The organism is Kitasatospora sp. NPDC094028 (assembly GCF_049543595.1).
Classification (GTDB): Bacteria; Actinomycetota; Actinomycetes; order Streptomycetales; family Streptomycetaceae; genus Kitasatospora.
Genome location: NZ_JBMVFA010000022.1, coordinates 1 through 111,672, shown reverse-complemented (window position 1 = coordinate 111,672; position 111,672 = coordinate 1). Strand labels below are relative to the sequence as shown.

Annotated in this window: 103 protein-coding genes, 1 rRNA gene, 5 pseudogenes and 2 riboswitches (1 of these 111 only partly in view); of the genes and pseudogenes, 56 read left to right on the top strand and 53 right to left on the bottom strand. The window is 74.6% G+C overall.

Translation table 11 applies throughout. The annotated features are described in order from the left end of the window. Positions 1-197: the final stretch of a hypothetical protein gene (locus ACPC54_RS27980; RefSeq protein ID WP_498968668.1), read on the top strand. 466 nt of this gene lie to the left of the window's left edge; 197 of the gene's 663 nt are visible here — the last part of the coding sequence; the start codon falls outside the window, past its left edge; its stop codon occupies positions 195-197. Between the two features lie 18 nt (positions 198-215). On the opposite strand, the gene ACPC54_RS27975 is transcribed toward ACPC54_RS27980, so the two are convergent. Both ACPC54_RS27975 and ACPC54_RS27970 read right to left on the bottom strand, forming a co-directional pair. Then, positions 216-1,649 carry an amidase gene (locus ACPC54_RS27975; protein ID WP_498968667.1) on the bottom strand — a complete coding sequence of 478 codons (1,434 nt, stop codon included), beginning with the start codon at positions 1,647-1,649 and terminating at the stop codon, positions 216-218. A gap of 139 nt (positions 1,650-1,788) precedes the next feature. Further along, positions 1,789-3,786 carry a WD40 repeat domain-containing serine/threonine protein kinase gene (locus ACPC54_RS27970; protein WP_498968666.1) on the bottom strand — a complete coding sequence of 666 codons (1,998 nt, stop codon included), beginning with the start codon at positions 3,784-3,786 and terminating at the stop codon, positions 1,789-1,791. Positions 3,787-3,986: 200 nt separating this feature from the next. Here ACPC54_RS27970 and ACPC54_RS27965 point away from each other — a divergent pair, with 200 nt between their 5' ends. After that, positions 3,987-4,595 (top strand): PASTA domain-containing protein, encoded by a 609-nt coding sequence (locus ACPC54_RS27965; protein WP_498968664.1) that lies wholly within the window; start codon positions 3,987-3,989, stop codon positions 4,593-4,595. Between the two features lie 20 nt (positions 4,596-4,615). Here the strand turns inward: ACPC54_RS27965 and ACPC54_RS27960 are convergent, their stop codons facing one another. Beyond that, positions 4,616-4,990: a methyltransferase gene (locus tag ACPC54_RS27960; protein ID WP_498968663.1), complete on the bottom strand. Its 375-nt coding sequence runs from the start codon at positions 4,988-4,990 to the stop codon at positions 4,616-4,618. Between ACPC54_RS27960 and ACPC54_RS27955 the strand changes: the two genes are divergently transcribed. Together ACPC54_RS27955 and ACPC54_RS27950 are read left to right on the top strand one after the other, a co-directional pair. Then, complete coding sequence (locus tag ACPC54_RS27955) at positions 4,883-6,052, top strand: NUDIX hydrolase (protein WP_498968662.1); 1,170 nt, start codon at positions 4,883-4,885, stop codon at positions 6,050-6,052. The genes ACPC54_RS27960 and ACPC54_RS27955 overlap by 108 nt on opposite strands. Positions 6,053-6,089: 37 nt before the next feature. Further along, positions 6,090-6,488, top strand: coding sequence for a DUF6188 family protein (locus ACPC54_RS27950; protein WP_498968661.1), 399 nt, complete (start codon positions 6,090-6,092; stop codon positions 6,486-6,488). Between the two features lie 55 nt (positions 6,489-6,543). Here ACPC54_RS27950 and ACPC54_RS27945 read toward each other — a convergent pair whose 3' ends face one another. From ACPC54_RS27945 to ACPC54_RS27920, 6 genes are all read right to left on the bottom strand, one after another. Next, entirely contained in the window at positions 6,544-6,918 is a 375-nt protein-coding gene (locus tag ACPC54_RS27945; RefSeq protein WP_498968659.1) for a hypothetical protein, read from the bottom strand. 73 nt (positions 6,919-6,991) lie between these two features. Further along, positions 6,992-7,384, bottom strand: coding sequence for a roadblock/LC7 domain-containing protein (locus ACPC54_RS27940; RefSeq protein ID WP_498968658.1), 393 nt, complete (start codon positions 7,382-7,384; stop codon positions 6,992-6,994). An 82-nt stretch (positions 7,385-7,466) separates the two neighbouring features. Further along, positions 7,467-8,630, bottom strand: a complete 1,164-nt coding sequence (locus ACPC54_RS27935; protein ID WP_498968657.1) for a hypothetical protein — start codon at positions 8,628-8,630, stop codon at positions 7,467-7,469. Positions 8,631-8,727: 97 nt separating this feature from the next. Beyond that, positions 8,728-9,111 carry a hypothetical protein gene (locus ACPC54_RS27930; protein WP_498968656.1) on the bottom strand — a complete coding sequence of 128 codons (384 nt, stop codon included), beginning with the start codon at positions 9,109-9,111 and terminating at the stop codon, positions 8,728-8,730. Positions 9,112-9,614: 503 nt separating this feature from the next. Continuing rightward, positions 9,615-10,598: an MsnO8 family LLM class oxidoreductase gene (locus tag ACPC54_RS27925; RefSeq protein WP_498968654.1), complete on the bottom strand. Its 984-nt coding sequence runs from the start codon at positions 10,596-10,598 to the stop codon at positions 9,615-9,617. Positions 10,599-10,802: 204 nt separating this feature from the next. After that, complete coding sequence (locus ACPC54_RS27920; protein WP_498968653.1) at positions 10,803-11,981, bottom strand: peptidoglycan-binding protein; 1,179 nt, start codon at positions 11,979-11,981, stop codon at positions 10,803-10,805. Between the two features lie 394 nt (positions 11,982-12,375). On the opposite strand from ACPC54_RS27920, the pseudogene ACPC54_RS27915 reads away from it, so the two are divergent. The 16 genes and pseudogenes from ACPC54_RS27915 to ACPC54_RS27840 all read left to right on the top strand — a co-directional run. Continuing rightward, positions 12,376-12,459 (top strand): annotated as a pseudogene (locus tag ACPC54_RS27915) (DUF6271 family protein); the annotation flags it as partial. A gap of 74 nt (positions 12,460-12,533) precedes the next feature. Beyond that, positions 12,534-12,677 (top strand): annotated as a pseudogene (locus ACPC54_RS27910) (DUF6271 family protein); the annotation flags it as partial. Positions 12,678-12,828: 151 nt separating this feature from the next. Next, a complete protein-coding gene (locus tag ACPC54_RS27905) occupies positions 12,829-14,139 on the top strand; it encodes a hypothetical protein (protein WP_498968704.1) in 1,311 nt (436 codons plus the stop codon). Between the two features lie 122 nt (positions 14,140-14,261). After that, the gene (locus ACPC54_RS27900; RefSeq protein WP_498968703.1) at positions 14,262-14,501 is read left to right on the top strand and encodes a hypothetical protein; all 240 of its coding nucleotides are present in this window, start codon (positions 14,262-14,264) and stop codon (positions 14,499-14,501) included. A gap of 228 nt (positions 14,502-14,729) precedes the next feature. Further along, the gene (locus ACPC54_RS27895; RefSeq protein ID WP_498968651.1) at positions 14,730-15,395 is read left to right on the top strand and encodes a response regulator transcription factor; all 666 of its coding nucleotides are present in this window, start codon (positions 14,730-14,732) and stop codon (positions 15,393-15,395) included. Beyond that, positions 15,392-16,702, top strand: a complete 1,311-nt coding sequence (locus ACPC54_RS27890) for a sensor histidine kinase (RefSeq protein WP_498968650.1) — start codon at positions 15,392-15,394, stop codon at positions 16,700-16,702. The genes ACPC54_RS27895 and ACPC54_RS27890 overlap by 4 nt, the downstream gene beginning before the upstream one ends. Before the next feature lie 273 nt (positions 16,703-16,975). Further along, positions 16,976-18,061 (top strand): hypothetical protein, encoded by a 1,086-nt coding sequence (locus ACPC54_RS27885; protein ID WP_498968648.1) that lies wholly within the window; start codon positions 16,976-16,978, stop codon positions 18,059-18,061. Positions 18,062-18,353: 292 nt separating this feature from the next. Continuing rightward, positions 18,354-19,967 (top strand): annotated as a pseudogene (locus ACPC54_RS27880) (AMP-binding protein); the annotation flags it as partial. Next, on the top strand, positions 19,947-20,399 hold the full coding sequence (locus tag ACPC54_RS27875) for an acyl-CoA thioesterase (protein ID WP_498968701.1): 453 nt from the start codon (positions 19,947-19,949) through the stop codon (positions 20,397-20,399). The pseudogene ACPC54_RS27880 and the gene ACPC54_RS27875, both read left to right, overlap by 21 nt. Further along, a complete protein-coding gene (locus ACPC54_RS27870) occupies positions 20,396-22,747 on the top strand; it encodes an oxidoreductase (protein ID WP_498968647.1) in 2,352 nt (783 codons plus the stop codon). The genes ACPC54_RS27875 and ACPC54_RS27870 overlap by 4 nt, the downstream gene beginning before the upstream one ends. Positions 22,748-22,764: 17 nt before the next feature. Next, complete coding sequence (locus tag ACPC54_RS27865) at positions 22,765-23,736, top strand: carbon-nitrogen hydrolase family protein (protein ID WP_498968645.1); 972 nt, start codon at positions 22,765-22,767, stop codon at positions 23,734-23,736. Between the two features lie 19 nt (positions 23,737-23,755). Continuing rightward, positions 23,756-24,892 (top strand): cupin domain-containing protein, encoded by a 1,137-nt coding sequence (locus ACPC54_RS27860; RefSeq protein ID WP_498968644.1) that lies wholly within the window; start codon positions 23,756-23,758, stop codon positions 24,890-24,892. Positions 24,893-24,908: 16 nt separating this feature from the next. Then, positions 24,909-25,802, top strand: coding sequence for a fumarylacetoacetate hydrolase family protein (locus ACPC54_RS27855; protein WP_498968643.1), 894 nt, complete (start codon positions 24,909-24,911; stop codon positions 25,800-25,802). A gap of 15 nt (positions 25,803-25,817) precedes the next feature. Continuing rightward, a complete protein-coding gene (locus ACPC54_RS27850; protein WP_498968641.1) occupies positions 25,818-26,570 on the top strand; it encodes a maleate cis-trans isomerase family protein in 753 nt (250 codons plus the stop codon). A 53-nt stretch (positions 26,571-26,623) separates the two neighbouring features. After that, the gene (locus tag ACPC54_RS27845; protein WP_498968639.1) at positions 26,624-27,469 is read left to right on the top strand and encodes a PaaX family transcriptional regulator; all 846 of its coding nucleotides are present in this window, start codon (positions 26,624-26,626) and stop codon (positions 27,467-27,469) included. Then, on the top strand, positions 27,466-29,151 hold the full coding sequence (locus ACPC54_RS27840) for an amidohydrolase (protein ID WP_498968638.1): 1,686 nt from the start codon (positions 27,466-27,468) through the stop codon (positions 29,149-29,151). The genes ACPC54_RS27845 and ACPC54_RS27840 overlap by 4 nt, the downstream gene beginning before the upstream one ends. A gap of 7 nt (positions 29,152-29,158) precedes the next feature. Here the strand turns inward: ACPC54_RS27840 and ACPC54_RS27835 are convergent, their stop codons facing one another. The 3 genes from ACPC54_RS27835 to ACPC54_RS27825 form a co-directional block, all read right to left on the bottom strand. Beyond that, positions 29,159-29,680, bottom strand: coding sequence for a universal stress protein (locus ACPC54_RS27835; protein ID WP_498968637.1), 522 nt, complete (start codon positions 29,678-29,680; stop codon positions 29,159-29,161). A gap of 100 nt (positions 29,681-29,780) precedes the next feature. Further along, positions 29,781-30,386: a hypothetical protein gene (locus ACPC54_RS27830; RefSeq protein WP_498968700.1), complete on the bottom strand. Its 606-nt coding sequence runs from the start codon at positions 30,384-30,386 to the stop codon at positions 29,781-29,783. Between the two features lie 15 nt (positions 30,387-30,401). Continuing rightward, the gene (locus ACPC54_RS27825; RefSeq protein ID WP_498968635.1) at positions 30,402-30,821 is read right to left on the bottom strand and encodes a hypothetical protein; all 420 of its coding nucleotides are present in this window, start codon (positions 30,819-30,821) and stop codon (positions 30,402-30,404) included. 103 nt (positions 30,822-30,924) lie between these two features. On the opposite strand from ACPC54_RS27825, the gene ACPC54_RS27820 reads away from it, so the two are divergent. From ACPC54_RS27820 to ACPC54_RS27810, 3 genes are all read left to right on the top strand, one after another. Next, complete coding sequence (locus tag ACPC54_RS27820; RefSeq protein ID WP_498968633.1) at positions 30,925-31,566, top strand: alpha-ketoglutarate-dependent dioxygenase AlkB; 642 nt, start codon at positions 30,925-30,927, stop codon at positions 31,564-31,566. A 64-nt stretch (positions 31,567-31,630) separates the two neighbouring features. Further along, positions 31,631-32,383 (top strand): VOC family protein, encoded by a 753-nt coding sequence (locus ACPC54_RS27815; RefSeq protein ID WP_498968632.1) that lies wholly within the window; start codon positions 31,631-31,633, stop codon positions 32,381-32,383. Next, a complete protein-coding gene (locus tag ACPC54_RS27810) occupies positions 32,383-32,721 on the top strand; it encodes a hypothetical protein (RefSeq protein WP_498968631.1) in 339 nt (112 codons plus the stop codon). Before ACPC54_RS27815 ends, ACPC54_RS27810 begins: the two co-directional genes overlap by 1 nt. A gap of 68 nt (positions 32,722-32,789) precedes the next feature. On the opposite strand, the pseudogene ACPC54_RS27805 reads toward ACPC54_RS27810, so the two are convergent. Next, positions 32,790-33,011: pseudogene (locus ACPC54_RS27805) on the bottom strand (ABC transporter permease subunit); the annotation flags it as partial. 270 nt (positions 33,012-33,281) lie between these two features. Between ACPC54_RS27805 and ACPC54_RS27800 the strand changes: the two are divergent. Continuing rightward, positions 33,282-33,992 (top strand): alpha/beta hydrolase, encoded by a 711-nt coding sequence (locus ACPC54_RS27800; RefSeq protein WP_498968630.1) that lies wholly within the window; start codon positions 33,282-33,284, stop codon positions 33,990-33,992. A gap of 57 nt (positions 33,993-34,049) precedes the next feature. Here the strand turns inward: ACPC54_RS27800 and ACPC54_RS27795 are convergent, their stop codons facing one another. Further along, positions 34,050-34,589 carry a universal stress protein gene (locus ACPC54_RS27795; RefSeq protein ID WP_498968628.1) on the bottom strand — a complete coding sequence of 180 codons (540 nt, stop codon included), beginning with the start codon at positions 34,587-34,589 and terminating at the stop codon, positions 34,050-34,052. 262 nt (positions 34,590-34,851) lie between these two features. Then, the gene (locus ACPC54_RS27790; protein ID WP_498968627.1) at positions 34,852-35,244 is read right to left on the bottom strand and encodes a ribonuclease; all 393 of its coding nucleotides are present in this window, start codon (positions 35,242-35,244) and stop codon (positions 34,852-34,854) included. A gap of 323 nt (positions 35,245-35,567) precedes the next feature. On the opposite strand from ACPC54_RS27790, the gene ACPC54_RS27785 reads away from it, so the two are divergent. Next, positions 35,568-37,169 carry a carboxyl transferase domain-containing protein gene (locus tag ACPC54_RS27785; protein ID WP_498968625.1) on the top strand — a complete coding sequence of 534 codons (1,602 nt, stop codon included), beginning with the start codon at positions 35,568-35,570 and terminating at the stop codon, positions 37,167-37,169. Between the two features lie 528 nt (positions 37,170-37,697). Then, positions 37,698-38,069, top strand: coding sequence for an aggregation-promoting factor C-terminal-like domain-containing protein (locus tag ACPC54_RS27780; protein WP_498968623.1), 372 nt, complete (start codon positions 37,698-37,700; stop codon positions 38,067-38,069). A gap of 183 nt (positions 38,070-38,252) precedes the next feature. On the opposite strand, the gene ACPC54_RS27775 is transcribed toward ACPC54_RS27780, so the two are convergent. Continuing rightward, positions 38,253-38,714: an HD domain-containing protein gene (locus ACPC54_RS27775; RefSeq protein WP_498968622.1), complete on the bottom strand. Its 462-nt coding sequence runs from the start codon at positions 38,712-38,714 to the stop codon at positions 38,253-38,255. A 192-nt stretch (positions 38,715-38,906) separates the two neighbouring features. Between ACPC54_RS27775 and ACPC54_RS27770 the strand changes: the two genes are divergently transcribed. Beyond that, complete coding sequence (locus ACPC54_RS27770; RefSeq protein ID WP_498968621.1) at positions 38,907-39,833, top strand: AEC family transporter; 927 nt, start codon at positions 38,907-38,909, stop codon at positions 39,831-39,833. On the opposite strand, the gene ACPC54_RS27765 is transcribed toward ACPC54_RS27770, so the two are convergent. Continuing rightward, complete coding sequence (locus ACPC54_RS27765) at positions 39,808-40,296, bottom strand: MarR family transcriptional regulator (protein WP_498968699.1); 489 nt, start codon at positions 40,294-40,296, stop codon at positions 39,808-39,810. The genes ACPC54_RS27770 and ACPC54_RS27765 overlap by 26 nt on opposite strands. 138 nt (positions 40,297-40,434) lie before the next feature. Between ACPC54_RS27765 and ACPC54_RS27760 the strand changes: the two genes are divergently transcribed. Then, positions 40,435-41,337, top strand: coding sequence for an alpha/beta fold hydrolase (locus tag ACPC54_RS27760; protein ID WP_498968619.1), 903 nt, complete (start codon positions 40,435-40,437; stop codon positions 41,335-41,337). A gap of 107 nt (positions 41,338-41,444) precedes the next feature. Next, positions 41,445-41,819 (top strand): hypothetical protein, encoded by a 375-nt coding sequence (locus ACPC54_RS27755; RefSeq protein ID WP_498968617.1) that lies wholly within the window; start codon positions 41,445-41,447, stop codon positions 41,817-41,819. Between the two features lie 12 nt (positions 41,820-41,831). Here the strand turns inward: ACPC54_RS27755 and thpR are convergent, their stop codons facing one another. From thpR to ACPC54_RS27740, 3 genes are all read right to left on the bottom strand, one after another. Next, positions 41,832-42,449: an RNA 2',3'-cyclic phosphodiesterase gene (thpR, locus tag ACPC54_RS27750; protein ID WP_498968615.1), complete on the bottom strand. Its 618-nt coding sequence runs from the start codon at positions 42,447-42,449 to the stop codon at positions 41,832-41,834. Between the two features lie 104 nt (positions 42,450-42,553). Then, positions 42,554-43,330, bottom strand: coding sequence for a MerR family transcriptional regulator (locus tag ACPC54_RS27745; RefSeq protein WP_498968614.1), 777 nt, complete (start codon positions 43,328-43,330; stop codon positions 42,554-42,556). Further along, positions 43,327-44,424 (bottom strand): serine hydrolase domain-containing protein, encoded by a 1,098-nt coding sequence (locus ACPC54_RS27740; RefSeq protein ID WP_498968613.1) that lies wholly within the window; start codon positions 44,422-44,424, stop codon positions 43,327-43,329. The genes ACPC54_RS27745 and ACPC54_RS27740 overlap by 4 nt, the downstream gene beginning before the upstream one ends. A 167-nt stretch (positions 44,425-44,591) precedes the next feature. Between ACPC54_RS27740 and ACPC54_RS27735 the strand changes: the two genes are divergently transcribed. The 3 genes from ACPC54_RS27735 to ACPC54_RS27725 all read left to right on the top strand — a co-directional run bounded on the left by ACPC54_RS27735 (position 44,592) and on the right by ACPC54_RS27725 (position 46,551). Next, positions 44,592-45,137, top strand: a complete 546-nt coding sequence (locus ACPC54_RS27735) for a DUF6817 domain-containing protein (RefSeq protein ID WP_498968612.1) — start codon at positions 44,592-44,594, stop codon at positions 45,135-45,137. A gap of 68 nt (positions 45,138-45,205) precedes the next feature. Beyond that, the gene (locus tag ACPC54_RS27730) at positions 45,206-45,976 is read left to right on the top strand and encodes a hypothetical protein (RefSeq protein WP_498968611.1); all 771 of its coding nucleotides are present in this window, start codon (positions 45,206-45,208) and stop codon (positions 45,974-45,976) included. A 92-nt stretch (positions 45,977-46,068) separates the two neighbouring features. Further along, the gene (locus ACPC54_RS27725; RefSeq protein ID WP_498968610.1) at positions 46,069-46,551 is read left to right on the top strand and encodes a hypothetical protein; all 483 of its coding nucleotides are present in this window, start codon (positions 46,069-46,071) and stop codon (positions 46,549-46,551) included. 167 nt (positions 46,552-46,718) lie between these two features. Here ACPC54_RS27725 and ACPC54_RS27720 read toward each other — a convergent pair whose 3' ends face one another. Continuing rightward, a complete protein-coding gene (locus ACPC54_RS27720; RefSeq protein ID WP_498968609.1) occupies positions 46,719-46,982 on the bottom strand; it encodes a dsRBD fold-containing protein in 264 nt (87 codons plus the stop codon). 256 nt (positions 46,983-47,238) lie between these two features. Here ACPC54_RS27720 and ACPC54_RS27715 point away from each other — a divergent pair. Both ACPC54_RS27715 and ACPC54_RS27710 read left to right on the top strand, forming a co-directional pair. Then, positions 47,239-48,078 (top strand): annotated as a pseudogene (locus ACPC54_RS27715) (DMT family transporter); the annotation flags it as partial. A 203-nt stretch (positions 48,079-48,281) separates the two neighbouring features. Further along, positions 48,282-48,965 carry a DUF6629 family protein gene (locus ACPC54_RS27710; protein WP_498968607.1) on the top strand — a complete coding sequence of 228 codons (684 nt, stop codon included), beginning with the start codon at positions 48,282-48,284 and terminating at the stop codon, positions 48,963-48,965. Positions 48,966-48,970: 5 nt separating this feature from the next. Here the strand turns inward: ACPC54_RS27710 and ACPC54_RS27705 are convergent, their stop codons facing one another. The 3 genes from ACPC54_RS27705 to ACPC54_RS27695 all read right to left on the bottom strand — a co-directional run bounded on the left by ACPC54_RS27705 (position 48,971) and on the right by ACPC54_RS27695 (position 52,018). Continuing rightward, positions 48,971-50,416: an MFS transporter gene (locus ACPC54_RS27705; RefSeq protein ID WP_498968606.1), complete on the bottom strand. Its 1,446-nt coding sequence runs from the start codon at positions 50,414-50,416 to the stop codon at positions 48,971-48,973. Then, positions 50,413-51,054, bottom strand: a complete 642-nt coding sequence (locus ACPC54_RS27700) for an ArsR/SmtB family transcription factor (RefSeq protein ID WP_498968604.1) — start codon at positions 51,052-51,054, stop codon at positions 50,413-50,415. Before ACPC54_RS27700 ends, ACPC54_RS27705 begins: the two co-directional genes overlap by 4 nt. A 199-nt stretch (positions 51,055-51,253) precedes the next feature. Beyond that, positions 51,254-52,018: a sensor histidine kinase gene (locus tag ACPC54_RS27695; protein ID WP_498968602.1), complete on the bottom strand. Its 765-nt coding sequence runs from the start codon at positions 52,016-52,018 to the stop codon at positions 51,254-51,256. A gap of 399 nt (positions 52,019-52,417) precedes the next feature. Here ACPC54_RS27695 and polX point away from each other — a divergent pair, with 399 nt between their 5' ends. Then, positions 52,418-54,145 carry a DNA polymerase/3'-5' exonuclease PolX gene (polX, locus tag ACPC54_RS27690; RefSeq protein ID WP_498968601.1) on the top strand — a complete coding sequence of 576 codons (1,728 nt, stop codon included), beginning with the start codon at positions 52,418-52,420 and terminating at the stop codon, positions 54,143-54,145. Between the two features lie 114 nt (positions 54,146-54,259). On the opposite strand, the gene ACPC54_RS27685 is transcribed toward polX, so the two are convergent. Continuing rightward, the gene (locus ACPC54_RS27685) at positions 54,260-55,231 is read right to left on the bottom strand and encodes a carbohydrate kinase family protein (protein ID WP_498968599.1); all 972 of its coding nucleotides are present in this window, start codon (positions 55,229-55,231) and stop codon (positions 54,260-54,262) included. Between the two features lie 2 nt (positions 55,232-55,233). Further along, positions 55,234-56,193 carry a pseudouridine-5'-phosphate glycosidase gene (locus ACPC54_RS27680; RefSeq protein ID WP_498968597.1) on the bottom strand — a complete coding sequence of 320 codons (960 nt, stop codon included), beginning with the start codon at positions 56,191-56,193 and terminating at the stop codon, positions 55,234-55,236. A 137-nt stretch (positions 56,194-56,330) separates the two neighbouring features. On the opposite strand from ACPC54_RS27680, the gene ACPC54_RS27675 reads away from it, so the two are divergent. The 5 genes from ACPC54_RS27675 (at position 56,331) to ACPC54_RS27655 (ending at position 62,167) form a co-directional block, all read left to right on the top strand. Next, positions 56,331-57,245 (top strand): LysR family transcriptional regulator, encoded by a 915-nt coding sequence (locus ACPC54_RS27675; protein ID WP_498968595.1) that lies wholly within the window; start codon positions 56,331-56,333, stop codon positions 57,243-57,245. Between the two features lie 221 nt (positions 57,246-57,466). After that, a complete protein-coding gene (locus ACPC54_RS27670) occupies positions 57,467-59,131 on the top strand; it encodes a peptide-N4-asparagine amidase (RefSeq protein WP_498968594.1) in 1,665 nt (554 codons plus the stop codon). Positions 59,132-59,563: 432 nt separating this feature from the next. Continuing rightward, on the top strand, positions 59,564-61,228 hold the full coding sequence (locus tag ACPC54_RS27665) for a purple acid phosphatase family protein (RefSeq protein WP_498968592.1): 1,665 nt from the start codon (positions 59,564-59,566) through the stop codon (positions 61,226-61,228). Positions 61,229-61,292: 64 nt separating this feature from the next. After that, positions 61,293-61,436 carry a hypothetical protein gene (locus tag ACPC54_RS27660; protein WP_498968591.1) on the top strand — a complete coding sequence of 48 codons (144 nt, stop codon included), beginning with the start codon at positions 61,293-61,295 and terminating at the stop codon, positions 61,434-61,436. After that, positions 61,433-62,167 carry a (2Fe-2S)-binding protein gene (locus ACPC54_RS27655; protein WP_498968589.1) on the top strand — a complete coding sequence of 245 codons (735 nt, stop codon included), beginning with the start codon at positions 61,433-61,435 and terminating at the stop codon, positions 62,165-62,167. Before ACPC54_RS27660 ends, ACPC54_RS27655 begins: the two co-directional genes overlap by 4 nt. A gap of 115 nt (positions 62,168-62,282) precedes the next feature. Here the strand turns inward: ACPC54_RS27655 and ACPC54_RS27650 are convergent, their stop codons facing one another. The 5 genes from ACPC54_RS27650 to ACPC54_RS27630 form a co-directional block, all read right to left on the bottom strand. Continuing rightward, on the bottom strand, positions 62,283-63,332 hold the full coding sequence (locus tag ACPC54_RS27650) for a hypothetical protein (protein WP_498968587.1): 1,050 nt from the start codon (positions 63,330-63,332) through the stop codon (positions 62,283-62,285). Positions 63,333-63,497: 165 nt separating this feature from the next. Beyond that, positions 63,498-65,084, bottom strand: coding sequence for an alpha-amylase family glycosyl hydrolase (locus tag ACPC54_RS27645; RefSeq protein WP_498968586.1), 1,587 nt, complete (start codon positions 65,082-65,084; stop codon positions 63,498-63,500). Positions 65,085-65,220: 136 nt separating this feature from the next. Then, positions 65,221-65,889 (bottom strand): bifunctional 4-hydroxy-2-oxoglutarate aldolase/2-dehydro-3-deoxy-phosphogluconate aldolase, encoded by a 669-nt coding sequence (locus ACPC54_RS27640; protein WP_498968584.1) that lies wholly within the window; start codon positions 65,887-65,889, stop codon positions 65,221-65,223. Continuing rightward, positions 65,886-67,517, bottom strand: a complete 1,632-nt coding sequence (locus ACPC54_RS27635; RefSeq protein WP_498968583.1) for an N-acyl-D-amino-acid deacylase family protein — start codon at positions 67,515-67,517, stop codon at positions 65,886-65,888. The genes ACPC54_RS27640 and ACPC54_RS27635 overlap by 4 nt, the downstream gene beginning before the upstream one ends. After that, entirely contained in the window at positions 67,517-68,818 is a 1,302-nt protein-coding gene (locus ACPC54_RS27630; protein ID WP_498968581.1) for a type III PLP-dependent enzyme domain-containing protein, read from the bottom strand. The genes ACPC54_RS27635 and ACPC54_RS27630 overlap by 1 nt, the downstream gene beginning before the upstream one ends. A 294-nt stretch (positions 68,819-69,112) precedes the next feature. On the opposite strand from ACPC54_RS27630, the gene ACPC54_RS27625 reads away from it, so the two are divergent. The 4 genes from ACPC54_RS27625 to ACPC54_RS27610 all read left to right on the top strand — a co-directional run bounded on the left by ACPC54_RS27625 (position 69,113) and on the right by ACPC54_RS27610 (position 72,332). Further along, complete coding sequence (locus ACPC54_RS27625; protein WP_498968579.1) at positions 69,113-70,255, top strand: sugar kinase; 1,143 nt, start codon at positions 69,113-69,115, stop codon at positions 70,253-70,255. 31 nt (positions 70,256-70,286) lie between these two features. Beyond that, positions 70,287-71,036: an IclR family transcriptional regulator gene (locus ACPC54_RS27620; RefSeq protein WP_498968578.1), complete on the top strand. Its 750-nt coding sequence runs from the start codon at positions 70,287-70,289 to the stop codon at positions 71,034-71,036. A gap of 34 nt (positions 71,037-71,070) precedes the next feature. Then, positions 71,071-71,478: a RidA family protein gene (locus tag ACPC54_RS27615; protein ID WP_498968577.1), complete on the top strand. Its 408-nt coding sequence runs from the start codon at positions 71,071-71,073 to the stop codon at positions 71,476-71,478. 134 nt (positions 71,479-71,612) lie between these two features. Beyond that, positions 71,613-72,332, top strand: coding sequence for a DUF2470 domain-containing protein (locus ACPC54_RS27610; protein ID WP_498968576.1), 720 nt, complete (start codon positions 71,613-71,615; stop codon positions 72,330-72,332). A 514-nt stretch (positions 72,333-72,846) separates the two neighbouring features. On the opposite strand, the gene ACPC54_RS27605 is transcribed toward ACPC54_RS27610, so the two are convergent. After that, the gene (locus ACPC54_RS27605; RefSeq protein WP_498968575.1) at positions 72,847-73,833 is read right to left on the bottom strand and encodes a peptidoglycan DD-metalloendopeptidase family protein; all 987 of its coding nucleotides are present in this window, start codon (positions 73,831-73,833) and stop codon (positions 72,847-72,849) included. 2 nt (positions 73,834-73,835) lie between these two features. Then, positions 73,836-74,017: riboswitch (cyclic di-AMP (ydaO/yuaA leader) on the bottom strand. 311 nt (positions 74,018-74,328) lie between these two features. On the opposite strand from ACPC54_RS27605, the gene ACPC54_RS27600 reads away from it, so the two are divergent. Then, complete coding sequence (locus tag ACPC54_RS27600; protein ID WP_498968573.1) at positions 74,329-75,876, top strand: MFS transporter; 1,548 nt, start codon at positions 74,329-74,331, stop codon at positions 75,874-75,876. A gap of 7 nt (positions 75,877-75,883) precedes the next feature. On the opposite strand, the gene purB is transcribed toward ACPC54_RS27600, so the two are convergent. The 4 genes from purB to ACPC54_RS27580 all read right to left on the bottom strand — a co-directional run bounded on the left by purB (position 75,884) and on the right by ACPC54_RS27580 (position 79,108). Continuing rightward, entirely contained in the window at positions 75,884-77,323 is a 1,440-nt protein-coding gene (gene purB, locus ACPC54_RS27595; RefSeq protein WP_498968572.1) for an adenylosuccinate lyase, read from the bottom strand. A 63-nt stretch (positions 77,324-77,386) separates the two neighbouring features. Next, on the bottom strand, positions 77,387-77,842 hold the full coding sequence (locus ACPC54_RS27590; RefSeq protein WP_498968571.1) for a MarR family winged helix-turn-helix transcriptional regulator: 456 nt from the start codon (positions 77,840-77,842) through the stop codon (positions 77,387-77,389). Positions 77,843-77,924: 82 nt separating this feature from the next. Then, a complete protein-coding gene (locus ACPC54_RS27585) occupies positions 77,925-78,356 on the bottom strand; it encodes a DUF3037 domain-containing protein (RefSeq protein ID WP_498968569.1) in 432 nt (143 codons plus the stop codon). Further along, the gene (locus ACPC54_RS27580) at positions 78,353-79,108 is read right to left on the bottom strand and encodes a HipA family kinase (RefSeq protein ID WP_498968567.1); all 756 of its coding nucleotides are present in this window, start codon (positions 79,106-79,108) and stop codon (positions 78,353-78,355) included. Before ACPC54_RS27580 ends, ACPC54_RS27585 begins: the two co-directional genes overlap by 4 nt. Before the next feature lie 141 nt (positions 79,109-79,249). On the opposite strand from ACPC54_RS27580, the gene ACPC54_RS27575 reads away from it, so the two are divergent. Next, entirely contained in the window at positions 79,250-80,608 is a 1,359-nt protein-coding gene (locus ACPC54_RS27575; protein ID WP_498968565.1) for an NAD(P)/FAD-dependent oxidoreductase, read from the top strand. 61 nt (positions 80,609-80,669) lie between these two features. Here the strand turns inward: ACPC54_RS27575 and ACPC54_RS27570 are convergent, their stop codons facing one another. After that, complete coding sequence (locus ACPC54_RS27570; protein WP_498968564.1) at positions 80,670-81,863, bottom strand: GDSL-type esterase/lipase family protein; 1,194 nt, start codon at positions 81,861-81,863, stop codon at positions 80,670-80,672. Between the two features lie 159 nt (positions 81,864-82,022). Then, complete coding sequence (locus ACPC54_RS27565; protein WP_498968562.1) at positions 82,023-83,360, bottom strand: aminotransferase class I/II-fold pyridoxal phosphate-dependent enzyme; 1,338 nt, start codon at positions 83,358-83,360, stop codon at positions 82,023-82,025. Positions 83,361-83,395: 35 nt separating this feature from the next. On the opposite strand from ACPC54_RS27565, the gene ACPC54_RS27560 reads away from it, so the two are divergent. The 6 genes from ACPC54_RS27560 to ACPC54_RS27535 all read left to right on the top strand — a co-directional run bounded on the left by ACPC54_RS27560 (position 83,396) and on the right by ACPC54_RS27535 (position 89,075). After that, positions 83,396-84,064, top strand: coding sequence for a pyridoxamine 5'-phosphate oxidase family protein (locus tag ACPC54_RS27560; RefSeq protein WP_498968561.1), 669 nt, complete (start codon positions 83,396-83,398; stop codon positions 84,062-84,064). A 14-nt stretch (positions 84,065-84,078) separates the two neighbouring features. Continuing rightward, positions 84,079-84,783: an FMN-binding negative transcriptional regulator gene (locus ACPC54_RS27555; RefSeq protein WP_498968559.1), complete on the top strand. Its 705-nt coding sequence runs from the start codon at positions 84,079-84,081 to the stop codon at positions 84,781-84,783. Between the two features lie 223 nt (positions 84,784-85,006). Then, a complete protein-coding gene (locus ACPC54_RS27550; protein ID WP_498968698.1) occupies positions 85,007-86,341 on the top strand; it encodes a sugar porter family MFS transporter in 1,335 nt (444 codons plus the stop codon). A gap of 56 nt (positions 86,342-86,397) precedes the next feature. Further along, positions 86,398-87,099: a dienelactone hydrolase family protein gene (locus tag ACPC54_RS27545; protein ID WP_498968558.1), complete on the top strand. Its 702-nt coding sequence runs from the start codon at positions 86,398-86,400 to the stop codon at positions 87,097-87,099. 62 nt (positions 87,100-87,161) lie between these two features. After that, complete coding sequence (locus ACPC54_RS27540) at positions 87,162-88,448, top strand: MFS transporter (protein ID WP_498968557.1); 1,287 nt, start codon at positions 87,162-87,164, stop codon at positions 88,446-88,448. Between the two features lie 99 nt (positions 88,449-88,547). Then, positions 88,548-89,075, top strand: a complete 528-nt coding sequence (locus ACPC54_RS27535) for an HAD domain-containing protein (RefSeq protein ID WP_498968555.1) — start codon at positions 88,548-88,550, stop codon at positions 89,073-89,075. Here the strand turns inward: ACPC54_RS27535 and ACPC54_RS27530 are convergent. Together ACPC54_RS27530 and ACPC54_RS27525 are read right to left on the bottom strand one after the other, a co-directional pair. Next, a complete protein-coding gene (locus tag ACPC54_RS27530; RefSeq protein ID WP_498968554.1) occupies positions 89,053-89,841 on the bottom strand; it encodes a CPBP family intramembrane glutamic endopeptidase in 789 nt (262 codons plus the stop codon). The genes ACPC54_RS27535 and ACPC54_RS27530 overlap by 23 nt on opposite strands. A gap of 77 nt (positions 89,842-89,918) precedes the next feature. Then, a complete protein-coding gene (locus tag ACPC54_RS27525; protein ID WP_498968552.1) occupies positions 89,919-91,421 on the bottom strand; it encodes a glutamate-cysteine ligase family protein in 1,503 nt (500 codons plus the stop codon). Positions 91,422-91,785: 364 nt separating this feature from the next. Between ACPC54_RS27525 and ACPC54_RS27520 the strand changes: the two genes are divergently transcribed. Both ACPC54_RS27520 and ACPC54_RS27515 read left to right on the top strand, forming a co-directional pair. After that, complete coding sequence (locus ACPC54_RS27520; protein WP_498968550.1) at positions 91,786-92,358, top strand: hypothetical protein; 573 nt, start codon at positions 91,786-91,788, stop codon at positions 92,356-92,358. Between the two features lie 407 nt (positions 92,359-92,765). Further along, positions 92,766-92,957 (top strand): DUF5999 family protein, encoded by a 192-nt coding sequence (locus ACPC54_RS27515; protein ID WP_498968549.1) that lies wholly within the window; start codon positions 92,766-92,768, stop codon positions 92,955-92,957. Between the two features lie 163 nt (positions 92,958-93,120). Here the strand turns inward: ACPC54_RS27515 and gcvP are convergent, their stop codons facing one another. Continuing rightward, complete coding sequence (gcvP, locus tag ACPC54_RS27510; RefSeq protein ID WP_498968548.1) at positions 93,121-96,021, bottom strand: aminomethyl-transferring glycine dehydrogenase; 2,901 nt, start codon at positions 96,019-96,021, stop codon at positions 93,121-93,123. Positions 96,022-96,260: 239 nt separating this feature from the next. Beyond that, a riboswitch (glycine riboswitch) is annotated at positions 96,261-96,364 on the bottom strand. A 145-nt stretch (positions 96,365-96,509) separates the two neighbouring features. Between gcvP and ACPC54_RS27505 the strand changes: the two genes are divergently transcribed. Further along, a complete protein-coding gene (locus ACPC54_RS27505) occupies positions 96,510-97,730 on the top strand; it encodes a PRC and DUF2382 domain-containing protein (RefSeq protein WP_498968546.1) in 1,221 nt (406 codons plus the stop codon). A 175-nt stretch (positions 97,731-97,905) separates the two neighbouring features. Then, positions 97,906-99,393: an MFS transporter gene (locus ACPC54_RS27500; RefSeq protein WP_498968545.1), complete on the top strand. Its 1,488-nt coding sequence runs from the start codon at positions 97,906-97,908 to the stop codon at positions 99,391-99,393. 146 nt (positions 99,394-99,539) lie between these two features. Here ACPC54_RS27500 and ACPC54_RS27495 read toward each other — a convergent pair whose 3' ends face one another. The 12 genes from ACPC54_RS27495 to rrf all read right to left on the bottom strand — a co-directional run. Further along, on the bottom strand, positions 99,540-100,940 hold the full coding sequence (locus ACPC54_RS27495; protein WP_498968543.1) for a DNA polymerase IV: 1,401 nt from the start codon (positions 100,938-100,940) through the stop codon (positions 99,540-99,542). A gap of 51 nt (positions 100,941-100,991) precedes the next feature. Beyond that, positions 100,992-101,696: a SanA/YdcF family protein gene (locus ACPC54_RS27490; protein ID WP_498968697.1), complete on the bottom strand. Its 705-nt coding sequence runs from the start codon at positions 101,694-101,696 to the stop codon at positions 100,992-100,994. Positions 101,697-101,982: 286 nt separating this feature from the next. Beyond that, positions 101,983-102,627, bottom strand: a complete 645-nt coding sequence (locus ACPC54_RS27485) for a MerR family transcriptional regulator (RefSeq protein WP_498968542.1) — start codon at positions 102,625-102,627, stop codon at positions 101,983-101,985. A 224-nt stretch (positions 102,628-102,851) separates the two neighbouring features. Further along, complete coding sequence (locus ACPC54_RS27480) at positions 102,852-103,328, bottom strand: bifunctional nuclease family protein (RefSeq protein WP_402972498.1); 477 nt, start codon at positions 103,326-103,328, stop codon at positions 102,852-102,854. Between the two features lie 84 nt (positions 103,329-103,412). Continuing rightward, complete coding sequence (gene ftsR / locus ACPC54_RS27475; protein ID WP_498968695.1) at positions 103,413-104,108, bottom strand: transcriptional regulator FtsR; 696 nt, start codon at positions 104,106-104,108, stop codon at positions 103,413-103,415. Between the two features lie 182 nt (positions 104,109-104,290). After that, a complete protein-coding gene (locus ACPC54_RS27470) occupies positions 104,291-105,172 on the bottom strand; it encodes a double zinc ribbon and FHA domain-containing protein (protein ID WP_498968541.1) in 882 nt (293 codons plus the stop codon). A gap of 244 nt (positions 105,173-105,416) precedes the next feature. Continuing rightward, the gene (locus ACPC54_RS27465) at positions 105,417-106,592 is read right to left on the bottom strand and encodes a DUF881 domain-containing protein (RefSeq protein WP_498968539.1); all 1,176 of its coding nucleotides are present in this window, start codon (positions 106,590-106,592) and stop codon (positions 105,417-105,419) included. Beyond that, positions 106,576-106,908, bottom strand: coding sequence for a small basic family protein (locus ACPC54_RS27460; RefSeq protein ID WP_045697923.1), 333 nt, complete (start codon positions 106,906-106,908; stop codon positions 106,576-106,578). The genes ACPC54_RS27465 and ACPC54_RS27460 overlap by 17 nt, the downstream gene beginning before the upstream one ends. Further along, a complete protein-coding gene (locus ACPC54_RS27455) occupies positions 106,905-107,957 on the bottom strand; it encodes a DUF881 domain-containing protein (protein ID WP_498968538.1) in 1,053 nt (350 codons plus the stop codon). The genes ACPC54_RS27460 and ACPC54_RS27455 overlap by 4 nt, the downstream gene beginning before the upstream one ends. Before the next feature lie 290 nt (positions 107,958-108,247). Then, positions 108,248-110,743, bottom strand: a complete 2,496-nt coding sequence (locus ACPC54_RS27450; RefSeq protein WP_498968536.1) for a sugar phosphate nucleotidyltransferase — start codon at positions 110,741-110,743, stop codon at positions 108,248-108,250. 124 nt (positions 110,744-110,867) lie between these two features. Next, on the bottom strand, positions 110,868-111,488 hold the full coding sequence (gene clsA, locus ACPC54_RS27445; RefSeq protein ID WP_498968535.1) for a cardiolipin synthase ClsA: 621 nt from the start codon (positions 111,486-111,488) through the stop codon (positions 110,868-110,870). 103 nt (positions 111,489-111,591) lie between these two features. After that, positions 111,592-111,672, bottom strand: a 5S ribosomal RNA gene (gene rrf, locus ACPC54_RS27440); the annotation flags it as partial.

Here is a 111,672-nt window from a genome sequence, read left to right as displayed (position 1 = left end):
AGCCCGAGGCGGTCGCCAAGGTGCTCGCCGGGGCGACCGCCGCGGCGAATGTCGAGGGCGGCAAGGCCGGCGGAGCCATCATCCAGCGCAACCTGCCGTTCTCGAAGACCGTCCAGATCATCGTCAACGTCGACGGCACCCGCGCCAACAAGCAGATCCGCGCGACGCTGGACGGAAAGATCACCGACATCGTCTGACGCCACGTCGGAGACGAGTCACCGCGCCCGCACCGACGGACGGCGGCCGACCCACGGGTGGGCGAGTTCGAGGGTGCGGGCCGCCTGGAGCAGCAGGTCCTCGCGCCACGGGGCGGCCACCAGCTGGACGCCCACGGGCAGGCCGGTCGCCTCGTCGTGGTGCAGGGGGACGGAGATCGCGGGCTGGCCGGTCACGTTGAAGACCGAGGTGAACACGCCCATCGGGTAGCTGTTCAGCAGCGGCCGCAGCGGATTCTCCTCGGTGCCCGTCCCAAAGCCGCCGACCGGAGGCGGGAGGCAGGCCATCGTGGGCGTCACGAGCAGGTCGAACCCGGCCACGAAGCCCTCCACGATCCGGCGGGAGAGCCGCTGGGTCCGCTGCACCGCCTGCGCGTAGGTCCAGGAGTCGACCGACCGGGCGGCCTCGCGCAGGACGCGGTTGTGCGGCTCGATCCGGTCCGGGTGGGCGAGCGGGACATGGGCGGCGGCGGTGTTCCAGATCGCGGTGAAGGCCGCGACCAGCTCCTCGGTCGGGGGCAGCGGCAGGCGGCTGTCGACCACGTGGTGGCCGGCTCCTTCGAGGGCCCGCAGGGCGAGGTCGACGGCCGCCGTGCAGGCCGGGTCGACGGGGATCCCCTCGACCGGGGAGTCGGTGAGCACGCCGATCCGCAGGCCGGCGGGCGGCTCGGCCGCGGCCAGGGCCGCGAAGGAGGTGGCCGGGGTCGGCTGCGACCACCAGGTGGCCGGGTCGTGCCGGGCGAGCACGTCGAGGGCGGCCGCGGTGTCGGCCACCGAGCGGGTCACCACCCCGCTGGTGGCCAGCCCCTCCACCAGGACGCTCGCGCCGCTGATCCGGCCCCTGGTCGACTTGAGGCCGACGAGTCCGTTGCAGGAAGCCGGAATTCGGATCGACCCTCCCCCGTCCTCGGCATGCGCGATCGGCGCCATCCCGGCCGCGACCGCCACGCCCGCCCCGCTCGACGAACCGCCCGGCGTACGGTCCGGCGCCCACGGGTTGCGCGAGATGCCCAGCGTCTCGCTCTCGGTGAAGGGCACCGCACCGAACTCCGAGGTGGTCGTCTTGCCGAGCAGCACGAACCCCGCGTCGACGAACCGCCGCACCACCGGGTCCGACGCCGTCGCCGGGGCCCGCCCGGCTCCGGCGGATCCGTACGTGGTGGGCCAACCTGCCACGTCCAGCAGGTCCTTGACGGGCAGCGGCACGCCCAGGAACGGCGGCAGCTCGTCGGCGGAGGCGGCGCGCGCCACGGCATCGGCGGCCGCCGCGGCGGCCTTGCGGACGGCCTCGTCGTCCCGGTGGCAGAAGGCGTTCAGCTCAGGGTCCAGCTCGTCCATCCGCGCGAGGTAGCCGTCGGCCACCTCGACCGGACTCACCTCCTTCCGCCGGATGGCAGCGGCTAGTTCGACGGCCTCGATGTACGGGTCGGTCATCGCGAACGGTCCTCTCCGGTCGGGTGCACGAACGAGCGTGCTCGCCACCGCGCCTGCCCGTCTTGGACGAATGTCGCCGGGTGAGGCTTCGGTCAGGCTGTTGTTCCCGCTCCGGGCCCCGGCCTCGCTCGGGTGACCGCTACCCGTGCGGGGTCGGCAGGGGCAGCGCGTAGAGGCGCACCGTGTTGTCGTCGCCGTCGCCGACCGCGAGGGTGCGGCCGTCCGGGCTGAACGCCGCCTTCGGGGGGACGGACATGAAGATGCCGTCCCGCTTCGACAGGGCCAGGGTGTCGGTGACGGCGCGGGTCGCGGCGGACCACAGCTGGAGCTTGGCCTGGAAGTCGACGGTGGCGATGGTGGCGCCGTCCGGGCTCGGTACGACGCGGGCGACGCTGCCGCCGCCGAGGACCGTGGTGGTGGGAGCGCTCGGGTCAGTCGTCCGGAGTCCGTCCTTGCCGCTGTTGCCGGAGAGCACCGACTTCCCGTCCGGGGTGAACACCACCGAGTTCACCCCGCCGTCGAGGTTCGCCAGGAGGACGGGCTTGGCACCGGGGTTCGGGGTCCACAGCCGCAGGCCCTTGTCCTCGCCGCCGAGGGCGACGGACGTGCCGTCCGGGCTGAACGCCACCGACGTCACCGACGCCGCCTTGACGGTGACGGCGGCCTTGAGCGCGTGGGTGAAGGTGTCGGTCAGCATGAGCTGGTCGTCGATGTAGGTGGCGACCGTCCGGCCGTCCGCGCTCAGGGCCTCGAAGCTCCCCACCACCGAGGGGAAGGTGGCGGTGTTGGCACCGGTCGAGGCGTCCCAGAGCTGGATGTCGCCCTGTTTGAAGCCCTCTCCGGTGAGGAGGACGTGGTCCGCGCCGAACGCCAGGCTGCGCACCTCGTCGAGCCGGGTGGTGAGGGTGGCGGTGACGGCCCGGGTGGCGGTGTCCCAGATCCGGACGGTGCCGTCCGCGCAGCCCCCGGCCAGGAACCGTCCGTCGCGGCTGTACGCGAGCGACATCACGCGGCCGGTCGCGCCGGTGAGCGTGGTCCACGACGGCACGGACGCGGCCTTGTCGCCCTCGCCGGAGCCCCGGGCGAGCAGGAAGCCCGCTCCCGACAGGACGGCGACGCCGGCCAGGCCGCCGAGCAGGACGCCGCGCCGGCCCGGCCGCCGTCCGGACGCGTCGGCCACCGGGGCGGGAGACGGGGCGGGAGACGGGGCGGTGGCGGGAGCGGGGCCGGGCACGGCGGACGGGACGGTGGCCGTCCGCGTCGGCAGCGCAGCGAAGTCCGGGCGCAGCGGGGGCGTACCCGTCGGTGCGGCGGGTGCGCCGGAGCGTATCGCCCGCAGGCGCAGCGCCACGGTCTGCGCTTCGGGGCGCAACGCCGCGTCCTTGGCGAGGAGTTCGGCGAGCACCGGGCCCAGCGGACCGGCCTGCGGTGCGGCCGGCACGGGCTGGGTGAGCACGGCGGTGATGACCGCGGTCAGGGTCGCCCCGTCGAACGGTGGGCGCCCCTCGACGGCGGCGTACAGGGTGACGCCGAGCGCCCACAGGTCGGCCCGGGCGTCGATGCGCCGGCCCTCCAGCTGTTCCGGGGCCATGTACTGCGGGGTGCCGATGAGGGTGTTGGTACCCGTCAGGTGCTGGGTGGTGTCGAGGAGTCGGGCGATGCCGAAGTCGGTGATGACCAGCCGGTCCCCCGCCACCAGCACGTTGTCGGGCTTGAGGTCGCGGTGCACCACGCCGGCGGCGTGCGCGTGGGCGAGGGCGGCCGCGATCTCGGCGCCGATCTCCGCGACCCGCTCCCAGCCGAGCCGTCCTTCGGCCTTGATCAGCCGGGCGAGCGAGGGGCCCTCGACGAACTCCATGACGATCCACGGGACACCGCCGTGCTGCACCACGTCGTGCACCGTGACGATGCCCGGGTGCCGGAGCCGGGCCGCGGCGCGCGCCTCCCGTTCGGTGCGGGCGATCAGTTCGGCCCGCAGCTCGGGGCTCCCGGCCGCGCCCAGCAGCACCTCCTTGACCGCGACGACGCGGTCCAGCACTTCGTCGTGGCCCCGCCACACCCGCCCCATGCCGCCCTGGCCGACCGCTTCGACCAGCCGGTACCGGCCGCCCACGAGCTCTCCGACTACGCCTGTCATGCCCGCTACCTTAGGGCCCGTCCGGCCGTTGCTTTCCGGGTCCGGCTCCCGGTGGCCGCCGCCCGTCCCCCGTGCTCGAATGGAGGGAAGGCAGCAGTGAGCAGCGCCGTGGCCGGCCGTCGTCCGTCCGGTCCCACCTCGACGCCGACCGTGCGGCCGGGCCTCCTGCCGCTTCGTCACGACCGCCCCCGGAGACCAACGTGCTCCTGGACACGCCTTCCCCGTCATCTCCCTCGTCGCCCTCGACCGGGCCCGCGAGTCCGTCCGTCCTCAGCTGGGGGGCGACCCTCACCGCGCTGATCGTGATCGGCGTGGTGATCCTCGTGATCGGCCTGATCCTCTGGTTCAACTCCGGTGCGAGGTCCGCGAAGTCCGCGAAGGAGTCGACGGGTCCGGCCGGCGTGCCGGGCGGTGACAGCGTGGCCCGCAGCTGGATCGCGCTCGCCCTGATCGCCGGGCTGCTGATCTCCGTCGTGCTCGCCTTCGCCGTCAACGACACCACCGTCCGCAGCAGCCTGATCGGTGCCCTGGGCGCGGCGGTCGGCGCGGCCACCGCCTTCTTCTTCTCCTCCAAGTCCACCGACCAGGCCCACGCCCTGCTCACCACCTCGGTGGGTGTCGAGAGCGTCCCCGGCCTGATCGGCCGCGACGCCGACGACGCCATGCGCGTCCTGAGCACCACCACCCTGAAGCTGGTCAAGGATCCGCTCTCCCCCGACCCGGACACCAACCTGCGCATCCGCAGTCAGGATCCGCCGCCCGGCACCACGACCCCCAAGGGCTCCACGGTGATGGTGACGTACGGCTGAGCCCGGCCCCGGCCCGGGCCTCAGGCCGCGACGGTTTCGACCACCGAGAGGACGGTGCCGGTCGGGGTGATCCGGGAGAGCCGGAGCCCGGCGGCATCGAGCAGGGTGGCGAAGTCGGCCGCGCTGCGCTCCCGGCCGGTCAGCGAGCCCGTCATCATCAGGTCGAGCGCCTTGGACTGGTGCGGGGCGTTGTCGTCTGGGACGACGGCGTCCAGGACCGGCACGCGGCCGCCGGGGTTGAGGGCGCGGCGGGGGTGACCCCGGGCGGCGTGGGGGAGGATCAGGGGGTGAACGGGGTGGTCGGCGTGGAAGGGGTCGGGGTGGCGGCGACGGATGTGGACGCGGGTGGGCGGGGGCTGTTGGCGGCGGCGGGAGTGCTGTTCCCGGACGCCCACGGGCGGGTGCTGGTGGTGCAGCTGCCGTACGACCGGAAGCATCCGGTGGCGATCCCGGGCGGCGGCTGGGAGCCGCAGGACCGGTCGCCGCGGGAGACGGCCGCGCGGGAGATCGCCGAGGAGTTGGGCTTCACCCCGACGCTGCGGCAACTCGCGTGCGTGGACTGGGCGGTGAAGGAGGGCCGGCCGCCGATCGTGGCGTACCTGTACTGGGCCGATCCGCTGACGGACGACCAGGTGGCGGCGTTCCGGCCGGACGCGGCGGAGGTCGGCGGCTGGGCCTGGCTGGGCACCGAGGACGCGGGCCGGGCGCTGCCGCCGCTGCTGTCCCGGCGGGTGCTGGCCTGCCTGCGGGCGCCGCGCGCGGCCGGGCCGCTGGAGCTGGAGGGGAGCCGGCCGACCGGGCACACCGCCGGCCTGCCGGAGCTGGGCGGGCCGGCGCCCGAGTACGTCGGGCTGGCCGCCGCGCCCGGCCTGGGGACGGCGGCCGACCGGCCCGCGCCGGAGCCGCCGCTGGACCGGGCGACGTACTACGCCACCCGGCCGCGGATCCGGGCGAAGGCGCGGGCGGTGTTCACCGACGACGCCGGGCGGGTGCTGCTGGTGCGGCTGCGCCCGTGGGAGGGGCCGCGCGGGGCGGTGCCGCACTGGACGCTGCCGGGCGGCGGCGTCGAGGCGGACCGGGAGACGCCCCGGGCGGCGGCCCGGCGGGAGATCCGCGAGGAACTGGGCCTGGAGGTCGAGCCGGGGCGGCTGCTGGCCCTGGACTGGCAGCCGGGGACGGCGGCCGATCCGCAGGCCGACCCGGCGACCGGCCGGGACACCGCCGTCCTGGTCTACCTGTACGACGGCGGGCGGGTGACGCCGGAGCTGCTGGACGCGATCACCCTGCAGGAGGAGGAGCTGGTGGAGTGGCGGCTGTGCGACCCGGCGCAGGCGCGGGCCCTGCTGACCGGGCCCTCCTGGGACCGCACGGACGCCGCGCTGGCGGCGCGGCGGCGGGCGGGCGGCCCGGCCGAGCTGGTGCGGGGGCGGCCGGCCGACGGGCGGGCCGGCGGCTGACGGGCGGCCCGGCGGGGGTGGGGGACAGACTGGGGGCATGCGGAACGGGATCGCGCGGCTGCTCGCCGGGCGGCGGGTGGAGTCGGTCGGCGGCGGCACCCGCCTGGAGCTCGGGCTCACCGGGCGGGTGACCGTCCGGGTGGTGCAGGACTTCCGGTTCGCGACGCCCTCCTTCGCCGCGCCGGCGACGGTCGAGCACGTCTTCCCCACGCTGACGTTCCGGCCGACCCCCGCGCTCGCGGCGCTGGTCGGCCGGACGGTCGAGTCCGCCCGGATCACCCTCGCGGGCGGGCTGGAGCTGGGCTTCGCCGGCGGCGGGGTGCTGTCCGTGCCGCCGGACGCGCGGCTCGCGCCGTGGAGCGTGCTGAGCGCCGGGGGCGGCGCGGTGTGCGCGGGACTGCCGGGCGGCGAGGTCGCCTGGGCGGGCACGGGCTGAGGCCCGGCGGGGCCGAGGCCGCCGCCGGGCCGTCCGGTCGGTACCGGGCGAGGGGTCAGACCTCCAGGTCCGCCTCGATCCGGGTCAGCTGGTGGCGGGCCATCGCCAGGTTGGCGCGCGAGCGGTCCAGCGCCAGGTAGAGGAACAGGCCCTTGCCGCCGCGGCCGGCGAGCGGGCGGATCAGGTGGTACTGGCCGGTGAGGGTGATCAGCATGTCCTCGATCCCGTCCTGCAGGCCGAGCATGTCCATGGTGCGCATCTTGGCGCGCACCACGTCGGTGTTGCCCGCCGAGGCCACGTTGAGGTCGAGCCCGCCGGGGCCGTCCAGGGTGGCGAGCGCCATGCCGCTGTTGTAGTCCACCAGGGCCGCGCCGATGGCGCCCTCGATGCTGGTCATGGCCTGCTTGAGCGCGCCGGCTGCGTCGGTCATGTCGGTGACTCCCGTTCGTTGGTGAGGTGTTCGGTGAATGGGTGGGTGGAAGTGCTTCGGTCGGGGGTGGTGGTCAGCTCGGGGCGGCGGTGCCCGGCTGCAGGGCCTCGCCGAGCAGCCCGGCGATCCGCTGCGCGCTGCGGCGGGCCTCCAGGTGCAGCCGGCCGACGTTGACGTCCGGATGCGCCAGCAGGGTCAGTACGCAGCTGCCGCCGGCCGCGTAGGTGGCGACGTAGCCGTGCTCGCCGCGCACCAGCGACTCGCGGAACTCGCCCTGGCCGGTGGTGTCGGCGAGCCGCTGGGCCAGCGAGAGCGAGGCCGCCGTCATCGCGGCCAGCCCGGAGGGCTCGGTGCCGTGCGTGTCGTGGGCGACGAGCAGGCCGTCGACGCTGGCGACCAGGCCGCCCGCGAGGTGCGGGATGCGGCGCTTGACCACGTGCAGTTCGGCGAGCAGCTCGGTCTCCAAGGCGATCAGTTGTCTCCTTCCGACACGCTGCTTCAGCGCCCGCCTCATGGCCGGGGCGGCGGGGTCGCGGGCGGGGAGTGGGTCAAAGTCGGGCCTCCAGAAGGTCTCGGACCCGGGTCAGCAGCGCGATGTCCGGGTCGGGGACGGCCAGCGGCGGGTGGGCCGCGACCGTGGCGGGCGGGTGGTCGGTGCGCGTGGGGCTGGCGGCGGGGCCCGGCGGGCTCGCCGGTGCGGGCGTGGCGGGGGCGGCGGCCGGGGCGGCGGGACCGGCGGCCGGGCGGGTGCCGGTCCGGAGCGCGGGGCCGCGCAGGGTCGCGCCGGGGATCCTGCGGTGCAGGCCGCCGGGAGCAGGCGCCTCCCGGGGCGGCTCAGGGCCGGGCCGCGCGGGGTCGGCTCCCGCCGGGACGCCCGGCGCCGCGTGCCGTGGCACGTCGAGCAGTCCGGCGGCGGCCAGGCGGCGGACGTCGGCCGTCACCCCGAAGCCGGAGCGGCCGAGCAGCCGGGCCAGGTCCGCCGGGGTTCTTCGGCCGTCCGCGTGGTCCAGCAGTTCGCGGCGCCGGCGGCCGGACGCGCGGTGCGCGGGCAGCCGGCTGTGCGCGGCCGGGCGGACGGGCTCGGTGTCGAGCTGCGGCCAGGGCCAGATCCCGTCCAGCAGGCGGCGCCGGCGCTCGACCTCGCGGCGCAGCCGGTCCGGTTCGACCGCCGCGACGGGGCCGAGCCAGTGCCGGGCGTCGGCCTCGTACCGCCAGGTGCCGCCGGCGGGGTCGGCCAGGACGAAGAAGGCGGCGTCGAACAGCGTGCCCAGGTGGCCGAGTTCGAGCTCGCCCCGGGTGAGCAGCCGGTCCTCCACCAGCGCCTCGCCGACCCGGCCGTGCGGGCCGTGCTCCCGGAGCAGCTCGGCCCAGCCCTCGGGGGTGGTCCGGCCGCAGCCGGTGAGCAGGTCGACCAGGCCGGGGGCGCGGCCGGAGTCGGCGGCGACGACCTGGCCGTCGACGAGGTACAGACTGCCGAGCGGGCCGTGCAGGGCGCCGGTGGCGTGGCGGACGGCGAGCACGTCGAGCGCCTCGCCCGGGGTGCGCGGGGTGGGCGGGACGTCCTCCACTGCCGCGTCCGCGGGGCCGGCGCCGACCGGGTCGGTGGTCACGGGGCCGGCGCCGACCGGGTCGGTGGTCACGGGGCTGGCGCTCACGGGGTCGGCGTCGGTGGTGCGGGCGTCCTCGACGGGCGGGGCCGGAGCGGCGGTCATGCGGACCTCCGTCCGGGGGCCGGCGGCCGAAAACGGACGGTCGCCGCGGTCGCGACCGGGGTTCCGGCCTCGACCTCGGCCCCGGCGGGCACGGCGCTCACCCGAGCACCAGGTCCTCGGCGAGCGCCCGGAGGCGGAAGCGGGCGACGGCGAGGTTGCCCTCGTCGCGGTCGAGCCAGAGGTGCAGCACGAGCCGGCTGTCGAAGACGGTGTCGATGAAGCGGATCAGGTGGTAGCTTCGGCCCGCGGTGACGATGATGTCCTCCAGCGGGGCTCGCCGCTCCTCCGACGCGGTGAAGGTCTGGCTCTCAACGGCCGCTCGTACCAGGTCGGTTGCCTCGGCGGCGGCGGTCTCGTACTCGCCGGTCGGGCTGTCGCCGAGGCTGCCGAGGGCGAGTCCGCTCCCCCAGTCGACCAGGCTCGCGGCGCGCGCACCGGCGATCGTCATGGCCCCGGAGAGGCATTCGTCGATACCCGGCACACCGGCTCCTTCGCGGGGTCTGGGCGGCCGGGGCGCAGCGCGGCTCCGGCCGGATCGCCACCAGCAGTGGCGGGTTCGACACGGAAGGCTACTGCCGGTTTCCGTATGACGAACATTCCAGTGGCATATTCACACCATCGCCGTCGAGTTCCGGCCAAGGTATGACGATCCGTCAGGCCTGCCGCCGGGGCAAAACCGCTGGCCCGCCCGTCGTCACGGAGTGGAACGGCTCGACGCCGACCGGTCACCTGGTGGGGGACCTTGGCTGATACCCGGCCCTGATGGCGGGTTTCGCGGCCGAAAATGCGATAAGAGGACGCGCTCGGCGCGGGCGGGAACGACGAAGGGGCCCGTTCCGCTGGACGGAACGAGCCCCTTCGGGTGGAGCGCCAGGCCCGGGTCGCACGGACTCTTCCTACTGAAAGTAGGACGTGCTCTGGTAGCACCGCTGACGCCTGTTCGAGAGAACGTTTCCTCTCGACGTCATGAACATTAGCAGGTCATCACACGAGGTCAGAAATCCCGACCGCCTCCGCCAACAGCCGGTAGGAGTCGAGCAGCGCCGCCCGGTCGTAGCTGCTCGTGGTCACCAGGAACTCGTCCGCGCCGCTTCGCGCCACCAGGGCGGCGAGCGCGGCGGCCACCTGCTCGGGGGTGCCCGCGATGTGACCCTTCAACGACCGCTCGAACGCGGCCCGCTCCCTCGCGCTCATCGTCCGGGCCCGGATCTCGGCCACCGGCTCCAGCGGCGGGAACTCGCCGTGGGTGCGGGAGTAGGCGCCCGACCACGCCTCCGGCACGAGCAGGTCCCGGGCCCGCTCGGCCGTCCCGGCGACCGCCACCGTGCCGGAGACCACCACGTACGGCCCGGCGGCCTGCGCGGAGGGCCGGAACCGGGCGCGGTAGCGGTCGATCGCCGCGAGCATCCGCTCCTCGCCGTGCGCGGCCGCGATCACCAGCGGCAGCCCCGCCGCGGCGGCGAGGTCCGCGCCCTCGCCGGTGGCCAGCACGAAGGCCGGCACCCGCAGGCCCTCCGCCGGGCGGGCGTGCACGCCCGGATGCGCCTGCTGGGTGCCGTCGAACCAGCCGAGCAGCTCGGCCAGTTGGGCGGCGTAGTCGTCCGCGGCGTCCTTCTCCCGGCCGAGCGCCCGCCGCACGCCGTCGGTGAAGCCGACCGAGTGGCCCAGCCCCATGTCGATCCGGCCCGGGAACAGCGCGGCCAGCACGCCGAACTGCTCGGCCACCACCATCGGCCGGTGGTTGGGCAGCATCACGCCGCCGGTGCCGACCCGGATCCGGGTGGTGGCCGAGGCGACCGCCGCGGCCAGCACGGTGGGCGCCGAACCGGCCACGCCGGGCACGCCGTGGTGCTCGGAGACCCAGAAGCGGTGGTAGCCGAGCCGCTCCGCCTCGCGGGCCAGGGCGACCGTCGCGCGCAGCGCCTCGGCCGGCTCCTCGCCGCGTCTCGTCCGGGACCGGTCGAGCACGGAGAGCCTGATCGCCGGGGACGGCGCAGGGACCGAGGGCGGCGAAGGAGCCGAGGGCGGCGCAGGGGACGGGGCCGGGCCGGGGGTCGGGGTCGCGCTGGTCACGCCCGTCCACAACGCCCGCCCCCGGCGACGGCATTCCCCGCGCCGCGCCCCCTCCCGCCGCCGGCCCTGCCCCGACGCGAGCCCTCCCCTCCCCCGGCTTCAGGACGTCACGTCGAACCCCTGCGCCGCCCCCAGCCGCTGGAGCGAGTCCCAACCCGGGATGCCGTCCGCCGCGTCGCCGCTGTACCCGCAGCGCCGCTGCCAGGCCGCGTAGGCGGCCACCGTCAGGCTGCCGAACGAGCCGTCCACCCAGCGCTGTTCGAGCAGCCCCTCGTCGGCGAGCGCCTGCTCGACGATCGCCACCTCGGCGCCGTAGGTGCGGTGCCCCTGCTCGGCGGGTGGGTCCTGGCGGGCGGCGGCGGCCACGTGTGCCACCGAGACGGTGCGCTGCCCGGGCAGGTAGCCGAGCAGCCGGAGCAGCGAAGCCTCCCCCGGGACGCCGTCCGCGGCCTGGCCGGTGTAGCCGAGGCTGCGCTGGTAGTCCGCGTAGTTCTCGGTGTCGGCGTCCGTCCAGTCCGGCCCCGGGCCGGACTGGTAGTGGGTGCCGAACCCTTCCTGCACCAGGGCGCGGCCGACCACCGTCACCTGGTAGCCGTGGGCGCCGTAGCCGTACGGCAGTCCGTTGATGCTCGTCTCGTAGCGGGCCGGGCCCGGGTCCTGCGGGGGCGGGGTGCCCGGCGAGCCGGGGCCGACCGCGAAGCCCGGCCAGGATCCCGGGTCGACGTGGTCGTTGTACGGCACGTGGGCGTGCGCGAACCAGCCGCCGCAGGTCTCCCAGACCCGTTCGTCGCGGTGCGGGGTGAAGTCGACGGGCCGGCCCATCGGCCAGGTGTCCGGCACGCCCCAGGAGGCGATCCAGGCGTGGATGCGGTCCCAGCCCGCGCACGGGGTGTCCACCAGCCGCGGGTAGACGGCGCCCTGGTAGCGGCAGTACGGGAAGAACACCGCCTCGATCTGGATCACCACCTGGCCGGCCCGGTTGGTGCGGGTCGGGCTCTGGGCCGGGCTGAGCAGGCTCTTCGAACGGGAGTCGGCCGGGAACAGCTGGGCGGTCCGGCCGCTGAACGGGTCCCAGATGAGGTGGGGGGCGTCGCCGGCGCCGCTGCCGGTGAAGTAGCCGACCAGGTCCTCGTAGGTGCACCAGTCCTGCGGTGCGTCGGCGCTCGCGTTGCGGTCCCAGGTGATGTGGGCGATGGCCTTCGGCGGGTACTGCTGGTCGGTCGGCGCGTGGTCGCCGAGGTCGCGGATCTCGGCACCGGGCAGCCACAGCTCGGGCATGCGCTCTCCTCCTCCGAACGGCGTAAGAACGTCATCAGCGGTATCGGCAGGTCCGCCGTCCGGATTGACCCGGAACACCGGGTTCCGGGCAATGTTCGGCAGTGAACCCCCGGAGATCGTACGGCCGTTCGGATCGGCGGGGGCGGCTCGCCCGCCCGTGCGAGTCGACGGCGGCCCTGCGCGGGTCGGCGAGGGCGGCCCGCCGGAGGTCGGCGGCTGGCCCTGACGGGGGTCGGCGGCGCGGATTCCACCTCGCCGGGGCCGTCCTGTCAATCGTTGACATCGGAAATGGTCTAGTCCACGGTGGACCGGCGGTCGGCCGCGCACCCCCGGAAGCACTCCCATGTCACTTCGCCCACAACGGTTCTGACGACCCGACGGAGAAACGTTCCGTATGCAGAGAGTCTGTCTCGTCCTGCCCACCAACCGGCCCTGCGCCGCCGCCATCGCGGACGTCGCCGAGGAGGCCGGGTACGCGCAGCGGGCTTTCCTCCGCCGGGTGATCGCCCGGTCCGGCGCCGCCGGACCGGACCTCCTGCGCTCGGCGGCACCCTGCTCGACGAGCGGCACCGGCTGCGGGTCGGGCCGGTGCTCGACTCGGTACGCCGCAGCGCCGACGGGGACCGCGCCGCGAACGTCCACCGGCTCGACGTCCTCGACCGCCGCTACCGGCAACTCCGCGGCAAGTACGCGCAGTTCGCCGACCAGCCGTCCGCCGCGGCGACGGCCAGCGCTTCCAGCAGGAGTCCGTCGGCCGCGTCGACGAGCAGGTCAAGGCGTCCTTCCGACCCCGAGCGCCCGGGAAAACCACGGGCGGCGGGCTGGCCGGGGCGGGCAGGATGGCGGGATGCCCTCGCTGCTGCCCGCCCTCGCCGAGAACCCCGCCCTGCCGCCCGAGCTGCTCCAGCGCCTGGTCGACGCCGCGCCCGCGGACGAGGACCTGGCCTGGGCGCTGGCGCACCGCGCCGACCTGACCCCCGCGCAGGCCCGGGCGCTGGCCGCCCTGCACGAGGACTCCCCCTACCTGCTGGCCGGGCTCGGCGTCCCGGTCGACGACCCGCTCGACCGGCCCGACCTCGCGATCGCCCTGCTCGACCAGGGCCGGGGCCGACCGGAGTGGGCGTTGCCGCTCGCCCGCCACCCGGACCGGGACACCCGCATCGGGCTGGCCGGCTGCCCCGGACTGCCGGACGGGGCGGCCGAACTCCTCGCCGCCGACAAGGACCCGGAGGTGGCCGCCGAACTCGCCCACTTCACCGGGCGGCCGGACCTGCTGCGCGCCCTGGCCGGGCACCCGGCCTTCGAGGTGCGCCGGGGCGTCGCGGCCAACGAGGCCACCCCGCCCGACCTGCTGGCCGCCCTCACCGCCGACCGGGAACCCGAGGTCCGCTCCCTCGCGGCCGGCAACCCCGCCACCCCCGGCCCGGCCGCCGCCCGCCTCCTCGCCGAACCCGACGCGCCGCCGCGGCAGCAGCTCGCCGCCCACCCGCGGCTGCCCAGCGAGACCTATCAGCGGCTCGCCGAGGACGAATCGGCCTGGGTGCGCGCCGAGTTGGCCGAGAACCCGGCCGTCGACGAGACGGTGCTGCGCAGCCTCGCCACCGACCGGGCCGCGGACGTCCTGCGGCGCCTCACCCGCAACCCGCGCATCCCGCTCGACCTGCTCGCCGAACTCGCCGTCACCGTCCGGACCGGCGCCACCCTGCTCGACCGCGTCGCCGCCGCCACCCCCGACGAACTCGCCGCCCTCGCCGCCTCCCCCGAGCCCCGGGTCCGGATGCTCGCCGCCGAGCACCGCGACCTGCCCGCCGCCGTCCGCGACCGGCTCGCCGAGGACCCGGACGCCGCCGTGGCGAAGTCCATCGCCCCGCACCCCGGCCTCTCACCCGCTCAACTCACCGACCTGTACGACCGGTTCGGCACCCGGGTCGCCCACGCGATCGCCCGCAACCCCGACGCCCCCACCGCCCTGCTCGACCGGATCGCCACCGCCGAGCCGCCCGCCGCCAAGGCCCTGCGCGCCATCGCCCAGCACCCCCGCGCGGGCCGCACCGCCCTCACCGCCTGCCTCGCCGCCCCGCACCCGACCCGCGCACACGCCGCCGCCAACCCCGCCCTGCCGCCCGACCTCATGGCCTCGCTGCTCCGGCCGGCCTGAGGCCCCCGCGGCCTCGCCCGGCCGGACGGCACCGCCCGGCCCGCCCACGGCCGCACCACCCGCCGGGTGCCTGCCGGCTCGGGCTCACGAAATCCTCAGGGCCGCTCCGGGAGTCTCGGGGCATGGCGAAACGGTCGCTCGGGAGCGAGCAGAACGGTGCGAGGGTCGCGGCAGCGGTGCGGAGTGCTCCGCCGCCGGTCCTGCCGGTGGTCCTCGTCGTGGTGGCGGTGCTGGCGATGCTCCTGGCCGGAGCGGCCGCGACCGCGGTGGTGGCCACCGCCGGGACGAGACCGCTCAAGGCCGTCTGCCAGCACATCGGGGACCTGGGGCACCGGAGGCTGCTGACGCAACACTGCCGGTGAGCGGCCGCGGCCGGCCGGCCGGGCCTCATCGAATCCTCAGGTTGCGCCCGGCATCCTCGGCGAGGTCGACGACGGCGCCCCCCGGAATCCCCCGCGGTGGGGGCGCCGCGTCGACGTTCCGGGCGTCCCTGGCGCCGGTCTCCGCCCCGGGGAAGGACCCGTGCCGTGCCCCTGCTCCGAGGACACCGCCGGACGGTTCCCGCCCAGGTCACGGCTATCCTGACCGCCATGCGAGTACTGGTGGTCGAGGACGACGAGGACCTGCGGTTCGCCGTGGCCGCCGCCCTGCGCGGCAGCGGCCTGGCCGTCGACGAGGCCGGGGACCTGCCGGCCGCCGACGAAGCGCTGTACGTCACCGCCTACGACTGCGTCGTGTTCGACCGGATGCTGCCCTCCGGCGACTCCGCGGACTACGTGCACCGCATGCGGACGGACGGCCGGACGGTGCCGGTGCTCTTCCTCACCGCCCGCGACACCGTCGCCGACCGGGTCGAGGGCTTCGCGACCGGCGGTGACGACTACCTGGTCAAGCCCTTCGCCGTCCCCGAACTCGTCGCCCGGGTACGGAACCTGTGCCGCCGCACCGCCGTCACCCGGCCGCCCGTGGTCCGCTGCGGCGGCCTGGAACTCGACACCGCCCGCCGCACGGTGCGCCGCGACGGCGTGCTGCTGTCCCTCACCACCAAGGAGTTCGCCGTCCTGGAGACCCTCGCCACCCGGCCCGGCGAGGCGGTGCGCCGCACCGACCTCATCGAGCGCTGCTGGGACGAGCTGACCGAGCCCAACTCCAACGTCGTCGAGGTCCTGGTCTCCCAGCTGCGCCGCAAGCTCGGCGACCCGCCGCTGATCCACACCGTGCGCGGGGTCGGCTACCGGCTGGAGTCGGAGGCGTGAGACGTCCGCGCCCGGTGGCGTGGCTCCGCCGGCCCCGCCGGACGGCACCGCCCACCCCGGCGGCCCGGATCCGCCGGCTGCGGCGACGGATCGCCCTGCTCTTCGCCCTCGTCAGCGGCCTCGGACTGGTCGGCATGACGGTCATCGCGGTGCGCGCGGACGACACCTCCTGGCGCTCGCAGGTCGACGCCGACCTCAAGCTCCGGACCAGCGAGTTCGTCGCCGACCTGCACTACGACGAGCAGGGGGCGCTCGAATACCCGGACCCGAGGGAAGGCGGCTACGACTGCCCCCCGGTGACGCTGTTCTCCGGCAACGGGGAACAGGTGACCCCCCTGGCCGCCCCGCACCGGCCGTGCCTCGTCGTCCCCACGGCGGCCATGCAGGCGGTCGCCGACGAGGCGCTCCGGGAGGGCGACCTCAGCCGGGCCACCGTCACCGCACCGAACGGCCACCGGCTGCGGCTGTCCGCCCAGCCCTTCTCCACCTCGGCCACCGAGAACTCCGACGGCGTGGTCGTCACCGCCGTCGACGTCACCTCGAACCTCGCCGACCACGAGCGCCTGGAACTGCTCCTCGCCGCCGCCTGCGCCGTCCTGGTCGCGGTCTCGGCCCTGGCCGGCCGCTGGCTCGCCGGGCGCGCGGTGCGGCCCGCGCTGGCCGCGCTCGACCAGCAGGAGGCCTTCTTCGCGGACGCCGCCCACGACCTGCGCACCCCGGTCGCCTCACTGCGGCTGCTCGCTGAGACCGGCCTGCGCGGCGAGGCCGAGACCACGGAGATCATGCGGCGCACGCTGCGCCAGTCGACCCGGATGAGCGAGCTGGTCGACGACCTGCTCACCCGCGCCCGGCTGATGGCCGGAGCCGTCCCGCTGGACCGGGAGCCGCTGCGGCTCGACCAGCTCGTCGAGGCCGTCGTCGCCGACACCCCGGCCGAGGGACACCGGGTGACCGTCCGGGCCGAGCCGGTGGTCGTCCTCGCCGACGCCGGACTGCTGCGCCGCGCCGTCGCCAACCTGCTCGGCAACGCCCTCGCCCACGGTCACGTCCCCGGCGAGCCGGCCGACGTCGAGGTCGTCGTCGGCGCGGACGGCACCGTCGCCGTCGACGACGCGGGGCCCGGCATCCCGCCCGAGCAGGCGAAGTCCCTGTTCGAACGCTTCCGCAGCGGCGCCGGATCGAGCGGCCTCGGCCTGTCCATCGCCGCCTGGGTGGCCCACGCCCACGGCGGCTCGCTCGCCGTCGACCGCAGCGCCCGGGGCGGCGCCCGCTTCCTCCTGCGCGTCCCCGTCCAGCCCCAGCCCTGAGGGCCCGTCCGCTGCCCCTTGTCGAGCGGTCGGACGGCAACGTCCAGGCCCACCTGTCCGGTGACTGACCCGACCTGACCGCGGCTGCCTCCGGCGCCCCGGGCCGGCCCCGCCCGCGACCACCCCGCCCCGCCCCGCCCCAGTGGCCACAGCCGCACCGCCGCCGTCCGGAGCCGGTTGCAGTTGGGTTTCCGTTCCGTCCGGCCCGCGCACGAACGGTGGCGGCGTCCGGGATCGTGGGTGGTGACGGCTCGTGCGGCGGGGGGAGTTGCCATGGGGGACGGGCGGGAGCCGGAGCTGGTGCCCGGGGTGGTCGCGGCGCTGGTGCGGCTGGCGCAGGGGGTGACCGGGGGGCCTGGCCGGGCGGTGGCGGAGGTGGTGCGGGCGCGGCTGCGGGCGACGCCGGAGGGCGCACGGGCGGTGGACGCCGTCGCGGCGAGCCCCGGGGACGAGCGGGCGCGGGCCGGGCTGACCGCCGCCGTCACCGAACTGCTGGCCACCGACGAGGCGTTCGCGCAGTACCTGCGGTCCACCGAGCTGGGCCGCCCGGCCGATCCACCGACCGTGCACCTGCGGCTGGACCCGGCGGCGGCCGGCTCCCGGGCGCTCGCGGCCCGGCGTGGCAACGTGGCGATCGTGACGGCGCTGGCCCTGGTGCTGGTCGCCTCGCTGGTGGCGGTCGGCGTGCGCCTGGGCTCGCGCCCGCTGCTGAAACCGGACGGCCCGCACATCGCGAACGGCGGGCGGACGTTGCGCGAGCCGGCCGAGGCCCGCGGCGTCCTCCCGGACGTCGGCGCGCTGCCGCCGGGCGGCTGGCAGGTGGAGAGCGGGCCGCACGCGGGCACCAGCAGCGGGGACGACGTGCCGTGCCTGCTCCCCTCCCCCGATGGCTCCCCCGATGGCTCCCCCGGCGGCGGCTCCCCCGGCGGCGGCTCCTCCGGCGGCGGCTCCTCCGACGGTTCAGCCGGCGCCTGCTCCGGCCAACTGGCCTACGCCACAGTGACGTTCCGGGCCGTCCCGGCCCACACCGTGCAGTTCACCGTGGTGACCTTCGACTCCGCCGAGACCGCCGGCCGGGCCTTCGCCACCTCGCTCGACCGCGTCGGCGGCGCCGACGCGGCGGCGGCCGTACCGCTGCCGCCGGTCGGCGACCAGAGCGCCGCCCGGACGCACGGCCCGGCGGGGGCGGAGGCGCTGGTCCGGGTGGGCGGCACGCTGCTGTACGTGCGCGACTCCGGCCCGGGCGCCTCCGCCGCCGCCCCGGCGCTGACGGTCTTCGCCCGGCTGCTCGCGGAGCGCGCCCGGCAGGCCCTGGACGGCCGCGCCCCGGACGCCGCCGCGCCGGGCGCCACGGCCTGACGGCCGGGAGCCCGGGCCGGTGACCCGGACGGCCCGCGGACGACCCACTGACGGCCCACGGACGGGCCACGGACGCCCGCCGGGGCGGGCGGGAGGCTGCGAGCATGCCGGTGACCCCCGGCACCACGGGCAGCAGCCACGACCACGGGCCGCCCGCGCCCCGTGGACGCCGAGTGGCGCCGGTTTCCTCCGAATGCGTGTATCGCTCTCTTGACTGCCGTCACCAGCGCGCCATACTGGCCTCACTCCCCTCTCGCACGCTGAGGCCGCTCGCCCGATGAGGTGTCCGCCCATGGAGCTCACCCCTTCCGCGCACCTGGACACGTTCTGCCGAGACCACCTCCCACCCCCCGACCAGTGGCCAGAACTCCTCTTCGAAACACCGGAGTTGGCCTACCCGAAGCAACTCAACTGCGCCCGCGCACTGCTCGACGACACCATCGACCGCCTCGGCCCCGACCGCCGCTGCCTGCTCACCCCCACCGACCGGTGGAGCTACGGCGAGCTGCGCGAGCACACCGACCGGATAGCCCGCCTGCTCACCGAGGACGAAGGGCTCGTCCCCGGCAACCGGGTCCTGCTGCGCGGCCCCAACACCCCCTTCCTCGCCGCCTGTTGGCTCGCCGTCCTGAAGGCCGGCGCAGTGGCCGTCACCACCGTGCCGCTGCTGCGCGCCCCCGAGCTCACCGAGCTGCACGCCATCGCCCGGCCCGTCCTCGCCCTGTGCGACCACCGCTTCCTGGACGAGCTGCACCGGGCCGCGACGCCCGGGCTGCGCGTCCTGCCCTACGGCGGCCCGGGCCCGGACGGCCTCGCCGCCCGCAGCGCCGCCAAGCCCGCCGGCTTCGCCGCCGTACCGACCGCCGCCGACGACGTCGCGCTGATCGCCTTCACCTCCGGCACCACCGGCCGCCCCAAGGCCACCCTGCACTTCCACCGCGACGTGCTCGCGATCGCCGACACCTTCTCCCGCCACCTGCTCCGCCCCACCCCCGACGACCTGTTCGCCGGCACCCCACCGCTCGGCTTCACCTTCGGCCTCGGCGGCCTGCTGGTCTTCCCGCTGCGGGCCGGCGCCGCCGGCCTGCTGCTGGAGCAGGCCTCCCCCGAGCAGCTGGCCGAGCAGGTCGAGCGCCACGGGGTGAGCGTGCTGTTCACCGCCCCCACCGCCTACCGGGCGATCCTGGCCGCCGGGCAGGCCGGACGCCTGGCCGGGGTGCGGCGCTGCGTCTCGGCCGGCGAGCCGCTGCCCGCCGCGGTCTGGGAGGCCTTCCACGCCGCCACCGGGCAGCGGCTGATCGACGGCATCGGCGCCACCGAGATGCTGCACGTCTTCATCTCCGCCGCCGACGACGACATCCGCCCCGGCGCGACCGGCCGCCCGGTGCCCGGTTACCGGGCGGCCGTCCTGGACGAGCAGGGGCGCGAGGTGCCGGACGGCACCCCCGGCCTGCTCGCCGTCAAGGGCCCGACCGGCTGCCGCTACCTCGCCGACGACCGGCAGCTCGGCTACGTCCGCGACGGCTGGAACCTCACCGGCGACACCTACGTGCGCGACGGCGACGGGTACTTCTGGTTCCGGGCCCGCAACGACGACATGATCGTCTCGGCCGGCTACAACATCGCCGGGCCCGAGGTCGAGCAGGCGCTCGCCGCACACCCGGACGTCGCGGACTGCGCGGTGGTCGCGGCGCCGGACGAGCTGCGCGGCGCGGTGGTCAAGGCGTACGTGGTGCTGCGGGCGGGCGCGCCGGACGGGGCGGAGGCCGTCCACGCGCTGCAGGAGCACGTGAAGCGGAGCATCGCGCCCTACAAGTACCCGCGGGCCGTCGAGTTCGTCACCGCGCTGCCTCGCACGGCGACCGGCAAGCTGAGCCGCGCGGAGCTGCGCCGGCGGGCGGCCGGCTCCGGCGAGGCGGCCGCCGCGCCCGCGAGCATCGCCATCGAGCGCCGGGTCGAGTGGTCGGACACCGACGCCGCCGGGCACTACCACTTCTCCGCCGTCCAGCGCTGGGCCGAGGCCGCCGAGGCCGCGCTGCTGCGCCGGCTCGGCCTGGCGGACCTGTTCGGGCGCATCCCCCGGGTGCACTTCGAGGCCGACTACCGCGAGCGGCTCTGGTTCGGCGACGTCGTCCGCACCAACCTGCGGGTGGTCCGGGTCGGCGGCTCCTCGCTGCACTACGCCTTCACGGTGCACGGCCCGAACGGACCGGCCGCCGAGGGCCGGATGGCGGTGGTGCACGCCGCGCCGCACGCGAAGGGCGCCGAGCCGTGGCCGGAGCCGGTGCGCCGCGCGCTGACCGGGGCCGGGCCGCAGCGGCCGGAGGTGCTGTCGTGACCGGGGCGTCGAAGGTCGCGGTGATCGGCGCAGGCCCGGGCGGGCTCTACTTCGCGGCCCTGGCCCAGCAGTTGGCGCCGGAACGCCGGATCACCGTGTTCGAGCGCAACGCCCCGGAGACGGAGTCCGGCTTCGGCGTGGTGTTCTCCGACGAGACCCTGGACGGCATCGCCCAGGCCGATCCGCGGGTGTTCGCCGCGATCAGCGCCGAGTTCGCCCGCTGGAGCGACATCGACGTCCGCTACGCCGGGCAGGTGCGCACCAGCGGCGGGCACGGCTTCGCCGCCCTGGGCCGCAACCGGCTGCGCGCCGTCCTGCGCGCCCGCTGCGAGGAACTGGCGGTCGACCTGCGCTACCGCACCGCCGCCCCGCCGCTCGCCGAACTCGCCGCCGAATACGACCTGGTGGTCGCCGCGGACGGCATCCACTCGCCGACCAGGGCCGGGTACGCCGACGCCTTCCGCCCCGACCTCGACGAGCGGAGCGGCCGCTACATCTGGCTCGGCACCGACCACGTCTTCGAGGCCTTCACCTTCATCGTCGAGGAGTTCGACTTCGGCGTGCTGCAGGTGCACGCCTACCCGTACAGCGCCACCCGCTCGACCTTCATCGTCGAGATGGCCGAGGACGCCTGGCGTCGCGCGGGCTTCGAGGCCCTCGCCGCCCGGGAGTTGGGGCGCGGTGACAGTGACCTGGCGAGCGTGCGCCGCTGCGCCGAGCTGCTCGCCCCGCACCTGGACGGCGGCCGGCTGATCCCCAACGCGTCCCGCTGGATCCGCTTCACCACCGTCCGCAACGCCCGCTGGCGCCACCGCAACGTCGTCCTGCTCGGCGACGCCGCGCACTCCGCGCACTTCTCGATCGGCTCGGGCACCAAGCTCGCCCTGGAGGACGCCCTCGCACTCGCCGCCGCCCTGAGCGAACAGCCCGTCCTGGACGAGGCGTTGGCCGCCTACGAGGCCGAGCGACGGCCGGTGGTGGAGTCCACCCAGCGGGCGGCGCAGGCGAGCCTGGAGTGGTTCGAGACGATCGGGCGGCGCACCGGGCAGGGCCCGGACCAGTTCGCGTTCAACCTGCTGACCCGCAGCCGCCGGGTCACCTACGAGGGCCTGCGGGCCCGCGACCGGGGCTTCGTGGACGCCGTGGACACCGCCTTCGGCGGCTCGCCCGGGGTGCCGCCCATGTTCCGGCCGCTGAAGCTGGCCGCGCTGGAGCTGCGCAACCGGATCGTCGTCCCGCCGCTCGCCACCTTCACCTCCCCGGACGCGCTGCCCAGCGCCTTCGACCGGGCCCAGCTCACCGTCCTGGCGCTCGGCGGCCCCGGCCTGGTCCTCGCCGGGATGACCGCCGTCAGCCCCGAGGGCCGCACCACCGACCGCTGCCCGGGGCTGTGGAGCGACCACCAGGAAGCCGCCTGGCACGAACTCCTGCGCGCGGTACGGGCGGTGAGCGACACCCCGGTCGGCATCCAGCTGACCCACGCCGGCCGCCGGGGCGCCACCGCCACCCCCGGCCCGGACGGCATCGGCCACCCGCTGCCCGAGGCCGAGGGCTGGCCGCTGCTGGCCGCCTCCGCGCTGCCGTGGGACCGGTCGAGCCAGCTCCCCCAGGACGCGAACCACATCCAACTCGCCGCGGTCACCGCCGACTTCGCCGCGGCTGCCGAGCGCGCCGCCCGGGCCGGCTTCGACGTGCTGGAGCTGCAGTTCGGCCACGGCCACCTGCTCTCCTCCTTCCTCTCCCCGCTCACCAACCGCCGCACCGACCGCTACGGCGGCCCGCTCGCCCACCGGCTGCGGCTGCCCCTGGAGGTGCTGACCGCCGTCCGCGCCGCCTGGCCCGCCGGGCGGCCCCTGCTGGTGCGGATCTCGGCCTGCGACTGGGCTCCCGGCGGCACCACCGAGGCCGAGGCGGTGGCGATCTGCCGGGCGCTCGGCGAGGCCGGGGCGGACGCCGTGGACGTCTCCACCGGCGAGGTGGTGGCGCACCAGCGGCCGCCGTACGGGCGCGGCTACCAGACGCCGTTCGCCGAGCTGGTCCGCGCCGCCACCGGCCTGCCGACCGTCGCGGTCGGCGCGATCTCCGGCCACGACGACGCCAACTCGGTGCTGCTGGCCGGCCGGGCCGACCTGGTCGCGGTCGGCCGCGCCCACCTGTACGACCCGCTGTGGACCCTGCACGCCGCCGGCGACCAGGGCTACACCGGCCCGGGCGCCCACTGGCCCGGGCCCTGGCGCGCGGGCGGCCGCAAGCCGCCCGGCCCGGGCGCCGACCGGGTCGCCCCGCGCCTGCACCTGCTGCGCGAGCCCGCCCCACCCGTCCACCGCCGCTGGCGGCCCTCCTCCTAGAGGCTCTGGAGACACCCGTGTTGGACCTCCCCCGCTTCACCGCCGCCGCCGTCCAGACCGCCCCCGTCTACCTCGACCCGGCCGCCACCGTCGACAAGGCCGTCGCGCTGATCCACGAGGCCGCCCGCAACGGCGCGTCCCTGGTGGTCTTCCCCGAGGTCTTCGTGGCCGGCTACCCGTACTGGAACTGGACGATGACCCCGGTGCAGGGCTCGCCCTGGTACGAGCGCCTGTACCGCGCCGCCGTGGACGTCCCCGGCCCGTACGTCGACACCCTGTGCGCCGCGGCCCGGCAGACCGGCACCGTCGTGGTGATCGGCGTCAACGAGCGCGGCCCGCACAGCCTCGGGACGCTCCACAACACCCTGCTGATCATCGGCGACGACGGCGAACTGCTCGCCGCGCACCGCAAGCTGGTGCCGACCTGGGCCGAGAAGCTGACCTGGGCCCAGGGCGACGGCAGCACCCTGCGCGTCCACCGCACGGCGGTCGGCCCGCTCGGCGCCCTCGCCTGCGGCGAGAACACCAACCCGCTGGCCCGCTTCACCCTGCTGGCCCAGGGCGAACTCGTCCACGCCGCCAGCTACATCGCCCTGCCCGTCGCCCCCGAGGACTACGACATGGCCGAGGCGATCTCGCTGCGCGCCGCCGCGCACTGCTTCGAGGGCAAGGTGTTCACCGTCGTCTCCTGCTCCACCATCTCCCCGGAGATGGCCGACCTGATCGCGGACGGGGACCAGCAGGTGCGCAAGCAGCTGACCCGCCCGCGCAACGCCCTGTCCGGCGTGTTCGGCCCGGACGGCCGACCGGTGACCGAACCGCTGGTGGACGAGGAGGGCGTGGTCTACGCCGAGATCGACCTCGGCCGCTGCATCCGGCCCAAGCAGATGCACGACATCGTCGGCCACTACAACCGCTTCGACGTCTTCCGGCTGCACGTGGACGACCGTGCGCTGCGGCCGCTGACCCTGCGCGAGGAGGAAGCATGACCAGCCCCGAGGAGGAAGCATGACCGCCGGCAGCGAATCCACCGAGGCCTACGACGACGACCGGATCGGCCGGGCCAGGGTCACCGAGAGCGCCGAACTGCTCGCCTACTACCAGGAGTTGGCCGAGCACCAGGCCGGCGCGCTGTGGACGGTGGCGAACGAGATCGAGCCCTGGTACCCGCAGCCGAAATCCGTCCCCGTGCTGTGGCGCTACGCCGACCTGCGCCCGCTGGTCCGCAAGGCCCTGCCCCTGGTCAAGGCCGACGACGCGGGCCGCCGGGTGGTCATGCTGATCAACCCCGGCCGCCGCGAACTCAGCGCCGCTGTGGGCCTGTTGTACACCGGCCTGCAGATCATGGGCCCCGGCGAGGCGATGACCGCGCACCGCCACCAGGCCGCCGCCCTGCGCTTCGTCCACGAGGGCACGGGCGCCTGGACGATCGTGGACGGCCAGAAGCTGAAGGTCGGCCCGCGTGACTTCGCCATCACCCCCAACAACACCTGGCACGAGCACGGCAACGAGGGCGCCGACGAGCCGGTGATCTGGCAGGACGGCCTGGACATCCCGCTGGTCAACACCCTCGACGCCAACTTCTACGAAGTCCACCCCGAGCTCTACCAGCGCCCCGGCCCGGTGGCGAACTCCTCCCTGCTCAGCTACGGCGGCAACCTGCTCCCGTACGGCGTCGAGAAGTGGACCCGCCCGTACTCGCCGCTGCTCGGCTGGCCCTGGGAGCCCAGCTACGACGCGCTGCGCCGGCTCGCCCGCGCCACCGGGGGATCGCCCTACGACGGCGTGGTCATGGAGTACACCAACCCGGTCACCGGCGGCTCGGTGATGCCCACCATGGCCGCCCACCTGCAGCTGCTCCGGCCCGGCCAGGCCACCCGCGCCCACCGGCACACCGGCTCGGTGGTCTACACCGCCGCCAAGGGGCACGGCGTCTCGGTGGTCGCCGGGCAGCGCTTCGAGTGGCGCCAGGGCGACGTCTTCGTCGTCCCGTCCTGGGCCTGGCACGAGCACGCGAACCTCGACCAGGGCGAGGACGCCTGCCTGTTCTCCTTCAACGACTTCCCGGTGATGCACTCCCTCGGCCTCTACCGCGAGGAGGCCCACCCGGCCCACGACGGGCACCAGCCCACCACCCCTTCCTGACAGGAGTACCGCAGCGATGCACCTGCTGACCTACCGCGCGGACGGCGACGACACCCCGCACCTGGGCGCCCGGATCGGCGCCGAGCGGATCGCCGACCTGACCGCCCTCGCCCGCGCCGCCGGCGCCGAACTCCCCGGCGACCTGCTCGGGTTGATCCGGGCCGGCGAACCCGCCCTGGCCGTCGCCCGCCGCCTGCTCGCCGACGCGCCGGCCACCCGCCCGCTCGCCGAGGTCACCCTGTGCGCCCCGCTGCGCCCCGGAAAGATCGTCGGCGTCGGCCTCAACTACGTGGAGCACGTGGCCGAATCGCACCGCAGCCTGGACACCGAGCGCGAACTCCCGGACCGCCCCGTCCTGTTCGGCAAGCCCGCCACCGCCGTCACCGGCCCCGGCCAGCCGATCCTGCACAACGCCGACCTGACCAAGCAGCTCGACTGGGAGTGCGAACTCGCCGTGGTCATCGGCGAACCCGCCCACCGGGTGGCCGAACAGGACGCCTGGCGGCACGTGTTCGGCTACAGCATCGTCAACGACGTCAGCGCCCGCGACCAGCGCCGCTCCGGGCAGTGGTTCTTCTCCAAGGGCCAGGACAGCTACGCACCGTTCGGCCCGGTCGTGGCCACCGCCGACGAGATCCCCGACCCGCAGGACCTCGACCTCTCGCTGCGGGTCAACGGCGAACTGCGGCAGGACTCCAACACCCGGTACATGCTGTTCGGCATCGCCCGGCTGATCGCCGACATCTCCTCCGGCATGACCCTGGAACCGGGCGACGTGATCGCCACCGGCTCCCCCTCCGGCGTCGGCGCCGGCATGGTCCCGCCGCAGTTCCTGCAGCCCGGCGACCTGGTCGAGGCCACTATCGAACGGATCGGCACCCTCGCCAACCCCGTGGTCGACGCCCGCTGAGAGGAGCCGGACCCGATGACCAGCTACCGGATCGGCCAGATCGTCCCCAGCTCCAACGTCACCATGGAGACCGAGGTCCCCGCCCTGCTGCGGGCCCGCGAGGCCGTCGCCCCCGAGCGGTTCACCTTCCACTCCAGCCGGATGCGGATGACCAGGGTCACCCCCGAACAACTGCGCGCCATGGACGGCGAGTCGGACCGCTGCGCCGCCGAACTCGCCGACGCCCGGGTCGACGTGATCGGCTACGCCTGCCTGGTCGCGGTGATGGCCACCGGCCCCGGCTACCACCGCGAGGCCGAACAGCGGCTGCACCGCCGCACGGTCGATAACGGCGCGCCCGCGCCCGTGGTCACCAGCGCCGGCGCCCTGGTCACCGGGCTGCACACGCTCGGCGCCCGGAAGGTCGTGCTGGTCACCCCGTACCTGCGCTCGCTGGCCCGCACCGTGGTCGACTACCTGGCCGCCGAGGGCGTCGAGGTGGTCGACCACGCGGCCCTGGAGATCGCCGACAACCTGGACGTCGCCGCCCACGACCCGGCCGCGCTGCCCGGAATCGCGCGCGGCCTGGCCCACCGGGACGCCGACGCCGTGGTGCTCTCCGCCTGCGTGCAGATGCCCTCGCTGTCCGCCGTCGAGGAGGCGGAGCGGCAGCTCGGCAAGCCGGTCGTCTCCGCCGCGATCTGCACCACCCACCAGCTGCTGCGCGCCCTCGGCCTGCCGGCCTTCGCCCCCGGCGCCGGACAGCTGCTCTCCGGGGCCTACGCCTGACACCGCCACCGCCGCTATGATCGCCACCGACTTCCAGGGAGGAGGGCCCGCACATGCCGGACGGCGCCACCGGCCCCAGCGCCCTGATCCACACCGTCTACGGTGAGTTCGTCCGCCGCCTCGGCGGCTGGATATCGATCGCCGACCTGATCGCGCTGATGGCCGAACTCGACGTCGACGGCCCGGCCGTCCGCTCGGCGATCTCCCGGCTGAAGAAGGCCGGCACCCTGCTCCAGGAGCGCCACGACGTCACCGGCTACCGGCTCGCCGCCGCGATGGAGCCGGTGTTCCAGGAGGGCGACCGGCGGATCTTCCACAGCCTGGAGCCGGCCGACCTCGCGGACGGCTGGGTGGTCGCCGTCTTCTCGGTGCCCGAGTCGGAGCGCGCCCACCGCCACCAGCTGCGCTCCCGGCTCAGCTGGCTCGGCTTCGGCAACGCCGCGCCCGGCGTCTGGCTGGCGCCCGCCCGGCTGCTGCCGGACGCCCGCCGGCTGCTGACCCGGCTCGGCCTGGACGGCTACGTCCACCTCTTCCTCTCCGCCGAGTACGCCGGCTTCGCCGACCTCCGTACGGCGGTGGCGAGTTGGTGGGACCTCCCGGCGATCGAGGAGCAGTACGCGGCCTTCTCGGACGCCTGGCGGCCGGTCCTTCGCCGGCTGGACCCGCGGAGCCGGCCGGACCCGGCCGAGGCGTTCCGCGACTATCTGCCGATGCTCACCCAGTGGCGCCGACTGCCGTACCTGGACCCGGGGCTGCCCGAGCCGCTGCTGCCCGCGGACTGGAACGCCGGCCCCGCGCGCACCCTCTTCACCGAGCTGCACGGACTGCTCGCCGAGCCCAGCCTGCGGTACGTCGAGAAGGTCACCGGGCTGTCCCACCTCCCCCAGGAGCCGTCATGACCGACCAGGCCGACCCGAACCAGCGGGCCGAGCGGGCCGAGCGGGCCGAGCAGGCCGACCGCACCGGCCGGCCCGGCCACGCCGACCTGCTGATCCGCGCCGCCGCCGTGCACACCCTCGTCCCCGGCGAGCCGCCGCGGCGGGCGATCGCCGTCACCGGCGGCCAGATCACCGCCCTCGCCGCCGCCCCGGACGGCCTGGACGCCCTCGTCGGGCCCGCGACCGAGGTGGTCGACGCCCCCGGCGCCACCGTGCTGCCCGCCTTCGACGACACCCACGCCCACCTGGTGATGGCCGGCCACAGTGTCCACGGCGTCCCCGTCCACGAGGCCCGCGACCTGGCCGCCTTCCTCCGGCTGATCCGCGAGCGCGCCGCCCGCACCCCCGCCGGGCGGTGGATCACCACCACCGTCAACTGGCAGGAGGTGCAGCTCGCCGAGCAACGCCTGCCCACCACCGAGGAGTTGGACACCGCCACCACCGACCACCCGGTGCTGGTGCGCCGCGGCGCCTACAACATGGTGCTCAACTCGGCCGCGCTGCGCCTGGCCGGGATCACCGACGCGACCGAGGCGCCGCCCGGCGGGGTGATCGAGCGGGACGCGCACGGCCGGCGCACCGGCCGGCTGATCAACCGGGCCACCGAGCTGGTCGACCGGGTGCTGCCGCCCCCCACCCTCGCCGAGCGGATCGACGGCCTGCGGGCCGCCTCCGCCGCCTTCGCCGCCACCGGGATCGGCACCGTCCGCGACTGCCTCGTCCCGGTCGAGGACCTGGACGTGCTGCACGCGGCCCGCGCCGAGGGCGCGCTCGCCGTCCGCGTCCGGGCCCTGGTCTCCGGCTTCGCCGCCCGCACCCCCGAGCAGGTCGACGCACTGCTGGACCGGATGGACGAGTGGACGGCCGCCGGCCGGGACGACGATCGACTCCGCCTGTGGGGCGTCAAGTTCGGCATCGACGGCGGTTTCGAGGCGGGCGCCGTCGAGGAGCCCTACGAGGGCCGGCCCTGCTTCCACGGCCGGCTGCTGTGGGAGCCGGCGGAACTGGTCGCGGCGGTCGACCGGGTGGTCGCGCGCGGCCGGCGGGTCGGCGTGCACGCCTGGGGCGACCGCGGGCTGCGCGTCCTGCTGGACGTCTTCGAGCAGGTGCTGAAGCACCGGCCCGAACTGCCGCCCGGCACCCTGGTCGTCGAGCACGGCGGCCTCGCCCGCGCCGACCAGCGGGCCCGGGCGATCGCGCTCGGCATCCCCGTCACCGTGCAGCACCCGCTGCTGCACGACGGCGCGCTCACCCAGCGGCTCGCCTGGGGCGAGGCCCGCACCGCCGCGCTCTTCCCGCTGCGCGAGTGGCTCGACGAGGGCGGCCGGCTCTCGGCCGGCTCGGACTTCCCGATCGGCCCCTACGGCGCGATGCTCTCGGTCTGGGGCATGACCACCCGCCGCACCACGGCCGGGATCCTCGGCCCCGAGCACGCCATCACCCGCGCCGAGGCGATCGCCCTGCACACCGTCGAGGCCGCCCGGCTCACCGACGAGAGCGCCCTGCGCGGCAGCCTGCGCCCCGGCGCCCTGGCCGACCTGACGCTGTGGGCCGCCGACCCGACGAGCTGCCCGGTGGACGGCCTGCGCGAGCTGCGGCCCACCCGGACGGTGCTCGGCGGCCGGACGGTGCACGGATCCTGACGGACCGTCAGGCTGCGATCAGCTCCCGCAGGTCGACCTCGCCGCGGTGCAGCGCCCGCAGGTCCTCGTGCAGGTCGGACGGCGGCACGACGAGCACGCCGCAGCGGGCGTGGCCGAGGCAGTGCCGGGCGACCGAGCCGCGCACCAGGCGGCGGAGCCGGCCGCGCACGGAGTCGGGCCGGCCGGCGCCGACCACCAGCAGGTCACCGGGCCGGTCGGCCAGCTCGGTCAGCACCGGGCCGGCCTCGCCGCGCATCACCAGCGGCTGCACGGCCAGGCCGATCGGCAGGCCGCCGAAGGCCTGCCCGAGCGCGCTCTCCAGCCGGGCCTCGGCGGCGTCCTGCCAGGCACGGAGCAGCGGCGGGCACGGGCGGGCGCGGTAGCTGCGCTCGCCGCCGACCGGGGTCCAGGCCAGCACCGGCACCAGCAGCGCCTGCCGGGCCCGGGCCTCCTCCGCCGCCCGGTGCAGGGCGGTCAGGCTGTCCAGTGAGCCGCTTACTCCGACGATGACGCGCGCGTCGCCCGACATGATCCTTCACTTTCCGATCCGAGGCCAGTTCAATGTCTGCGATTATGCAACCACAATCCCGCCTAGACCTACAAATCCAAGGCATTCACTGAATATCGCCTTACATCGACCGGAAATCGGGTGACTGCTCCTCAGCCGCCCGCACCTCCTGCAGCAGCCCCCAGGTGAAGTCGGCCGTCCAGGACCGCACCCGCCCGTCCGCGTCCGGCGCCGCGAAGTCCAGCCGGAAGCGCGTCGGCGCACTCCCCTCCCGCGGCACCGCCCCGGGAAAGGCCGCCCCCACGTCCCCCACCACACAGCCCCACGGCACCAGGTCCACGACCGTCCGCAGCCCGGGCGCCGACACCCCCTCCGCCCGCACCAGCCACTCGTTCAGCACCGGCGCACCGATCCCGGCCGGCCCCAGCAGCACCTCGAACCGCAACCCCGGCCAGAGCGGCAGCGCCCACCGCCGGGCGACGCACTCCAGATCCCCGATCCGCCGCGGCACACTCGCCTCCGCCGCCCCCAGCACCACCGCGTACCGCCCGGCCCCGCGCGGAAACCGGGGCGACCGGACCATCGCCTGCCACCGCCTGTTCGCCTCCCGCATGCCCGCCCGCGTGACCCCGAGCCGCCGCACCGCCTCCTCCACCAGCTCGGGCCGGTAGTCGGCCATCCGCCGCAGCAGCACCAGCTGGAACTCGGTGACCCCGAAGCCGTCCATCGCCATACCCGCAGGCTAGGACCACGGCCGCTGGTCGTCCCGCCGGACGGTGCCGTCACCCTCGGGCCGCCAGCGGCGCCGGTGCCGCGACAGCCGCCAGGTCTCCGACGCCCGCCGGGCGGCACCGATCCACTCCACGAGCTCCGGCAGCGCACTCTCCCGCAGCACCCGCCGGGCCGCGGCCCGCTCGCCCGCCGGGAGCGGGGAGACCCCGATCCGCACGGTGTTCCACCACGCCGGATGGATCCCGCCCCCGTAGTTCGCGGAGAGCCGCGGCACCCACTCGACGTCCAACGCCGTCCCGTCCCCCCACGGACGACTGCCGAACTCCACCTCGACGCCCTCCGCCCCCTGCGGCCCGAGGGCGGTGCGGATGTCGGTCAGGGTGAGCGGCCACGCCAGATCGCGCGGCAGCCGGCGGCTACGGGCTGACATGCGCCCGAGAATCGCAGACCCACCGACCGAACCGCACGCGGATTTCGACCTCACTCGGCCCCTCATTCGCGCATCTGTTCGAATCTGGGCGTACGCTGGCCCCATGCAGAGCGCCGTCCACCTCCAGCCGTCGCTGTTCGACGAGGCCGACGCCGGCGGCCCCCGCCTCGGCCCGCTCGGCGGGCTGCGGCGGCTGGTGCTCGGCGACGGGGCGTGGCTGGACGTGCTGCCCGGGTGGCTGCACGGGGCCGACGAGCTGTTCGAACAGCTGGCCACGACCGTGCCGTGGCGGGCCGAGCGGCGGGAGATGTACGAGCGGACGGTCGACGTGCCGCGACTGCTCGCCTCCTACCCGGAAGACGCCGAGCCGCCGCACCCCGTCCTCGGCGAGGCCCGGGCGGCGCTGAGCCGGCACTACGCGCGGGAACTCGGCGAGCCGTTCCGCACCCTCGGCCTGTGCTACTACCGGGACGGCCGCGACAGCGTGGCCTGGCACGGCGACCGGATCGGGCGCGGCGCGCGCGAGGACACCATGGTGGCGATCCTGTCGGTCGGCGAGCCGCGCACGCTGGCGCTGCGGCCGCGGTTCGGCGGCGGGCCGGTGGTCCGCCGGCCGCTCGGGCACGGGGACCTGGTGGTGATGGGCGGCTCCTGCCAGCGCACCTGGGAGCACGCCGTCCCGAAGACGGCCCGCCCGGTGGGCCCGCGGATCAGCATCCAGTTCCGCCCGCGCGGCGTCGCCTGACGCCCGGCCCCGGTTGCCACTCGGCGGCGGGGCGCGGAGGCTGGCCGGTGGAGGGCGAGCTGGCATGTCGAAGGCAGGCAGGTACCACGAGGGCGTCCCGTGCTGGGTCGTCCTGACGGCCCCGGACGCCGCCCGGGCGGAGCGCTGCTACGGCGAGCTGTTCGGCTGGGAGTTCGTGCCGACCGGCCCCGGCCACGCGGTCGCCACCCGCTACGGCGCGCCGGTGGCGGCCGTCGATACGGAGCCGGATACGCCCGCCGACTGGACCACCCACCTGGCCTGCGCCGACCTGCGCCGCACCGCCGCGCTGGTCCGGGCCGCCGGGGGCCGGCTCGCCCGCGAGCCGTACGAGGTGCCCGACCAGGGCCGCGCCGCGATCGCCGTCGACCCGCTCGGCGCCGCGTTCGGCCTGTGGCGCGGCGACACCGTCGACGGCGCGGGGCTGGTGAACGAGCCCGGCACGCTCGTCTGGAACGAGCACCTCTCCCCCGACCCGGACGCCGCCCGCGCCTTCTACCGCCGCGTCTTCGGCTACACCTACGACCGGCCGCGCGACGGCCGCACCCTCGCCCGGCTGGCCGGGCAGCCGGTCTGCAGCCTCGGCCCCTCCGACGACCCGGCCGCCCGCTGGCTGACCCACTTCGGCACCGCCGACACAGACCGCGCCGCCGAGCGGCTGCGCGCCCTCGGCGGCTCCGTCGTCACCGCCCCCACCCCGACCCCCTTCGGCCGGGCCGCGCGCGTCCGGGACGAGGCCGGCGCGCCCTTCGTCCTGGTCGCCGTCCCGCCACCCCACGAGAACGCGGAGGCCGCCTGATGGCCGTCGACAAGACCGACCCCGCGCACCGGTTCGCCGCCCTGGTCGAGGAGTTGAAGCAGCTCCCGGGCGTCCGGCCACCCACCGCCGGCCGCCGCTTCGGCTCCGACGCCCTCACGGCGGACGGCCACATCTTCGCCATGCTCTCCGCCGGCCGCCTGGTCCTCAAGCTCCCCCGCACCCGGGTGGACGAACTGGTCGCGGCCGGCGCGGGCACCCACTTCGACGCCGGCAAGGGCAGGCCGATGCGCGAATGGCTCGCCCTCGACCCGGCCGCCGACCTCCCCTGGCCCCAACTCGCCCGCGAGGCCCACGCGTTCGTCCACGGCCGACCCTGACGGCGCTCCGTTCGGCGCCGGTGGTCAGTCCTTGACCGCGCCCGCCAGGCCGGAGACCGGACGGCGATGAAGAAGACCAGCAGCGCGGACGGCAGCGTCCGGTTCCGGGTGGCGCTGATGATGAAGGTCTTCGCGAAGACGAAGTCGTTCCACGCCGCGATGAAGGAGAACACGCTGGTCGCGGCCAGCCCGGGGGCGACGCGTGGCAGCAGGATCCGCCACAGGATGCGGGTCCGGCTCGCGCCGTCGATCCGGGCGGCCTCCTCGATGGAGACCGGTACGGCGGCGACGCCCGGAGCCGCGAAGGACGGAGCCGCGAAGGACGGAGGCGCGAAGGACGGAGAACCGGGCGGCGCAAACGCGAACGAGGCCCGGCACCTGGGAAGGCACCGGACCTCGTCCGAACTGGAGCGCCAGGCCCGGGTCGCACGGACTCTCCCCACTGAAAGTGGGACGTGCTCTGGTAGCACCACTGACGCCTGACGAGAGATCATCTCCCTCGTGACGTGAGGAACAGTACCAGTTCCCCGACCCGGCACCGAATCGAAGGCGAACCCCAGATGACCAGCACCCCACCCGAGACCACCCCGTACACGGACGACCGCCTCGCGGACCTCCACCAGCCGCCCGCGGGCACCGCCGGACCGGCGCCCGTCGTCCTGCTGTGGCACGGCTCCGGCCCCGACGAGCGCGACGTGCTCCGCCCGCTGGCGCGGGCCGCCGCCGACCTCGGACTGCTGGTCGTCGTGCCGGACTGGCGCCCGGACCGGGCGGACGGCGGCCGCGCCGACCTGCTCGCCTCGCTCGCCTTCGCCCGCCGCAACGCCGGTGCGCACGGCGGGGATCCGCGGCGGCTGGTGCTGGCCGGCTGGTCGCTGGGCGCCAAGGAGGCCGTCGCCCTCGCCACCCACCCGGACACCCCGGCCGAGCTGCGGCCCGCCGCGGTGGTCGGCGTCGCGGGCCGGTACGACACCCCGGCCGCCACCACCGGCGAGCCCGCGCTCACCGTCCTGGCGGCCCGGCCCTCCCCCGTCCCGGTCCACCTGGTGCACGGCGCCGCGGACGAGGTGGTCGCCGCCGAGCACTCGCGCGAGCTGCGGGCCGCCGTGCCGCGCGCCCGGTACCTCGAACTCCCCACCGACCACGCCGGGGTGGTGATGACCGTCTACAGCCCCGAGGCCCGCCGCTGCGTCCCCGCCACCGACCCGGCCACCCTGCGGGCCGGCCGGCGGACCGCCGCCGTCCTCGCCGAGGCCGCCGCGCGGTCGTAGCCGCCGGCACCGCCGACATCACCGACATCACCGACGCCGCCGACTGCGCCGGGCGGTTCAGCTCCCGGTGACCAACTGCCGCAGGCCGTGGCCGCGTTCGAGCGCCTCCAGGTCGCGCTGCAGGGCCGGGCGGGGGACGGTGAGCACCGGGCAGGCCGCGTGCCGGACGCAGTAGGCGGCGACGGAGGGGCGCAGCAGCCGGGAGAGGCGGCCGCGTTCGTGGCCGGCGCCGAGGACGAGGAGGTCCCCGGGGCGGTCGGCGCAGTCGACCAGGGTGCGGCCGGTCTCGCCGCGGACGGCCTGGCAGCGCAGCCGGGCGCCGGCGTGGTGGCCGGCGAAGGCCTCGTCGAGGGCCTGGCGGAGGCGGGCGACGGCGGCGTCGCGGCCGGCGGTGAGGACCGGCGGGTACGGGGTTCGGCGGTAGCCGAGGTCGTCGCCGGGCGGGGTCCAGCACAGGACGGCGAGGATGTCGGCGTCGGTGCGGCGGGCCTCGGCGACGGCGTGGTGGAGGGCGGCGATGCTGCCGAGCGAACCGCTGACGCCGACCACGATCCGGCCCTCCGCCGGGTTCGTCCCGCCCACTGCGCCGTCCTTCATGGCCTGGACCGCCTCTCCGCCCGCTTCGCCGAACCGTCATCCCAGCAAAGCGGCGGCCGGCCGCCCGGCCGAGGCCCGTTGACGCGGTCCTGACGCGGCGCGGGACGTTCCGTACGCGTCCCTGATGTGCGCGCCCCCAGGCCGGGACGGCACGCGGACGCGCCCGCCCCGGCGTCCCCGCCGTGCGGCCCCGGCGCCGAGGCGCGCCGGGACCGCGCGGCGGGAACGCGCCGCAGCGGCGGCGGATCCGGCGGGGCGTCGGTCAGCAGGTCTGGTCGATCAGCGAGAACGTGGCGTAGTGGTCGCCGGTGTAGTAGTCCTCCTGGTTGCCCTGGCCGGTGACGATCCGCCGGGCGCCTCTGGTCGGGGCGCCCGGGGTGATGACGGTGTACTCGTGGTAGTAGCCGTAGGACTGGGACGGCAGGACGTAGCCCCGGTTCTGGAACACCACGCCGTCCTGCGAGTACGGGAACGGCCCGTCGGTGGCGATCAGGTTGAGGGTGTCGTTGGCCTCCGGCGGGAGGGCGGTCAGACAGACCGTGCCGCTCACGTCGGCGTGGGCGTCGGTCGCGACGGCGACGGGCGCGAGGGTCATCATGGCGACGGCGGCGACGGAGGCAGCGCGGGTCTTCCACGCGCGTAGAGTGCGAGTCATGCCCCCAGTGTGGCGAGACACGGACAACTCCGGAAGCCTCACAGCCAACAATTAACCGGCGGGTAACTCCCCTGTCCGACCAGCGACTTGACCAGTACTCCGACTCTCCGGCGGATCTCCGGCCAAGCGCCCACGAACCGTCCGGACGGCCCATGGGTCGACCGCCATCGAACTAAGCGCACCGCCGCCCGCGCCCCGCTTCCACCATCGTCACCGCCCACCCTGTCGGCCTTCTCACACCTTCCCGGACTCCGCCCCACCCCGCCCCCGCCGCATAGAGTGACGGATCGTGTCGAGCCGGAACGATCTCTGACGGAGTGGACATGAGCACGGGCGGGACGGACGGGACGGGCAGCGGCAGCACGGGCGGCGGCAGCACGGGCGGCGGCAGCGACAACGACAGCGGAAGCCGCAAGGCCTCGGCGGCCGCCCCGCTGACCGCGCACCAGCTCGTCGGCCTGCTGGTCGACCCGGACGGCTTCCGCAGCTGGGACGAACCCCCGGCCGGCCCGCCCGCCGACCCCGACTACCGCGCCGCGCTCGACCGGGCCCGCGCCCGCACCGGGCTGGACGAGGCCGTGCTCACCGGCGTCGGCCTGATCGACGGCCGGCCGGTCGCCCTCGTCGCCTCCGAGTTCGGCTTCCTCGGCGGCTCGATCGGCGTCGCCACCGCCGAACGCATCACCCGGGCCGTCGAACGCGCCACCGCCGAACGCCTGCCGCTGCTGGCCCTGCCCGTCTCGGGCGGCACCCGGATGCAGGAGGGCTCGGCGGCCTTCCTCTGCATGCTGCGGATCACCGCCGCCGTCCAGGCGCACCGCGCCGCCGGCCTCCCCTACCTCACCTACCTGCGCAACCCGACCATGGGCGGGGTCTTCGCCTCCTGGGGCACGCTCGGCCACCTGGTGTTCGCCGAACCCGCCGCCCGGCTGGGCTTCCTCGGCCCGCGCGTGTACGAGGAGCTGCGCGGCGTGGAGCTGCCGCCGGACGTCCAGCGGGCGGAGACCCTGGCCGGGCGGGGGCTGGTGGACGCCGTGGTGCCGCCGCGGGAACTGCGCGAGCTGGTCCGCCGCACCCTCGCCGTGCTGGCCGCGACGCCGTCCCCTGCTCTCCCCCCTCTCCCCCCTCTCCCCTCTTCTCCTCCCCTCGCACCGGAACCCGCAGACGCCTGGGACTCCGTCCTCCGCACCCGCCGCCCCGACCGCCCGGGCACCCGCGAGCTGCTGCGCCACACCGCCGAGGACCTGGTGCTGCTGGACGCCCCCGGCGGGCGCGGCGGCGCGCTGGTGCGGGCGCTCGCCGTCCTCGGCGGCCGGCCCGTCCTGGTCGTCGGCCAGCAGCGCCGCACCCCGGAGCACGAGCGCCCGTTCACCGCCGCCGACCTGCGGGCCGTACGCCGCACCGCTCGGCTGGCCGAACAGCTGGGCCTGCCGCTGGTCACCGTGGTGGACACGGCCGGGGCCGAGCTCTCCGCCGACGCCGAGCTGGACGGCATCGCGGTCGAGATCGCGTACTGCCTGACCACCCTGCTCGCACTGCGCACGCCCGTCCTCGCCGTCCTGCTCGGCCAGGGCTCCGGCGGCGGCGCACTGGCGCTCCTCCCGGCGGACCGGGTGATCGCGGCCGGGCACGCCTGGCTGGCGCCGCTCCCGCCCGAGGGCGCGTCCGCGATCGTCCACCGGGACGGCGCGCACGCCGCCGAGCTGGCCCGTACCCAGGGCATCGGGGCCGGGCAGCTGGCCGGGGTGGGGCTGGTGGACGAGGTGGTGCCCGAGCTGCCGGACGCCGCCGAGGAGCCGGCCGCGTTCTGCGCGCGACTGGGCCGGGCGGTCGGTGCGGCGCTCGGTGCGCTCGCGGAGCTGCCGGAGGCGCGGCGGCTGGCGGAGCGGGCGGTCCGGCACCGGCGGCTCGGCGACCCGCGCTGAACCTCGCCCCCTCTTTCACCTGCGAGGTGTGGCGCCGGTCTCAACCACCACCTGCGAGGTGTGGCGCCGGTCTCAACCACGACCGAGATCGTCAGTACGCAAAGTGCTGCCGCCGGAACCGGCGGGTGACGGCCGCGGGCGCCGAACGGTGAGTGCGCTCACACCCCGACCGCATCCACGACGCCCGATAGGAGTCCCCGGCGGGCCCCACGCCGAACCGCCCGGACCGGCGCCCGCACGGCCCGGCACCGGCCTCGACCGCCCCGCGCACCCGCCTTCGAATCGACGGCGGCCACGCCGCATACGACGCCAGGTCGTAATGAGGGGGTCTTGGCGACGGCCGATCCGGTCTGGCAACAATGGCTCTCGTCGTCAGCCGCACCGGCACCTGTCCCCCCGGTGAACGGCTTGCTGCCGAGTCGCGCCCCGCGACCGTCATGGCCCCTGTCCGGCCACGGTCCCGGGCGGGGTGCGACCCGGCCCAACCCGATTGAGGTCTTGTTCTACATGCCCGCTTTCAAGCTCCGTATGCGTACTTCCGCCGCGATTCTCGCCGGCGCCGCCGCTCTGACCGGCCTCGGTGCGGCCGTGCTGCCCGCCACCGCCGCGAGCGCCGCGACCCCGCAGAGCGTCGCCGCGCAGATCGTCCCGGCGAACCAGCTGGCCTCGTTCAACCAGATCATCACCCACGAGTCCGGCTGGAACGTGACCGCGACCAACCCCAGCTCGGGCGCGTACGGCCTGGCCCAGGCACTGCCGGGCTCCAAGATGGCCTCCGCCGGCTCCGACTGGCAGACCAACCCGGCCACCCAGATCAAGTGGGCGCTGGACTACATGAACTCCCGTTACGGCAGCCCGAACGCCGCCTGGAACTTCTGGCAGGCCAACCACTGGTACTAAGCCGCCCCCACACCGGCGCACCTGACCACTCCCCCCACACCCCGGGGGCCGGACAGGGGCTCCCGAGGTGATCCGACAGGGCCCGGCCCCTCGCGCAACCCGCGCGGGGCCGGGCCCTGTCGTGCGTCGCGGCGCGCCCGACCGCTCCCGGACCGCTCCCCGACCGGGCGGGGCGGGGCGGGCTCAGAGTTCGCCGGTGAGGCCGAGCAGTTCGCGCATCCGGGCGTACTTGGCGGCGAGCCGTTCGGCGGTGGCCGGGGGCAGTGCGGCGAGGCGGGCCGGGTCGGAGTTGTGGGCCAGGTCGGCGCGCTTGACCAGCAGGGCGCCGGGCGTGGCGAGGATCCGCGCGGTGTACTCCTCCAGCGGCTCGTCGGGGCGGCGGGTGAGCGCGTCGACGATCGCCTTGGTCTCCTCGGGCAGCGCGGCCTCCGCCAGCCACTCGCGGCTCAGCCGGTCGTCCTCGACGGTGTCGTGCAGCCAGCCCGCCGCGATCTGCGCCTCGCTGCCGCCGCGTGCGGCCGTCCCGCCCGCGACCGCCGCGATGTGCTCCGCGTACGGGTGCCCGAGCTTGTCCACCTGCCCCTGGTGGGCACGGCGTGCGACGGTCTCGACCTCGGACAGGCTCAGGTACCGGTCATGCTCCATCTCCCCATCCTAGGACCCGCCTTCGGCCCTCGTCCGGCAGCGGGCCCCGGGGCGCCGACCGGTCCGCGGACGGCCACTGGTTTACTGCCCCGGGCGGGCGATCCCCGCCCCACCCGCACCACAGGCACCACCCGCACCACCGCGGCCGCCCACCCCGCCCGGCCGTCGCCAGTCCGAGCGAACCGAGGAACCATGGCCTCCCTGCACCCGCTGCTCTCCGGCTTCGCCCCGATCTGGGCGCTCACCGGGGTCGGCTACCTGGTCGGCCGCAGCAGACTGCTCGGGGCACAGGCGGAGGCGGTGCTGACCAAGTTCGTCTTCCACGTGGCGATGCCGGCCGCGCTGTTCCTGATGATCTCCCGCACCCCGCTGGATCGTTTCGCCAACCCCTCCATGCTCGCCTTCGCCGCCGGCACCGCCGCCGCGACCGGCCTCGGGCTGCTCGCCGGGCACCTGCTGTTCCGCCGCAGGAGCGGCGAACTCGTCATCGGCGCCATGGCCTCCGGGTACGTCAACTCGGCCAACCTCGGCATCCCCGTCGCCATGCAGGTCGTGGGCGACGCCTCCTTCGTCGCGCCGGTGGTGCTGTTCCAGATCCTGCTGGTCACCCCCACCGCGCTGGCGGTGCTCGACAGCGGCGCGGCCGGCCGCCGGGCGCTGCTCACGCTGCCGCTGCGCAACCCGATCCTGCTGGCCACCGCACTCGGGGCGGTGTGCTCGGCGACCGCACTGCACCTGCCCGCCGAACTGAACCGCTCGGCCGAACTGCTCGGCGGCGCCGGCGTGCCCACCGCCCTGGTCGCCCTCGGCATGTCGCTGCACAACCGCCCGCCGGCCGAAGGCCGTTCGCGCCTCGCCGAGACCGGGCTGACCGTCGCGATCAAGACCCTCGTGCAGCCGCTGGCCGCACTCGCCGTCGCCGGTCCGCTGCTGCACCTGCCCACGCACCAGCTGCTCACCGTGGTGCTCTTCTCCGCGCTGCCCACCGCGCAGAACGTGTACACCTACGCGCGCGAGTACGGGCGGAGCACCGGGCTCGCCCGGGACGCGGTGCTGTGGTCGACGCTGGTGTCGATGGCCACGCTGTCGGTGATCAGCTGGTCCCTCGGGCCCTCCTGAGCCCCGACTCCGGCTCCGACTCCGATGCCGACGCCGACGCCGCGGCCGCGACCGCCCCGGTCATCGCCTCCAGGAAGCGCCGGGCCGTCGCCAGCTCCGCCGGGTCGAACTCCCCCATCGCCGCGACCAGTTCGCCGATCAGCCCGCCGAAGAAGCCCTCCCCCATCTCCATCGCCCGCTGCTCCACCACCAGGTGCACCCGCCGCCGGTCCCGCGAGTCCCGTTCGCGGCGGATGAGCCCGAGCCGCTCCAGCCGGTCCACCAGGCCGGTGGTGCCCGCCGAGTTGAGCCGCAGCGCCTCCCCGAGCCGGCCCGGGGTGACCACCCGGCCGGCCCGGGCGGCGTCCAGCAGGTGGATCAGCGCGCGCAGGTCGGTCGGGTGCAGTTTGTTGCGGGACGCGAACTCGGCGCCGAACAGGTCGAGTTCGACGGTCAGGCCGCGCAGCAGGTGGACCAGCCGCATCGGTTCCGGCTGCGGTGAGACCTCGGACACCCTCTTCTCCGTCCCGGGCACACGTATGCCACTATTCTCTCGCTGAGCGAGATACTTGTTCTGCGAGTGACCCCATCATGCCCTGATGACCGCCGCGGAGGCACACCCATGCCCGCCACACCCGCTCCCCTCACCTCCCAGCACACCCGGCGCACCGCCGCCTTCCTCGCCGCCTACGACGCCCAGCTCGCCCGCTGGCCCGTCCCCGTCGAGCCGGTCACCGTCCGCACCGCCCACGGCACCACCCGGATCAACGCCTGCGGCCCGCGCGACGGCCGCCCGCTCGTCCTCGTGCACGGCGGCGGCGCCACCTCCACCATGTGGTTCGCCAACGCCGCCGCCTGGGCCGAAGCCGGCCACCGCGTCCTCGCCGTCGACCTCATCGGCGACCCGGGGCGCAGCGTCCACGACGGCGCCACGCTCGCCGGCCTCCCCGGCCTGCTCGGCTGGATCGACGCCGTGCTCGACGCCCTCGACATCCCCGAGGCCGACCTCTGCGGCCACTCCTACGGCGGCTGGATCGCCCTGCAGTACGCGCTCCACGCGCCCGCCCGGACCGGTCGGCTCGCCCTGCTCGACCCCACCCAGTGCTTCGCCGGCTTCCGCCCCGGCTACCTCCTGCGCGCCCTCCCGCTCTTCCTCCCCCGCCGCACCCCGGACCGCGCCCGCCGCTACCTCGACTGGGAGTCCGGCGGCAGCGACCACCTCGACCACGGCTGGCGCGAGCTGTACGCCCTCGGCTACGCCGACTTCCCCGCCTCCCCCGTCGTCACCGGCCCCCGCCCCACCCCCGCCCGCCTCCGCACCCTCGCCGCCCCCGTCCTCACCCTCCTCGCCGAGCACAGCCGGCCCCACGACGCCCAGCGGGTCGCGGCCGCCGCCCGCTCCGCCCTGCCGACCGCCACCGTCGCCGTCATTCCGGGCACGACCCACCACAACCTGCCGATGACGGGCGCGGCCCAGGTCAACGAGCGGGTGGCCGCCTTCCTCGCCGCCACCGCCCGCACCTGACGCCTGACGCCTGCCACCGGCCGCCGGCGGTCCGGTACCGTGACGCGCCCGGCGGATAATCGTCGGACGGCAGCACGGACCGGCATCGACGGAGAGGCGGAGCACGGATGACCCTGGAGGAAGGCCGGCGCGTCCGGCTCGCCGAGGACCTCGGGATCGGCGAGGCAGTCGCCGGGGAGCCCGCGGGCGTCGTCGGGTTCCTCTCGCTCGGGGCCGGGATCGAGGGCACCGTCGAGCGCGTGGACGGCGAACTGCCCCAGAGCCACGAGGTCGTCGAGTACCAGCGCCTCAAGGCACTGCTCGACGACTACGGGCACACCATGCCGGCGGCCAGCCGCGAGCGGCTGCGGACGGAGATCGCCGCACTGGAGCCGCAGTGGGCCGCCTACCGGGAGGCGGGGAGCAAGGTGACCGTCCGGGTCCGGCTGGACAACGGCCTCGTCCTCGACGGGGCCCACCAGGACATCCTCACCCCCCTGTGACGGCGGACGCCCCTACGGCTCGGCGGGCGCGCCGTCGCCCCCGGCCCGGACCGCGGCGCCGAGTCGCCAGGACTCGATGTCGCGGTACCGGATCGGCCCGGGGCCGCGGCCGATGTTGCTGCCGACCAGGTGCAGCCGCTCGGCGAGCCAGGGCCGCCCCACGAACCCGGCGAGCCCGGCCGCGGCCTGCGGCACGCTGGTGGAGTCGTCGCGACGGGCCCGCGCCAGCGTCAGGTGGGGCCGCAGCGGACGGCTCCTGAACGCGATCCCGCAGGACCGGACCAGCTCCCGGACGTCGTCGGCGAGCAGGTGCAGCCCCTCCAGGTCCCCGTCGATCCCGCTCCACAGCAGCCGCTCGTCGAACTGGCCGCCGCCCCGCAGTCCCAGCCGCAGAGCCGGGCGCGCCGCCGCCAGGCCCGCCAGCACCGACCGCAGCAACGGCACGGCCGTGGCGGGCAGTTCACCGAGGAAGGCGAGCGTGATGTGCCAGTCCTCGATCCGGTTCCACCGCAGCCGCGGATACCCGGCGTAGGCGGGCTCCAGGGCCCGGGCCAGCTCGTCCTTGGCCTCGTCGGGCGGAGCCAGCGCGACGAAGACACGCAGGGTCGAGGGCTCGGGGTGATCGTCCACAAGGGATGTCTAGCACCCCCGGCACCCACCGCCAACCAGAGCCGCCGCGCTCGCCGACTCGCGGGCTCACCGGCTCGCGGTCGGCCGCGGTGCCCTCCGGTCCTTCACCGGGGTGGCATGCGGACGCCCGCGGCGCGGAGTCCGGCCTCGGTGAGGGCGGTCAGGCGGGCCGCGACCGGGGTTCGGTCCTCGCGGTGGTGGTTGATCAGCTGGTACTGGGCCGACGCCCTGGCCCAGGCCTGGCGGGTGGCGCGGTCGCCGAGCAGTGCGGGGTTGGCCAGGTAGCGCTCGGCCATGGCGGCGGCCAGTTCCTCGATCCGCGGGTCGTCCGGGTCCCAGCTCTCGGCCTCCCAGCCGCGCTTGACCAGGTCGACGTACTCGGGGTCGTCCAGCCCGTGTTCGAGCTGGGTCAGGAAGCCGTCGAGGACCTCGGGCACCAGCGCCCGGGCCAGCACCAGGGCCTCGCGTTGCGCGGCCACGTAGGCGGGGTCGAAGCCGAGCCCGGGCATCCGGTCCAGCACGGCGCAGGCGCGGTCGGGCAGCAGGGCCCGGTCGCCGTCGGCGAGCCGGTGCAGGGTGTCGCGGCGGGCGACCAGCTCGTCGATGCGCTCGGTGAGCTGCCGCCCGACGTCGGCGAGCGCGGCGTCGAACCCTTCGGCGTCGGCGTCGAGCATCGGCCCGATATCGGCCAGTGGCACGCCCGCGGCGGCCAGCGTCCGCACCTGCACCAGCTGCAGCAACTCGCCGGACCCGTACCGCCGGTAGCCGGAGCCGTCCCGCTCCGGCTCCACCACCAGGCCGAGCTTGTGGTAGTGCCGCACCGTCTTCACCGTGACGCCGACGAACGCCGCCGCCCGCCCGATCGTGACCCCGTTGCTCATCGGGCCAGCTTGCCGCAGAACACCGCCTCGACGAAACGCTGTTGGGCGGCCTGGAAGGCCGGCGCGATCGACAGGCCGGCGTCGTCCACCCAGGTCAGCCCGGCGGTCAGGGTCGTACTGCCGTCCGCCGTGCTGTACATCAGCGCCGCCGAGCCCATGGTGGCGCCGTTGTGGTGGAACACGGTGCCGGCCTCCGTCTCCTGGGCGAACACCCCCAGGCCGTAGCCGACGCTCGCCTCCGGCGTGCGCATCTCGGCCAGCAGCGCGGGCGGCAGGAGCCGGCCGGCCATCAGCGCGGAGAAGTAGCCGTGCAGGTCCCGGGTGGTCGAGATCATGTCGCCGCCGGCCCCGACCCACGACGGGTTCTGCCGGGTGACGTCGACCGTCCGCTCCCGCCCGCCGTCGTCGTAGCGGTAGTAGCCGTGGTTGTGCGGCTCGGGGATCTCCGGCGAGGCGCCCGGCGCCACGGTGCCGGTCAGCCCCAGCGGGCGCAGCACCAGCCGCCGGAGCTCCTCGGCGAACGGCCGGCCGGTGACCTGCTCGACCACCAGCCGGGCCAGCACGTAGTTGGTGTTCGCGTAGCTCCAGCCCGCACCCGGCTCGAACCGCGCCGGCCGGGACAGCGACAGCCGCACCAGCTCCTCGGGCGGGTAGGTCCGGAACCGGTTGTCCACCCACTCCTTGCCCCGCCAGGGGACACCCAGCACGATCGTGCCGTCCTCGTAGAGCTCGCCGGTGTGGTTGAAGATCCCGCTGGTGTGCTGCAGCAGCATCCGCACGGTGATCCGCCGGTCGAGACCGAACCCGGGCAGCTGGTCGGCGACCGGGTCGTCCAGGCCGAGCCGGCCCTCGGCGACCAGCAGGAGCACCGTGGTGGCGACGAAGCTCTTGGTGGTGCTGCCGATCCGGAAGTGCCCGTCCGTCAGCGGCTCGGCGCCGCGACCCAGCTCGCGCGCACCGGCGCTGCCGACCCACTCGCCGCGCTCGTCGTTCACCCGGAGCTGGATCCCGAGGAAGCCGGAGCCGACCAGCTCCTCGATCGCCTCCCGCAGCTCCGGACGGTCCTGCGCCTGGCCGGAAAGGTCGGTGGACATGCTGCTCCCTCACATCGGTGGTCTCCGGGGCGGCGTCGCCCCGCTGCGAGGAGCCTCCACCCTGACCCGAGGTCAACCTCAACCGTGATCCGGCTCACAGGACTTCCGTCCTGCGATCGTGGCAGGCTCTGGACCGGACGATGACCGTTCGAGCGAGTGAGGGTGGAATGACCGCAAGAGCGCTGGCGATCCTGCAGGCGGCCGGAGCCGGGACGATCGAACACCCCGGTGGAACGCTGCTGGCGCACCTGCAGCGCGTCAGCGGCCTCCTCGCCTCCTGGGGCGCCCGCCCGGCGCTGGTGTCGGCCGGGCTCTGCCACGCGTTCTACGGGACCGACGGGTTCCCGGTCGCGCTGCTGGACCTGGACCGCCGGGCGGAACTGGTCGAGGCGATCGGCGCCGAGGCCGAAGCACTCGTCCACTTCTACGCCTCCTGCGACCGCGCCTCCTCCTACCGCGGACTCGCCGACGAACACGGCACCTTCGTCGACCGGTTCACCGGCGCGCCGACCCGGCCGGGCCTCGCGGCGCGGCGGGACTTCGCCGAACTCACCGCCGCCAACGAGCTGGACATCGCCGCGATCAGCCCGGAGATCCGCGAGCGCCACGGCGCCGAACTCCTCGACCTCTTCACCCGGTGGCAGCCGCTGCTGTCCGCACCGGCCCGGGCACACTGCCGCAGCGTGCTGGGCGAACCCGGCCGGGAGAACTGACGAATCGCCCGCGAGCCGCGCCGATGGTGTGACGCCGGAGCCGGGGCGGCGGGCCATAGCCTGGCCGGATGAGCGGATCCAGGGCGACGGGCGGGGCGCGGGCGGGTGCCGAGCACGTGATGGCCCCGGCCGTGCTGTTCGCGATCCCGGTGCTCAAGCTCGCCTGGACGCTCGGCGGCGGCGACGCCGCGCGGGACGCCCTGTCGGCCATGGGGCCGGCCAACTGGGTCGACGTCGTCATCGGCATGTTCCTCGCCGAACCGGTGCTCGCCGCCGTCCTGGCGGCGGTGGCCTGCCACCTCACCTACGCCTACCGGGCCGCCCACGGGGGCGCAGCCCGCCACCGGGAGCGCGGCCGGATCGCGACGGCGGCCGCCGCGTCGATCGTCCCGCTCGCGGCCGGAGTGGTGGTCGGGGCCTTCAACGGCCTGTGGTGGGGCGTGGCCTCGGGCGCGCTGGGCTACCTGCTGCGGCTCGGCGTCATCGCCGAGTACCGGACCGGCGCCCGCTCCGCCGACACCGGCCACCGCACCGGCCGGCCCGCCACCTCGTTCCGGCCCCGGGCGGCCGAGGCGCTCCGGGTCGCCGCCCTGCTGCTCGCCCTGGCCGTCCTCCCCGCCCTCGCCGTCTCGGCCGCGCTCAACGGCCGTTCCTGGACCAGCGTCCTGAGCTGCGACGTCGACACCGGCGCCGGGCCGCGGCGCGCCCGCGTGGTCGAGCTCGACCGCTCCGCCCCGGGCGTGGTCGGCTGGGACCTCTCCGCCCGCGAGGTGGTCAGCGGCACCAACTGCGCCGTCGAGGCCGACGACGTCATCCGCCCGCCCTGGTGGCGCAGCTAGACCCTCGCCCTGGTGGCGAGGCCGGACCCTCGCTCCAGCCCGGCCCGAAAACCCGGGGCGCCCGCGCGCCGCCCTTCGGAACAATGCCGGGCATGGACCAGCTGCACACGCTCACCTGGCAGTACGTCGCCGGGCTCGTCCCGTCCGAGGACCTGCCGATGGCGGCCGCCCGCCTGCTCGCGGCGGGCCTGGACTCGCCCGCGCTGCGCGACCTCGCCGGACGCCCCCGCCACGACCCCATCCACGAGCTGTTCCTGACGGCCCTGGCCGAACTGGGCGCCGCCCTCCCCGACGAGGCGACCGCCGAGCGCCACCTGCTCCACCACCTCGCCGCACGGGTCACGGCCGGCGAGCTGACACCCCGCGGCCTCGCGGCCGAGGTCTGGCGCGGCACCGGCCTCACCGCGGCCCGCACCGACGCCGAACGCGCCCTCCTCGACGCGGTGGGCGCCGAGTACCACCTCGCCCACCTCGCGGAGGCACGGCCGCAGGACGTCCCGGCCTGGGCCGCGAAGGTCCAGGCGGCGGCCCGCCGGCTCGCCCACGACGCGTCCGCGTCCGCGGCCGCCGGGTAGCGCGCGGGGGGCACGCGCGGGGCGACCGAAAACCGCCTGATCGTCAAATCCCCACTATGGCAAGGGACTTGGCGATGGCAGACTGTCGGCCCGCAGGCACCCCACGTCCCCACTCGTCACCGGGAGGCCGTCGCAGGTGTCCGGCGCCCGAGCGGGCGCGCGTCCGTTCAGTAGATCAGGTAGCCCGGGCGGTGCCCTTCGTCGTCGATCTCCCCGGTCGCCTGGGCCCGCAGCTTGTGGGACAGCGCCTCCAGTGCGCGGGAGGCCGCGACCTCCTCGCCGATCCTCGCGAGCGGACGGTCGTCGGCGCTCTTCACGGACTCCCCGTGCGCGCTCAGGCCGGGCGCCCGCGCTCCGGTGAGTCGGGCGTCGCACGCCGTGTGCACGCCGTCCTCCTCGAAGCTCAGCTCCACTTCCCATTGGTTGTGCATGCCACACCTCCTGGTGCCGGCCCCCGTCGCGCCTCTCGGGGCCGGCACGGGCGGTGGCCCGTGGCGGCCGCTCACACCAGCGTGCGCCCGCCCCGCCGGTAGCGGCAAGCGCGGCCGCGTGGACGCGCGAACGCCCGTCCGCTCGGCCCGGCCGACGCCCCGGCGGTACGCTGACGGAGGCGCGCCGCGACCGCCGGCCGACCCCGGCGCGGACCCACGGGCGCGGCGCCGGCAGCGACAATCTGGCGGTCCCACCGTGGCGGTCTTCCTCCTCGCTCTCGGCGCGGCCTGCTGTCTGGGCCTCGGCTTCGTCCTCCAGCAGCACGCGGCGCAGCGGGCTCCGCGTGCCGACCTGCTGCGGTGGCGGCTGCTGCTCGACCTGATGCGGATGCCCGAGTGGCTGCTCGGCACCGGCTTCATGGTCAGCGGACTGATCCTCTCCGCGCTCGCCCTCAACAAGGGCGAGGTCTCCCTCGTCGAACCGCTGCTGACCACCAACCTGCTGTTCGCGATGGCGCTCTCCCGGGTGCTGACCAAGCAGAGCCTCGGCCGTTCCGGCTGGGCCGGCGTGCTGCTGCTCGGGCTCGGCGTGACGGCGTTCATCGTGGCCGGGCAGCCCACCGGGGGCGGGGCGCCCGCCGGGGAGCTGCGGCACTGGCTGGTGGTCGGCATCGTGGTCGGGCTGACCCTGCTGCTGGTCTCGCTCGCCCGCCGGCTGCCGCTGCTGGAGGAGGCCACCCTGCTGGCGCTCGCCGCCGGACTGCTCTACGGCCTTCAGGACGCCCTCACCCGCACCACCACCCAACGCCTGGACCACCAGGGGCTGGAGGCGGTGCTGCGCAGCTGGCAGCCGTACGCGGTGGTGGCGGCGGGCGTGGTCGGACTGCTGCTGGTGCAGAGCGCCTTCGAGGTGGCGCCGCTGCGGATGTCCCTGCCCGCGCTGACCGCCGCCCAGCCGCTCTCCGGGATCGCCTGCGCGGTGGGCTTCCTCGGCGACCGGCTGCGGGTCACGCCGGGCGCGCTGGCCTGGCAGTCGGCCGGGCTGCTGGCGATCGTGATCGGGGTGATCGTGATCGGCCGCCACCCCGCGATGCCGGGCACTGTCTACGAGACCCTGGAGAGCATCGGCGCACCACCCGAGCAGGGTGCGGACGCCACTGACGGCACGGACGAGGACGAGGACGAGGGCACGGACGAGGACGAGGGCACGGGCGAGAACGAGGGCACGGGTGGGGGCGGGGGCCCCGGCCGGCCCGGCGGCCCCAACCCTCCTCGGGACGGGGGAGGTTAGCCGGCCCGATGTGCTGGAGCGCGCAGGCGGACGCCGTGGCCGGCGGGGTGGTCGCGGGCCTCGGCGTGCTGTGCCTGGTCCGCGCCCGCCGGGCCGGTCGGCCCCAGCGGCTGCCGCTCGCCGCGCTCCCGCTCCTCCTGGGCGTGCACCAGCTGGTCGAGGCACTGGTCTGGCTCGGCGCGGACGGCGAGGCCCCCGGCGCCCTCGCCCAGGCGGCCCGGACGGCCTGGGCGGTGATCGCGCTGCCCCTGCTGCCCGTGCTGGTGCCCGCCGGGGTGTGGTGCGCGGCCACCGAACCCGGGCATCCGGCCGGTCCGGCCCGCCGCCGGGTGCTGGCCGCACTGGCCCTGCTCGGCGCGGTGGTCGCCGTTCCGCTAGCGGCGGCCGTCGCCGTCCACCCGGTGACCGCCACCGTGCACGGCCACACCCTCGGCTATGGCATCGGCGTCCCGCACCCGACCGTCCTGCTCGCCGGCTACCTCCTCGCCACCATCGGCTCCTTCCTGCTCAGCGGTGACCGCTCGCTCCGCCTCCTCGGCCTGCTCACCGGGGTCGGCGCCGCCGGGTGCGCCGTGCTCTGGCACCTCGCCTTCATCTCCACGTGGTGCGCCCTCGCGGCCGCCGCCAGCCTGCTGCTCCTCCGCTGGTCCGGGCTCGTGCCCGCCCCCCGGCCCGCACCCGAGGTCCGCTGACCCCGTCACGAGCCCACCCGAGCCGCCGCTGCCCCCGGGGCCGCCGAGACCCCTGCCACCTGCGCGCCGGCAGCGGCAGCCACAACCACGGGCTCGGACTCCGGTTCGGACTCGGGTTCGGACTGCGGCTCGGACTGCGGCTCGGCGATGGCCCCCGCGCCGCCGCGCTGCCCGTCCATCTCCCGCCACTCCCGCCGCAGCCCGGCCAGGGTGGTGGTGACGAAGTAGGCCACGCCGCTCGCGACCAGGGCGGGTATCAGCCCGGTCATGGCGACGAGCGCGCCGGCGACCAGCCCACCGAGCGGGATGCCCGCCCAGGCCAGCGAGTCGGTGAGGGCGTGCACCCGGCCCAGCAGGTGGCGGGGCACCCGCTCGAAGAGCACCGCGCCGAGGATCGGGTTGAGGAAGCCGGAGCCGAAGCCGCCGATCGCGAAGACCGTCAGCACCACTCCCATCGGCGCGCCCGAGGCGAGCACCAGGAAGCGCGGCGCTCCGGCCACCAGGAAGCCGAGGAGGAACACCGTCCGGCGGGGCATCCGGTGCGCCACGGCGGCCGCTATCAGGCTGCCGAGGACGGCGGCGACGCCCATGACGCTGCCGGTCAGGCCGATGGCGGCCGGGCCGTTGCCGGACTCCCGGGCCCAGACCGGCACGAGCACCGTCGCGAACCCGGCGTCGAGCAGGTTGGTGATGCCGACCATCACGATCACCGCGAGCAGCAGCGGCTCGGCCCGCAGGAAGCCGAAGCCCGCGCGGAGCATCGACCAGTAACCGCCCTGCTCGGCACCGGAGCCGTGCTCGCCCTCCCCGGGCGCCGCCGGAACGGCCGTGCGCCCCATGCCGCGCGGCAGGGCGAGGGCGATGATCAGCGACCCCAGCGCGAAGGTGGCCGCGTTCAGCGCCAGGCCGGACAGCGGGCCCACCAGCGCGACCAGGCCACCGCCGACCGCCGGGCCGATCGTGGAGGCCAGCCGCTCGGTGACACCGCACAGTCCGGTGGCCCGTTCGAGCGGGACCCGGGCGTGGTCGGCGGCCTCCGGGACCATGACGGACTTCGCCAAGTCCCCCGGGCCGCGCATCGCCCCGATCACCGCGACCATCGCCAGCAGCAGCCAGAACGGCAGCAGCCCCTGGGCGTGCAGCAGCGGGACCAGCCCCGCCGCGACGGCGCTCACCGCATCCGTCGTCCAGGACACCACGCGCGGCCCGAGGCGGTCGACCAGCGGCCCGGTTAACGCCTTGACCAGCACGTACGGCGCCATCTCCGCGAAGGCGACCAGGCCGGTCATGGTGGCACTGCCGGTGGTGGCGAGGACGAACCAGGGCAGGGCGATCGCCGAGACCCGCGTCCCGGTCAGGGAGACGGCCGTGGCGGCCAGCACGCCGACCAGCGGCCGGAGGCTCCGCACCGGCCGGTCGGCGGGCACTGCGGTGGTGGTGGCGGCGGTCATCGTTCCCCCTCGGTGTCGGTGTCGTTCTCAGTGGCCTGGTCGGCTTCGACGGTCGGATCGGGCAGGACGTGCACGATGACGGAAACCTGCTCCGCGCCCGCCGGAACCGGGCCCTCCGCCCCCTCCCGGCGGTATCGCTTGATCACCGAGGACAGCTCCGCCCCCAGCTGCTCCGCCTCCGCCGGGGTGAGGCGCAGCACCAGGTCGCTGAAGTCCACGGCCTTGCGCCACTCGCGGGGCATGGTCTCGAAGGCGTCGAGCGTGCGCTGGCCGGTCAGGGTGTGCGCGGCCAGCACGGAGCGCAGGAAGCCGACAGCCGTCTCGATCTCCTCGTCCGCCAGGTCGTCGCCCGTCCAGACGGTGAGCGTGCGGACCGAACGCCACCAGCGCTCGCGGGCGTTGCCCCGCTCCGCGTCCTCCTCCACGAAGCCCGCGGCGGCGAGCTGGCGCAGGTGGTAGCTGGTGGCTCCGGAGTTGAGCCCCAGCTGCTCGGCGAGCCTGGTCGCGGTGGACGGCCCGTGCTTGCGCAGCAGGCCGACCAGCTGCATGCGCACCGGGTGCGCCATCGCCTTCATGCCCTTGGCGGTCAGGACGGTGTGCGGATCGTCGCTGTGCTTCCAACCCTGGTCTTCGGTCATGGCATGAGCGTAGGACCGCACAGGATTCTTTGCAAAGGGTTTTTTGCGAAGAATCCTGTGCGGTCGGCACGACCGGAGAACAAGGCCGGAGAACGAGGCCGGGGGACAAGACCGGAGAACGCGGCCGGGGAACCCGGGCTGAGCGCCGGAGCGCGGAGGGAGGACCCGGGCGGGACAGCAGCACCGCCCGGGCCCGGCGTCACTCCTGCGCGACGGCCAGCAGCAGCACCACCGTCAGCCCGCCGCCCGGCGTGGGCTCGACGGCGATCCACCCGCCGGCCGCCAGCACCAGGTTGTGCAGCGCCGGCCCCACCGGCCCGCCCGGCCGCACCCGCGCGAGCAGCCACTCGCGCGCCTCGGGCGGCTCGTACCAGCCCCGGTCCGAGATCCGGACCTCCACCCGGCCCCGGTCCCACGCCGCCGTGCCGGAGCCCGGCCCGCCCACCGCGTCGGCCCGGACGGAGACCCGGGCGCCCAGCGGGCTGCGCCGGAGCGCGTGATCGACCAGCCCGGCGATCGCGGCCTCCAGCCGCCGGGCGTCCCCGGCCACCACCGGCAGCCCGGGCGCCACCCGCACCGACACGTTCGCCGCCCGGCCGCCGCCGCGCACCACCCGGCGCAGCACGTCGGCCACCTGAACGTGCCGGGACAGCGGCCCGCACCCGGCCTGCCGAGCGGTCCAGCGCAGCCGCTCCAGTTCCGGCCGGGACAGCGCCCGCGGCCCGGCCACCGCCCCCGGCCGCACCAGCCCGAGGCCCTCGACCGCCACCGCGCCGTCGTCCGGCTCGCCCGCCCGACCGACGCCGGCGCCACCCGTGCCGCCGCGCGCGCCGCCGATCCCGCCGATCCCGCCGATCCCGCCGCCGAGCGCGCCGAGTACCCGGGCCCCCGACGCCACGTAGCCCCAGAGCTTCCCGCGTGCCATCGCCTTGCCCTGCCCCTCGTGCTCACCACCGGCCGTCACCCGGCCGTCTCACCCGACCGTCGCGCCTGGCCGTCTCGCCCAGCCGTCTCGCCCGACCGTCTGACCCGACCGCGGCCCGCCGTGACCGACCGCGCCGCGCCGCCGTTCCGGCCCTCCCGCCAGCCTGCGCCTCCGCCGCCCGGGTGACAATCCGGCTCCCGGGCGGCGTCTGCGCGCCACCCCCGCCGGGCGGCCGGTCGCACACCCCCCGACCGGCGGGTACCCGGCCGCCGCCGGGCCCGCTCGCAGGCGAAACACGAGCAGCCCGGGGCCACGGTCCGGGCGCCGCGGCGGGAGCCCGGCCGCACCGCGGGCCGGGGGCCGCACACCCCCCGACCGCCCCCCGCCCGCTCCCCGGCCCGCAGGCGGAAGCCCCGGGCCCGCCCCTAAGCTGACCTCATGCCCCGGCTCAACGACCAGGTCAGGGAGCTACTCCAGGAGTACGCCGACCTGATCAACATCACCGGTGGGGACGCCTTCCGGGCCCGCGCCTACGAGAAGGCGGCCCGGGCGGTCGGCGAGTACCCGGAGGACGTCGCGGGCCTCGACGCCAAGGGCCTCCAACAGATCCCCGGCGTCGGGAAGTCCACCGCCGAGAAGGTCGCCGGGTTCCTCGCCACCGGCCGGATCCCCGCGCTGGAGGAGCTGCGCGCGAAGATCCCGTCCGGCGTGCGGGAGATGACGGCCGTCCCCGGCGTCGGCCCGAAGCGCGCGCTCGTCCTGCACCGGGACCTGGGGATCGCCTCCGTCGACGAGCTCGCCGAGGCGATCCGCGCCGACAAGCTGTCCGGCGTGGCCGGCTTCGGCGAGCGCAGCGGCGAGAAGATCCTGCACGGCATCGAGCTGCTGCGGCAGTCCGGCGGCCGGACGCTGCTGGACGCCGCGACCGAGCTGGCCGAGCAGCTGGTCGCCGCGCTGTCGGCCGTGCCGGGCTGCACCCGGTGCGCGTACGCGGGGTCGCTGCGCCGGATGCGCGAGACGGTCGGCGACGTGGACGTGCTGGCGACCGCCGAGGACTCCGCACCGCTGATGGCCGCGCTCACCGAACTCCCGTACGTGGCCGAGGTGATCGGGAGCGGCCCGACGAAGACGTCGATCCGCACCGACCAGGGCGTGCAGGTGGACCTGCGGGTGGTGCCCGAGGAGGACTGGGGCGCGGCGCTGGTCTACTTCACCGGCTCGAAGGCGCACAACATCAAGCTGCGCACGATGGCCGTGCGGGCCGGGCTGAAGCTGTCCGAGTACGGGCTGTTCGAGGTGGACGGCGGCGCCAAGGTGGTGTCGGCGACCGAGGACGAGGTGTACGCGGCGCTCGGCCTGCCGTGGATCCCGCCGCCGCTGCGCGAGGACCGGGGCGAGATCGAGGCCGCGCTGAACGGCGAACTCCCGGTGCTGGTCCAGGAGTCGGACCTGCGCGGTGACCTGCACACGCACACCGACCTGACCGACGGCCTGGCCACCCTCGCCGAGATGGTCGACACCGCCGCCGCCCGCGGCTACTCCTACTACGCCGTCACGGACCACGCACCGGACCTGGTGATGCAGCGGATGACCGACGCGAAGATGCTCACCCAGCGCGAGCAGCTGCGCGAACTGGCCGGCCGGCACAAGAAGTTGCGCCTGCTGCACGGCACCGAGCTGAACATCGGCCCGGACGGCGGCGTGGACTGGCCGGCCGAGTTCCTGGCCGGCTTCGACGTCTGCGTGGCCTCGGTGCACTCGCACTTCACCCTCGACCGCGCCGCGCAGACCCGCCGGCTGATCCGCGCCTGCGAGAACCCGTACGTGCACGTCATCGGCCACCTCACCACCCGCCGGCTCGGCAGGCGCGGGCCGATCGACGTCGATCTGGACGCGGTGTTCGCGGCCGCGGCCCGCACCGGCACCGCGATCGAGGTCAACAGCTCGCCGCAGCGGCTCGACCTGCGCGACGAGGACGTCCTGCGGGCCAAGCGGCACGGCGTCCGCTTCGCGATCGACAGCGACGCCCACGCCACCGGCCAACTCGCCTACCCGCGCTTCGGGATCGGCACGGCGCAGCGCGGCTGGCTGACCACCGAGGACGTGGTCAACACCTGGACGTGGCAGAAGCTGAAGCACTTCCTGCGCAAGGACGCCCTGCGCTGACCCCCGGAGGGCACCCCGGGGCACCGGCGCCGGTGGGCGGCCGCGGGGAGAGGGGCCGCCCACCGGGTGGTCACCCACCACACCCCTCTCAACGCGCGGCCGCCCGCCGCGCGTTCACCCGACCGACGCCCCCGGCGAGGCCAGCACCCGGGCCGCACTGCGGTGCCCGAGCTCGACCGCCGCCCGCAGGAGGACCGCGCCCGCCGGACCCCTCGCCGGAGCACCCGCCGAGCCCCTCGGCGAAGCAGCCTCCGAAGCAGCCTCGGAAGCACTCTCCGCACCGCCCGCCGACCCGCCCGCCAGGAACCCCGCCAGGAACCCGGCCGCGAACGCGTCCCCGGCCCCCGTGAGGTCGCGCACCTCGGCCACCGGCGGCACCGGCACGGTGAACGGCGCCGCGCCGGGCACGTCCACCGTGGTCGCCTCCGCGCCCGCCTTGGTGACCACCGTGGTGGCCGGGATCCGGTCCCGTTCGGGGCCCGGCCGGCCGTCCACCAGCAGTCCGAGGTACCCGGCCTCGGAGCGGTTGGCGAACACGAAGGTCGGCGCCAACTCGCCCAGCAGGTCGAGGAACCGCTGCCGCCCGTACTGTTCCAGCATGCCGGTGGAGGAGGCGTCCACCGAGGTGGTGCCACCGGCCCGGCGGACCCGGGCGAGCGCGTCGAGCGCGGTGGCGCCGATCGGCTCGCCGTCGAAGGAGTAGGCGGGCACGTGCAGGTGGGCGAGGCCGGCCAGCCAGTCGTCCGGGACGCGCTCCAGGAGCTTGGCGGCTGCCCGGTCGGGCAGCATGGTGCGTTCGCCGTCCTGGTCGATCAGCACCACGATGCTGCCGGTGCGGCCGCGCCGCTGGACCCGTACGTCGACGCCGTGGCCCCGGAGTTCGGCGACGACGGCGTCCCCGGCGGCGTCCGGCCCGACGCAGCCGAGGAAGCGCGCGGGGTGGGCCCCGGCGGCGAAGCAGGCGACGTTGGCGGCGCTGCCGCCGCGGCGGCGGAAGACCTGGGCGCAGGAGTCGGTGCCGTGCCGCAGCGGGCCGTCGACCCAGACCACGACGTCCTCGACGAGGTCACCGAGCACCCCGAGCACGGTCAGGACCCTGAACCGGCGGCGGCCAGGGCGGTGGCGATCTCGCCGCCCAGGCGGACGTTGCCCCGGTAGACCTCGACGTTGACCTCCAGGCTGCGGCCGCCGGTGTCGCGCTGGATGAAGTCGAGCAGGAAGGGGGTGGAGGCGTTGCCGGTGACGGCCTGGCGCTCGGCCTCGGCCCAGGCGCGGCCCAGGATGTCCTCCAGTTCCTCCGGCGGCAGCTGCTTGGCCGGGTCGACCGGGTTGGCGATCAGGACGGCCTGCGGCAGTCCGAGCCGGTCGCGGGCGTCGATGACCTTGGCGGCCTCCGCCGGCGAGTCGACGGCGAAGTTGATCTCGTGGCCGGAGTCGGTGACGTAGAAGCCGGGGTACTTGCGGGTGCGGTAGCCGATGACCGGGATGTTGTAGGTCTCGAAGCGCTCCAGGGTCGCCCGGATGTCGAGGATCGACTTCACGCCGGCGCTGATCACGGTGACGGGCGTGGCGGCCAGCACGGTCATGTCGGCGGACTCGTCGAAGCTCTCGGAGGCGCCGAAGTGCACGCCGCCGAGGCCGCCGGTGGAGAACACCCGGATGCCCGCCCGGTGGGCGAGGAAGGCGGTGGCGGCGACGGTGGTGCCGCCGTGCCGGCCGAACGCGGCGACCACCGGCAGGTCGCGCAGGCTGACCTTGTCCAGGCCGTCCGCGGCGGACAGTTCGGTGATCTGCTCGGTGGTCAGGCCGACGGTGGGCACGCCCGTGTGCACGCCGATGGTCGCCGGGACGACGCCGGCGTCCCGCAGCTGCCGTTCCGCCTCCAGCGCGACGGCCAGGTTGCGCGGCCGCGGCAGGCCGTGGGTGAAGATCGTCGACTCCAGGGCGACCACGGGCCGGCCCTCGGCGACGGCCCGCGCGACCTCCTCGGAGATGCGAACGGCCGGTTCGGGGGCGGCGGCGGACGGGTTGTCGGGCAGTGCGCTCATGATGCGTGCTCTCTCTGGGATGCCACGGCGGCGGGGCAACGTGGGCTTCAGCGTAGGGACGGTTCGTATCGGGATCCAGAATCAGTAACGGGGCTTCCGATAGGCATTCCCCTATCGGTCTGGCCTACGCTCGGGGCATGGCATTCACCTTGCGCCAGCTCCAGGTCTTCCTGACCGTCGCCGAGACGCTGCACTTCGGCCGGGCCGCCGAGCGGCTGCACATCTCCCAGCCCACGGTCAGTCAGGAGGTCGCCCGGCTGGAGCGGACGGTCGGCGTCGAGCTGTTCGACCGCAGCCGCCGCTCGGTCGCCCTGACCGAGGCGGGCGAGGTGATGGCCGCCGAGAGCGCCCGGCTGCTCGGGCAGGCCGAAGCACTGCTGGCCCGGGTCCGGCTGCACGAGGAGTCCCGGCTGGGGACGGCCCGGATCGTCGCCTCGCCGAGCGTGGTGAACCGGCTGCTGCCCGCCGTGGTCAGCCGGGCCGAGCAGGAGCTGCCCGGCCTCGACACCGCCGAACTCGCCGTCGACACCGGGCAGGTCACCGCCACCCTGGCCGCCGAGCTGGCCGACATCGGCCTCGGCCGCTTCCTCGCCGAGGCGGACGGCTACCGGCTGGAACGGATCGCCGACGAGCCGGTGCTGGTCGCCCTCGGCCGGGACCACCCGCTGGCCGGCCGGGAAAGCCTGCGGCTGGCCGAACTCCGGGACCTGCCACTGCTGTTGTGGCCGCGCGAGCAGCACCCGCGCTACTACGACCACATGCTCGGCCTGTGCGCGGAGCACGGCGTCGACCCGCCGGTGCTGGTCAGCCCGCCGCGGATCGTCGGCTCCCGGCTCTACCTGCTCGCGCGCAACCGCGCGTTCTCGCTGGTGCCCGGCTCGATGACCGGCCACCTCACCGACGCCGTGGCCACCGTACGACTGGAGGGCCGGGCCGTCCTGCCCCTGGAAATGCAGTGGCGGCTGGACGACGGCCGGCCCCGGCTGGCCGCGCTGCGCGACCTGATCCGGCAGGAGGCGGCGGCCCTGGAACACCGTTGGCAGCGCCCGTAGCCGCTCACCCGCCGAAGCCCGCGGCCACGTGGCCGCCCACCCCTGGACGCTGGCGCCAACTCCCGCGCCAACGCCCGCGCCAACACCTGCGCCAACACCTGCGCCAACGCCCATACCACGGCCGACCCTTGACGCTGACATGCCGTCACCGGAAGGATGCGCGGACCACCCACCCGGCCCGAGGCAGCGCCCCGGGCCACCCGACCCGGGGGGACCCGACCTTGGCCGTCCGCCAACTCCTCCACCGCGCCGCCCGGTTGCTCGGCGCCGCCGCCCTGGTGCTCGCCGGCAGCCTCACCGCCGCCGGCCCCGCCCACGCCGACTTCGGCACCGACTACCACGACCCGGTCACCGCCACCCGACCGCTCACCCGCCCCGACACCCGCTCCTGCACCGTCGAGGTGATGCACGAGCGGCAGTTCCGCAACGGGTACGGCAACCCGCCGGACACCCCGTACACCACCACCCTCACCCCGCCCGCCGACTGCGCCGGGCCGTGGTCCGCCGTCGTGCTCGACCTCCACGGGCAGGTCGCCGGGCGGCAGTTCGACCGGATGTTCGGCGTCCGGGTCGGCGGCGTGCAGGTCATGCTCTCCTCCACCCCGGAGCCGTCCAAGGACGGCATCGAGTGGCGACTGGAGCACGACCTCACCCGCTACGCGCCGCTGTTCGCGGCCGGCCCGCAGCCGTTCTCCTTCGACCTCGCCAACGTCACCGACAGCACCTACACCGGCGTCTTCACGATCAGCGCGAGCCTCACCTTCTACACCGCGGACGGCCGCTGGCCCGCCGCCCGCTCCGCCGACCGGCTGCTCACCACCGGGCCGTTCGCGCTCAGCCAGGCCACCCCGTCGACGAGCACCGCGCTCACCTTCCCGCAGAACCTCGAACGCCTCACCGCCGAGGTGTACGCCCGGGGCGGCGGCGCCTGCGAGGAGTTCGCCTACGCCTCCGCGCCGGACGCCTTCGTCACCGCGAACCCGGGCGCCGGCCTGTGCGGCAAGGGCCCGTTCCGCGAGCTGCGGCTCAGCGTGGACGGCCGGATCGCGGGCGCCGTCTGGCCGTACCCGGTGATCTACACCGGCGGCTGGGACCCGCTGCTGTGGCGGCCCGTCCCCGGCGTCTTCGCCTTCGACCTGCCCGCCTACCGGCTCGACCTCACCCCGTACGTCGGCCTGCTGCTCGACGGGCGCCCGCACACCCTCGGGATCGCCGTGAACGCCAGCGAGGCGCAGAGCAACGACCTGTGGACCGGCCAGGTCAACCTGTTCGCCGAGACCGACCACGGCACCGACCGCACCACCGGCGCGCTCACCGACCACCGGGTCGCCCCGGAGGCCGCCGTCACCACTCAGCTCGCCGACCACGGCGGCGGCAGCGGCGACTGGACGGTCACCGCCGCCCGGCACGACCTGGCCCGCGGCTGGGTGCAGACCTCGCACGGCCGGGTCACCACCGAGGTCCGCGACGACCTCGCGTTCAGCTCCGCCCAGCAGCTGCGCGACAGCGGCAACGACATCACCCTGCACAACCTCGCCGACCTCACCCGCAGCACCAGCACCTGGGGCGGCGGCCCGCACCGCACCACCACCGTGCACGAGGGCGAACCGCTGGACGTCACCTACCTGGTGACCCACGACGCGGCCGGGAACACCGACCAGCGCACCGCGATGGACCTCGGCTACCACCGCGAGGCCACCACCGCGACCGGCAACCACGTCACCGAGCGCGCCACCGTCGACCACACCCTGCGGCCCACCGCCCAGCGCCACGACGGGGACCGTACCGTCCGCACCGGCAGCAGCACGGAGGACTACCGCAGCGACGGGCCCGAGGGGCCGTACCACCGGACGCTGAGCTTCGTGGACGGCTGGCCGAAGCCGTAGCGCCCCCGCGGGAAGCCGCGCGCCAGGGGCAAAATTTAGTCCGAATTGTGATGCTTTGCCCCTGGTGCGCGCGGCCCCGGAAGCGCATGATGGGAAATGGACCTGTGAGGTAGCTGAAGGAGTTCGACCGCAGGAGGCAGTGGCGACAGATCGAGACGGATCAGGGTCTGCCGCTGGCGACTACCTCGGTCGACGATCGAACTACCGGCTGGAGGGCGCGACGCCCGGAAGCCACCCCAACCTCACAGGTTCCGCGCGTCCACGAAGCATCCCCTCGGCTCCGTGGACGCGCTCGCGTCCGCCGCGAGCACGCGGCGCAGGCGCGCAGCAGAAGCGCACAGCGTAGGCGCGCGGCGCAAGCACACGGCCCGGGCACACTGTTCACACCCCGGCCCCGGCGCGGTTCACCCTCACCCGGTGAGGCTGGCCGCCATGAACGCTTCCACTCGACGTCCCCCCGTCAGCCGTCGCGAACTGCTCGCCGGTGCCACCGGCCTCGGCCTCGGCGGCGCCGTCTCCCTCTCCGGGCTCACCGCCACCCCCGCCGCCGCCTCCCCGCTGCTCTGGGAGCGCCCCGACCGCTCCGGCGCGCCGCGCGTCTCCGGGCTGCACCTGCAGTTCGGCTCGGACGCCTCGCGCGAGGTCGTGGTCTCCTGGCACACCACCGCCTCCGTCGACAACCCCCGGGTGATGTACGGGACTTCGAACGGCGGATTCGGCCGGTCGGAGCAGGCGGCGACCCGCACCTACCGGGACGCCGCCTCCGGCACCGAGGTCCAGGTGCACCACGCCCGGCTCACCGGCCTGCACCCGGACACCGACTACGTCTACGCCGCCGTCCACGACGGCGCCACCCCCGAGCTGGGCACCGTCCGCACCGCCCCGCGCGGCCGGGCCGCCTTCACCTTCACCAGCTTCGGCGACCAGGGCACCCCGACCCTCGGCAGGAAGACCGCGAACGGCTGGGCCAACGACAACCTCGGCAGCCCCGCCGCCGGGGACACCACCGCCGGCGTCGAGCGCGTCGCCCCGCTGTTCCACCTGGTCAACGGCGACCTCTGCTACGCCAACCTCGCCACCGACCGGGTCCGCACCTGGTCCGACTGGTTCGAGAACAACAGCCGCTCCGCCCGCCACCGCCCCTGGATGCCGGCGGCCGGAAACCACGAGAACGAGAAGGGCAACGGCCCGATCGGCTACGGCGCCTACCAGGCCTACTTCGAGCTCCCGGACGCCGGCGCGGACGACGGGCTGCACGGCATGTGGTACGCGTTCACCGCCGGCTCGGTGCGCGTCATCAGCCTCAACAACGACGACGTCGCCTACCAGGACGCCGGCAACTCCTACGTGCACGGCTACTCCGGCGGTGCCCAGCAGCGCTGGCTGGAGCGGGAGTTGATCGCCGCCAACGCCGACCCCGGGATCGACTGGATCGTGGTCTGCATGCACCAGGTGGTGATCTCCACCGCCGACAAGTTCAACGGCGCCGACCTCGGGATCCGCGAGACCTGGGTGCCGCTGTTCGACCGGTACGGCGTCGACCTGGTGGTCTGCGGCCACGAGCACCACTACGAGCGCTCGCACCCGATCCGTGGCCAGCAGCCCACCGACACCCGCACGCCGATCCCGGCCGCCACCGGCACCGAGACCGTCGACACCACCCAGGGCACCGTCCACATGGTGATCGGCGGCGGCGGCACCTCGGCCCCGTCCAACCAGCTGTTCTTCAGCCCCGCCAAGGCCCGGGTGATCACCGGCGTCGGCGCCGTCGACCCGGCCACCGGCAAGCGCCCGCCGGTGTACGTGATCGAGGACGCCCCCTGGTCCGCCTTCCGCGACGCCGACAACCCGTACGGCTTCGCCGCGTTCGAGGTCGACCCGGGCGAGCGCGGCGGCGACACCACGATCGCCGTCACCTACTACGCGGTGAGCGGCCCGTTCGGCGACCTCGTCCCGGTCGACCGGTTCACCCTCACCCGCCCGCGCGGCGCACGCGGCGGCGACGGGCGCGGCGGCGACCGGGACGGCGGACAGGATGGCGGGCAGAGCGGCGGACGGGGCCACGGACACGGCCGCGGGCAGGACGACCAGGGCTGATCCACCGGCGGCGGGGCATCGGGCACGGTAGCGTTCATCCGCCCGACGCTCCACCGGAGGCCCGATGACCGCACCGCACCGTACCCCGTCCGACCACCGCACCCGGCCCGACCGCCGCGCCGGGGAGAACCACCACGCAGACGGCAACCGCCTCGCCGGGGAGAACCGCCGCGCAGACGGCAACCGCCGCGCCGGGGAGGGCCGTTGAGCAGCGACCGGCCGACCGACTACGGCCGGCTCGCCGCCATCGGCCCGTACTTCGCCCTGGACACCTCACCGGGCGGGCCGCCGCCGGGCTTCCGGCCGCTGCCCGAGCTGTTCGGCACCGGCCCGGACGCGCCGCTGGCCGCCCGCGTCCGGGTGGTGGCGCAGCGCCTGGGCACCGCCGAGCCCCGGGTCGCGGCGTCGATCCTGCACCTCGGACTGGCGGCCCGGTTCTGGTCGGTGGGGCTCGGGGCGGCCGCGCTGCTGGGGGTGGTGCCGACGCTGGAGCACGCCTGGGTGCGGATGCCCGACCAGGGCCCGATCGACCTCTGGACACCGCCGGAGGCCGAGCCGGCCGCCGCCGGCGAGGACGAGTCACTCGCCGACCGGCTCCACCGGGCCGTCCTGATCGGGCAGTTGGCGCCGCTGGCGGCAGCCGTCCGGGCGGCGACCCCGCTGTCGGCGCGACTGCTGGACGGCAACGCCGCCTCCGCGCTGGCCGGTTCGCTGCGGATGCTGGAGGCGCACGCCCCGGGCCCGGCGCGGGAGCTGGCCGCCGAGCTGCTGTCCCGCCCGCCGCTGGCCGGCGCCGGCGTGCTGCGCATACTGCCGGGCGGCGGGGCGGTGTTCCGGCGCCGCAGCTGCTGCCTGTACTACCGGGTGGGGCCGGACGCCGGGGTCTGCGGGGACTGCTGCTTCACCCGGCCGCCCACGCCGGTGCGGCGCAGCGCCTGAAACACGCGGGCCCGCGTCCGGCTTGTCCAGAGCCGGGCGCGGGCCGCCCATCCCCCACCCGGCGCCGATGCCCTGGCGCCGGGTGAAGCCTTCCGTGGTGCGCGGTCGGGTCGGATCAGACCCCGACCGCCTCCTCCATCTCCTCCTCCTCGGCGGCGGTCTCCACCGGGCGGCGTCCGCGCCGCTCGTACAGCGCCGCGGCCACCACCATGGCGCCGCCCAGCAGCAGCCAGACCGCCAGGGTGGCCACGTGCCCGCCGAGGCCGGCTCCGCCGTCGAAGTACAGGATGCTGCGCGCGCCCTCCTGGAAGCCGGCGCCGGTCCAGAAGCCGTGCAGGGCGCCGAAGAACCCGTTCTGCAGCTCGGGCCGGTAGATGCCGCCGGAGGAGGTGAAGTTCAGCATCACGAACAGCACCATCAGGGCGAGCGTGGTCCACCGCTTCAGGAAGCTGTGCAGGCCGATGCCGATCAGCACGATGCCCGCCGAGTAGAGCCAGCCGAGCGCCCAGACGGCGGCGTAGGCGTGGTCGACGACGTGGAAGACCGGCCCGGCGGTGACGATCCCGATCACGCTGACCACCAGCGACACCGCCACGCCCACCAGCACGCGGATCCGCATGGCCAGCGCCGCACCGGCGGCGCCGATCACCGCGACGCTGGCGTACGACCCGATGCTCAGCGCGACCAGCAGGAAGAACAGGCCCTGGCCGGTCGGGTCCCCCTCGGCGAGCGGGGTCAGGTTCGTGACGTGCAGCGGCACGCCCTGGTGGTCCGTGACCGTGGTGAACACCGCGGTGGCGGCCACCACCGAGGTGTCCGAGTTGCCCTTGGCGACGATCAGCTCCGGGCTTCTGGCGTCCGGCACGAAGGCGCCGACCAGGCCGCGGTCGCGCAGCTGCTGTTCGGCGGCGGAGCGGTCCGGCACGGTCCGGACGTCGAGCGCGTCGCCCGCCTTGGCGCGGATCGCCTGCGCGAGACCGTCCGCCTGCGGGGTGGCGCCGACCACGGCGACCTTCAGGTGGTTCGGCTCGGGCTGGTGGAAGGCGCCCTGATAGGCGAGCGCCATGCCGAGGCACATCAGCAGCGGGGTGATCAGGTGGACGGCGAGGTGCTTGAGCGAGTGCCCCAGGGTGGGCGCTGCGGCGGGGTTCCGGGGTGTGCTCATGGCGGTCGTACCGTCCTCCGGTGTTCTCTCGATTCCAGGTGGCTTTTACAACCAATGAAGGTGGTAAATGCAACCATCTACGGATGCAGCTTACAACCATCCGACATCCATCGAAAGCCCGACCGTCCTTCCGAGCCCCCGCCCGACCGAGCCCCGCCCGTCCGCTCAGCCCAGCTCGAACACCCCGTACGAGAACCCGTCCGCCCGCAGCTCGCCGTCCGCCACCCGCACGCCCCGCACCTCCAGCGGCCGCGCGACGCCCGCCCCCTCCGGAAGGCCCACCGCGCCCGGCTCCCGGCGCGGGTTCACCGCCACCAGGTACCGCCCGTCCCGGGTGTACACCAGCGGGTACCCGGCGTGCCGGACGTCCACCGAGCCGGCCGAGCCCAGCCCCGGGTGTGCCCGGCGCAGCGCGATCAGCCGCCGGACGGTGTGCAGCAGCGAGGTCGGATCGGCGCGCTGGGAGAGCACGTCCGGGCGGTGCGGGTCCGGGTCGACCGGCAGGTACAGCCGCTCGGCCGGGGCGTCGGAGAAACCGGCGGTCGAGCCGGGCGCCCACTGCATCGGGGTGCGTGAGCCCGCCCGGTTGAAGCGCGGGCCGAGCACGCTGCCCTCGACGTCCGGCAGCCCGGGCAGGTACCGCATACCGATCTCGTCGCCGTAGTAGATCGCCGGCAGGGTCGGCCAGGTGAGCAGGAAGGCGAAGGCGGGGGCGAGTTGCTCGGCGGTTCGCGGGCCGGCGGCGAGCCGGGAGAAGTCGTGGTTGGCGGTGGGCAGCACGATCTGCCCGTCGCCGCGGGTGAGTTCGGCCGCGGAGCGCCAGGCGTCCAGGAACGGCCGCGGGGTGCCGCGCCCCTCGGCCTCGAAGTAGCAGGCGTCCTGGTGCCAGAACTCCTCGACCGTCCCGCCGTTGTTGTTCCACAGCGAGCGCAGCGGCAGGCCGTGGTCCGCACCTCCGAAGTGCAGGAAGAAGTCGGCGTGGAAGCCGGCGGTGACGGCGGCGGCCGGGTCGCCCCACTCGGCGAACAGCGCCGCCTCGGGGTGGGTGCGGTCCAGCCAGTCGCGGGTCTCGGTCCAGAGCTTGGCGGTCTCGGTCTTGTCCGGGTCGTCCTTGACCAGCGAGTACGCCATGTCCACCCGGAAGCCGGCCACGCCGAGGCCGAGCCAGTGCGCCATGATCCCGCGCAGCGCCGCACGGTTGGCGCGCGGGCCCTCGGCGTCCACCGACTGGCGCCAGGGCTCGTCCGAACTGCTGCGCGCGTAGCCGAAGTTGAGCGCGGGCTGACAGTCGAAGAAGTTCGGCCGGTACCAGCCGGGGCGGCGGCCGGGCGAGGCGACGAAGCCGTCCACCTGCCGGTCGGACCAGATGTAGCGGTGGTCGGACGGGTCCTCGGCGGCGGCCAGGAACCAGGGGTGGCGGTCGGAGGTGTGGCCGGCGACGAGGTCCAGGAGCACCCGGATGCCCCGGCTGCGGGCGGCCTCGACCAGGGCGACGAGGTCCTCGGTGCCGCCGTAGCGCGGGGCCGCGGCGAGGTAGTCGGTGATGTCGTAGCCCGCGTCGCGGAACGGCGAGGCGAAGCAGGGGTTGAGCCAGACGGTGTCGACGCCGAGCCAGGCGAGGTGGTCCAGGTGCTCGGCGATGCCCGCGAAGTCGCCGATGCCGTCGCCGTCCGAGTCCGCGAAGCTCTGCGGGTAGATCTGGTACAGGATGGCGTCGGCCAACCAGTGGGGGCCGGGGCGAGTCGAGGTCATGGGGTGGATCCTCCTGCCGGGTCCTGGGCCTGGGGCCCCGTGCTGAGCCGGATGCCCCCGATTCTCGTCCAATCCCGGCCGCCCCGACAGCCCGCCGTCCCGACACGCCACCGCCTCGACGTGCCACCGCGCGCCACTACCCCCGGCCCTCGCAGGCCGCCGTGAACGCCCGGGCCCGCCGGGTGATCTCCGCCCAGTCCCCCGCCGCCACCGCCTCCGGCGGAACCACGTCCGTCCCCGCGCACACGGCGAGCGCGCCCTGCCGCAGGAACTCGGCCGCGTTGCCCGCGTTCACCCCGCCGGACGCGACCAGCGGCACCTCCGGGTACGGGCCGCGCAGGTCCTTGAAATAGCCGGGGCCGAAGGTCCGGGCGGGGAAGATCTTCACGGCGGCGGCCCCGAGGTCCACCGCCTGCGCCACCTCGGTCGGGGTGAGCGCCCCGAGCACCACCGGCACCCCGGCGGCCCGCGCCGCCCGCGCCACCTCGGGCCGGCCGCCGGGCGTGACCAGGAAGGACGCCCCGGCCGCGATCCCGCGCTCGGCCTGCCCTGCGGTGAGCACCGTCCCGACGCCCACCCGCCAACCCGCCCGCGCGGCGCGCTCCAGATGATCCGTCACATCCGGTGTGGTGTACGTGAGTTCGGTGAACCCGATGCCGCCCTCGGCGAGCGCGGCACAGAGGGCGGCGGCGTCCGGGATCCGCGGCGCGCGGACCACCGCGATCACCGGCCCGGCGCTCAGCTCGGCCCGGAAGTCGGCCGAAGCCCCCTTCGCCGATGGGGTGTTGACTGGTAGGACGTTCACAGGGCCATGGTCCCTCGGTCGGTGCGGCGCAGGGCGCGCCCGGGCCGGGCGCCCGTGGTGCGGCCCTGCCGGACGACGGCGGTGCCGTTGACGTACACGTACGCGATGCCCTCGGCGGGCAGCCGGGGGTGCTCGAAGGTGGCGGCGTCCCGGACCAGTTCCGGGTCGAAGAGCACCAGGTCCGCGTGGTGGCCGGGGGCGATCCGGCCGCGCCCGTGCAGTCCCAGCCGGGCGGCCGGGCGGCCGGTCATCCGGGCGACCGTCTCCTCCAGCGTCAGCACGCCCGACTCCCGGCTGTAGTGGCCGAGGTAGCGGGGGAAGGTGCCCCAGGCGCGCGGGTGCGGGCGGGCGCCGACGAGCAGGCCGTCGCTGCCCACGGTGTGCGCGGGGTGCCGCATGATCGCGCGGACGTTCTCCTCGTGCCCGACGTGCTGGAGGACGGTGGTGGCCAGTTCGTCCCGGCGCAGCAGATCGAGGAAGACCTCGGTGCCGCCGCTCCGCCGCTCGGCGGCGAGTTCGGCGACCGTCCGGCCGACCGCGCCCGCCAGCTCGGCCGAACCCACCCCGGACACCTGGATGGTGGCCCAGTCGGCGACGACGCCGTGGCAGCCGTCGCTGCCCCGCACCTCCATCGCGTACCTGATCCGCTCGCACACCGCCGGGTCGGCGAGCCGGGCCAGGGTCGCCGTCGGGCCGCCCTCGCTCGCCCAACTGGGCAGCAGGGCGGCCAGGGTGGTGGAACCGGGCAGGTAGGGGTAGCTGTCCAGGGTGAGGTCGACGCCCTCGGCGAGCGCCGCGTCGACCAGCGCCAGCAGTTCGCCGGCCCGGCCCCGGTTGACGCCGAAGTTCATCGTGGCGTGGGTCAGGTGCAGCCCGCAGCCGGCCCGCCGGGCGACCTCCACCATCTCCGCGTAACCCGCCAGCGCGCCTTCGCCGTACGAGCGTTGGTGCGGCGCGTGGAAGCCGCCGTAGGCCGCGACGACGGTGCACAGGTCGACGAGTTCGGTGGTGTCCGCGTACATCCCCGGGGTGTAGCTGAGTCCGCTGGACATGCCGACCGCGCCGTCCAGCAGTCCCTGCGCCAAGTACTGCCGCATCCGGTCGAGTTCGGCCGGGTCCGGCCGCCGGTCGGCCCAGCCCATCGCGAGCATCCGCAGGGTTCCGTGCGGGACGAGGTAGCAGGCGTTGACGGCCGGCCCGGTGCGGTCGAGCCGGTCCAGGTAGCCGGCGACCCCGCGCCAGTCCCAGTCGAAGCCCTCCGGATCGCCGTTCCAGCCGGCCAGTTGGCGGCGCAACGCGGGCAGCGTGGTGTCGTCCACCGGCGCGTACGAGAGGCCGTCCTGACCGAGCACCTCGCAGGTGACGCCCTGGGTGACCTTGGCCGGGTGCTCGGGTTCGAGCAGCAGCGCGAGGTCGGAGTGGGCGTGCATGTCGATGAAGCCGGGGGCGAGGACGAGCCCGTCCGCGTCCACCGCGCAAGGCCCGCCCAGCCTCGGCCCGATCTCGACGATCAGGCCGCCCGCGATCCGCACGTCCGCCCGGTAGCGGGGTGCCCCGGTGCCGTCGACGACCGTCGCGCCCGTGAAGACGGTGTTCTCCCCGGCGCCGATTCTCTCCCCGTCCGCCATCAGAAGAACGTCCTGACCAGGCCGGTGACCTTCGGCTCGGCGGTGTCGGCGCTGTCCAGCACCGGGATCGCCGTCCACTTGTCGAAGGCCGTGCAGGGGTGCGAGACGCCGAGGCGCAGCACCGCGCCGATCGGCGCCAGGTCCCCGGCGTCGCGCAGGAAGGCGTGCTGGTCGTCGAGGGCGGCGATCCGGGCCGTCGTTCCGGTCAACTCGGGTCCGCCGCAGACCTGTTGCGGCTCGGGCAGGCCCTCGTCGAACGGCAGGTCGCGCTTTCCGGCGTCCAGCAGCGCGAGTTGCGGTTCGGGCCGGGAGACCACCCGGGCCCAGCCGTGCAGCGCGCTGCGCAGCGGCGCCCGTCCGGTGCCGCGGGCGAACGGCGAGATGCCGCGGTAGAAGCCGTCGTCGTGGGCGAGATAGGCGCCGGAGCGGAGCACCACCAGGGCCTCCGGCAGGCCGGTCGTCTCCTCGACGACCAGGTCGAAGTAGGCGCTGCCGCCCGCGGTGACGACCGGTGGCGCGTCGTCCGGGTAGGCGCGGGCGAGTCGGCCGTGGAGTTCGCCGAGGGACTTGAGGTAGCCGCGGACGGCGGTGAGCGCGTCCGGTTCGGCGTCGTGGGCGAGCGCGCCCTCGTAGCCGCCGACGCCCGCGAGCCGCAGGGTGGGGGCGCGCAGGACGGCGGCGGCGATCTCGACGGCCGCGTCGACGCCGCGGGCGCCGGTCCGTCCGCCGGGGCCGCCGAGTTCGACCAGCACCTCGACCGGCCGTTCGGCCCCGGCGGCGCGCAGCGCCTCGTCCATCAGCCGCACGCTCTCGGTGGAGTCGACCCAGGAGGCGAAGGCGAAGGCCGGGTCGGCGGCCAGTTCGGCGGCGAGCCAGGCCAGCCCGGCCGGGTCGCACAGGGTGTTGGCGAGCAGGATGCGCCGCACCCCGAAGGCCCGGGCGACCCGCACCTGCGGGAGGTTGGCGAGGGTGATGCCGTGGCTGCCGGCGGCCAGTTGGGACTGCCAGAGCGCGGGCGCCATGGTGGTCTTGCCGTGCGGGGCGAGCGCGACGCCGGCGGAGGCGCACCAGTCGGCCATGGTGCGCAGGTTGTGGTCGAGGGCGGTGGCGTCGAGGGTGAGCAGCGGGGTGCCGAGGCCGCTGAGGGTCGGTCCGGTGGCGAGCCAGTCCCGGACGGTGTGCCCCCAGGACTGCGGCGGGGCGGCCTTGAACCGCCAGTCCAGGGTCTCGTCGGCGAGGGCCGCCACGGCGCCCTCGGCAATGCCGGTCCCGGGGGCGCTGCTTGCGAAAGTCTGCTCCACCGTCTTCTCTCCTCGCGCGTGTTGCAGCATGTGCAACGCTGGTTGCACATGCTGGCATCATGGTTCTAGCATCGGCGCCGGATCACGGTCAACGGACCCGACACCGGCTCACCGACCGGCACCGACGTGCCGGCACCGATCCGGTCGTCGATCAACGGCCCGGTCGGTGCCCGCGGTTCGATCGGCCGGCGCGACGGCACCGGCACGACGACACCGGCACGACGGCACCGACCCCGGCACGACCCCGGCACGACCCCGGCACAGCGGACCGGCCGCAGACGAGGAGCCCAGCAGATGCCGAGCCAGGACACCCCCGCCCCGCCCCGGCCCGGCCCTCCCCCGGCCGCGGTGTGCCTGGGCGAGTCGATGGCCGTCCTGCTCCCGGACCGCCCGGGCCCGCTGGAGGCCGTGGAGAGCTTCCGGCTGTCCGTGGGCGGCGCGGAGTCCAACGTGGCCGGCGCACTGGCCGCGCTCGGCGTGCCGGCCGCCTGGGTCAGCCGGGTCGGCGACGACGGCTTCGGCCGCCGCCTGCTGGCCGAGCTGGCCGCCCGCGGCGTGGACGTCTCGGCCGTTTCGGTCGACCCGCACCGCCCCACCGGCCTGTACCTCAAGGAGGTCGGCGGCGCGACCGGCCACCGGCACGACCTCGGGCCCGGCCGCAGCCGGCCGCACTACCACCGGCGCGGCTCCGCGGCCGCCGCGCTCTCCCCGGCCCTGCTGGCCGACCCGGCCGCCGCCCGGCTGCTGGCCGGGGCCCGGCTGCTGCACCTGTCGGGCATCACCGCCGCGCTGTCCGACGACTGTCTGGCCCTGCTGCGCACCCTGCTCGCCGAGCGCCGGCCCGAGCGGCTGGTCAGCTTCGACCTCAACTGGCGCCCGGCGCTGTGGCGGGACCGCGACCCGGCGGTGCTGCCGCCGCTGCTGGACGCCGCCGATGTGCTGCTGCTCGGCGCCGACGAGGCCCTGGACGCCTTCGGTACCGGCGAGCCCGCCGCCCTGCGCCGCCGCTTCCCCTCCCCCGCGACCGTCGTGGTCAAGGACGCCGCCCGACAGGTCACCGCCCTGGAGCGGGACGGCACGGCGGTCACCGAGCCGGCCCTCACCGTCGACGTGGTCGAGGTGACCGGCGCGGGCGACGCCTTCGCGGCCGGCTACCTGGCCGGCACCGTCCGCGGCCTGGACCAGCGCGGACGGCTGCGGCTCGGCCACCTGAGCGCCGCCTGCGCGCTGACCGCCCACGGCGACCAGGCCGAGCTGCCGCCCGCCCCCGTCGTGGCCGCGCTGCTCGCCGCCTCCGCCGCGGACTGGGCCGCCACCCGGGTCACCGCGGGCGGCATCACCTCCCCCGCCCTGCCCGCCGACCGGGCCGCCCGCACCACCCGCCCGGCCGCGCCCGCCGACCCGGCGCCGGCCTCTCCCCGGGCCCGGGCACAATGAGCGGGATCCCCGACCCCCGGAGCCGAGCCCGATGAGCCAGACCGTCACCCGCGCCCTGCGCATCCTCGCCCAACTCGGCGAGGGCGAGCGCTCCCTCGACCAGCTCGCCGAGGTGCTCGGCGTCCACAAGACGACCGTGCTGCGCCTGCTCCAGAGCCTGGAGGAGGAACGGTTCGTCTACCGGGACGCCGCCTACCGCTACCACCTGGGCGCCGGCCTGTTCGCCCTCTCCGGCCTCGCCCTGGAGCAGCGTGGCATCCGCCGGATCGCCGCCCCGCACCTGGCCGAGCTGAACGCCGCCACCGGCCAGACCGTCCACCTGGCCGCGTACGAGGGCGGCGAGGTGGTCTACATCGACAAGTTCGACTCCCGCCACCCGGTCAGGATGTACTCCCGGATCGGCCTGCGCGCCGCCCTGCACAGCGCCGCCGTCTCCAAGGTGCTGCTGGCCGACCTGCCGCTGCCCGAGCGCCGCCGGGTGGTGGCCGGGATCGACTTCACCCCGCACACCCCGCGCACCCTCACCACCCCGGAGGCGCTGCTCGCCGAGCTGGAGCAGGTCGCCGCCCAGGGCTGGGCGCAGGACCACGCCGAGCACGAGGCGTTCATCAACTGCGTGGCCGCCCCGATCCGGGACGCCAGCGGACGGGTCGTCGCCGCGGCCTCCCTCTCGGTGCCGGACGTCGTCCTCCCGTACGAGCAGGTGCTGGAGCTGCTGCCCCAGCTGCTCGCCACCGCCCGCGCCGTGTCGGCCGACTGCGGGCGCCCCGACCGGACCTGACGCACCGTCACTTCACGAGCAGCCAAGGAGTCCCATGTCCGACAAGGTCGAGATCCGCACCGACGGCGCCCCCGCCCCGGCCTGGATGTTCTCCCAGGGCGTCCGCAAGGGCCCGATCCTCCAGGTCTCCGGGCAGGGCCCGCAGGACCCGGCCACCGGCGAGTACCTCCACCACGGCGACGTGAAGGCGCAGACCCGCCGCACCCTGGAGAACGTCAAGGCCATCGTCGAGGCCGGCGGCGCGACCATCGAGGACGTGGTGATGTTCCGTGTCTACCTCACCAAGCGCGCCGACTTCCCGCTGATGAACGAGGTGTACGCCGAGTTCATCGACGAGAACGTCAGGCCGGGCGGCGTGAAGCCCTGCCGGACCACCGTCTTCGTCGAACTCCCGCAGGAGCCGATGCTGGTGGAGATCGACGCGCAGGCCGTCGTCTCCTGAACCACCCACCCGCGAAGGGCCCCGACGCGCACGGCGTCCGGGCCCTTCGGCGCACCTCCGGGGCCTCCGCGCCCACTTGCCACACCCCCGGGCGAATATTAGGTTAGGCTCACCTAACTTACTGGAGGTCCGCCATGACCCTGCCCGCCGGCGACGCCGAGGCGCCCGAGCCCACCACCGCCGAACGGGCGCTCAGCCTGCTCGGCTCGACCTCCTCGCTCACCGTCCGCGCCCTCGGCGAGCAGCACGACCTGGACACCCCGGTCAGCGTGCACGGCTCCCGCCTGCGGCTGTCCGCCCCGCTCGACGCCCCGCTCACCTCGGCCGCCGCCCGCGCCGCCGACGGCCTCGCCGTCGTCCTCGACGTCACCGACGTCTCCCCGGTCGCCGTCCGGGACCGCGTCCGCGCCCGCCTCACCCTCGCCGGGCGACTGTACCTGGCCCACCTCGCCGACGACGGCCTCAGCGTCCACCTGCGCGTGGACGTCGCCCACGCCGTCCTCGCCACCCCGTACGGCACCGGCGCGCTCACCGCCGCCGACCTCGCCCTCGCCACCCCCGACCCGCTGGCCGGCCACGAGGCCGCGCTGCTCACCCACTTCGCCGACGAGCACCCCGACGCGCTCGCCGTCCTCACCCGCCTGCTCGACCCGGCCCTGCTCGCCCGCCGCCCCGAGGTCCGCCCGCTCGCCCTGGACCGCCACGGCCTGGTGCTGCGCCTGGACCACCCGGACGGCCACCACGACGTCCGCCTGGTCTTCCCCCGACCCGCCCGCGACACCGAGGACTTCGGCCACCGGGTGCACGAGCTGCTCACCGCCGCCGAGTACGGCCTGCCCGTACACCGCGGGTAGTCACCGCTCGACGGCGTCCTCCAGCACGACCCGCCCCAGCCGCGCGTACAGCTCCGGCCGCCGCCCCCGCACCCGAACTCCCCACCCCCCGAAGCGCGTTCAGCGGGTTCACGGCCTCTGCGACGATCCCGTCCGGCCCGCCGCCGGTGCCCAGCACGGCGACCGCGACCGCGCCCCCACTGCGGACGGCCATCCGGCCTCCTCCACCCGGACGTTCCCGCCCGCCGGACCGGCCGGGCGCTGACCACCCGACAGCATCGCGCGCCCCCGGACCGTCCGCCCGCCCCGGCCACCGTGCGGAACACCGGGGTTGACGCCACGTTCGACCTCCTCGAACGCGAAAGCGGCCGGCCCGGCTCCGCGAGGAAGGTCTCGCGAAGCCGGGCCGGCCTGGGCGTGTCCCGCGCCCATGTCCACCGGTGCGGCGGTCATCCGGTCGAGCGGTCACCCGACATGACCATCCCGGAGGGCCGATTCGCCCCGCACCGGCGGTGGTTCCTGAACCCCGGAAGGGTTACAGCGCGACGCCGTGCGCCCGCAGGTAGGCGACCGGGTCGATGTCCGAGCCGTACTCCGGACCGGTGCGGATCTCGAAGTGCAGGTGCGGGCCGGTCACGTTGCCGGTCGCACCGGACAGGCCGAGCTGCTGGCCGACGGTGACGGTCTGACCGATCGACACGCCGATCACCGAGAGGTGCGCGTACTGCGCGTAGTGGCCGTCGGCGAGCTTGATCTCGACCTCGTTGCCGTAGGCGCCGCCGTTGCCGGCCTTGACCACGACACCGTTGGCGACCGCGCGCAGCGGGGTGCCGGTGGAGGCGACGAAGTCCTGGCCGGTGTGGTGGCCGGAGGCCCACATCGAGCCGGCGACGCCGTAGGCCTCGCCCAGCACCGGGTTGGCCAGCGGCGCGACGAAGCCGGAGGTGGCGGCGACCGGAGCGGCGGTCACGGCCTGCGCCGGGGCGGCGGTCTGAACCTGGGTCTGCACCTTGGCGGCCGGCTTGGCGGCCTCGGTGGTGACCTGGAGCCGGTCCTGCGAGACCGAGGAGGCCTGCGGCTTGGCGGCCGGCGCGGCGGGCTTCTCGGCCGGAGCGGCCGGGGCGGCCGGCGCAGCGGGGGCGGCCGGCGCCGCGGCGTGGCCGGCGACGACGAGCTGCTGGCCCGGGAAGATCAGGTTCGGGTTGGCACCGACGACCGCGTGGTTGCGCTCGTACAGCGCCTGCCAGCCACCCTGGACGTGCTTGGCGTCGGCGATCTTCGACAGGGTGTCACCGCTGACGACCCGGTAGTTCTCGTCCGCGGCGGCAGCGGAAGCGGCGGCCGGGGCGGCCGGCCGGGCCACGGCCGCGGCGGCGGCGACGTGGTGCGCGGCGGGGGCGGTGTGGGCCTGGGCGCTCACCACGGTGACCAGCGGGAGGGCGAAGGAGACCCCGGTGACCGCGGTGGCGATGCCGATCCGGGCGGCGCGGGGCAGGGTGATACGACGAGCCTGAGCAGGCATGGAAGTGTCCTCTCCGACGCCTGCGAGGTGAGCTGTCGGGTTCGGGCTGGAGTTGCCCGGCCGCATGTGCGGCTTCACCCCAAGCCGGCCCTGGCCGTCCGCGCGTCGAGGCGCGGATCACTGGTCCGGCGACTTACCTGTGGGTCCCCCGCTCCTGCCGTACAGAGTTCAGTGCGAGCCACCGGGCAGCGGCAGGACTCGGCGTTCCACCCGGCGGATCCGTCCGGGCTGGCCGGGCGGTCGCTGAACTAAAACCCATCCGTTCGGGTGAAGCAATGTCGATCTCCCGAAGGACGGGCCCGCAGGGGGCCGCCGGTGACCCTCCGCACGAGCTGCCGTACCGTGCGTGCACAATCCATTCACCGGGCGCCACTGATCCACGACCCTGCGCCGAACTCGGCCACGCACCGCAGCCGCCCGGACACCCCGCGTCGCCGTCGACACACCGCCCGGTGACCCTTGTCACGCACGCCCCCGGGGGCCCAGGATCGGACCGTGGCCACCTCCGAGGCCGGCACCCTGCGCCTGGGCACCGCGCAGGGTCGCTGGGTACTACTGGCGACGGTGCTCGGCTCCAGCATGGCGATGCTCGACGGGACGGTCGTCAACGTCGCGCTGCCGCGCATCGGCGCCGATCTCGGCGCCTCGCTGGCGTCCCTGCAGTGGACGCTCAACTCCTACCTGCTCACCCTCGCCGGGCTGATCCTGCTCGGCGGCGCGCTCGGCGACCGGTACGGCCGGCGCCGGGTGTTCCTGCTCGGCGTGGTCTGGTTCGCCGCCGCCTCCGCGGCCTGCGCCGCCGCGCCGAACATCGAGGTGCTGATCGCCGCCCGCGCCGTCCAGGGCATCGGCGGCGCCCTGCTGACCCCCGGTTCGCTCGCCATGCTCCAGGCCGTCTTCCATCCGGACGACCGCTCGCCGGCGGTCGGCCTGTGGTCCGGCCTGGGCGGCGTGTCCGCCGCGGTCGGGCCGTTCCTCGGCGGCTGGCTGGTGGACGGCCCCGGCTGGCGCTGGATCTTCCTGCTGAACCTGCCGCTGGCCGCCGCCGTGATCGCGGTCACCTCCCGGTTCGTCCCGGAGAGCCGGGACGAGAGCGCGAGCGGCCGCTTCGACGTGACCGGCGCGCTGCTGGCCGCGCTCGCCCTCGGCGCGCTCACCTACGCGCTGACCGCCGCCGGCGAGGGCCTGTCCCCCACGGTCTGGATCTCCGGCGCGCTCGGCCTGCTGCTCGGGGCCGCCTTCCTGGTGGTCGAGCGCCGCACGCCGGACCCGATGCTGCCACTCGGCCTGTTCTCCGCCCGGCTGTTCACCGCCGTGAACCTGGTCACGCTGTGCGTCTACGCCGCGTTCAGCGGGGTGTTCTTCCTGCTGGTGGTGCAGCTGCAGATCGTGGCCGGGTTCTCGCCGCTGGTATCCGGCTTCGCGCTGGTGCCGATCACGGTGCTGATGCTCGCACTGTCCGCCCGCGCCGGGCGGCTCGGCAAGCGGATCGGCCCGCGGCTGCCGCTGACCATCGGCCCGCTGCTGTGCGCCGCCGGGGTGCTGCTGATGCTGCGCACCGGCCCGGGCTCCTCCTACTGGCTGGACGTGCTGCCCGCCGTCACGGTGATGGGCTGCGGGATGACGCTGCTGGTCGCGCCGCTGACCGCGACGGTGCTGGCGGCCGTCGAGGTCCGGCACGCGGGCATCGCCAGCGGCGTCAACAACGCCGCCGCCCGCGCGGCCGGCCTGCTCGCGGTCGCCGCCCTCCCGGCGCTGGCCGGGCTGAGCGGCGACGCCTACCGGGTGCCGTCCTCGGTGGACTCCGCCTTCCGCACCGCGATGCTGATCTGTGCCGGCCTGCTCGCCGCCGGCGGCCTGATCGCCTTCGCCACGGTCCGCGGCAACGTGCTCGCCCCGGACGGCCCGGCGGAGCACCCGGTGGCCGAGCCGAACTGCGAGTGGCCATGCGGCACCACCACCCCGCCGCTCGACCCCGGCCGCGCCCGGACGCACGAGGGCCCCGCCACCGGAACGGCGGCAGGGCCCTCGCAGGAGACCTGATCCAGCGTCAAAGGATGTCGGCCGGCGCGTACTTGGCGGCCGCCGGGTACGCGGCCGCGACGGCCTCCACCTGGCGGACGATCTCGGCGACCTGCGCCCCGGCCGCGCCCGTGAAGGACAGCTTGTCGGCCAGCAGCGCGTCCAGCGCGGCCCGGTCCAGCGGGATCCGCTCGTCGGCGGCGAGCCGGTCCAGCAGCTCGTTCTCCCGGGCGCCGGCGCGCATCGCCAGCGCGGAGGCGACGGCGTGCTCCTTGATGACCTCGTGCCCGGTCTCCCGGCCGACGCCCGCGCGCACCGCGCCCATCAGCACCTTGGTGGTGGCGAGGAACGGCAGGTAGCGGTCCAGCTCGGTCTCGATCACGGCGGGGAAGGCGCCAAACTCGTCGAGGACGGTCAGGAAGGTCTCCAGCAGGCCGTCGAAGGCGAAGAAGGCGTCCGGCAGCGCGACCCGGCGCACCACCGAGCAGGAGACGTCGCCCTCGTTCCACTGGTCGCCGGCCAGCTCGCCGGTCATCGAGGCGTAGCCGCGCAGGATGACCGCCAGGCCGTTGACGCGCTCGCAGGAGCGGGTGTTCATCTTGTGCGGCATCGCGGAGGAGCCGACCTGGCCCTCCTTGAAGCCCTCCGTGACCAGCTCGTGGCCGGCCATCAGGCGGATGGTCTTGGCCAGGCTGGACGGCGCGGCGGCCAGCTGGACGAGGGCGGTCAGCACCTCGAAGTCCAGCGAGCGCGGGTAGACCTGGCCGACGCTGGTCAGCACGTTCTCGAAGCCGAGGTGCGCGGCGACCCGGCGCTCCAGCTCGGCCAGCTTGTCGGTGTCGCCGCCGAGCAGGTCGAGCATGTCCTGCGCGGTGCCGACCGGGCCCTTGATCCCGCGCAGCGGGTAGCGGGCGATCAGCTCCTCCAGGCGGCGGAAGGCGACCAGCAGCTCGTCGGCGATCGACGCGAAGCGCTTGCCCAGGGTGGTGGCCTGCGCGGCCACGTTGTGCGAGCGGCCGGCCATGACCAGCTCGGAGTGCTGGGCGGCCAGGTCGGCCAGGCGCACCAGGACGGCGACCGTACGGTCCCGGACGTGCTCCAGGGACTGGCGGATCTGCAGCTGCTCGACGTTCTCGGTCAGATCCCGGGAGGTCATGCCCTTGTGGATCTGCTCGTGGCCGGCGAGCTCGCTGAACTCCTCGATCCGGGCCTTCACGTCGTGGCGGGTGACCCGCTCACGGGCGGCGATCGAGCCGAGGTCGACCTGGTCGACCACCCGCTCGTAGTCGGCGACGGCGGTCGCCGGCACCTCGACGCCGAGGTCCTGCTGGGCCTTCAGGACGGCGAGCCACAGGTGGCGCTCAAGGACCACCTTGTGCTCGGGGGACCACAGCTGGGCCAGGGTCGCCGAGGCGTACCGGGAGGCCAGGACATTGGGGATCTGGGGCTTCGCGCTCACGCTTCGCAAGCCTAACAGCCGAGGTCACGCCCCCTGCAGCCGCCGGCGCGCTACGCCCGTAGAGCCCTGGCGTTACTGCGTCGGGCCCGTCCGGCCGACCAGCACCGGCAGCACCTGGGCGCAGATCGAGTGCAGCGCGATCCGCTGCTCGTCGGTCATCTCCTCGAAGGCCTGGTGGGTGCGGGCCATCTCGGCGCGGATGCGGCCCAGGATCTCCCGCCCCTCGGCCGTGATCACCACGATCTTGACCCGGCGGTCCCCCGCCGCCGCCTCCCGGTGGGCGAGGCCCAGGGACTCCAGCCGGTCGACGATCCCGGTGACGTTGGAGGCGTCGCAGCCCAGCCGGCCGGCCAGCGCCCGCATCGGCACCGGCTCCTGCACCGCGCCCAGCGCCTTGGCCTGCGAGGAGGAGAGCCCGTGTCGGGCCGCGGCCGCCGCGAAGTCGTGGAAGTAGGCGGCGCCGACGGCGGCCAGCACCTCCATCAGCTCGGCGTTGGTCGGGACGGTCGTCGTCACTGTCGAACCCATGGGGCCAGGGTACGGCGAACTGCTTCAGTAACTCAAGATTTGACCACGGCAACCGTCCGCGCGTCGCCCGTGCGCAGGGTTCCTAGAGCACCAGCTGCTCGAACAGCCGGCGCAGCTCCGCGTCCGGGTCCGCCGTCAGCCCGGTGTGCACCGGCCCCGGCTGGACGATCGCGCTGCGCGGCGCGGTCAGCCAGCGGAACCGCTGCCCGGGGCTGTCCCCGGCCGCCGGCCCGGCCGCCGGCCCGCCCTGGCAGACCGCCTCGATCCCGTGCAGCGCCCGGCGCACACCCTGTACGTCCACCACCGGGTCCAGCGCGAGCAGCCGCCCCTGGTCCAGGTGGGTGCGCGCCGCCAGGTGGCTGCTCTGCCGGCAGTACAGCAGCACCCCGACGTTGACGCACTCGCCGCGCTCGACCCGCGGCACCGCGCGGATCACCGCGTACTCGTAGTCGTACAGCTCGATCACCGCCGGCAGCGCGGCGGACGACGGCACGGCGGACAGCGGCTCGGTCATGCGGGCACCTCCGGCAGCCAGTCGCGCGGACCGGCCAGTCGCTCGGTCAACTGGTCGCGGTACGCGGCCCGGACGTCCTCCGGCGAGTCGAAGCCGGGCTCGTCCGCCAGCCAGACGTCGGGGATCTGCGCCACCGCGGCGGCGACCGTCGCCGCCGCGAGCGGCGCCAACTCCTCGTCCGCGCCCGCGAGATCGGGCCGGTGGTGGAGCAGCGCGTGGTCACCGGCGTCGTACCGGCGGCGCGCCCAGGCGGCGGCGCCGGCCCAGTTGTGGTGGAAGATCAGGCTCGCACCGTGGTCGATCAGCCGCAGCCCGCCGGTCGCCACCAGCAGGTTGGGGTTGCGCCAGGAGCGGTCGACGTTGCCGATCAGCGCGTCGAACCAGAGCACCCGCCCGGCGAGTCCGGGATCCACCTCGAAGCAGAGCGGGTCGAAGTTGAGCGCGCCGGAGACGAAGGACATCCCCAGGTTGGTCCCGCCGCTGGCCCGCATCTGGTCCTGGATCTGGTGGTCCGGCTCGCTGCGGGCGAGCACCGGGTCGAGGTCGATCGTCACCAGTTCCGGCACCGGCAGCCCGAGCCGGCGGCCCAGTTCCCCGGCCAGCACCTCGGCCACCAGCGCCTTGCGGCCCTGTGCGGCGCCGACCCATTTCAGCGCGTACAGCCGCCGGTCGTCGGCCTCGACCAGGCCCGGCATCGAGCCGCCTTCTCGCAGTGGCGTCACGTAGCGGATCGCCGTCACCTCGGGGAGCACGGCGGACAGCTTATCCGCCCCGCCGGGCCCTCCTCCCTCATCCGCCCCGCCCCGGTGGCAGCCCCCGGTGCTCCGTGCGAGTGTGGCGGGCAGTAACAGGGGGCCCGCACGGTACGACCCACACGGCAAAAGGGATGAGCGATGGAACGACCTCGGATCCTGATCGTGGGCGGCGGCTTCGCCGGCCTGGAGTGCGCCCGCCGCCTGGAACGCAAGCTCGCGCCCGCCGAGGCCGAGATCTCGCTGGTCACGCCGTTCGGCTATCAGCTCTACCTGCCCCTGCTGCCGCACGTCGCCGCCGGCGTGCTCACCCCGCAGTCGGTGGCGGTCTCGCTGCGCCGCTCGCTGCGCCGCACCCACATCGTGCCCGGCGGCGCGATCGGCGTGGACCCGGCGTCCAAGGTGTGCGTCGTGCGGAAGATCACCGACGAGGTGGTCGCCCAGAAGTACGACTACCTGGTGCTCGCCCCCGGCAGCGTCACCCGGACCTTCGACATCCCGGGCCTGACCGACTACGCCCGGGGCATGAAGACGCTGGCCGAGGCGGCCTACGTCCGCGACCACGTGATCGCCCAACTCGACCTCGCCTCGGCCACCCTGGACCAGAAGGAGCGGGAGTCCCGGCTGCAGTTCGTGGTGGTCGGCGGCGGCTACGCGGGCACCGAGACGGCCGCCTGCCTGCAGCGCCTGACCACCGCGGCCGCCCGCCGCTATCCGCGCCTGGACGCCCGGCAGATCAAGTGGCACCTGATCGACATCGCGCCGAAGCTGATGCCCGAGCTCGGCGACGCGCTCGGCACCGCCGCCCTGGAGATCCTGCGCGGCCGCGGCATCGAGGTGTCGCTCGGCGTCTCGGTGGCCGAAGTCGGCGCCGAGTCGGTCAAGTTCACTGACGGCCGGGTGCTCCCCTGCCGCACCCTGATCTGGACGGCCGGGGTCGCCGCGAGCCCGCTGATCGGCACGCTGGACGCGGAGACGGTGCGCGGACGCATCGCGGTGACGGCCGAGATGCGGGTGCCGCAGTTCGAGGGCGTGTTCGCGCTGGGCGACGCGGCCGCCGTCCCGGACCTCGCCAAGGGCGACGGCGCGGTGTGCCCGCCGACCGCCCAGCACTCCGCCCGGCAGGGCCGCGCGGTGGCCGACAACGTGATCGCCGCGCTCCACAACCAGCCCCTGGAGCCCTACTACCACAAGGACTTGGGCCTGGTGGTCGACCTCGGCGGCAAGGACGCGGTGTCCAAGCCGGTCGGCGTCGAACTGCGCGGGGTGCCCGCCCAGCTGGTGGCGCGCGGCTACCACCTGATGGCGATGCGCACCAACGCCGCCAAGTTCCGGGTCGGCGCGAACTGGCTGCTGAACGCGACCGCCGGGGACGACTTCGTCCGCACCGGCTTCCTTGCTCGCCAGCCCGCCCGGCTGCAGGACTTCGAGTACACCGACGCCTATCTGACGCGCGATCAGGTCCGCTCCCACGCGCAGGCGTTGCTCGCCAAGGGCTGAGCCGCCGCGACGACGACCGCCCCCGACCGAGCCGGTCGCGGGGCGGCCGCCTGCGGCCCGGTCAGCTCGCGGTCAGGTACATCCCGCTCGCGTCCTGCCCGGCCGTGTTGCGGCACGCGTAGTTGCCGGTCGCCCGGGCCCACAGCTGGGCCAGACAGCTGCCGACTGCCTGCTGGCCGTAGTAGTCGGGGTGCATCGACTCCTGCAGCGCGCCCTGGGTGGTGTTCAGCCCGCCGTCCAGGAAGCGCGCCCACTCACCGGTGGCCGCGGACGGACCGGAGGTCGCGGTCGGCTGCTGCGCGGAGGTCGAGCACACCTCATGGCCCTGCAGCATGTTCGACAGGTCCAGGAACTGCACCCCCTTGGCGGCCGCGACTCCCGCCAGCGCCTTGGAGATCTGCGGCACCATCGAGTCACGGGCCCAGTCGGCGTCCGCGTTCCAGAACGGGCAGCCTCCGGTGTTGGACCGGGTCCAGCCGCTCTCCGGGTAGCGCATCTCGGTACTGCGCGGGATCGGCGAGGGGTACGACTGCAGCACCAGCCGGTAATCCGTCTGCGCGTAGCCCGCGTTGCTCATCACCGCACGGATCTCGTCGATGGACTTGCCGACCCCGGCCATCGCGGCCGGCATCTTCGCATCGATCGCCGACTGCTGCGAGTCGTGGCAGTACGAGTACCAGATCAGGTAGTCCTGAACGCAGTTCGAGATGACGTCGGAGAAGCCGAGGTCGTTGCCCCCGATCGACAGCGTGATCAGCTTGACGTCGTTCTGCGCCGCCACGGTGGCGAGCTGGTCGGCCTGCGGGGCCTCGCCCTTGTACGCCTGCCCGCCGTTGCTCGCGCGGAAGATGTTGCTGCTGACCGCGCCGGAGCAGGCCAGGTTGATCCGGTTCTGGGCGATGCCCTGGGCGCTGATCACCTCGGCGACGTCGGAGCGGTCGCAGCCGCTCGCCGCCGTCGCGCCGTAGACCAGGCTCGGGTCGTACGAACTGCCGGTCCAGGCCCGGTCGGTACCGGTCCGACTGCCGGAGGAATCGGCGGAGTTGCCCTTCCACCGGCCGGCCTCGCCGGAGATGTAGCTGTCGCCGAGCGTGACGCTGGCGGTCGGCCCGCTCGGAGCGGCGGCCGGCGCGGCCGAGGCCGGCGTGGCGACGGCCAGGCCGGCGGCGGCCAGTGGGAGGGCGAGGGCTGCGCTGAGCAGCCGTCTGGCGAGTCGAGAGGTGCTGCGAGTGATGCTCGAACCGTTTTCGGGCACGGCGAAGGCTCCTGCGGCTCGGTCTCCCCGCGTGTGGGGACGGGGAGACGCCTGAGGTGTGAGGGAAGGCCGCCGGCCGGTGGCGCCAAGAAGATGGCATGACAACTCGGCCGGGCGCCAGGCCCGTGCAGCAGGTTTCCCAGTTTGTTACCGGCGGGTTCAGACCAGCCGGGAGCCGCCACCGTCCGTTCCCAGCACGGCCGCGAGATCGTCGGCCAGCCGTTGCGCGTCCGAGACCTCCAGCGTGGCCGTGGTGAGCCGCAGCCCGGGCGGGGACTGGATGCGGTAGCGCGCGCCGGGCGCCGCGACCCAGCCGCGCTGCACCAGCGCGGCCAGCGCGGAGGTCTCGTCCGGCACCGGCACCCAGACGTTGAGCCCGCTCTCCCCGTGCGCCTCGATGCGGTGCGCCGCCAGTGCCGCCAGCAGCGCGTCCCGCCGGGCCCGGTACGCGGCGGCCACCTGCGCCGGCGGCGCCGCGTCGGCGCGCCACAGTTCGGCGACGGTGCGCTGCAGCAGGTGGCTGACCCAGCCGGCGCCGAGCCGCAGCCGGCCGGCGACCCGGCCGACGGTCTCCGCGTCCCCGACCGCCACCGACAGCCGCAGGTCCGGGCCGTAGGCCTTGGCGGCCGAGCGCACCACCGTCCAGCGCCGGGGGCCGGAGCCGGCCAGCGGGTGGTACGGCTGGTCGACCATGCCGTGCCCGTGGTCGTCCTCGATCAGCAGCACCTCGGGGTGCCCGGCGAGTACGGCCCGCAGCGCCTCGGCCCGGCCCGCGGTGAGCGCGGCGCCGGTCGGGTTCTGCGCCCGGCTGGTGACCACCACCGCGCGGGCGCCCTCGGCCAGCGCCGCGGCCAGCGACCCGGGCAGCGGGCCCTCGTCGTCCAGCCGGACGGGCGCGGGCCGCAGCCCCATCGCGGGCAGCAGGTCGAGCAGACTGCCCCAGCCCGGGTCCTCGACGGCCACCGCGTCGCCGGGGCGCAGCCAGGCGCCGAGGGTGCGCTCGATCATGTCCAGCGAGCCGGAGGCGACGGCGATCGGGCCACCGGGCAGCCCGTCCGCCTCGAAGGAGGCGCGGGCGAGTTCGAGCAGCACGGGATCGACGGCCGCGTGCCCGTAGAGCACCGGTTCGGCCCGGGCGGCCTCGGCGGCGGCCGCGAGGGCCGGGCCCAGGTCGGGCAGCAGGGCCGGATCCGGGTTGCCGCCGGCCAGGTTGCGGGCGTGCGGGGGCACGGGCACCTGGATCTGGTCGCGCGGGGTGAGTTTGGGCCGGGGCAGGATCCGGCTGCCGCGGCGGCCGGCCGTCTCGATCACGCCGCGGTCGCGCAGCAGGCGGTAGGCGGCGGCGACGGTGTTGGGGTTGACGCCGAGTTCGGCGGCGAGGTCGCGCAGCGGGGGCAGCGCGGTTCCGGGGGCGAGGCGCCCGCTGCTGACGCCCTGCTCGATGTGGGCCGCGATTTCGCTGGCGCGTCGCCCTTTCAGCGGATAGTCTCCTAGCACAAAGCAGATTATGCACTAGTACAACGAGGTTTGTCATGTCGGCCAGCTCAGACGGCACTCCCGCCTACGCCCGCACCCCGCGGACCACCCCCACCCGCTACAAGGACCGCGCCACCTGGGAGCAGGAGGCGATCCACGCCGTCCTGGACGAGGCCTACATCTGCCACCTCGGCTTCGTCGCGGACGGCGCCCCCGTCGTCCTGCCGACGATCTACGCCCGGGTCGGCAGCCGGCTCTACATCCACGGTTCCACCGGCAGCCGCCCGCTGCGCGCCGCCACCGACGAGCAGGGCCTGCCGGTCTGCGTCACCGTCACCCTGGTCGACGCCCTGGTCCTCACCAAGTCCGCGTTCAACCACTCGGTCAACTTCCGCTCGGTGGTCGCCCACGGCACCGCCCACCAGGTCACCGACCCGGCCGAGCTGGACGTCGCGCTCGCCGCCCTGGTCGACCACGCGATACCCGGCCGCTCCGGCGAGGTCCGCCCGGCCAACGCCAAGGAGCTGGCCGCCACCGCGGTCATCCGGCTGGAGCTGGACGAGGTCTCCGCCAAGTCCCGCGCGGACGGCGCCGGCGACGACCCGGCGGACCAGGACCTCCCGCACTGGTCCGGCCTGATCCCGGTGACCACCGTGCACGGCACCCCCGTCCCGCACGACGCGTCCGTCCCGCTCCCCGCGCACCTGCGCACCTACCCCCGCTGACGAGGAGCACGACCATGCTGATCCGCTCCTGGGACCGCGGCGACGAGGACGAGTGGCGCGCCTGGGTCGCCGAGGGCCGCGACTTCGGCCTGCTGGCGGCCAACGGCGCCCCCGGCGAAGGCCCGGTGCTCGTCCCCACGCACTTCCTGCTGGACGTCGAACGCGGCGAGATCCTGCTCCACCTCGCCGCCCCCAACCCGCTGCTGGCCGCCGTCCGCGCCGACCCGCAGGTCACCCTCGCGGTCACCGACGGCTACGCCTTCGCCCCGAGCCACTGGCGCGGCGCACCGGGCACGCCGACCAGCTACTACGCCTCCGTGCACTTCCACTGCACCGCCGAGGTCGTCACCTCGGCCGCGGGCAAGGCCGAGATCCTCAACCGCCAGCTGGCGCACTTCCAGCCGGAGACGCCCGAGGTCCGGGTGGTCCCCGGCGAGGGCGAACTGGCCCGCCAGCTACCCGGTCTGAGCGGCCTGCGGCTGACCGTCCGCGAGGTGCGGGCCAAGTTCAAGTACGACGACAAGAAGCCGGCCGAGACGCAGCTCGCGCTCGCCGACCGGCTGGCCGAGCGGGCGGCCGGCCCCGGCCGCGCCCGCGACCAGTACGCGGGCGCCCGCACCCAGCTGCTGCGCCGTCACCGCAGGCGCGCCGAGCGCGCCGAGCGCCGGGAGGAGAGCATCCGCGCCCGGCGCGCGGAACGCGCGCCCGCCGCCGGCTGACCCCGGATCACCCCGGATCGCCCCGGATCACCCGGCATCACCCGATCGGTCCCCACCGCCGGGCGGGGCCCGGGGCCCGCTGTTCGAATGTGAGACGAATCGTGCCCACTCCGCCGCCGGAGCGGGCCCGTCCACTCGGGGAGCACGCTTGTCCACACTCAACAGCCGGCGGGCCGGCGAGACCCACCTCGGCCACGTGGTCTTCATCTCCGCGGCCGCCGCGATGGGCGGGTTCCTGTTCGGCTACGACAGCGCGGTGATCAACGGCGCGGTGACGGGGATCCAGAGGCACTTCGCGGTGGGCCACGGCACCACCGCGTTCGTGGTGGCGATCGCCCTGCTCGGTTCGGCGGCCGGCGCGGTGGCCGCCGGCCGGCTCGCCGACCACCTGGGCCGGGTCCGCACGATGCTGCTGGCCGCGGCCCTGTTCGCGGCCAGCGGCCTCGGCTCGATGTTCCCGCCGAACATCGAGACCCTGGCCACCTGGCGCGTGGTCGGCGGCGTCGCGATCGGCATCGCCTCGGTGATCGCGCCGACCTACATCGCCGAGGTCGCGCCCACCGCCTACCGCGGCCGGCTGGCCTCCTTCCAGCAGATGGCGATCGTGCTCGGCATCACCGTCTCCCAGCTCGCCAACTGGGCGCTCAACCAGGCCGCCGGCGGCGAGTCCACCGGCCACCTCGGCGGCATCCAGGCCTGGCAGTGGATGCTCGGCGTGGAGACCGTCCCGGCCCTGGTGTACGGGCTGATGGCGCTGGCGATCCCGGAGTCGCCGCGGTTCCTGATCGCCGACCACCGCGAGGCGCAGGCCCGCAAGGTGCTGGTGGAGGTGGAGGGCGCGCAGGTCGACCTGGACGCCCGGGTCGCGGAGATCCGCTCGGTACTGGAGTCCGCGCACAAGCCCCGGCTGACGGACCTGCTCGGCGGGCGGTTCGGCCTGCTGCCGATCGTCTGGGTGGGCATCGGCGCCTCGGTGTTCCAGCAGTTCGTCGGCATCAACGTGATCTTCTACTACTCCTCCTTCCTGTGGCAGTCGGTCGGCATCAACGAGTCCAACTCGCTGCTGATCAGCCTCTCCACCTCGATCATCAACGTGATCGGCACGGTGATCGCGATGGCGCTGGTGGACCGGATCGGCCGCAAGCCGCTCGCGCTGGCCGGCTCGACCGGCATGGCGGCCGCGCTGGGCACCGCCGCCTGGGCGTTCTCCTACCGGCACGGCACCGGCGACACCGCGACCCTGGACAACACCCACGCCACCGTCGCGCTGGTCGCCGCGCACGTCTTCGTGCTCTGCTTCGCCTTCTCCTGGGGCGTGGTGGTCTGGGTGCTGCTCGGCGAGATGTTCCCCAACCGGATCCGCGCGCTCGCCCTGTCCGTCGCCGCCTCGGCCCAGTGGATCGCCAACTGGGCCATCACCGTGAGCTTCCCGGACCTCGCCGACTGGAACCTCGCGGCGACGTACGTCATCTACGCGGCCTTCGCGCTGCTCTCCATCCCGTTCGTGGCCTTCGCCATCAAGGAGACCAAGGGCCGCGCCCTGGAGGAGATGGGCTGACGGCCCGCCCCCGTACGCACCCACGCCGCACACGGCCCGACCACCGCGAGGAACCCATGCCTGACCAGGGCGGCTCCCGGCAGAACGTCACCTTCCCGAGCAACGGCCGCACCGCGCACGGCTACCTGGCCCGCCCGCCGCAGGGCGTCGGCCCCGGCCTGGTGGTGGTGCAGGAGTGGTGGGGCCTCACCTCGCACATCGCGGCGATGGCCGACCGCTTCGCCGCCGAGGGGTTCACCGTCCTCGCCCCCGACCTGTTCGGCGGCGCCACCACCCACGACCGCACCGAGGCGGCCCGGTTCAAACGCGAACTCCCGGTCGAGCGCGCCGTCGAGGACCTCGCCGGCGCCGTCGACTTCCTGCTCGGGCTGGACGGCGTGGTCGGCGACGCGGTCGGCGCGGTCGGCTTCTGCATGGGCGGCGGCTTCGCCCTGCTGCTGGCCGCCCGGGCCGGCGACAAGGTCGCCGCCGTGGTGCCGTTCTACGGCCTGCCGCCCGACCCGGACTTCGACTACCGCGGCCTGACGGCCCATGTCCTCGGCCACTTCGGCGAGTTGGACGGCTCCATCCCGATGACGGCGGTCGACGAGGCGGCGATCCGGATCGGCGAGGCCACCGACGTCCGCCCCGAGATCCACTTCTACCCGGCCGGGCACGCCTTCATGAACGACGAGAACCTGATCGGCACCCACGACCCGCTGCAGGCCCGGATCGCCTGGCGCCGCACCCTCACCTTCCTCTGGGGCCACCTCGGCTGAAACCGGTCGTCACGCATGAAAACCCCGTGGACACCTGTACGAACTCCGGCCATAGTCACCGGGTGCCGACCCCCACTCCCCCGCACCCCACCGCCCCGCACCCGCGCCGGACCGCCTGGGCGAGCCGCAACTTCCGCATCCAGACCGCCGCCACCGTGGTCAGCGGGCTCGGCAACGCCGGCGCCCCGATCGCCACCGCCTTCGCCGTCCTGAACGCCGGCGGCGGCACCACCGAGGTCGGCTACGTCACCGCCGCCCGCCTGCTGCCCACCGTCCTGTTCCTCGTGGTCGGCGGCACCCTCGCCGACCGGCTGCCGCGCCACCACGTCATGGTCGCCGCCAACCTGTTCAGCGCCGTCTCCCAGGCCGTCCTGGCCGCCCTCGTACTGGCCGGGCACGCCCGGCTCTGGCAGCTGCTGCTGCTCTCCGCCGCCGGCGGCGCCGGGTACGCGCTCTACTCCCCCGCGGCCGGCGGGATGATCATGCAGGCCGTCCCCCAGGAGCACGCCGCCCGCGCCTTCTCGGTCTTCCGGATGGGCCAGAACGCCGCCCAGATCGGCGGCGCCGCGCTCGGCGGCGCGCTCACCGCCGCGGTCGGCCCCGGCTGGGTACTCGCCCTGGACGCCCTGTGCTTCCTGGCCGCCTCCGCACTCCGCTTCCTCCTCGAACCGGAGCGGGCCCCGGCACCCTCCGGCGGCGGCATGCTGCGCGATCTGCGGGACGGCTGGCGGGAGTTCGTCTCCCGCCGCTGGCTCTGGGTGATCGTGCTGCAGTTCGCCGTCGTGGTCGCCTGCGTCAACGCGGTCGAAGCGGTCTACGGGCCCGCGGTGGCCAAGGACCGGCTCGGCGGCGCGGGCGCCTGGGGCCTGGCGATGTCCGCCTACGGGGTCGGCCTGGTGGTCACCGGGCTGCTGATGGTGCGCTGGCGCCCCCGCCGCATCCTGCTGGTCGGCAACTGGGGCGTGTTCCTGTTCGGCGCGCCCGCCCTCGCGCTGGCCGTCGCCGCGCCGCTGCCGGTGCTGATCGCCGCGATGTTCCTCTCCGGCGTCGGCGTCACCGTCTTCGGCGTCAACTGGATGGTCGCGCTCCGGCAGGAGATCCCGGAGGAGGCGTTCTCCCGGGTCTCGGCCTACGACGAACTCGGCTCCCTCTCGCTGGCGCCGGTCGGCACCGCGCTGGCCGGCCCGGCCGCGGCCGCGCTCGGCCTGTCCGGCGCGCTCTGGGCCTGTGCCGTGCTCTGCCTGCTGCTCGGCGCCGCCGTCCTGGTCGACCCGCAGGTGCGCCGGCTCTCCCGCCGGAGCACCACGGACGCACCGGAGGCCGTCCGGGAATCCGTGCCCGCGCCGTGAGCGCCCGTGCGCCCCGCGTGCGCCCGCCGAAAAGCAACCATGGATGGTTCCGGTTCGTCCGACCAAGGAGGAAACACCTTTCACCTGGGGGCCCTACCAGTGCCGAAGCCACTGCTGTTCCTGGACGTCGACGGCGTCCTCAACCCGGTCTGCCCGCATCCGGACGCCGGGTTCGACACCCACACCCTGCTCGGCTACTCCGTCCTGCTCTCCGCCCGGCATGGCCGCTGGCTGCGCGAACTCGCCGGCAGTTACGAACTCGTCTGGGCCACCACCTGGGAGGAGCACGCCAACACCCACATCGCCCCGGCGATCGGCCTGGACCCGCTCCCGGTGGTCCGCTTCACCGGCTACGTCCCGCAGCCGGGCGATCCGCGCGTCCCGCTGATGGAGCTGTTCTCCGCCGCCAAGTGGGCCCCGCTGCTGCGCTACGCCGCCGGCCGCCCGTTCGCCTGGGTCGACGACGTGATCCCGACCCGGCTGATCCGCAACTCGCTCTGGCGCCGCGACCGCCTGCTGCTGCGGATCGACCCCGGGCAGGGCCTGGAGCGCCGGCACGTCGACCGGCTGCTGGGGCGCCCGCCGCGCGAGCCGTCGCTCCCGCTCAGGGGGTCGGCAGCCAGCTGACGTGCCCGGCCAGCAGCGCGTACCCGACGAAGGCCACCGTGTCGATCAGCGCGTGCGCCGCCACCAGCGGCATCACCCGCCCCCAGCGCCGGTACAGCAGGCAGAACACGGCGCCCATCACCATGTTGCCGACCAGCCCGCCGACCCCCTGGTACAGGTGGTACGAGCCGCGCAGCACCGAACTCGCCACCAGCGCCGCCGGCCAGGACCAGCCCCGCTGCCCCAGCCGGCGCAGCAGGTAGCCGAGGACGACGACCTCCTCCAGGATCGCGTTCTGCCAGGCCGACAGCACCAGCACCGGCACCCGCCACCACACGTCCGGCAGCCCCGAGGGCGCCACAGTCAGGTTGTACCCGGCCGCCTGCGAGGCCAGGTACAGCGCCAGCCCGGAGCCACCGATCGCCGCCGCCACGGCCGCGCCCCGGCCCAGGTCGCGCAGCTTCTGCCCGAGGTCGAAACCCAGCACCCGCAGCGCGGCGCCCTCGCGCAGCAGCAGGTAGCCGACCAGCACCACCGGCATCAGCCCGCGCCCGATGTAGTACAGCTGCCACACCAGGTCCAGCCAGGGCCGGCCGGGCGCGCGGGAGCCGTTCAGCGTGGCGACCTGCTGGCCGAGCTTCAGCGGTTCGGTCAGCGAACCGGCGAAGCTGATCAGCGCGCTGATCCCGCTGGCGCCGAGCGAGAGGCCGAGCACGATCAGCAGCTCCGCGCCGAGCAGCCGGCGAGTGGGCGTCGCCGTCTCCGGCTCGCTCGGGGCGGTGGTCACGGGGGCTCCAGACAGGCGGTCGTTCCCGCGGCCGACCGGCCGCGGGAACGATCATCCTGGCACAGCCGGGGTCGCGCTCAGCCCACCGGCCAGGTGTGCACCGGCTCGCCGGCGCGCATCAGCTCGGCGTAGCGGCGGGTCATCGCGGCGAGCGCGGCCGGCCGGTCCATCCCGTACCGCTCGCGCAGCCGGTGGAAGGTCGCGCTCTGCCAGGCCGCGCCGTTGGTGCGGCGCAGGCAGCGCTGCTCGATGATCCCCAGGTAGCGGTCCCGGTCGGCGGCCTCGACGCCCCACTCGTCCAGGCCCTGGTGGGCCATCGGCAGCAGCTCGTCCAGCACCAGGTCGACGGCGGGCACCGTCTGCAGCCCGCCGCGGCCGCCCCGGCCGGAGCGCGGCCAGTGGAACACCGCGTCGATGCCGTACCGCGCGCCCTGCCGGAAGTTCTCGTCCGCCCGCTCGAAGGGCAGCCGGGTCCACACCGGCCGGGGCTGCGAGGCGAGCACCCGGACCAGCCCGTAGTAGAAGGCGGCGTTGGCCAGGGTGTCGGCCACCGTGGGCCCGGCGGGCAGCGCCCGGTTCTCCACCCGCAGATGGGCGACCCCCCCGGCGATGTCGTACACCGGCCGGTTCCAGCGGTAGATGGTGCCGTTGTGCAGCCGCATCTCGGCGAGCCGGGGCGCGCTGCCGGAGGCCAGTGCCTTCAGCGGGTCCTCGTCGTCGCAGATCGGCAGCAGCGCCGGGAAGTACCGCAGGTTCTCCTCGAACAGGTCGTACGCCGAGTCCACCCAGCGCTCGCCGAACCAGGTGATGGGGCGCACGCCCTGGGCCTTGAGCTCGGCCGAACGGGTGTCGCAGGCCTGCTGGAACAGCACCGGCCGGGTCTCCCGCCACAGCTCCCGGCCGAACAGGAAGGGCGAGTTGGCGCCGAGCGCGAGCTGCGGGCCGCAGATCGCCTGGGCCGCGTTCCACACCGAGGAGAACCGCTGCGGCGTCACCTGCAGGTGCAGTTGCAGCGAGGTCGCGGCCGCTTCGGCGACCATGGTGATCGACTCCAGCTGCAGGTGCTCGACGCCCTCGATGTCGAGCGCGATGTCCTCGCCCCGGGCGGCCAGGATCTGGTCGCTGAGCAGGCTGTAGCGCTGGTTGCCGCTCATCGCGTCCAGCCCGGTGTGGGCGTGCTCCAGGGTCGGCAGGATCCCCACCATGACGATCCGGGCGCCGGCCTCGGCGGCCTGCCGGTCGGCGTAGCGCAGCCCGGTGTCGATCTCCTCGCGCAGTTCGTCGAAGACATGCCCGCACAGCCGGTGCGGGGCGATGTTCACCTCGATGTTGAAGCGGCCGAGCTCGGTCTGGAAGTCGCTGGAACCGATCGCGCTCAGCACCTGCGCGTTGCTCATCACCGGCAGGCCCTGGTCGTCGGCCAGGTTGAGTTCGATCTCCAGGCCCATCACCGCCCGCGGCCGGTCGAAGCGGTTCTCGTCGAGCATCCGCCCGAGCGCGTCCTGGCACGCCTGCAGCTTGCGTCGGTACAGCTGCCGGTCCGCCAGTTCCGCTCGCGTGGCCACGACCTTCTCGCCCACGGTCCCCTCCTCCAGAGCCACCGGCCGTCGAATCGTGCAAGCATCATGCCCACCCCGAAGATCGATACCCGAATGCTCGTACTGGCTTGCAATGCAAGGAATCTGACGGTGATTCACCAAATCAATCGACTTGCCCGGCGCCACCGCCTGTGATAAACAGGTCACCCTGCGCACCTGTTCGATGAAATTCGCACTGCGCTCCGGCCGGTCGGTTCCCGCCCCGAGTCCTCGTCGACGGCGGCGACCGCGCCGGCACCGCGATCATGCACAACCGGACACGGCCAGTCCCGTCAGCGCTGACGCACCGCGCCACGCCGGTATGCCGCACTCGCACGCCGATCTCGCACGGAGGGCGGACCCCGCCATGACTCTGCAGACCCCCCAGCCCCCACCGAGCGCCCTGCGCGCCGTCCTGGGCGCGCTCGACTCGCAGACCGCGCTGCGCCAACCGGCCGCCGCAGCGCTGCTCCATCCGACCGGACCGCTGCTGCCCGCCCACCCCCTGGCCGTCCACGTCCTGGACGGCCCGCGCGCCGAGCTGTCCGCCGCCCGCCGGACGGGCTGGCGCTTCCTGATCAAGGACGGTCCCGAGGTGGCGGCCGCCGCCGAGGTGGTGCAGAGCGCCGAGGGCCACACCTTCTCCCACTTCACCGCCGGCCCCTACCTCGACTCGACGGTCCGGGCGCTGCGCCAGGCCTGGCAGCTCGCCCAGGGCTCCCGGGCCCAGTGCCAGCCCCGGCTGCTCACCTTCCCCGGCCAGTACGCGACGGCGCTGTGGCTGCACAGCCCCGAGGCCGGCCCGTCCGCCGACCTGCTGATCCCGCTCGCCCCGGCGCCGCTCGGCGTCACCGCGCACCGCGCCCAGCCGGCGGCGGAGTTGCTGCCACTGCTCGCCCGGGCGCCACTGACCCGGCCACTGCTGCTCGGCTCCTCCTGAACCCACCACCGCCACACGGCCGCCGGGCACCATCGCCCGGCGGCCCTCTGTCGTGTCCACGACCGCCCGCCCGCCACTCGAACGGCACTCACCCGGACGGGCCATTGCGGATGGCCCCGCCGGGCCATCCGCCGAGTGACCCACCGGTGCGCGGATTCCGGCTCGGCCCACCTGAACGGGTGATCTCTACCCGGGAGTTGTGGCGCATGTCACGAAATGCCTGCGCGCGCGTCCGCAGATGCCGACACTGGGAACCAGCGTGGAAGGACCCCTGTCCTACCCACTTGAGCGCTGGTCCACACCTGGCCGGCGCACGGACAGAATCCGGCCACCGCGGCGGTTCCCGACGTTCGTTCGTCGGCGGCCGCATCACGGGGAGGATCGCAGAGCGAAGCGAGGGTACGCGTATGTGCCAGCACCGTCCTGAGTGCCCATCGGCCGAGTCGGAGGACCGCGAGGCGGCCGTGCCGATGGCCTGCCACCCGGAGCAGGGCTGGAGCCTGCTCTGCAACGGCGTCGTCCTGTTCGAGGACACCGGAGAGCTGCTGCCCGACGGCCGGGTGATCGCCCCGCGCCGCCCGGTCGCCCACGCGGCCTGACCGCGCGGCGGGGGCAGCCGCCGAACGCAAGGGGGAACCGGCAGGGCCCCGGCGAAGCGTTTCGCCGGGGCCCTGCCTCGTGTCCGTACCGATCGGCCCGTCGCCGATCAGCCCGTCAGCCGATCAGCCCGTCAGCCCGTCAGCCGATCAGCCTGTCGGTCGATCAGACGCCGTACTCGTCCAGCGGCGGGCAGGAGCAGACCAGGTTGCGGTCGCCGTACGCGCCGTCGATCCGGCTCACCGGCGGCCAGTACTTGTCCGCCGGGTTCACGCCGGCCGGGAAGACGGCCTCCTGCCGCGCGTAGCCGTGCGCCCAGTCGCCGGCCAGCGAGGCGGCGGTGTGCGGGGCGTTGCGCAGCGGGTTGTCCTCGGCCGCCCACTCGCCCGAGCCGACCTTGTCGATCTCGCCGCGGATCGCGATCATCGCCTCGCAGAAGCGGTCGATCTCGTGCAGGTCCTCGGACTCGGTCGGCTCGATCATCAGCGTGCCGGCCACCGGGAAGGACATCGTCGGCGCGTGGAACCCGTAGTCGATCAGGCGCTTCGCGATGTCGTCCACCGTCACGCCCGTCTCCTTGGTCAGCGGGCGCAGGTCGATGATGCACTCGTGCGCGACCAGCCCGCCCGGGCCGGTGTAGAGCACCGGGAAGTGCGGGGCGAGGCGCTTGGCGATGTAGTTGGCGTTCAGCACGGCGACCTGGGTCGCGTGCTTCAGGCCCTCGCCGCCCATCAGCCGGACGTACGCCCAGGAGATCGGCAGGATCGCCGCCGAGCCCCACGGCGCGGCCGAGATCGGGCCGACGCCGGTGGCCGGGCCGGCCTCCTCCTGCAGCGGGTGGTTCGGCAGGTACGGCGCCAGGTGGGCGCGCACCGCGACCGGGCCGACGCCCGGGCCGCCACCGCCGTGCGGGATGCAGAAGGTCTTGTGCAGGTTCAGGTGCGAGACGTCCGCGCCGAACTTGCCCGGCTTGGCGAGGCCGACCAGGGCGTTCAGGTTGGCACCGTCGACGTACACCTGGCCGCCGGCCTCGTGCACCAGGGCGCAGATCTCGGTGATCTGGGTCTCGTACACGCCGTGGGTCGACGGGTAGGTGACCATCAGCACGGCGAGGTTGTCGCGGTGCTGCTCGATCTTGGCCTTCAGGTCGTCGACGTCCACGTCGCCGTCGACCAGGGTCTTGACCACGACCACGCGCATGCCGGCCATCACCGCGGAGGCGGCGTTGGTGCCGTGCGCCGAGGAGGGGATCAGGCAGACGTCGCGCTGGGTGTCGCCGTTGGCGTGGTGGTAGGCGCGGACGGCCAGCAGGCCGGCCAGCTCGCCCTGGGAGCCGGCGTTCGGCTGGATCGAGACGGCGTCGTAGCCGGTGACCTCGACGAGCTGCTGCTCCAGCTGGCGGATCAGGGTTAGGTAGCCCTGGGCCTGCTCGATCGGCGCGAAGGGGTGCAGCTGGCCGAACTCGGGCCAGGTGACCGCCTCCATCTCGGTGGTCGCGTTGAGCTTCATGGTGCAGGAGCCCAGCGGGATCATGCCGCGGTCCAGCGCGTAGTCCCGGTCCGACAGGCGGCGCAGGTAGCGCAGCATGGCGGTCTCCGAGCGGTGGCTGTGGAAGACCGGGTGGGTCAGGTACTCGTCCTCGCGCAGCAGCACGGCGGGCAGCGTGTCGGCGCTCTCGGCGACCTCGACGGCGGGGACGCCGAACGCGGCCCAGACGCCGGCCAGGTGCTCGCGCGTGGTGGTCTCGTCGGTGGAGACCGAGATCCGGTCCGCGCCGTCCTGGTACACGTTGATGCCCTGGGCGCGGGCGGCCTCGGCGATCTCGGCGGCGCGGCCCGGCACCACGGCGGTGACGGTGTCGAAGAACTCGCCGTGCAGCAGCTCGACGCCACCGGCCCGCAGGCCCTCGGCGAGGGCGGCGGCGTAGCGGTGGGTGCGGCGGGCGATGTCGGCCAGGCCGTCCGGGCCGTGGTAGACGGCGTACATCGAGGCCATCACGGCGAGCAGCACCTGGGCGGTGCAGATGTTGCTGGTGGCCTTCTCGCGGCGGATGTGCTGCTCGCGGGTCTGCAGCGCCAGGCGGTAGGCGCGGTTGCCGTCCGCGTCGACGGAGACGCCGACCAGGCGGCCGGGCAGCGAGCGGGCGTACTCGGCGCGCACCGACAGGTAGCCGGCGTGCGGGCCGCCGAAGCCCATCGGGACGCCGAAGCGCTGCGAGGTGCCACACGCGATGTCGGCGCCGAGCTCGCCCGGCGACTTGAGCAGGGTGAGGGCCAGCAGGTCGGCGGCGACGGCGACGATCGCGCCCAGGCCGTGCGCCTGCTCGATCACCGGGGTGAGGTCGCGGACCACGCCGGTGGCGCCCGGGTACTGGAGCAGCACGCCGAAGACGCCGCGCTCGGCGATCTCGGCCGGGATGCCCGCGGACAGGTCGGCGACGACGACCTCGACACCGGTCGGCACGGCACGGGTGTTGATCACCGCGACGGTCTGCGGCAGGGTCTCGGCGTCGACCAGGAAGACGCCACCCTTGACCTTGGTGACGCGGCGGGCGAGCGACATCGCCTCGGCGGCCGCGGTGCCCTCGTCCAGCAGCGAGGAGCCGGAGGTGGGCAGACCGGTCAGGTCGGAGACCACGGTCTGGAAGTTGAGCAGCGCCTCCAGGCGGCCCTGCGAGATCTCCGGCTGGTACGGCGTGTAGGCGGTGTACCAGGCCGGGTTCTCCATGACGTTGCGCAGGATCACCGGCGGGGTGAAGGTGCCGTAGTAGCCCAGGCCGATCATCGGCTGGAGCACCCGGTTGCGGCCGGCCAGCTCGCGCAGCTCGGCCAGCACCTCGGCCTCGGTGCGCCCGGCGGGCAGGTCCAGGGCGGTGATGGAGCGGATCGCCTCGGGAACGGCGGTGGCGGCGAGCTCGTCCAGCGAGCCGTAGCCCACGGACGCCAGCATCTTCTCCTGCGCCGCGGCGTCGGGGCCGATGTGGCGGTTCTCGAAGGGGCTGGCCAGCTCAAGCTCGGTGAGGGTCGAGGCGCCGGTGGGGCGTCCCGCGTTCGGCTGGGCGTTCATGGTGGTCGAGGCCTCCTGGTCACGGACCGGCGGGGGGTGCGCACGCCGGCCGGCCTTCACCGCTGCGGACAGCGGAAGGGCCGTGGGCGGACGCACCCGACAGGCCTCCCCCTCTGTCATCGGGACCTGAGAGCTTCGCCCGCACGTCGCGCTGTGGCGCTCCGTCGGCTTGCACCGTCGGTGAGGGTGGTGGTCGCCGGCTCCCGCGCCGACGCTCCTGCCCTGCTTTCCAGAGTGACCTATCCCGCACGGTACTGATGCCTGAGAGATTCCGGGGAGGAGTTGCTCCTTCGGCGCCCCTACCAGCGGTTTTCGCGGGCGGGGACTCTCCCGCGCGGGCTCGGCGGTCGGGGCCCAGGGTACCAGCGGGAGGCCTCCCGATCACGGGTGTGTCAGGTCACTCGGGGTCTACGCGCGTGGCATGAGGGCCCCCGGACGGCCCAGCGGGCAGCCCGTCCGGACGCACCCCGGTCGCGCCCGTCCGATAGATGGCTTTTGGTGTGAAGTGGCGGACGGGCGGGGAGCTCCGGCCGCCGTACCTGCGGGAGTTCCGCAGGCGCAGCGCACTGGAGGAAAGAGTGCAGACCGACATCGACCCCCGGGACCTCATCGGCCACAAGGCGGTCGACCGCAACGGAGACAAGATCGGCACCGTCGACGAGGTGTACCTGGACGACGCCACCGGCCGACCCGAGTGGGCCGCCGTCCGGACCGGCATCTTCGGCCGGGACGCCTTCGTCCCGCTCACCACCAGCGAGTTCTCCGGCGAGGAGCTCCGGGTTCCGTACGACAAGTCGCTGGTCAAGGAGTCGCCGGACTTCGGCGTCGGCCAGCACCTGTCGCCCGCCCAGGAGCTCCAGCTGTACCGCTACTACGGCCTGGACACCCCGGTGGACGGCCGCCCGGCGGCCGCCGAGCCGGTCCGCACGGCGCAGCCCGACCTCGACTTCGGCACCACCGCGGCGGCCGCCGCCGCGACCGCCCGGCCGCTCGCCTTCCGCTCCGTCGAACCCCACGCTCCCGAACCCGCCGCGGCCGTCGCGGCCAAGACCACCACCCCCTCGACCGCCAGCACCGCCCCGGAGGCCACCGTGCGGACCCTCAGCACCCCCGCGCCCGCCGCCACCCCCGCGCCCGCCGCCACCGCCCCGGCGGTCGAACCCAAGCCGCAGCCGGCACCGACCGGTACCGGTACCGGTGCCGCTCCCGCCCACACCGCTCACACCGCCCCCGCCGCCACCGCCCCCGAGCGCCCGGCCGGGGCGGCCACCTCCGCGCCCAGCGGCCCGGTGGAGATCACCTGCCGCGAGGAGCGGCTGGACATCACTACCGAGTGGCACGCGGTGGGCACCGCGAAGCTGCGCAAGTACGTGACCAGCGAGCAGATCGAGCGCCGCGTGCCGGTGGTCCGCGAGCGCGTCCGGGTCGAGCGGATGCCGGTGAGCGAGACCGAGCGCGCCTCGCTGACGGAGAAGGAGATCGCCGAGGCCGTGGAGGAGGTCACCCTGCGCGAGGAGCGCCTGGTGGTCCGCAAGTACCTCGCCCCGATCGAGCGGGTCCGCCTGGTGGTCGAGCGCTACACGGCGGAGGAGGTGGTCCGGGAGGAGCTGCGCCGCGAGCAGGTCGAGGTGCACGACGACACCCCGGCAGCGGCCGCCGCCGGGGCTGCCGAGGCCCCCCGCCCGGCGGCGATGAGGCCGCTCTCCTAGCGTCTCCACCCCGGCAACGAAGGGCCCCGGACGTCGTCCGGGGCCCTTCGCCGTGCGCCCGCGGAGCGTCCGGCCGTTCTCCTTTGCCAAAGCTTAACCGCTCGATATTTGACACTATGAAGTATCTACAGCATCGTTACTTCAGTTCATTCACTATGTACGGGAGGAAGCAACCGTGAGTGAGGCACCCCAGCCCACCACCGCGGCCGAGAAGCAGAGCAGCGCCCGGGTCCTGCCGGCCCTCATCCTGGCGATGCTGTCGTTCAGCGTGGTGCAGACCGCGGTCGTCCCGATCCTGCCCTCGCTGGCCAAGGAACTGAGCGTCTCGGCCTCCAGCATCACCTGGCTGATGACCGCCAACCTGCTCTCCGCCGCTGTGCTGACTCCCCTCCTGGGCCGCTTCGGCGACCTGCGGGGCCGTAAGCCCATGCTGCTGATCTCGCTGGTCGGCCTGGTCGCCGGCTCGGCGCTGGCCGTCTGCACGCACTCCTTCACCTGGCTGGTCGTCGCCCGCGTCCTGCAGGGCGCCGGCGGTGGCGTGATGCCGCTGGCGATCAGCATCGTCCGCGACGAGCTGCCCAAGCAGAAGGTCACCGGCGGCGTCGCCGCCATCAGCGCCTCGATGGGCGTCGGCTCCGGCCTCGGCCTGGTCGCCACCGGTCTCCTGCTGGAGCACTGGAACTACAAGTCGATCTTCTGGATGGGCCTGCTCTTCGGCCTGATCGCGGTCGCCCTGGTCGCCATCCGCGTCCCGTCCGACCCGGTCACCGACAAGGAAGGCGGCGCCGACCCGCTCGGCGCCATCACCCTGGCCGGCTGGCTCTCCGCACTGCTGGTCGCGGTCAGCCAGGGCAACCACTGGGGCTGGACGTCGACCAAGACCCTCGGCCTGTTCGCCGTCGCCGCCGTGGTCGCCCTGGTCTGGGGGATCATCGAGACCAAGGTCGCGCACCCGCTGGTCGACATGAAGATGATGTCCCGCCCGGCCGTCGCCTTCACCAACCTCGCCGGCCTGCTGATCGGCTTCGGCATGTACGGCTCGTTCATGGTCATCAGCAACTTCGCCCAGGCGCCCGCGGTGATCACCCACTACGGCTTCACCGCCACCGTCCTGCACGCCGGCATCATGCTGCTGCCGTCCGCGATCGGCTCGATGGTCGCCGCCCCGCTCGGCGCCCTGCTGATCGCCCGCCGCGGCCCGCGCCTGCCGCTCGTCGCCGGCGGCGTGCTCGGCGCCATCTCGATGGCCTACCTGGCCCTGCGGCACAGCGCCGAGGGCGACATCTACACCGCCTCGGCGATCTTCGGCCTCGGCATCGGCCTCGCCTTCTCGGCGATGCCCGCCTACATCAACGGCGCCGTCCCGGTCGAGCAGAGCGGCATCGCCAACGGCATGAACTCCGTGCTGCGCACCGTCGGCGGCGCGATCGGCACCGCCGTGATGGCCGCGATCCTGACCGGCGACACCATGAAGCTGCCGCCGCAGATCCCGCTGTCGCTGCCCACCCTGGACGCCTTCAAGCACGCGTTCTGGACCGCCGCCGTGGTCTGCGTCGTCGCTGGCGTCGTCCCCTTCCTGATCCGCAGCGTCAAGCCGGCCACCGTCGTCGCCGGCACGGCGCAGCGGGAGCCCAGCGACACGCTGGTCAAGACCGACGCCTGACCAGGGCGTCCGGCCGCCGCGCTCCGGGACAGGGCGCGGCGGCCCGGCCCGCGGACCGTCGTGAGGGCATCACGACCGCCCGAGAGCCGGCACGGTGAACGCGGCCCCACCCGGTACTCCCCCACCGGGCGGGGCCGCTTCGCGTTTCACTCCCCCGCATCGGCCCCCTCGTCGGCCCCCTCCTCCGGCCGCCGCAGCGGCAGCGGCCGGGCGGCCTCCAGCGCCGGGTCGTCGACCGCGAAGGTCCGCACCCGCCCCGGCCCGCTCCACGGCGTCTCGAACCGCACGGTGACCCGGCCCACGCCGCTGCCCTGCACCCACCCCGGCCCGAACTCGGTGTGCCGGACGTCCTGCCCGGGCAGCCAGCGCCGCACCACGACGGCCTCCGGCTCCTCCTCCGCCTCCTCGGCCGCGGCCCCCTTCTCCGCCTGCTCCGCCGCCTCCTCCCGCTGCGCCTGGGCGAACAGGTCCTCCTGGGTGTAGTCGGCGAGCTGGGCCACCCCGACACCGAGCAGCCGCACCCCGCCGGTGATGTCGACCTGCTCGGCCAGCCGCCGCGCCGTCGCGACGACCACCGCCTCGTCGTCCGTGGGGCCGCCCAGCGTCTCGGAGCGGGTCAGCGTCGAGAAGTCGAACCGCCGCACCTTGAGCACCACCGTCCGCCCCGAGCGCCCGGCCGCCCGCAGCCGCCGCACGCACCGGACGGCCAGCGCCTCCACCTCGCGCAGCACCCGCTCGCGGTCGGCCAGGTCCACCTCGTAGGTGTCCTCCACCGACACGGACTTGGCGTCCTGGTCCGCCACCACCGGCCGCTCGTCCAGGCCTATCGCCATCTGGTGGATCCCGGCGCCGTGCGCCCGCCCGACCAGCGCGACCAGCTCCGCCTCCCCCGCCTCCGCCAGGTCGGCCACCAGGGTCAGCCCGGCCCGCCGCAGTACCTGCTCGGTGGCCGGCCCGATCCCGGGCAGTGCCCGGACCGGCATCGGCCCGAGCACGGCCTTCTCCTGCCCGGGCTCGATCAGCACCAGCCCGTCCGGCTTGGCCCGCTCGGAGGCGATCTTCGCCATCAGCTTGGAGCCAGCCGCACCCACCGAACCGGTCAGCCCGGTCAGCCGGTGGATGTCCGCCCGCAGGTCCTCCCCGATGGCCAGCACCAGCCGCTCACCGGTCGCGTGGTCGGCCTCCGCCAGCGCCGGCCCGTACGGCCCGGCCGCCAGGTCCACGAAGGCCTCGTCCAGGCTCAACGGCTGCACCAGCGGCGACAGTTCGCGCAGCAGCCCCATCACGATCTCGCTGTTCTGCCGGTACGCCTCGAACCGCCCGGCCAGGAACGCCGCGTTCGGGCACAGCCGGCGCGCCTGCGCCATCGGCATCGCCGAGTGCACCCCGAACCGGCGCGCCTCGTACGAGGCCGTGGCCACCACCCCGCGCCCACCGAGCCCGCCCACGATCACCGGCTTGCCGCGCAGGCTCGGCTTGGCCGCCTGCTCCACCGCCGCGAAGAAGGCGTCCATGTCGAGGTGGATGATGCTCGGCAGAGACCGCACCCGCTGATCATCGCGCACGGGTACGACAACGCGGTCGAACCCGGCCCGGGTCTACCGCTCCGCGGCCGCCGCCAGCGCCTTCGGGATGCCGTCCTCCGTGGGCCCGAGGAACACCGGGTCGGGCTGAACCAGCGCGCTGAACGCCGCCTTCCCGGCCCCGGCCACCTCCCGCAGCCCGCCGTACAGCCAGGTCTCGTCGTGCAACTCCGGCACCGCGACCGCGTACGACCGGATGCCCGCCGCCTCGCACAGCGCCAGCGCCCGCCGGACGTGGAAGTCCTGGCTCACCAGCACCGCCCGGTCCACCCCGAAGATCCGGTGCGCCCGGGTGCAGGAGTTCCAGGTGTCGAAGCCCGCGTAGTCCCGCACCACCCGCGTCCCCGGCACCCCGTGCTCGGTCAGGTAGCGGTACATCGCGTCCGGCTCGTCGTACTCGATCCGCCCGTTGTCGCCGGTGACCAGGATGGCCTGCACCTTCCCCTCCCGGTACAGGTCCAGCGCGGCCACCAGCCGGTGCTCCAGGTACGGCGAGGGCCGGCCCTGGTCGAGCCCGGCGCCGAACACCACCGCCACCGGCGCGGACGGCGCGCTCTCCACGGTGCCGACCCGATCCCCGGCCGCGAACCACAGCCAGGCGCTCGGCGCCAGCGCCAGCGAGCAGAGCACCGTCGCCAGCTGGAAGACCCTGCGCTGCGTCCGCCGCTGCCGCAGCCGGATCCGCAGCAGGCCGGCCCTGCGTCTCAGCAGACCCGCCATCGCCGTGCCGCCCCCCACACGCCCTCCCTCGATCGCTCCACCGGAAACGACGACGAGGCCGTGGGGGGGGGCGGGGGGCCCCCCCGGGCCCCCCCCCCCCGGGGGGGGGGGGGGGGGCCCCCCCGGGGGGGGGGGGGGGGGGGGGGGGGGGCCCGCTCCCCCCCCCCCCCCCCCCGCGGCCCCCCCCCCCCCCCCCCCCCCCGCCCCCCCCCCCCCGCACCCCCCCCCGGGGCGGGGGGCCCGCCGGGCCCCCCGGCGGGCCCCACGGCCTCGTCGTGACGTGTGCTCAGACCGCCCGGTTGCGGCGCTGGGCGAGTTCGTCTGCCGGGTCGTTGCCGACCAGCGTCTCGCCGGTGTCGGTCCGCTCCGCGTGCAGCCGTCCGAGGACCAGCTCCAGCTCCTGCCAGACCGCCCCGACCGCGATGCCGAAGACCCCCTGACCGCCCTTCAGCAGGTCGACCACCTGCTGCGGCGTGGTGCACTCGTAGACCGTCGCGCCGTCGCACATCAGCGTCAGCCCGGCCAGGTCGGCCTGCTCGGCGGCCTGCAGATGGGCGACGGCCACCCGGATGTTCTGCAAGGAGACGCCCGCGTCCAGCAGCCGCTTGACGATCTTCAGCAGCAGCACGTCGCGGAAGCTGTAGAGCCGCTGGCTGGTCGCCGGGTACGCCGTCCGGACGCTCGGCTCCAGCAGCCCGGTACGGGCCCAGTAGTCCAGCTGGCGGTACGTGATGCCGGCCGCCGCGCACGCGGTCGGCCCGCGGAAGCCCAGCAGTTCGGAGGTCGGCGGCAGCTGCTCGATGGCGGGCTGGCCGGCCTGTACGGCGGGGAACCTGCCCAGCCGGGGCAGGTCGGTCACGGTGCTGGCGGTGCGCGGGAGGTGCAGGGCGCACAGGCCTCCCACGACCGCGTCATCGCCGGTGCTGCTCATACCTACCTCCGTCCACGTGTGCTGCGGGCAACCCGACTGCGGGCATCGGCCACCCGGACAGCCACTCCTGACGGTAGGCAGTCCCCTATGACCCGTCAACGATCGCCACGCCGGGCCGGGCAAACCACCTCACTCAGAAGAGTGGTTTTTCGTGCCCCTAGTGTGGGTAGGTGGACGGCTTTTGGCAAAACGGCCGACCCCCGGCCGCACCGCGCCCGCCCGTCCTACTGCGGGCCGCTCCCGCCGAAGTCCTCCGGCGACACCTGGTCGAGGAACTCGCGGAACTTCTCCACCTCGTCCTCCTGCTCGTCCGGGATCGCGATGCCCGCCTCGGCGAGCACCTCCTCGCTGCCATAGATCGGCGTACCGGTCCGCAGGGCCAGCGCTATCGCGTCGGACGGCCGGGCGCTCACCTCGACCCCGCCGGCGAACACCAGCTCGGCGTAGAACACGCCCTCCCGGAGGTCGGTGATCCGCACCTCGGTGAGCTGCTGGCCGAGCGCCTCCAGGACGTCCTTGAACAGGTCGTGCGTCAGCGGGCGCACCGGCGTCATGCCCTGCTGGGCGAAGGCGATCGCGGTCGCCTCGCCGGGGCCGATCCAGATCGGCAGGTACCGATCTCCCCCGACCTCCCGCAGCAGCACGATCGGCTGGCTGGAAGGCATCTCCACTCGGACACCCACGACGTCGAGCTCATTCACACACGCAACCCTATGGCTCCGACCCCGGATATGAAAGCGCAGGACCGACGCCGCTGGTCAGCGCGCCGCGCCGGCGGCGCGGCACTACCCGTGGGTCCGCAGTCCGGCCTGCACCATCGCCGCGTGCAGCCGCACCGACAGGGTGGCCAGCTCCCGCGCGGTGGCCTCCGCGTGCGCCCTGGTCTGCGGGTTCCGATGCCGGCGCAGCGGCGCCACCACCTGCTCGACCAGCGCGATCTCGCGGTCCGCCGCCGCCTTCATGGCCCGCAGGTGCCGCGGCTCCAGCCCGTACCGGCCGAGCTCCGCGACCAGCCGGGCCACCTGCAGCGCCTCGCCGTCGTAGCCGCCGTCCGGCCCGGGCGCGAGCAGCCCGTAGGCCTCCCACTCCGCCAGGTCCCGCTCCCCCGCCTCGGCGGCGGCGAGCAGTTCGGCACGCCCGAGCCGGACCCCGGCGGAGGCGTCGGCCGAGGCGACCAGTTCGCGGTCCGCCTCCTCCAGCGGACCCGGCCGGGCGTCGGCGGCGGAGGGCAGCGCGGGCGGGCTCTCCCCGCGCTCGATCGCGTCCAGGTGCTCGCGGATCACCCGCAGCGGGAGGTAGTGGTCGCGCTGCATCCGCAGCACGTACGCCAGCCGCTCGACGTCGGCCGGGCTGAACTTGCGGTACCCCGAGGGCGTGCGCTGAGGCTCGACCAGCCCCTCCGCCTCCAGGAAGCGGATCTTGGAGATGGTGACCTCGGGGAAGTCGTCGCGCAGGAAGGCCAGCACCGCACCGATGCTCAGCAGCTCGTCCGAGCCGCGCCGCCGCCCGCCGGACCGCTCCGCGCGGACCGGCTGCCTGGGGCCCGCGACCACCCCGCGCCCGCCCCGGTCCGTCTGCGGACCGGACGACGACGCAGGGGTGGCCGCCCCGAGAGAAGAGGAAGGGGTATTCGTATTCACTCGGGCTCCTGCCGACGTTGGTTTCAGTACCCCCGGTTGTGGCCGGCGAAGAACACCAGCCGGTACTTCCCGATCTGGACCTCGTCGCCGTTGTTCAGCGGCACCTCGTCGATCCGCTCCCGGTTCACGTAGGTGCCGTTGAGGCTGCCCACGTCCGCGACGCTGAAGCCGGCCGGCGTGCGGCGGAACTCCACGTGGCGGCGCGAGACCGTGAAGTCGTCCAGGAAAATGTCGCCCTGCGGGTGGCGACCCGCGGTGGTGACGTCCGAGTCCAGCAGGAAGCGGCTGCCCGAGTTCGGGCCGCGCTGCACGATCAGCAGCGCCGAGCCCGGCGGCAGGGCGTCGATCGCCGACAGCACCTCGGCCGAAAGGGCCGGCGTGGAGCCGGTGCCGGTCGTGGTGGTGGGGTCGTAGGACTCCAGGCCGGAGATCGAGATGGTGGAGGTGGTCTCCGCCGCCCCCTCGGGCAGCAGCCCGCCGCGCAGCGCGGTGCCGCAGTTGGAGCAGAAGCGGGCCGCGGCCGGGTTCTGGTTGCCGCACCTGGGGCACGGAGTGGGGCCAGCCATGTTCACAGCCTCCTGGCGCGGCACACCCGACGGGTTGTGCCCGGCGTACGGGTCCGGAGCAAACCCTCCACCAGAGGTTGAGGGTGCTGACGGGAAACCTATGCGCGGGTCGCCGGAGGGGTCAACCGACGCGCCGTGGCCCGCGGGATTCCCCGCGTACTGGGCGGCGGCGCCGTCCCGGAACAGCTGCTGGCCCGCGTACGGCGCGGCCTCGGGGGCCGGGCGCATGCCCGGCACGGCGGGCTCGTCCTCGGGTCGGCGGTGCCGCGCGGTGGGCGCCTCGACGGCGGCCGCGTCGCGGCTCTTGTTGCGACCGAACAACTTCGAGAAGAAACTCACGGGCGAATCCCCTTGCGTGTGACAGACCCGCCCGCGGGGCAGGGTGAGAACCTCGGACAGGCTGTGGGCCCGGCTGCGGCCGGGGCCTGCTGGAGTGGTACTCCGACGGTTGGTGCTGTGGTTGGTGCTCCGGCGCGTCCCGGCACTCCGCTGAGTACCGGCACGAACCAGTCTCGCCCACGCGACGACGGCGCCCCGCACCGGGTGGCGCCCGCGCGTGACGGGCCGTTCACCAGGCGCCTCGTCACTTCGAGGCCGGCTTGGCGTACTGCGGCGTCTTCAGGTCCACCAGGGCGTCCACGACCACCTTCTGCTGCTGGGTGATCGTCGCCCGCGCCTGGTGGCTCTCCAGGGTGCGGACCACGCCCCCCGGGATGTTCAGCGCGGGCACCAGGTCCTGCGGGTTCCCGACGACGGTGAACCGGTAGGGCGCCGAGGCCTTCTTCCCGTCGATCTGCACCCCGCCGCCCGACAGGTCGGTGAAGTAGGTGTTGACCACCACGCGCACATCGTTGATCTGAATCGCCTCCGCCCCCGCCGCTCGAAGTTCCTGCAGGGTGTCCAGCAGCATATCTGCCTTCACCAGCCCTTGGGGGTCATCGACCGTCAGGACGATGCCCGGACCAGTGGCCTTCACGGTGCCGGCGAGCACGCCGAGCTCCGTCGCCTTCTTCCTGGTCTGCTCCTGGGCTTCCTTGGCCTGGTTGGAGCTGTTCTCCAGCTTCGCCAAGGACTGTTCCAGTTCCGCCTTCTCCTGTTGCAGACGCTGCTGACGGCTGTCCAGTTCGTCGAGGATGCGGACCAGGTCCTCCTGACGGGCCCCGCGCAGCTGGCTGTGGTGGTCGTTGGTCGAGCGCACCTGGATCGCCAGCCCCAGGCCGAGCGAGAACAGCAGCAGCGCCACCACCAGTTGCCCGCGCGACAGCCGCGGCGGCCAGAGCGCCGCTTTCAGGCGCCGCCGCCCGGCGTTCCCGTCCACGGGCTCGGGCTCGGCCCCGGCTTCGGGTTCCGACGCGGGCGCGGGCTCGGGTTCCGACACCTCGTCGGCCCGGGCCTCGCGCACGGCCTCGACGGGCGTCCGCTCGGCGGCCGGCTCGGACGTCACGGGCTCCGGCTCCGGCTCCAACTTCGACTTCGGCGCCGACTTCGGATCCCGCTCCGGCCCGGCCTCGGGCGCCGCCGCGGCGTCAGGCCCAGCCGGGTCCTCCTCGGGCTCCGCGGCGGCCTCGACGGCCTCCTCGGCCTCCTCGGCCTCCTCCGCCACAGCGGTCGGCTCCGCCTCGGCCGGCTCCACCGCCACCTCGTCGGCAGCGGTCTTCCCGGCCGTCTTCGGCGCGCTCCCCTCGGCCGCCGGACCGGCGGCCGGCTCCTTCTCCTTCGGGTCCGCCGCCGGGCGGCCCGTCTCAGGCGCGGAAGACATGGCGCCGGATCGCGGCCGCGTTGGAGAAGATGCGGATGCCGAGGACGACGACCACACCGGTGGACAGCTGCGAGCCGACGCCCAGCTGGTCACCCAGGAACACGATCAGCGCCGCGACCACCACGTTCGACAGGAACGAGACGACGAACACCTTGTCGTTGAAGATCCCGTCCAGCATCGCGCGGACGGCGCCGAACACGGCGTCCAGTGCCGCCACCACCGCGATCGGCAGGTACGGCACCACGGCGTCCGGCACCTCGGGCTGGACGAAGAGTCCGACGACCACCCCGATCACGAGACCCAGTACGGCAATCACGGTCTAGCTGCTCCTGTCCCTGCGGAGGACGGCCCGGTCGAGGCCGTCGTGGGCGAGTGGGCGGACGTGGTCTTCCCGGACCCGCTCGGCGTGCGCCGCCCGGTGGTCGAGCCGCCGCCCGTACTGGCGGACGGTGAGACGGACGCGCTCGGGCTCGTCGGGGTTCCCGGGGTCGCCGTCGACACATCGGTCGGGGTCGCCGAGGGGGTCGCGGTGGGCGTCGGCGTGGGCTCGGGGGTGGCCGGCTGCGCGGACCGCAGCGTCACCCCGACCGCCGCCGGCAGCGTCAGGCTCTTCTGCGCGGAGAGCGTCGACTTGATGCCGTACTTCTCCTGGAGCAGCCGCAGGTACGACCCGGCCATCTCGCCCTCGAAGGTGTCGAGGACCTTCGGCCCGTCCCCGATCGCCAGGACGGTGTACGGCGGCACGAGCGGCCGGTTGTCCACCAGCACCGCCTCGCCCGCGGCGCGGATCGCGGAGAGCGCGGTCAGCCGCTGGCCGTTGATCGAGACGGCCTCGGCACCGGCGCCCCAGAGGCCGTTCACCACCAACTGCAGGTCGCGGTCGCGCAGTCGCCCGCTGTTGGAGAAGCCCTGCCCGGCCCGGGGGTCGACGTTCCCGCCGAGGCCGGTCCCCGCCGCGTCCTCCAGGACCAGCTTCACCCCCGGCCCGGTCACCTCGCCCAGGCCCACCGCACCGGCCATCGCGCCCGCGTCGCCGTCCCCGGAGGGGAGTGCCTGCTGCTGGGTGTCGTCGACCTTGCGGCGCAGGTCCTGGACCTGCTTCTGGAGGTGGTCGGCCGAGCCGTTGCTGTCGTTGATCCGGTGGATCAGCGCGTCGCGCTCCTTGGCCAGCGTCGGCTCGGCCTTGTGCGCGTTCACCGCGCCGACCGTCACCACCGCGCCGACCAGCGCCAGCCCGGCGCCGAACGTCAGCAGGCCCCGGGCCGTCCTGGGTATCCGGCTGTCGCGGGCACCGCCCCGGGCGGCGGCCGCCTCGGCGTAGCCCTCGTCCAGGCCGTGGTCCATCACGTTGGTCAGCAAGGACATCGAGGCGTCCGGACGGTTGTACCGTCCGTTCGGTGCACTCGGTGTCGGCGTCGCTGGCATGCCGACCATCGTCCCACGTCGGCACGGTCGCCCACGCACGGCCCCTGAGCTGCGGACACGCCGGAAAGTGACGGATCCCTGCGAATGAGGTGAAACCGGACAGCGGGGCGCACGGGCCGTGCCGTGCGCCCCGCCGGTCGGGGCCGTTCATGCGCCTCCGGTGGAACTTCAGTGGATCTTCGGTGGGCCGTGCGCGCCGCCCGGATCCACCGGTGCCCGCCCCGCGGCCGTCACCTCCCGGCGCCGTCGACCACCGCCGCCCACTCGTCCAGCAGGGCCTCGGTGGCCTCGTCGTCCGGCCCCTCCGCCCACAGGTGGGTGACCGCCTCGGCCGGGTCCGGCAGCACCAGCGTCCAGCGCCCGTCCGCCTCCACCACCCGGACCCCGTCCGTGGTGTCCAGCTGCCGGCTGCCGGCCGCCTCGACCACCGAGCGCATCACCATGCCCTTGGCCGCCCACGGCGTCGCGATGTCCCGCCGCCGGATGTGCGCCTGCGGGATGCGCGCGTCGATCTGGCTCAGCGTGAGCTGGGTCCGCGCCACCAGGCCGACCAGCCGCACGAAGGCCGCGGCACCGTCCAGCACTCCGCTGAACTCCGGCACCACGAAGCCGCCGCGCCCGTCCCCGCCGAACACCGTCCCCTCGGCCGACGCCGCCTTCGCCAGGTCGTCCGGCGTGGTCGTGGTCCAGATGACCTGGGTGCCGTGGTACGCCGCGACCTGCTCGGCGATCCGGGTCGTGGTCACCGGCAGCGCCACCTGCCCGCTGCGTCGCTCGGCCGCGACCAGGTCCAGCAGGACCAGCAGCGCCCGGTCGTCGTCGATCACCCGGCCCAGCTCGTCGACGAACGCGACCCGCTCGCCGACCGGGTCGAAGCGCACCCCGAAGGCCGCCCGGGACGACGCCACCAGCTCGCCGAGCCTGGCCAGCCCGGCCCGGCGGGTCTCCGCGTCCTCGGTCGGCCGCGCCTCGTCCAGCCCGCTGGAGACGGACAGCGCCTCCACCCCGAGCCGGCCGAGGATGCTCGGCAGGACCAGGCCGGCGCTGCCGTGCGCGGTGTCCACGACCACCTTCAGGCCGGCCTCCCGGACCCCGGTGGTGTCCACCGTCCGCAGCAGGTTCCCGGCGTAGGAGTCGAAGACGCTGGACGGGAAGGTCAGGTCCCCGATCTCGCCGGGGAAGGCCCGCCGGAACTCCTGGCGCGCGTACACGCGGTCGAGCTTGCGCTGCCCGGCCTGCGAGAGGTCGGCGCCGCGCTCGTCGAAGAACAGGATGTCCAGCGAGTCCGGCACCCCGGGCGTGGTCCGCAGGAAGATGCCGCCCGCGCTCCCCCGCGCCGTGTGCTGCCGGGCCACCGGCATCGGCACGTTCTCCAGGTCGCGGACATCGATCGCCGAGGTCTGGAGGCCCGAGATCATCGCCCGTTTGAGTGCACGCGCACCACGCGAGTGGTCACGCGCGATGGTGACGGTCGCCCCCTTCTTGAGCGTCGTCGCGTACGCCCCGGCCAGCCGCACGGCCAGCTCCGGGGTGATCTCCACGTTCAGGATCCCCGAGACGCCTCGGACGCCGAACAGGTGCTCCTGGCCGCGGGACTCCCAGATCACCGAGGTGTTCACCACGGCGCCGGCCTCGATGGTCTTGAACGGGTAGACCCGGACGTTCGCCGCGATGATCGACTCCTCGCCGACCAGGCACTCGTCCCCGATCACCGCGCCGTCCTCGATCCGCGCGGCCCGCATCACGTCCGTGTTCTTGCCGACCACGCAGCCGCGCAGGTTGCTCTGCGGCCCCACGTACACGTTGTCGTGCACGACGGCCTTGTGCAGGAACGCACCGCGCTTGACGACCACGTTGCTGCCCAGCACGGTGTGCTCGCGGATCTCCACGCCGGCCTCGACCTTGGCGTAGTCCCCGATGTACAGCGGCCCGCGCAGCACCGCCTCCGGGTCCACCTCGGCGCCCTCGGCCACCCAGACACCGGGCGAGATCTCGAACCCGTCGAGCTCGACGTCGACCTTGCCCTCCAGGACGTCCGCCTGGGCCTTCCCGTAGCTCTCGTGGGTGCCCACATCCTCCCAGTAGCCCTCGGCGATGTAGCCGTAGATCCGCTTGCCCTCCTTCATCAGCTGCGGGAAGACGTCGCTCGACCAGTCGACGGACTCACCGGCCGCGACGTAGTCGAAGACCTCGGGCTCCATCACGTAGATACCGGTGTTCACCGTGTCCGAGAAGACCTGCCCCCAGGTCGGCTTCTCCAGGAAGCGCTCGACCTTGCCGTCCTCGTCGGTGATCGTGATGCCGAACTCCAGGGGATTCGGCACCCGGGTGAGGCAGACGGTGACCAGTGCGTTCTTGCTGCGGTGGAACTCGATCAGTTCGGTGAGGTCGAAATCGGTAAGCGCGTCACCGGAGATCACCAGAAAGGAGTCGTCCTTCAACGCGTCCTCGGCGTTCTTGACACTCCCCGCAGTGCCGAGCGGTGTCTCCTCATGGGCATACGTGAGGTGCATGCCCAGATCCTCACCGTCACCGAAGTAGTTCTTGACCAGCGACGCCAGGAACTGGACGGTCACGACGGTGTCGGAGAGACCGTGCCGTTTCAGCAGCCGGAGCACGTGCTCCATGATCGGCCTATTCGCGACCGGAAGCAGTGGCTTCGGCATGCTGGAGGTCATCGGGCGGAGTCGGGTGCCCTCGCCCCCTGCCATGACTACGGCTTTCATTACGGGTGCGTCCTCCTTCGCGGTGGTGGACCTGCAGGTCCATCAAACCGTTCCAGAGGGTTCTCTACCCGGAAGATATCGTCCGACGCACCGGCCCGGCGTGGGACTTCTCTCAGATCACGTCTCAGACAGTGGACGCCGAGCCCGCCGTGCTCGCCCGGACGATCTGCCGCGCCTGAACCGCGTAAAGAATCGCGGCCCACCAGTACAGGGTCGTGCCCCACCAGATGAACGCCCAGCTCACGACCTCGGCCGGCCGCGCGATCCAGCTGTCCAACCGACCGAGCAGGAGGAGCGGAAACGCGTACATCAGATTGAAGGTCGCGGCCTTGCCCAGAAAGCTCACCTGCAGCGGGCCGTAACCGTGCCGGTTGAGAATAGGCAGCAGGACGGTGATGAAAGCGTCCCGGGCCACCAGAATGGCCGTCACCCACCAGGGCAGAATCTCACGCCAGGTCAATCCGACGAGCGTGGAGAAGATGTAGAGCCGGTCGGCCAGCGGATCGAGGAGCTGCCCCACCCGGCTGATCTGCCCCCACCGCCGGGCGAGCTTTCCGTCCAGGTAGTCACTGACGCCGCTCAGCATCAGGATCAGCAGTGCCCAGCCGTCGTTGTTCGGGCCGTCGAAGACCGGCCAGAGGATGAGCCAGAGAAAGATCGGAACGCCGACCAGCCGGCCCATGCTGAGCATGTTGGGGATGGTGAGGACGCGATCGGTCTGGACCCGCGTCTCCTGGACCTCCACCCGGGGGCCTCCTGAACCATGTGACGACAATGCACGTTGAGCTTGACCCTACAACAGAAAAACCCCCGTCCGGTTCACCCGGCGGGGGCTTCTCTGAAGAATTGTTCGGCGGCGTCCTACTCTCCCACAGGGTCCCCCCTGCAGTACCATCGGCGCTGTGAGGCTTAGCTTCCGGGTTCGGAAT

Coding starts and splice junctions, on each gene's coding strand:
- ACPC54_RS27775 (WP_498968622.1), bottom strand. CDS start 38,714: ATGGAGCATGACCGGTACCTGAGCCTGTCCGAGGTCGAGACCGTCGCA.
- ACPC54_RS27590 (WP_498968571.1), bottom strand. CDS start 77,842: ATGGGTTCGACAGTGACGACGACCGTCCCGACCAACGCCGAGCTGATG.
- ACPC54_RS27620 (WP_498968578.1), top strand. CDS start 70,287: ATGAGCCAGACCGTCACCCGCGCCCTGCGCATCCTCGCCCAACTCGGC.
- ACPC54_RS27465 (WP_498968539.1), bottom strand. CDS start 106,592: ATGTCTTCCGCGCCTGAGACGGGCCGCCCGGCGGCGGACCCGAAGGAG.
- ACPC54_RS27820 (WP_498968633.1), top strand. CDS start 30,925: ATGCAGAGCGCCGTCCACCTCCAGCCGTCGCTGTTCGACGAGGCCGAC.
- ACPC54_RS27850 (WP_498968641.1), top strand. CDS start 25,818: ATGACCAGCTACCGGATCGGCCAGATCGTCCCCAGCTCCAACGTCACC.
- ACPC54_RS27555 (WP_498968559.1), top strand. CDS start 84,079: ATGCTGATCCGCTCCTGGGACCGCGGCGACGAGGACGAGTGGCGCGCC.
- ACPC54_RS27545 (WP_498968558.1), top strand. CDS start 86,398: ATGCCTGACCAGGGCGGCTCCCGGCAGAACGTCACCTTCCCGAGCAAC.
- ACPC54_RS27680 (WP_498968597.1), bottom strand. CDS start 56,193: ATGAGCGCACTGCCCGACAACCCGTCCGCCGCCGCCCCCGAACCGGCC.
- ACPC54_RS27840 (WP_498968638.1), top strand. CDS start 27,466: ATGACCGACCAGGCCGACCCGAACCAGCGGGCCGAGCGGGCCGAGCGG.
- ACPC54_RS27705 (WP_498968606.1), bottom strand. CDS start 50,416: ATGACCGCCGCCACCACCACCGCAGTGCCCGCCGACCGGCCGGTGCGG.
- ACPC54_RS27550 (WP_498968698.1), top strand. CDS start 85,007: ATGGGCGGGTTCCTGTTCGGCTACGACAGCGCGGTGATCAACGGCGCG.
- ACPC54_RS27645 (WP_498968586.1), bottom strand. CDS start 65,084: ATGACCTCGACTCGCCCCGGCCCCCACTGGTTGGCCGACGCCATCCTG.
- ACPC54_RS27735 (WP_498968612.1), top strand. CDS start 44,592: ATGACCGCAAGAGCGCTGGCGATCCTGCAGGCGGCCGGAGCCGGGACG.
- ACPC54_RS27835 (WP_498968637.1), bottom strand. CDS start 29,680: ATGTCGGGCGACGCGCGCGTCATCGTCGGAGTAAGCGGCTCACTGGAC.
- ACPC54_RS27560 (WP_498968561.1), top strand. CDS start 83,396: ATGTCGGCCAGCTCAGACGGCACTCCCGCCTACGCCCGCACCCCGCGG.
- ACPC54_RS27795 (WP_498968628.1), bottom strand. CDS start 34,589: ATGAAGGACGGCGCAGTGGGCGGGACGAACCCGGCGGAGGGCCGGATC.
- ACPC54_RS27825 (WP_498968635.1), bottom strand. CDS start 30,821: ATGTCAGCCCGTAGCCGCCGGCTGCCGCGCGATCTGGCGTGGCCGCTC.
- polX (WP_498968601.1), top strand. CDS start 52,418: ATGCCCCGGCTCAACGACCAGGTCAGGGAGCTACTCCAGGAGTACGCC.
- ACPC54_RS27585 (WP_498968569.1), bottom strand. CDS start 78,356: ATGACCGAGCCGCTGTCCGCCGTGCCGTCGTCCGCCGCGCTGCCGGCG.
- ACPC54_RS27900 (WP_498968703.1), top strand. CDS start 14,262: ATGGCGAAACGGTCGCTCGGGAGCGAGCAGAACGGTGCGAGGGTCGCG.
- ACPC54_RS27740 (WP_498968613.1), bottom strand. CDS start 44,424: ATGTCCACCGACCTTTCCGGCCAGGCGCAGGACCGTCCGGAGCTGCGG.
- ACPC54_RS27625 (WP_498968579.1), top strand. CDS start 69,113: ATGCCGAGCCAGGACACCCCCGCCCCGCCCCGGCCCGGCCCTCCCCCG.
- ACPC54_RS27790 (WP_498968627.1), bottom strand. CDS start 35,244: ATGACTCGCACTCTACGCGCGTGGAAGACCCGCGCTGCCTCCGTCGCC.
- ACPC54_RS27710 (WP_498968607.1), top strand. CDS start 48,282: ATGTGCTGGAGCGCGCAGGCGGACGCCGTGGCCGGCGGGGTGGTCGCG.
- ACPC54_RS27720 (WP_498968609.1), bottom strand. CDS start 46,982: ATGCACAACCAATGGGAAGTGGAGCTGAGCTTCGAGGAGGACGGCGTG.
- ACPC54_RS27810 (WP_498968631.1), top strand. CDS start 32,383: ATGGCCGTCGACAAGACCGACCCCGCGCACCGGTTCGCCGCCCTGGTC.
- gcvP (WP_498968548.1), bottom strand. CDS start 96,021: ATGAACGCCCAGCCGAACGCGGGACGCCCCACCGGCGCCTCGACCCTC.
- ACPC54_RS27755 (WP_498968617.1), top strand. CDS start 41,445: ATGACCCTGGAGGAAGGCCGGCGCGTCCGGCTCGCCGAGGACCTCGGG.
- ACPC54_RS27895 (WP_498968651.1), top strand. CDS start 14,730: ATGCGAGTACTGGTGGTCGAGGACGACGAGGACCTGCGGTTCGCCGTG.
- ACPC54_RS27515 (WP_498968549.1), top strand. CDS start 92,766: ATGTGCCAGCACCGTCCTGAGTGCCCATCGGCCGAGTCGGAGGACCGC.
- ACPC54_RS27780 (WP_498968623.1), top strand. CDS start 37,698: ATGCGTACTTCCGCCGCGATTCTCGCCGGCGCCGCCGCTCTGACCGGC.
- ACPC54_RS27505 (WP_498968546.1), top strand. CDS start 96,510: ATGGCTTTTGGTGTGAAGTGGCGGACGGGCGGGGAGCTCCGGCCGCCG.
- ACPC54_RS27860 (WP_498968644.1), top strand. CDS start 23,756: ATGACCGCCGGCAGCGAATCCACCGAGGCCTACGACGACGACCGGATC.
- ACPC54_RS27700 (WP_498968604.1), bottom strand. CDS start 51,054: ATGACCGAAGACCAGGGTTGGAAGCACAGCGACGATCCGCACACCGTC.
- ACPC54_RS27675 (WP_498968595.1), top strand. CDS start 56,331: ATGGCATTCACCTTGCGCCAGCTCCAGGTCTTCCTGACCGTCGCCGAG.
- ACPC54_RS27920 (WP_498968653.1), bottom strand. CDS start 11,981: ATGCCCGAGCTGTGGCTGCCCGGTGCCGAGATCCGCGACCTCGGCGAC.
- ACPC54_RS27520 (WP_498968550.1), top strand. CDS start 91,786: ATGACTCTGCAGACCCCCCAGCCCCCACCGAGCGCCCTGCGCGCCGTC.
- ACPC54_RS27575 (WP_498968565.1), top strand. CDS start 79,250: ATGGAACGACCTCGGATCCTGATCGTGGGCGGCGGCTTCGCCGGCCTG.
- ACPC54_RS27830 (WP_498968700.1), bottom strand. CDS start 30,386: ATGGACGGCTTCGGGGTCACCGAGTTCCAGCTGGTGCTGCTGCGGCGG.
- ACPC54_RS27665 (WP_498968592.1), top strand. CDS start 59,564: ATGAACGCTTCCACTCGACGTCCCCCCGTCAGCCGTCGCGAACTGCTC.
- ACPC54_RS27970 (WP_498968666.1), bottom strand. CDS start 3,786: ATGACAGGCGTAGTCGGAGAGCTCGTGGGCGGCCGGTACCGGCTGGTC.
- ACPC54_RS27610 (WP_498968576.1), top strand. CDS start 71,613: ATGACCCTGCCCGCCGGCGACGCCGAGGCGCCCGAGCCCACCACCGCC.
- ACPC54_RS27975 (WP_498968667.1), bottom strand. CDS start 1,649: ATGACCGACCCGTACATCGAGGCCGTCGAACTAGCCGCTGCCATCCGG.
- ACPC54_RS27660 (WP_498968591.1), top strand. CDS start 61,293: ATGACCGCACCGCACCGTACCCCGTCCGACCACCGCACCCGGCCCGAC.
- ACPC54_RS27945 (WP_498968659.1), bottom strand. CDS start 6,918: ATGACCGACGCAGCCGGCGCGCTCAAGCAGGCCATGACCAGCATCGAG.
- ACPC54_RS27730 (WP_498968611.1), top strand. CDS start 45,206: ATGAGCGGATCCAGGGCGACGGGCGGGGCGCGGGCGGGTGCCGAGCAC.
- ACPC54_RS27765 (WP_498968699.1), bottom strand. CDS start 40,296: ATGCGGCTGGTCCACCTGCTGCGCGGCCTGACCGTCGAACTCGACCTG.
- ACPC54_RS27905 (WP_498968704.1), top strand. CDS start 12,829: ATGCCCTCGCTGCTGCCCGCCCTCGCCGAGAACCCCGCCCTGCCGCCC.
- ACPC54_RS27725 (WP_498968610.1), top strand. CDS start 46,069: ATGGACCAGCTGCACACGCTCACCTGGCAGTACGTCGCCGGGCTCGTC.
- ACPC54_RS27815 (WP_498968632.1), top strand. CDS start 31,631: ATGTCGAAGGCAGGCAGGTACCACGAGGGCGTCCCGTGCTGGGTCGTC.
- ACPC54_RS27785 (WP_498968625.1), top strand. CDS start 35,568: ATGAGCACGGGCGGGACGGACGGGACGGGCAGCGGCAGCACGGGCGGC.
- ACPC54_RS27485 (WP_498968542.1), bottom strand. CDS start 102,627: ATGAGCAGCACCGGCGATGACGCGGTCGTGGGAGGCCTGTGCGCCCTG.
- ACPC54_RS27455 (WP_498968538.1), bottom strand. CDS start 107,957: ATGTCCTTGCTGACCAACGTGATGGACCACGGCCTGGACGAGGGCTAC.
- ACPC54_RS27800 (WP_498968630.1), top strand. CDS start 33,282: ATGACCAGCACCCCACCCGAGACCACCCCGTACACGGACGACCGCCTC.
- ACPC54_RS27635 (WP_498968583.1), bottom strand. CDS start 67,517: ATGGCGGACGGGGAGAGAATCGGCGCCGGGGAGAACACCGTCTTCACG.
- ACPC54_RS27950 (WP_498968661.1), top strand. CDS start 6,090: ATGCGGAACGGGATCGCGCGGCTGCTCGCCGGGCGGCGGGTGGAGTCG.
- ACPC54_RS27605 (WP_498968575.1), bottom strand. CDS start 73,833: ATGCCTGCTCAGGCTCGTCGTATCACCCTGCCCCGCGCCGCCCGGATC.
- ACPC54_RS27935 (WP_498968657.1), bottom strand. CDS start 8,630: ATGACCGCCGCTCCGGCCCCGCCCGTCGAGGACGCCCGCACCACCGAC.
- ACPC54_RS27760 (WP_498968619.1), top strand. CDS start 40,435: ATGCCCGCCACACCCGCTCCCCTCACCTCCCAGCACACCCGGCGCACC.
- ACPC54_RS27650 (WP_498968587.1), bottom strand. CDS start 63,332: ATGAGCACACCCCGGAACCCCGCCGCAGCGCCCACCCTGGGGCACTCG.
- ACPC54_RS27745 (WP_498968614.1), bottom strand. CDS start 43,330: ATGAGCAACGGGGTCACGATCGGGCGGGCGGCGGCGTTCGTCGGCGTC.
- ACPC54_RS27885 (WP_498968648.1), top strand. CDS start 16,976: ATGGGGGACGGGCGGGAGCCGGAGCTGGTGCCCGGGGTGGTCGCGGCG.
- ACPC54_RS27855 (WP_498968643.1), top strand. CDS start 24,909: ATGCACCTGCTGACCTACCGCGCGGACGGCGACGACACCCCGCACCTG.
- ACPC54_RS27490 (WP_498968697.1), bottom strand. CDS start 101,696: ATGGCGGGTCTGCTGAGACGCAGGGCCGGCCTGCTGCGGATCCGGCTG.
- ACPC54_RS27615 (WP_498968577.1), top strand. CDS start 71,071: ATGTCCGACAAGGTCGAGATCCGCACCGACGGCGCCCCCGCCCCGGCC.
- ACPC54_RS27450 (WP_498968536.1), bottom strand. CDS start 110,743: ATGAAAGCCGTAGTCATGGCAGGGGGCGAGGGCACCCGACTCCGCCCG.
- ACPC54_RS27770 (WP_498968621.1), top strand. CDS start 38,907: ATGGCCTCCCTGCACCCGCTGCTCTCCGGCTTCGCCCCGATCTGGGCG.
- ACPC54_RS27845 (WP_498968639.1), top strand. CDS start 26,624: ATGCCGGACGGCGCCACCGGCCCCAGCGCCCTGATCCACACCGTCTAC.